111 protein-coding genes and 1 tRNA gene (2 of these 112 running past the window's edge) are annotated in these 112,614 nt (G+C 55.6%); 61 read left to right on the top strand and 51 right to left on the bottom strand.

The window, feature by feature from the left end:
* The 5 genes from ACN0Q0_RS04600 to ACN0Q0_RS04580 all read right to left on the bottom strand — a co-directional run.
* Positions 1–681, bottom strand: the 5' end (the start) of a protein-coding gene (locus ACN0Q0_RS04600) for a hypothetical protein (protein ID WP_417242191.1). 1,560 nt of this gene lie to the left of the window's left edge; 681 of the gene's 2,241 nt are visible here — the first part of the coding sequence; it begins with the start codon at positions 679–681; its stop codon lies off the left edge, out of view.
* A complete protein-coding gene (motA, locus tag ACN0Q0_RS04595) occupies positions 678–1,547 on the bottom strand; it encodes a flagellar motor stator protein MotA (RefSeq protein WP_417242190.1) in 870 nt (289 codons plus the stop codon). The genes ACN0Q0_RS04600 and motA overlap by 4 nt, the downstream gene beginning before the upstream one ends.
* 70 nt (positions 1,548–1,617) lie before the next feature.
* Positions 1,618–2,250, bottom strand: a complete 633-nt coding sequence (locus ACN0Q0_RS04590) for a MotE family protein (RefSeq protein WP_417242189.1) — start codon at positions 2,248–2,250, stop codon at positions 1,618–1,620.
* Positions 2,247–2,681: a hypothetical protein gene (locus tag ACN0Q0_RS04585; RefSeq protein WP_417242188.1), complete on the bottom strand. Its 435-nt coding sequence runs from the start codon at positions 2,679–2,681 to the stop codon at positions 2,247–2,249. The genes ACN0Q0_RS04590 and ACN0Q0_RS04585 overlap by 4 nt, the downstream gene beginning before the upstream one ends.
* A 10-nt stretch (positions 2,682–2,691) precedes the next feature.
* Positions 2,692–3,192, bottom strand: a complete 501-nt coding sequence (locus ACN0Q0_RS04580; RefSeq protein WP_417242187.1) for a flagellar basal body-associated FliL family protein — start codon at positions 3,190–3,192, stop codon at positions 2,692–2,694.
* A 123-nt stretch (positions 3,193–3,315) separates the two neighbouring features.
* On the opposite strand from ACN0Q0_RS04580, the gene fliF reads away from it, so the two are divergent.
* Genes fliF through fliP form a run of 4 tightly spaced genes read left to right on the top strand, consistent with a single transcriptional unit; the run spans position 3,316 to position 6,593 of the window.
* Positions 3,316–4,950: a flagellar basal-body MS-ring/collar protein FliF gene (gene fliF, locus ACN0Q0_RS04575; RefSeq protein WP_417242186.1), complete on the top strand. Its 1,635-nt coding sequence runs from the start codon at positions 3,316–3,318 to the stop codon at positions 4,948–4,950.
* Positions 4,947–5,573 (top strand): flagellar biosynthesis protein, encoded by a 627-nt coding sequence (locus tag ACN0Q0_RS04570; RefSeq protein ID WP_417242185.1) that lies wholly within the window; start codon positions 4,947–4,949, stop codon positions 5,571–5,573. The genes fliF and ACN0Q0_RS04570 overlap by 4 nt, the downstream gene beginning before the upstream one ends.
* Entirely contained in the window at positions 5,566–5,844 is a 279-nt protein-coding gene (locus ACN0Q0_RS04565) for a FliM/FliN family flagellar motor switch protein (protein WP_417242184.1), read from the top strand. Before ACN0Q0_RS04570 ends, ACN0Q0_RS04565 begins: the two co-directional genes overlap by 8 nt.
* A gap of 5 nt (positions 5,845–5,849) precedes the next feature.
* Positions 5,850–6,593 carry a flagellar type III secretion system pore protein FliP gene (fliP, locus tag ACN0Q0_RS04560; RefSeq protein WP_417242183.1) on the top strand — a complete coding sequence of 248 codons (744 nt, stop codon included), beginning with the start codon at positions 5,850–5,852 and terminating at the stop codon, positions 6,591–6,593.
* 336 nt (positions 6,594–6,929) lie between these two features.
* Here fliP and ACN0Q0_RS04555 read toward each other — a convergent pair whose 3' ends face one another.
* The 9 genes from ACN0Q0_RS04555 to ACN0Q0_RS04515 all read right to left on the bottom strand — a co-directional run bounded on the left by ACN0Q0_RS04555 (position 6,930) and on the right by ACN0Q0_RS04515 (position 16,515).
* Positions 6,930–8,036: a flagellar basal body P-ring protein FlgI gene (locus ACN0Q0_RS04555; RefSeq protein ID WP_417242182.1), complete on the bottom strand. Its 1,107-nt coding sequence runs from the start codon at positions 8,034–8,036 to the stop codon at positions 6,930–6,932.
* Positions 8,036–9,043, bottom strand: coding sequence for a flagellin (locus ACN0Q0_RS04550; protein ID WP_417242181.1), 1,008 nt, complete (start codon positions 9,041–9,043; stop codon positions 8,036–8,038). The genes ACN0Q0_RS04555 and ACN0Q0_RS04550 overlap by 1 nt, the downstream gene beginning before the upstream one ends.
* A gap of 2 nt (positions 9,044–9,045) precedes the next feature.
* Positions 9,046–10,503, bottom strand: coding sequence for a flagellar hook-associated protein FlgK (gene flgK, locus ACN0Q0_RS04545; RefSeq protein WP_417242180.1), 1,458 nt, complete (start codon positions 10,501–10,503; stop codon positions 9,046–9,048).
* 35 nt (positions 10,504–10,538) lie between these two features.
* Positions 10,539–11,831, bottom strand: a complete 1,293-nt coding sequence (locus ACN0Q0_RS04540) for a flagellar hook protein FlgE (RefSeq protein ID WP_417242179.1) — start codon at positions 11,829–11,831, stop codon at positions 10,539–10,541.
* Positions 11,832–11,918: 87 nt separating this feature from the next.
* Positions 11,919–12,740, bottom strand: coding sequence for an OmpA/MotB family protein (locus ACN0Q0_RS04535; protein WP_417242178.1), 822 nt, complete (start codon positions 12,738–12,740; stop codon positions 11,919–11,921).
* Positions 12,741–12,901: 161 nt separating this feature from the next.
* Positions 12,902–12,977 (bottom strand) — tRNA-Thr (locus tag ACN0Q0_RS04530).
* A gap of 73 nt (positions 12,978–13,050) precedes the next feature.
* Positions 13,051–14,544 carry a heme biosynthesis protein HemY gene (locus ACN0Q0_RS04525; protein WP_417242177.1) on the bottom strand — a complete coding sequence of 498 codons (1,494 nt, stop codon included), beginning with the start codon at positions 14,542–14,544 and terminating at the stop codon, positions 13,051–13,053.
* A gap of 13 nt (positions 14,545–14,557) precedes the next feature.
* Complete coding sequence (locus ACN0Q0_RS04520) at positions 14,558–15,745, bottom strand: COG4223 family protein (protein ID WP_417242176.1); 1,188 nt, start codon at positions 15,743–15,745, stop codon at positions 14,558–14,560.
* 83 nt (positions 15,746–15,828) lie between these two features.
* On the bottom strand, positions 15,829–16,515 hold the full coding sequence (locus ACN0Q0_RS04515; RefSeq protein ID WP_417242175.1) for a uroporphyrinogen-III synthase: 687 nt from the start codon (positions 16,513–16,515) through the stop codon (positions 15,829–15,831).
* An 87-nt stretch (positions 16,516–16,602) separates the two neighbouring features.
* On the opposite strand from ACN0Q0_RS04515, the gene ACN0Q0_RS04510 reads away from it, so the two are divergent.
* From ACN0Q0_RS04510 to ACN0Q0_RS04500, 3 genes are read left to right on the top strand one after another with little or no spacing between them, the layout of a single operon-like run.
* Positions 16,603–17,568 carry an NAD(P)H-dependent glycerol-3-phosphate dehydrogenase gene (locus ACN0Q0_RS04510; protein WP_417242174.1) on the top strand — a complete coding sequence of 322 codons (966 nt, stop codon included), beginning with the start codon at positions 16,603–16,605 and terminating at the stop codon, positions 17,566–17,568.
* Positions 17,569–17,571: 3 nt separating this feature from the next.
* Entirely contained in the window at positions 17,572–17,847 is a 276-nt protein-coding gene (locus ACN0Q0_RS04505) for a YciI family protein (protein ID WP_417242173.1), read from the top strand.
* Positions 17,844–18,263: an EVE domain-containing protein gene (locus tag ACN0Q0_RS04500; protein ID WP_417242172.1), complete on the top strand. Its 420-nt coding sequence runs from the start codon at positions 17,844–17,846 to the stop codon at positions 18,261–18,263. Before ACN0Q0_RS04505 ends, ACN0Q0_RS04500 begins: the two co-directional genes overlap by 4 nt.
* A gap of 377 nt (positions 18,264–18,640) precedes the next feature.
* Here the strand turns inward: ACN0Q0_RS04500 and ACN0Q0_RS04495 are convergent, their stop codons facing one another.
* Entirely contained in the window at positions 18,641–18,982 is a 342-nt protein-coding gene (locus tag ACN0Q0_RS04495) for a DUF2853 family protein (protein WP_417242171.1), read from the bottom strand.
* A gap of 165 nt (positions 18,983–19,147) precedes the next feature.
* The gene (gene ahcY, locus ACN0Q0_RS04490) at positions 19,148–20,539 is read right to left on the bottom strand and encodes an adenosylhomocysteinase (protein WP_417242170.1); all 1,392 of its coding nucleotides are present in this window, start codon (positions 20,537–20,539) and stop codon (positions 19,148–19,150) included.
* Between the two features lie 148 nt (positions 20,540–20,687).
* On the opposite strand from ahcY, the gene ACN0Q0_RS04485 reads away from it, so the two are divergent.
* Positions 20,688–21,278 (top strand): HD domain-containing protein, encoded by a 591-nt coding sequence (locus ACN0Q0_RS04485; protein ID WP_417242449.1) that lies wholly within the window; start codon positions 20,688–20,690, stop codon positions 21,276–21,278.
* A 115-nt stretch (positions 21,279–21,393) separates the two neighbouring features.
* Here ACN0Q0_RS04485 and ACN0Q0_RS04480 read toward each other — a convergent pair whose 3' ends face one another.
* Both ACN0Q0_RS04480 and ACN0Q0_RS04475 read right to left on the bottom strand, forming a co-directional pair.
* Complete coding sequence (locus tag ACN0Q0_RS04480) at positions 21,394–21,948, bottom strand: ActR/PrrA/RegA family redox response regulator transcription factor (RefSeq protein WP_417242169.1); 555 nt, start codon at positions 21,946–21,948, stop codon at positions 21,394–21,396.
* Positions 21,949–22,058: 110 nt separating this feature from the next.
* Entirely contained in the window at positions 22,059–22,697 is a 639-nt protein-coding gene (locus ACN0Q0_RS04475) for an SCO family protein (protein WP_417242168.1), read from the bottom strand.
* 92 nt (positions 22,698–22,789) lie between these two features.
* On the opposite strand from ACN0Q0_RS04475, the gene regB reads away from it, so the two are divergent.
* From regB to ACN0Q0_RS04425, 10 genes are all read left to right on the top strand, one after another.
* On the top strand, positions 22,790–24,175 hold the full coding sequence (gene regB, locus ACN0Q0_RS04470) for a sensor histidine kinase RegB (RefSeq protein ID WP_417242167.1): 1,386 nt from the start codon (positions 22,790–22,792) through the stop codon (positions 24,173–24,175).
* A 95-nt stretch (positions 24,176–24,270) separates the two neighbouring features.
* Positions 24,271–25,890, top strand: a complete 1,620-nt coding sequence (locus tag ACN0Q0_RS04465) for a PAS-domain containing protein (protein WP_417242166.1) — start codon at positions 24,271–24,273, stop codon at positions 25,888–25,890.
* A 40-nt stretch (positions 25,891–25,930) separates the two neighbouring features.
* Positions 25,931–26,953 (top strand): aminoglycoside phosphotransferase family protein, encoded by a 1,023-nt coding sequence (locus tag ACN0Q0_RS04460; protein WP_417242165.1) that lies wholly within the window; start codon positions 25,931–25,933, stop codon positions 26,951–26,953.
* Positions 26,929–27,615: a nucleotidyltransferase family protein gene (locus ACN0Q0_RS04455; RefSeq protein ID WP_417242164.1), complete on the top strand. Its 687-nt coding sequence runs from the start codon at positions 26,929–26,931 to the stop codon at positions 27,613–27,615. Before ACN0Q0_RS04460 ends, ACN0Q0_RS04455 begins: the two co-directional genes overlap by 25 nt.
* Entirely contained in the window at positions 27,608–30,598 is a 2,991-nt protein-coding gene (gene addB, locus ACN0Q0_RS04450) for a double-strand break repair protein AddB (protein ID WP_417242163.1), read from the top strand. The genes ACN0Q0_RS04455 and addB overlap by 8 nt, the downstream gene beginning before the upstream one ends.
* A complete protein-coding gene (gene addA, locus ACN0Q0_RS04445; RefSeq protein WP_417242162.1) occupies positions 30,595–33,990 on the top strand; it encodes a double-strand break repair helicase AddA in 3,396 nt (1,131 codons plus the stop codon). The genes addB and addA overlap by 4 nt, the downstream gene beginning before the upstream one ends.
* Before the next feature lie 56 nt (positions 33,991–34,046).
* Positions 34,047–34,367: a thioredoxin gene (gene trxA / locus ACN0Q0_RS04440; protein ID WP_417242161.1), complete on the top strand. Its 321-nt coding sequence runs from the start codon at positions 34,047–34,049 to the stop codon at positions 34,365–34,367.
* Between the two features lie 109 nt (positions 34,368–34,476).
* A complete protein-coding gene (gene hslV / locus ACN0Q0_RS04435; protein ID WP_417242160.1) occupies positions 34,477–35,034 on the top strand; it encodes an ATP-dependent protease subunit HslV in 558 nt (185 codons plus the stop codon).
* Positions 35,031–36,338 (top strand): ATP-dependent protease ATPase subunit HslU, encoded by a 1,308-nt coding sequence (gene hslU, locus ACN0Q0_RS04430; protein WP_417242159.1) that lies wholly within the window; start codon positions 35,031–35,033, stop codon positions 36,336–36,338. The genes hslV and hslU overlap by 4 nt, the downstream gene beginning before the upstream one ends.
* Positions 36,339–36,427: 89 nt before the next feature.
* Positions 36,428–37,651 (top strand): MFS transporter, encoded by a 1,224-nt coding sequence (locus ACN0Q0_RS04425; protein ID WP_417242158.1) that lies wholly within the window; start codon positions 36,428–36,430, stop codon positions 37,649–37,651.
* Here ACN0Q0_RS04425 and ACN0Q0_RS04420 read toward each other — a convergent pair.
* The 3 genes from ACN0Q0_RS04420 to ACN0Q0_RS04410 are packed head-to-tail and all read right to left on the bottom strand — an operon-like array spanning position 37,634 to position 39,938.
* Complete coding sequence (locus tag ACN0Q0_RS04420; RefSeq protein ID WP_417242157.1) at positions 37,634–38,236, bottom strand: Smr/MutS family protein; 603 nt, start codon at positions 38,234–38,236, stop codon at positions 37,634–37,636. The two genes, ACN0Q0_RS04425 and ACN0Q0_RS04420, sit on opposite strands and share 18 nt — an antisense overlap.
* Positions 38,233–39,276, bottom strand: coding sequence for a murein transglycosylase A (locus tag ACN0Q0_RS04415; RefSeq protein ID WP_417242156.1), 1,044 nt, complete (start codon positions 39,274–39,276; stop codon positions 38,233–38,235). The genes ACN0Q0_RS04420 and ACN0Q0_RS04415 overlap by 4 nt, the downstream gene beginning before the upstream one ends.
* Positions 39,273–39,938, bottom strand: a complete 666-nt coding sequence (locus ACN0Q0_RS04410) for a Tim44/TimA family putative adaptor protein (RefSeq protein WP_417242155.1) — start codon at positions 39,936–39,938, stop codon at positions 39,273–39,275. Before ACN0Q0_RS04410 ends, ACN0Q0_RS04415 begins: the two co-directional genes overlap by 4 nt.
* 108 nt (positions 39,939–40,046) lie before the next feature.
* Here ACN0Q0_RS04410 and ACN0Q0_RS04405 point away from each other — a divergent pair, with 108 nt between their 5' ends.
* Together ACN0Q0_RS04405 and secB are read left to right on the top strand one after the other, a co-directional pair.
* Positions 40,047–40,556 (top strand): FxsA family protein, encoded by a 510-nt coding sequence (locus tag ACN0Q0_RS04405; RefSeq protein ID WP_417242154.1) that lies wholly within the window; start codon positions 40,047–40,049, stop codon positions 40,554–40,556.
* A gap of 56 nt (positions 40,557–40,612) precedes the next feature.
* Complete coding sequence (secB, locus tag ACN0Q0_RS04400) at positions 40,613–41,116, top strand: protein-export chaperone SecB (protein WP_417242153.1); 504 nt, start codon at positions 40,613–40,615, stop codon at positions 41,114–41,116.
* A gap of 7 nt (positions 41,117–41,123) precedes the next feature.
* Here secB and dnaQ read toward each other — a convergent pair whose 3' ends face one another.
* Genes dnaQ through ACN0Q0_RS04380 form a run of 4 tightly spaced genes read right to left on the bottom strand, consistent with a single transcriptional unit; the run spans position 41,124 to position 43,891 of the window.
* A complete protein-coding gene (gene dnaQ / locus ACN0Q0_RS04395) occupies positions 41,124–41,864 on the bottom strand; it encodes a DNA polymerase III subunit epsilon (protein ID WP_417242152.1) in 741 nt (246 codons plus the stop codon).
* Positions 41,857–42,459: a dephospho-CoA kinase gene (coaE, locus tag ACN0Q0_RS04390; protein WP_417242151.1), complete on the bottom strand. Its 603-nt coding sequence runs from the start codon at positions 42,457–42,459 to the stop codon at positions 41,857–41,859. Before coaE ends, dnaQ begins: the two co-directional genes overlap by 8 nt.
* Positions 42,456–43,286, bottom strand: coding sequence for a shikimate dehydrogenase (locus ACN0Q0_RS04385; protein ID WP_417242150.1), 831 nt, complete (start codon positions 43,284–43,286; stop codon positions 42,456–42,458). The genes coaE and ACN0Q0_RS04385 overlap by 4 nt, the downstream gene beginning before the upstream one ends.
* Positions 43,283–43,891 (bottom strand): Maf family protein, encoded by a 609-nt coding sequence (locus ACN0Q0_RS04380; protein ID WP_417242149.1) that lies wholly within the window; start codon positions 43,889–43,891, stop codon positions 43,283–43,285. The genes ACN0Q0_RS04385 and ACN0Q0_RS04380 overlap by 4 nt, the downstream gene beginning before the upstream one ends.
* Before the next feature lie 394 nt (positions 43,892–44,285).
* Between ACN0Q0_RS04380 and hemJ the strand changes: the two genes are divergently transcribed.
* The 7 genes from hemJ (at position 44,286) to ACN0Q0_RS04345 (ending at position 51,689) form a co-directional block, all read left to right on the top strand.
* A complete protein-coding gene (hemJ, locus tag ACN0Q0_RS04375) occupies positions 44,286–44,738 on the top strand; it encodes a protoporphyrinogen oxidase HemJ (RefSeq protein ID WP_417242148.1) in 453 nt (150 codons plus the stop codon).
* A gap of 138 nt (positions 44,739–44,876) precedes the next feature.
* Complete coding sequence (gene rho / locus ACN0Q0_RS04370) at positions 44,877–46,148, top strand: transcription termination factor Rho (protein ID WP_417242147.1); 1,272 nt, start codon at positions 44,877–44,879, stop codon at positions 46,146–46,148.
* A 26-nt stretch (positions 46,149–46,174) separates the two neighbouring features.
* Positions 46,175–47,464 (top strand): tRNA uridine-5-carboxymethylaminomethyl(34) synthesis GTPase MnmE, encoded by a 1,290-nt coding sequence (mnmE, locus tag ACN0Q0_RS04365; RefSeq protein WP_417242146.1) that lies wholly within the window; start codon positions 46,175–46,177, stop codon positions 47,462–47,464.
* A gap of 24 nt (positions 47,465–47,488) precedes the next feature.
* On the top strand, positions 47,489–49,357 hold the full coding sequence (gene mnmG, locus ACN0Q0_RS04360; protein WP_417242145.1) for a tRNA uridine-5-carboxymethylaminomethyl(34) synthesis enzyme MnmG: 1,869 nt from the start codon (positions 47,489–47,491) through the stop codon (positions 49,355–49,357).
* Between the two features lies 1 nt (position 49,358).
* Entirely contained in the window at positions 49,359–49,976 is a 618-nt protein-coding gene (rsmG, locus tag ACN0Q0_RS04355) for a 16S rRNA (guanine(527)-N(7))-methyltransferase RsmG (protein WP_417242144.1), read from the top strand.
* The gene (locus ACN0Q0_RS04350) at positions 49,969–50,766 is read left to right on the top strand and encodes a ParA family protein (RefSeq protein WP_417242143.1); all 798 of its coding nucleotides are present in this window, start codon (positions 49,969–49,971) and stop codon (positions 50,764–50,766) included. Before rsmG ends, ACN0Q0_RS04350 begins: the two co-directional genes overlap by 8 nt.
* A gap of 2 nt (positions 50,767–50,768) precedes the next feature.
* Positions 50,769–51,689, top strand: coding sequence for a ParB/RepB/Spo0J family partition protein (locus ACN0Q0_RS04345; protein ID WP_417242142.1), 921 nt, complete (start codon positions 50,769–50,771; stop codon positions 51,687–51,689).
* Between the two features lie 3 nt (positions 51,690–51,692).
* Here the strand turns inward: ACN0Q0_RS04345 and hemW are convergent, their stop codons facing one another.
* Genes hemW through rph form a run of 3 tightly spaced genes read right to left on the bottom strand, consistent with a single transcriptional unit; the run spans position 51,693 to position 54,181 of the window.
* Positions 51,693–52,844 (bottom strand): radical SAM family heme chaperone HemW, encoded by a 1,152-nt coding sequence (hemW, locus tag ACN0Q0_RS04340; RefSeq protein WP_417242141.1) that lies wholly within the window; start codon positions 52,842–52,844, stop codon positions 51,693–51,695.
* 6 nt (positions 52,845–52,850) lie between these two features.
* Positions 52,851–53,468 (bottom strand): RdgB/HAM1 family non-canonical purine NTP pyrophosphatase, encoded by a 618-nt coding sequence (gene rdgB / locus ACN0Q0_RS04335; RefSeq protein ID WP_417242140.1) that lies wholly within the window; start codon positions 53,466–53,468, stop codon positions 52,851–52,853.
* Positions 53,468–54,181 carry a ribonuclease PH gene (gene rph / locus ACN0Q0_RS04330; RefSeq protein ID WP_417242139.1) on the bottom strand — a complete coding sequence of 238 codons (714 nt, stop codon included), beginning with the start codon at positions 54,179–54,181 and terminating at the stop codon, positions 53,468–53,470. The genes rdgB and rph overlap by 1 nt, the downstream gene beginning before the upstream one ends.
* Positions 54,182–54,298: 117 nt before the next feature.
* Between rph and hrcA the strand changes: the two genes are divergently transcribed.
* On the top strand, positions 54,299–55,363 hold the full coding sequence (hrcA, locus tag ACN0Q0_RS04325) for a heat-inducible transcriptional repressor HrcA (protein WP_417242138.1): 1,065 nt from the start codon (positions 54,299–54,301) through the stop codon (positions 55,361–55,363).
* Positions 55,364–55,374: 11 nt separating this feature from the next.
* Positions 55,375–55,938 carry a nucleotide exchange factor GrpE gene (locus ACN0Q0_RS04320; protein WP_417242137.1) on the top strand — a complete coding sequence of 188 codons (564 nt, stop codon included), beginning with the start codon at positions 55,375–55,377 and terminating at the stop codon, positions 55,936–55,938.
* On the opposite strand, the gene mutS is transcribed toward ACN0Q0_RS04320, so the two are convergent.
* A complete protein-coding gene (gene mutS / locus ACN0Q0_RS04315) occupies positions 55,935–58,562 on the bottom strand; it encodes a DNA mismatch repair protein MutS (RefSeq protein WP_417242448.1) in 2,628 nt (875 codons plus the stop codon). The two genes, ACN0Q0_RS04320 and mutS, sit on opposite strands and share 4 nt — an antisense overlap.
* Before the next feature lie 163 nt (positions 58,563–58,725).
* Here mutS and ACN0Q0_RS04310 point away from each other — a divergent pair, with 163 nt between their 5' ends.
* Positions 58,726–60,987 carry an NADP-dependent malic enzyme gene (locus tag ACN0Q0_RS04310; RefSeq protein ID WP_417242136.1) on the top strand — a complete coding sequence of 754 codons (2,262 nt, stop codon included), beginning with the start codon at positions 58,726–58,728 and terminating at the stop codon, positions 60,985–60,987.
* 17 nt (positions 60,988–61,004) lie between these two features.
* Complete coding sequence (locus ACN0Q0_RS04305; RefSeq protein ID WP_417242135.1) at positions 61,005–61,877, top strand: ribokinase; 873 nt, start codon at positions 61,005–61,007, stop codon at positions 61,875–61,877.
* Between the two features lie 101 nt (positions 61,878–61,978).
* On the opposite strand, the gene ACN0Q0_RS04300 is transcribed toward ACN0Q0_RS04305, so the two are convergent.
* Complete coding sequence (locus ACN0Q0_RS04300) at positions 61,979–63,217, bottom strand: argininosuccinate synthase (protein WP_417242134.1); 1,239 nt, start codon at positions 63,215–63,217, stop codon at positions 61,979–61,981.
* Between the two features lie 136 nt (positions 63,218–63,353).
* Between ACN0Q0_RS04300 and ACN0Q0_RS04295 the strand changes: the two genes are divergently transcribed.
* Together ACN0Q0_RS04295 and ilvA are read left to right on the top strand one after the other, a co-directional pair.
* Complete coding sequence (locus tag ACN0Q0_RS04295; RefSeq protein ID WP_417242133.1) at positions 63,354–64,103, top strand: hypothetical protein; 750 nt, start codon at positions 63,354–63,356, stop codon at positions 64,101–64,103.
* The gene (gene ilvA, locus ACN0Q0_RS04290; protein ID WP_417242132.1) at positions 64,100–65,353 is read left to right on the top strand and encodes a threonine ammonia-lyase IlvA; all 1,254 of its coding nucleotides are present in this window, start codon (positions 64,100–64,102) and stop codon (positions 65,351–65,353) included. Before ACN0Q0_RS04295 ends, ilvA begins: the two co-directional genes overlap by 4 nt.
* 4 nt (positions 65,354–65,357) lie before the next feature.
* Here ilvA and ACN0Q0_RS04285 read toward each other — a convergent pair whose 3' ends face one another.
* Positions 65,358–65,693, bottom strand: coding sequence for an Hpt domain-containing protein (locus ACN0Q0_RS04285; RefSeq protein WP_417242131.1), 336 nt, complete (start codon positions 65,691–65,693; stop codon positions 65,358–65,360).
* A gap of 139 nt (positions 65,694–65,832) precedes the next feature.
* On the opposite strand from ACN0Q0_RS04285, the gene ACN0Q0_RS04280 reads away from it, so the two are divergent.
* Positions 65,833–67,104, top strand: coding sequence for a PP2C family protein-serine/threonine phosphatase (locus ACN0Q0_RS04280; RefSeq protein ID WP_417242130.1), 1,272 nt, complete (start codon positions 65,833–65,835; stop codon positions 67,102–67,104).
* On the opposite strand, the gene ACN0Q0_RS04275 is transcribed toward ACN0Q0_RS04280, so the two are convergent.
* Positions 67,097–67,528, bottom strand: a complete 432-nt coding sequence (locus ACN0Q0_RS04275; protein WP_417242129.1) for an NUDIX domain-containing protein — start codon at positions 67,526–67,528, stop codon at positions 67,097–67,099. The two genes, ACN0Q0_RS04280 and ACN0Q0_RS04275, sit on opposite strands and share 8 nt — an antisense overlap.
* A gap of 81 nt (positions 67,529–67,609) precedes the next feature.
* On the opposite strand from ACN0Q0_RS04275, the gene ACN0Q0_RS04270 reads away from it, so the two are divergent.
* From ACN0Q0_RS04270 to ACN0Q0_RS04250, 5 genes are all read left to right on the top strand, one after another.
* Positions 67,610–68,608 carry an Hsp33 family molecular chaperone HslO gene (locus ACN0Q0_RS04270; protein ID WP_417242128.1) on the top strand — a complete coding sequence of 333 codons (999 nt, stop codon included), beginning with the start codon at positions 67,610–67,612 and terminating at the stop codon, positions 68,606–68,608.
* Entirely contained in the window at positions 68,592–69,194 is a 603-nt protein-coding gene (locus ACN0Q0_RS04265; RefSeq protein WP_417242127.1) for a CoA pyrophosphatase, read from the top strand. The genes ACN0Q0_RS04270 and ACN0Q0_RS04265 overlap by 17 nt, the downstream gene beginning before the upstream one ends.
* A complete protein-coding gene (locus ACN0Q0_RS04260) occupies positions 69,191–70,348 on the top strand; it encodes a CCA tRNA nucleotidyltransferase (RefSeq protein ID WP_417242126.1) in 1,158 nt (385 codons plus the stop codon). Before ACN0Q0_RS04265 ends, ACN0Q0_RS04260 begins: the two co-directional genes overlap by 4 nt.
* Before the next feature lies 1 nt (position 70,349).
* Positions 70,350–71,567, top strand: a complete 1,218-nt coding sequence (locus tag ACN0Q0_RS04255; RefSeq protein WP_417242125.1) for a class I SAM-dependent RNA methyltransferase — start codon at positions 70,350–70,352, stop codon at positions 71,565–71,567.
* 67 nt (positions 71,568–71,634) lie between these two features.
* Positions 71,635–72,135 (top strand): L,D-transpeptidase family protein, encoded by a 501-nt coding sequence (locus ACN0Q0_RS04250; protein WP_417242124.1) that lies wholly within the window; start codon positions 71,635–71,637, stop codon positions 72,133–72,135.
* Positions 72,136–72,138: 3 nt separating this feature from the next.
* On the opposite strand, the gene ACN0Q0_RS04245 is transcribed toward ACN0Q0_RS04250, so the two are convergent.
* Positions 72,139–72,678 (bottom strand): CAP domain-containing protein, encoded by a 540-nt coding sequence (locus ACN0Q0_RS04245; protein WP_417242123.1) that lies wholly within the window; start codon positions 72,676–72,678, stop codon positions 72,139–72,141.
* 163 nt (positions 72,679–72,841) lie between these two features.
* On the opposite strand from ACN0Q0_RS04245, the gene ACN0Q0_RS04240 reads away from it, so the two are divergent.
* Positions 72,842–73,435: a L,D-transpeptidase gene (locus tag ACN0Q0_RS04240; protein WP_417242122.1), complete on the top strand. Its 594-nt coding sequence runs from the start codon at positions 72,842–72,844 to the stop codon at positions 73,433–73,435.
* A gap of 76 nt (positions 73,436–73,511) precedes the next feature.
* Here the strand turns inward: ACN0Q0_RS04240 and hemH are convergent, their stop codons facing one another.
* Positions 73,512–74,597, bottom strand: a complete 1,086-nt coding sequence (hemH, locus tag ACN0Q0_RS04235) for a ferrochelatase (protein ID WP_417242121.1) — start codon at positions 74,595–74,597, stop codon at positions 73,512–73,514.
* 58 nt (positions 74,598–74,655) lie between these two features.
* Positions 74,656–75,489 carry a methyltransferase domain-containing protein gene (locus ACN0Q0_RS04230; RefSeq protein WP_417242120.1) on the bottom strand — a complete coding sequence of 278 codons (834 nt, stop codon included), beginning with the start codon at positions 75,487–75,489 and terminating at the stop codon, positions 74,656–74,658.
* A 47-nt stretch (positions 75,490–75,536) separates the two neighbouring features.
* On the opposite strand from ACN0Q0_RS04230, the gene ACN0Q0_RS04225 reads away from it, so the two are divergent.
* Genes ACN0Q0_RS04225 through ACN0Q0_RS04210 form a run of 4 tightly spaced genes read left to right on the top strand, consistent with a single transcriptional unit; the run spans position 75,537 to position 77,831 of the window.
* Positions 75,537–76,250, top strand: coding sequence for a ComF family protein (locus ACN0Q0_RS04225; RefSeq protein WP_417242119.1), 714 nt, complete (start codon positions 75,537–75,539; stop codon positions 76,248–76,250).
* Positions 76,251–76,287: 37 nt separating this feature from the next.
* Positions 76,288–76,545: a glutaredoxin 3 gene (gene grxC, locus ACN0Q0_RS04220; protein WP_417242118.1), complete on the top strand. Its 258-nt coding sequence runs from the start codon at positions 76,288–76,290 to the stop codon at positions 76,543–76,545.
* Positions 76,546–76,548: 3 nt separating this feature from the next.
* Positions 76,549–77,385 (top strand): carbon-nitrogen hydrolase family protein, encoded by an 837-nt coding sequence (locus ACN0Q0_RS04215; RefSeq protein ID WP_417242117.1) that lies wholly within the window; start codon positions 76,549–76,551, stop codon positions 77,383–77,385.
* Positions 77,382–77,831: a MarR family winged helix-turn-helix transcriptional regulator gene (locus ACN0Q0_RS04210; RefSeq protein WP_417242116.1), complete on the top strand. Its 450-nt coding sequence runs from the start codon at positions 77,382–77,384 to the stop codon at positions 77,829–77,831. The genes ACN0Q0_RS04215 and ACN0Q0_RS04210 overlap by 4 nt, the downstream gene beginning before the upstream one ends.
* A 3-nt stretch (positions 77,832–77,834) precedes the next feature.
* Here ACN0Q0_RS04210 and ubiG read toward each other — a convergent pair whose 3' ends face one another.
* The gene (gene ubiG / locus ACN0Q0_RS04205; RefSeq protein ID WP_417242115.1) at positions 77,835–78,581 is read right to left on the bottom strand and encodes a bifunctional 2-polyprenyl-6-hydroxyphenol methylase/3-demethylubiquinol 3-O-methyltransferase UbiG; all 747 of its coding nucleotides are present in this window, start codon (positions 78,579–78,581) and stop codon (positions 77,835–77,837) included.
* Positions 78,582–78,648: 67 nt separating this feature from the next.
* Here ubiG and pip point away from each other — a divergent pair, with 67 nt between their 5' ends.
* The 5 genes from pip to infB all read left to right on the top strand — a co-directional run bounded on the left by pip (position 78,649) and on the right by infB (position 85,207).
* Complete coding sequence (pip, locus tag ACN0Q0_RS04200; protein ID WP_417242114.1) at positions 78,649–79,626, top strand: prolyl aminopeptidase; 978 nt, start codon at positions 78,649–78,651, stop codon at positions 79,624–79,626.
* A gap of 178 nt (positions 79,627–79,804) precedes the next feature.
* Positions 79,805–80,395: a ribosome maturation factor RimP gene (rimP, locus tag ACN0Q0_RS04195; RefSeq protein ID WP_417242113.1), complete on the top strand. Its 591-nt coding sequence runs from the start codon at positions 79,805–79,807 to the stop codon at positions 80,393–80,395.
* A 14-nt stretch (positions 80,396–80,409) separates the two neighbouring features.
* Entirely contained in the window at positions 80,410–82,026 is a 1,617-nt protein-coding gene (nusA, locus tag ACN0Q0_RS04190) for a transcription termination factor NusA (RefSeq protein ID WP_417242112.1), read from the top strand.
* A gap of 26 nt (positions 82,027–82,052) precedes the next feature.
* The gene (locus ACN0Q0_RS04185) at positions 82,053–82,688 is read left to right on the top strand and encodes an RNA-binding protein (protein ID WP_417242111.1); all 636 of its coding nucleotides are present in this window, start codon (positions 82,053–82,055) and stop codon (positions 82,686–82,688) included.
* Positions 82,685–85,207 carry a translation initiation factor IF-2 gene (gene infB, locus ACN0Q0_RS04180; RefSeq protein ID WP_417242110.1) on the top strand — a complete coding sequence of 841 codons (2,523 nt, stop codon included), beginning with the start codon at positions 82,685–82,687 and terminating at the stop codon, positions 85,205–85,207. Before ACN0Q0_RS04185 ends, infB begins: the two co-directional genes overlap by 4 nt.
* Positions 85,208–85,277: 70 nt before the next feature.
* Here infB and ACN0Q0_RS04175 read toward each other — a convergent pair whose 3' ends face one another.
* The 4 genes from ACN0Q0_RS04175 to ACN0Q0_RS04160 all read right to left on the bottom strand — a co-directional run bounded on the left by ACN0Q0_RS04175 (position 85,278) and on the right by ACN0Q0_RS04160 (position 88,073).
* Positions 85,278–85,418 (bottom strand): hypothetical protein, encoded by a 141-nt coding sequence (locus tag ACN0Q0_RS04175; protein ID WP_417242109.1) that lies wholly within the window; start codon positions 85,416–85,418, stop codon positions 85,278–85,280.
* A gap of 140 nt (positions 85,419–85,558) precedes the next feature.
* Positions 85,559–85,957, bottom strand: a complete 399-nt coding sequence (gene mutT, locus ACN0Q0_RS04170; RefSeq protein ID WP_417242447.1) for an 8-oxo-dGTP diphosphatase MutT — start codon at positions 85,955–85,957, stop codon at positions 85,559–85,561.
* Positions 85,957–87,201 (bottom strand): bifunctional glutamate N-acetyltransferase/amino-acid acetyltransferase ArgJ, encoded by a 1,245-nt coding sequence (argJ, locus tag ACN0Q0_RS04165; RefSeq protein ID WP_417242108.1) that lies wholly within the window; start codon positions 87,199–87,201, stop codon positions 85,957–85,959. Before argJ ends, mutT begins: the two co-directional genes overlap by 1 nt.
* A gap of 29 nt (positions 87,202–87,230) precedes the next feature.
* A complete protein-coding gene (locus ACN0Q0_RS04160; protein ID WP_417242107.1) occupies positions 87,231–88,073 on the bottom strand; it encodes a foldase protein PrsA in 843 nt (280 codons plus the stop codon).
* Positions 88,074–88,252: 179 nt separating this feature from the next.
* On the opposite strand from ACN0Q0_RS04160, the gene secA reads away from it, so the two are divergent.
* The 3 genes from secA to ACN0Q0_RS04145 all read left to right on the top strand — a co-directional run bounded on the left by secA (position 88,253) and on the right by ACN0Q0_RS04145 (position 93,629).
* Entirely contained in the window at positions 88,253–90,943 is a 2,691-nt protein-coding gene (gene secA, locus ACN0Q0_RS04155; protein ID WP_417242106.1) for a preprotein translocase subunit SecA, read from the top strand.
* A 129-nt stretch (positions 90,944–91,072) separates the two neighbouring features.
* Complete coding sequence (locus ACN0Q0_RS04150) at positions 91,073–92,032, top strand: hypothetical protein (protein ID WP_417242105.1); 960 nt, start codon at positions 91,073–91,075, stop codon at positions 92,030–92,032.
* Positions 92,033–92,153: 121 nt separating this feature from the next.
* Positions 92,154–93,629, top strand: a complete 1,476-nt coding sequence (locus tag ACN0Q0_RS04145) for a phosphate ABC transporter substrate-binding/OmpA family protein (protein ID WP_417242104.1) — start codon at positions 92,154–92,156, stop codon at positions 93,627–93,629.
* Between the two features lie 14 nt (positions 93,630–93,643).
* Here ACN0Q0_RS04145 and radC read toward each other — a convergent pair whose 3' ends face one another.
* From radC to dnaK, 3 genes are all read right to left on the bottom strand, one after another.
* Positions 93,644–94,411 (bottom strand): RadC family protein, encoded by a 768-nt coding sequence (gene radC, locus ACN0Q0_RS04140; RefSeq protein ID WP_417242103.1) that lies wholly within the window; start codon positions 94,409–94,411, stop codon positions 93,644–93,646.
* 124 nt (positions 94,412–94,535) lie between these two features.
* A complete protein-coding gene (gene dnaJ, locus ACN0Q0_RS04135) occupies positions 94,536–95,696 on the bottom strand; it encodes a molecular chaperone DnaJ (protein WP_417242102.1) in 1,161 nt (386 codons plus the stop codon).
* Between the two features lie 72 nt (positions 95,697–95,768).
* Positions 95,769–97,688, bottom strand: a complete 1,920-nt coding sequence (gene dnaK, locus ACN0Q0_RS04130) for a molecular chaperone DnaK (RefSeq protein ID WP_417242101.1) — start codon at positions 97,686–97,688, stop codon at positions 95,769–95,771.
* 203 nt (positions 97,689–97,891) lie between these two features.
* Here dnaK and ACN0Q0_RS04125 point away from each other — a divergent pair, with 203 nt between their 5' ends.
* Positions 97,892–98,512, top strand: coding sequence for an alpha-ketoglutarate-dependent dioxygenase AlkB family protein (locus ACN0Q0_RS04125; protein ID WP_417242100.1), 621 nt, complete (start codon positions 97,892–97,894; stop codon positions 98,510–98,512).
* A 6-nt stretch (positions 98,513–98,518) separates the two neighbouring features.
* Here the strand turns inward: ACN0Q0_RS04125 and ACN0Q0_RS04120 are convergent, their stop codons facing one another.
* Positions 98,519–99,337 (bottom strand): ABC transporter permease, encoded by an 819-nt coding sequence (locus ACN0Q0_RS04120; RefSeq protein ID WP_417242099.1) that lies wholly within the window; start codon positions 99,335–99,337, stop codon positions 98,519–98,521.
* A 145-nt stretch (positions 99,338–99,482) separates the two neighbouring features.
* On the opposite strand from ACN0Q0_RS04120, the gene cysQ reads away from it, so the two are divergent.
* From cysQ to ACN0Q0_RS04080, 8 genes are all read left to right on the top strand, one after another.
* Positions 99,483–100,280 (top strand): 3'(2'),5'-bisphosphate nucleotidase CysQ, encoded by a 798-nt coding sequence (gene cysQ / locus ACN0Q0_RS04115; RefSeq protein ID WP_417242098.1) that lies wholly within the window; start codon positions 99,483–99,485, stop codon positions 100,278–100,280.
* Positions 100,280–101,080 (top strand): 3-deoxy-manno-octulosonate cytidylyltransferase, encoded by an 801-nt coding sequence (gene kdsB, locus ACN0Q0_RS04110; protein WP_417242097.1) that lies wholly within the window; start codon positions 100,280–100,282, stop codon positions 101,078–101,080. Before cysQ ends, kdsB begins: the two co-directional genes overlap by 1 nt.
* 158 nt (positions 101,081–101,238) lie before the next feature.
* Positions 101,239–102,135, top strand: coding sequence for a UTP--glucose-1-phosphate uridylyltransferase (locus ACN0Q0_RS04105; protein WP_417242096.1), 897 nt, complete (start codon positions 101,239–101,241; stop codon positions 102,133–102,135).
* A 9-nt stretch (positions 102,136–102,144) separates the two neighbouring features.
* Complete coding sequence (galE, locus tag ACN0Q0_RS04100) at positions 102,145–103,131, top strand: UDP-glucose 4-epimerase GalE (RefSeq protein ID WP_417242095.1); 987 nt, start codon at positions 102,145–102,147, stop codon at positions 103,129–103,131.
* A 45-nt stretch (positions 103,132–103,176) separates the two neighbouring features.
* Entirely contained in the window at positions 103,177–104,193 is a 1,017-nt protein-coding gene (locus ACN0Q0_RS04095) for a glycosyltransferase family 2 protein (protein WP_417242094.1), read from the top strand.
* 154 nt (positions 104,194–104,347) lie between these two features.
* Positions 104,348–105,334, top strand: coding sequence for a glycosyltransferase family 2 protein (locus tag ACN0Q0_RS04090; RefSeq protein ID WP_417242446.1), 987 nt, complete (start codon positions 104,348–104,350; stop codon positions 105,332–105,334).
* Positions 105,331–107,028, top strand: coding sequence for a beta-1,6-N-acetylglucosaminyltransferase (locus ACN0Q0_RS04085; protein ID WP_417242093.1), 1,698 nt, complete (start codon positions 105,331–105,333; stop codon positions 107,026–107,028). Before ACN0Q0_RS04090 ends, ACN0Q0_RS04085 begins: the two co-directional genes overlap by 4 nt.
* A 7-nt stretch (positions 107,029–107,035) precedes the next feature.
* On the top strand, positions 107,036–108,457 hold the full coding sequence (locus tag ACN0Q0_RS04080) for a sulfotransferase family 2 domain-containing protein (RefSeq protein ID WP_417242092.1): 1,422 nt from the start codon (positions 107,036–107,038) through the stop codon (positions 108,455–108,457).
* Positions 108,458–108,463: 6 nt separating this feature from the next.
* Here ACN0Q0_RS04080 and ACN0Q0_RS04075 read toward each other — a convergent pair whose 3' ends face one another.
* From ACN0Q0_RS04075 to ACN0Q0_RS04045, 7 genes are all read right to left on the bottom strand, one after another.
* Positions 108,464–108,931 carry a PTS sugar transporter subunit IIA gene (locus ACN0Q0_RS04075; RefSeq protein ID WP_417242091.1) on the bottom strand — a complete coding sequence of 156 codons (468 nt, stop codon included), beginning with the start codon at positions 108,929–108,931 and terminating at the stop codon, positions 108,464–108,466.
* A 47-nt stretch (positions 108,932–108,978) separates the two neighbouring features.
* Positions 108,979–109,554, bottom strand: a complete 576-nt coding sequence (gene hpf, locus ACN0Q0_RS04070) for a ribosome hibernation-promoting factor, HPF/YfiA family (protein ID WP_417242090.1) — start codon at positions 109,552–109,554, stop codon at positions 108,979–108,981.
* Positions 109,555–109,802: 248 nt separating this feature from the next.
* A complete protein-coding gene (gene lptB / locus ACN0Q0_RS04065; RefSeq protein WP_417242089.1) occupies positions 109,803–110,534 on the bottom strand; it encodes an LPS export ABC transporter ATP-binding protein in 732 nt (243 codons plus the stop codon).
* Entirely contained in the window at positions 110,531–111,031 is a 501-nt protein-coding gene (lptA, locus tag ACN0Q0_RS04060; RefSeq protein ID WP_417242088.1) for a lipopolysaccharide transport periplasmic protein LptA, read from the bottom strand. Before lptA ends, lptB begins: the two co-directional genes overlap by 4 nt.
* On the bottom strand, positions 111,028–111,648 hold the full coding sequence (gene lptC / locus ACN0Q0_RS04055) for an LPS export ABC transporter periplasmic protein LptC (protein WP_417242087.1): 621 nt from the start codon (positions 111,646–111,648) through the stop codon (positions 111,028–111,030). Before lptC ends, lptA begins: the two co-directional genes overlap by 4 nt.
* A 107-nt stretch (positions 111,649–111,755) precedes the next feature.
* Positions 111,756–112,367 (bottom strand): ribonuclease D, encoded by a 612-nt coding sequence (locus tag ACN0Q0_RS04050; RefSeq protein WP_417242086.1) that lies wholly within the window; start codon positions 112,365–112,367, stop codon positions 111,756–111,758.
* A gap of 105 nt (positions 112,368–112,472) precedes the next feature.
* A protein-coding gene (locus ACN0Q0_RS04045) for a Gfo/Idh/MocA family protein (protein ID WP_417242085.1) crosses the window boundary here: on the bottom strand, positions 112,473–112,614 show its 3' portion. The gene runs 914 nt beyond the window's last position; only the last 142 of its 1,056 coding nucleotides appear in the window; the start codon falls outside the window, past its right edge — the gene reads right to left on this strand; it ends in the stop codon at positions 112,473–112,475.

The raw sequence follows: 112,614 nt of genomic DNA, 5'->3' as shown, positions 1-112,614 counted from the left end.
TCGCTCCACCGATGTATCCAACATCCCTGAAACGCCCCGCCCCGTGTTGCCTGAATTTTCCGAACTGCTCGATTGGGACATCCCGTCCGGACCCATTGAAACCGGTGTTCTGCCGAACTGGCTCAGGCTTTGCATATCAAAGCCGCCGAGGCCTGTATCAAGGGTTTGCTGAACAGCCTCCACGGGTCTCTCCGTCCCTTGCGTTTCGGGCGATGGCGATGGCGATGGCGATGGCGATGGCGATGGCGATGGCGATGGCGATGGCTCAACAGGATCACCAAGAGATGTCAGCGCAACCTCAAAACTCGACGCGGGATCAGGCGGGCCATCTTTTATGTCGATTACCACTTGTCGGTCGCGCAATTCAAAAACGTCCGCATGATGATTGTCGGATGCAAAAACTTGAAGGCGGCCATTTTCCATTGGCACAACACGCACGATCCTGTCGGCCGACATACGCACAAAAACCTTCGACGTATCAAAGGTTAAATCATCAATTCCCGACCGAAACTCATAGGCCGTACCCGTTTTCCCGAACTCCCAGTTGGCTCCTTCTGGAATATCTATCACCAACCGAGAGAAGCCCGCATGATCGGCCGAACGCAAAGAAACCGTCTCGGCCAGAACCGAGACGGGGACCGCCAATACGGCGCATAAAACGGCGCAAAAGGTGCGGATCATGCAGCCTCCGTTTTCACGTCTTTCAATGCCTCTTCGAGGTCGGAAAAGCTTGGGCGATAGTGGCCTGGTGTATTCTGACGGCCCACTTCAATACAGATATTGGTCGCGTGATTGTGCAGGTTGGCCACCAACACTTCACGAATCAGCTTGTAAAAGTGACCATCCTCTTCGATCACGCCTTGCATTTTTGCCGCGAATGGCCCCGCAAAACCGTAAGCCAAGAAAACGCCCAGGAATGTACCAACAAGAGCACCCCCAATCATTTTACCCAAAATTTCAGGTGGTTGGTCGATAGAGGCCATGGTTTTAATAACGCCGAGCACAGCGGCAACAATCCCGAGGGCGGGCAAGCCATCACCGATGGCCGCCATTGCATGAGATGAGTGCAATGCATGGTGCAAATTTGCTTCGATCCGCTTTTCGAGGACCTCCTCAACCTGATGAGGATCATCGTAATTCATCGATGCCGAACGCAACGTATCGCAAATCAGTGCAACCGCTTCTTTGTCCGAAAGAATTTTGGGGTATTTGGTAAAAATATTTGAATCTGCCGGAGCTTCGACGTGCTCCTCCAAACCAACAGGGTTTTGGCGTGCCAAACGGATAAGTTCGAAAAGAAGACACAACAAATCTTTGTAATCGTCATGTTTCCATTTCGGTCCCTTAAACACCTTTCCCATGTCTTTCATGGTGTGTTTGACGCCCGCCATGTCATTGGAAATGAGGAACGCACCGGCCGCAGCGCCCCCGATCATCATAAACTCAAACGGCAGTGCCTTGAGAATAATACCAAGTTTCCCACCGGCCGCGATGTAACCACCGAAGACCATAACGAAAATGACGAGAACGCCGACCATACCAATCATGAATTCCGAGCCTGCCTTTGATTAGGGTTCATCGCCAATCTGACATGGAAGTCTTAAGATTCCGCTCTCGCTATTCGCTTGGAGCATTTGCATTTCGACCCGCAAGGATGACCGAAATTGTATAGGCAAACTCAGGCGGCAATCCGGCCATAATTTCACCCGCCGCATCCGCCCGCATACGGCCAAGAAAGCCCGCAGCAAAATCGGGGGCCATTGCTTCGAACAGCGCAGCAGCGTCTTTGGGTTTCATACTTTCATAAACGGATGTCAGGCGTGCGAGGTCATCCTCTGCGGCTGTATTCGACGTCGCCATAGTTGCCGCAAGACGCGTTTCCGCGATTTCGAGGGCTTTAAAACTCTCTTCTATTTCTGCGCGCGCAACATCAACGATTGCCAGTTTTTCCGCGATTTCGAGTTCTTTTTCTTCGACCGACTTTTCACGTGTGCGCAAGGCCGCAATCAGGGCGTTAAGATCCTCATCCGCCATGCACGCAATCGGATCAACCGGCGCTTCGACATGCGTGTCCTCTTTGGTAAGTTCCGCGACCTCTTTGGCAATAGCGGCGCCCGTACCCGAAAACACACGCACCACAGCCGACATAAAAAGCACCACAGACAGCAAGAAGAGAGCCCCGCGACCCGCTTTCAATGACCGCTTTTTCCTTTTGGGCGCGCCTTTTTTTGCAGTCTTTTCCTTACTCATTCTGCGGCCTCCATGCGCGTGCGGTGGCTAAAGAAAAGAGCTTCGGTCACGACTCCATCATCCTCGCTCACATCCGCTGGGGTCGCACCCATGTCAGGCACGGGTTCCGGAGGGGGCGCGGGCTTTGCTACGGGCGCGGTCGTCACGTCAGGGAGGTCATGCATCGATGCAATGAGCAATTCCAACCGCTTTGCTGTTTGCTCTGCATTCTGGTTGAGTTCTTGCAACCGGACAGCAGATCCCGCCGCGGATTTTTGCGATGCCGCCAACGTTTTGGTCATGTCATCGACCTGAACGGACAACACGGCAATAGCTCCCCCCATGCCCTTTTCCAAGTTGGTAAAGCTGCGCAAGCGGCGCGACAGAACCATGCAATAAAGTGACACCACGACAGTGCCGAAAATCATCAAGATGTCTGCGATCAGTTCCATTTTCACAACCCTAGTTGATTACAAATTCCATAATGAGCACATCACGTACCCGTTCTTCGCCCGCTGCGATCTTCATCCGCCGAAGCATCTGGGACCGAATGCGGATGAGGGCGGTCGGGTCCTCTAATTCGTACACATCCACGGCACGCAAATAACCATTCAGGATATCAACAAGTCGCGGCAAGATAAGCGTGACATCCGCCTCATATTTCGCGGGCACTTCAATTTGCGCCTGAAATCTCAAGTGCTTTAATGCACCGTTTTTGGTGTCCAGATTGATGATCAAAGGCTCGATTGGCACAAATGCGACATCCGGAAGCGGCTCTTCGACTGGCGCGTCCTCTTCGGCGGCAGCGTGATCCTCAGCAGGATCCTCTTGGGAAAAGAGCATCCCGCTATAGACCGCGAAAAATCCACCGCCACCTAATACAAGCATCAATACCAAACCGATGATCATCGGCAGTTTGGACTTCTTTTTTAGTTCGTCTTCAATTGGCTCATCATCAGCCATGGGCGTTTCCCCGAATCTTTTGTCTAGATCGATATAAACCGAATGAAGCTAACTGATTGTTAAGGCTGTTCGATCATTTCTTAAGGCACTCAACGCAGAAGCTTGGGAAAAAGGAGTGAAAACTTGCAGCAGATTTTTTCTGTCTGGACCGCACTGGATCCGCGCCGCCGCATCATCGTCATGGGGGCAACCATTGTGATGTTCGCCGCGGTGATCGGACTGTCCCGGATCGCGGCACAGCCAAGCTACACACTCCTATACTCGGGACTGGAAGCATCAGCCGCCGGCGAAGTTGTTGCCGCTTTGGAGCAGCGCAGTATCGAGCATGAAATTCGCGGCGGAGCCATCTATGTACCGAGCACCGAACGCGATCAGTTACGTATGGTCCTCGCCTCAGAAGGTCTGCCCGCAAATTCGACATCCGGTTATGAATTGCTTGATTCGCTCTCCGGCTTCGGCACCACAGCACAGATGTTCGACGCCGCATATTGGCGCGCAAAAGAGGGTGAATTGGCCCGCACCATTGTCGCCTCACAACAAATTAGTGCGGCCCGCGTCCATATCGCAAATCCATCCTCGTCCCCGTTCACACGCGGAACGGCTGCAACGGCCTCGGTGACCGTCACCGCAATGTCCGGTAGCATCTCCGCACAGCAAGCGCAGGGCTTTAAATACCTTGTCGCATCGGCCGTCTCCGGCCTGTCTCCCGAGGATGTTTCCGTCATCGACGGGCGGCGTGGCGTCGTCGTTTCGGGCGATGAATCATTGTCTGGAATGCCCGAAAGTTCCGACAAAGCCGAGACATTGCGCCAGAATGTGTTGCGCCTGTTGGAGGCCCGCGTTGGCAAAGGAAAAGCGGTTGTTGAGGTCTCTGTCGAACCTGTCACGGATCTCGAATCCATCGTTGAACGTCGATTTGACCCTGAAACACGCGTTGCCATTAGCACGCAAACCGAAGAACGCAGCAATTCGTCTACAGACACGCGAAACGGCGCCGTCACCGTTGCCTCGAACCTGCCCGATGGCGGTGGGGCCTCCGGTGGGGATGCATCATCCAACAACACCGAGACACGCGAAAGCATCAATTACGAAGTGTCCGAGACGACCCGTGAATTGCAACGTATGCCCGGCGCAGTCAAACGCCTAACGGTCGCCGTCCTGATTGACGGAATCACCACCGTTGACCCCACAACCGGAGAGGCTGTCTGGTCCGTGCGCAGCGATGACGAACTGACTGCCCTTGAGGCTCTGGTGGGTTCGGCGATCGGGTTGGACGAAGCCCGTGGCGACTCGCTCACCATTCGATCCATGGAGTTTGAGCCCGTCCTGATTGAGGGCACCGCAGCAAGCCCGTCACCCTTTTCCGTGGCCAATCTGGATATAATGAGACTGTTGCAGCTTGCCGTTCTCACCGTTGTAACCTTGGTGTTGGGGCTATTTGTGGTGCGCCCGATTCTCGCCAAACCTGTCAGCGCACCCGCGTTACCGAGCCCTGTTGCGGAGACATCACCCCTTGGGGAATCGTCTTTGCCCGCACTTGAAAGTGCAAGCTACGACCCCCCTGCACTGTCCAATGATATGGACAACGGCGGGTTTGAATTACCCAACCTCGGTGTCGTTTCCGATTTCGACCTTGGCGAAGAGTTTGGCATGCCAACCGATCCCGTCAAACGCCTCAAAAAGCTGATCGAAGATCGCGAAGAAGAAACTGTAGAAATCCTGCGCAGCTGGATTGAAGACGCTGAAGGGACCGCATGATGTCATCTCTTTTTCCATTCGAGGATTTCGGCGCCGCCCGAAAGCCAAAAGAAAAGTCCACCACTGCGGCACAAAAGCCGGACGACGGCACCGCCCAGCGCGCGATCGAAAAGGCCCGCACAAACGGCTATGAAACAGGGTACAAAGCCGGATGGGATGATGCCCTCGCAGCCGAGGCCTCCGTACGCACCAAAATTGGCGCGGAACTCGAACGCAACCTTCAGGATCTAGGGTTCACATTCCACGAGGCACGTTCGCATATCATCAAATCACTGGAGCCGCTGCTCTTCGAGATGACCGAAAAAGTGCTTCCGGAGTTGGTGACGCACACACTTGGGCAATCCATCATTGATGAAATTCTCCCATTTGCAGACAGCCTGTCCGACACGCCCGTCGAAATCCTGATTTGCCCGTCAAACAAAGAGGCCGTGACGGCACTTTTGTCCGAAGGATTGCCGATGGCCGTCACTTTGATCGATGAGCCGAGCCTCACCGAGGGACAAGTCTTTTTGCGCCTCGGAGCCAAAGAACGAAAAATCGATCTCGATGGAGCCATCGGGAAAATACGCGACGCAATCGATGCCGCATTCACTTTAAATAAGGACGCCATAGTCAATGGTTGATGATACAGGCAATCCCCGCCCCAACCCGTTTTCCGATGTTCCAATCGAGATAAAAGTCACGGTTGGAAAAGCACATCCTCTGGTGCGCGACCTTCTCAAACTTGAGAACGACAGCGTGCTCACACTGGATCGTCGCGTCGAAGATCCGGTAGAACTTTACGTAGGTGAAAAGCTCATCGCACGCGGCGAACTACAAGAAATTGAAGGCGATCCAAGCGGGCAGCTTGCCGTCCGCCTCACCGAAGTTGCCGACATCAAAAACGAGCTGTGAACAGCATGCAATATTTCAAACTCGGCACCATAGTTGGTTTCGCGATGGCGATGCTCATTGTGGCATTGCCAGCGCAGGCACAGGAGTTTTCGCTGTCTATAGATGGCGCTGAATCCCTGACGACCCGCTCCATTCAACTCATTGTTCTGATTACACTCTTGAGTTTGGTGCCCGGTTTGGCGGTCATGGTGACATGTTTTCCATTCATCGTGACCGTTCTTTCCATTTTACGTCAAGCGATCGGGTTACAACAATCTCCGCCCAATATGTTGATCGTCAGTCTTGCGTTGTTTCTCACATATTTCGTGATGGACCCTGTGTTTACGGAAAGTTGGAATAACGGGGTTGAGCCCCTCATGGAGGGGGTGATGACCGTCGAAGAGGCGCTACCCAAAATTATGGATCCGTTTCGAGCCTTCATGGCGAGCCGCGTGAGCGAAGACACATTTTCAAACTTGGCGGAGCTGCGTGAAGATCCTGAAAATCCGATCTCTCTTTCAAACGATGTCGACCTGTCACTGCTCGTCCCGTCGTTTCTTCTGTCTGAAATCGAACGCGCTTTTCAAATCGGCTTTCTGGTCTTTTTGCCCTTTCTCATTATCGACCTCGTCGTATCCGCCATCCTGATGTCGATGGGGATGATGATGGTTCCGCCTGCAATTGTGTCCCTGCCCTTCAAGCTCGCATTTTTCGTTGTCTCTGACGGATGGTCACTGCTCGCTAGTGCCTTGGTTCGCAGTTACATGTGACGCACTCTCTTTGGTCAATCAGATCACCGGCCATTGCGGGATGACACGCCATCCCTTCACGCAGGTTGATTCATTACGAAAATCAGTTTGGTAAATTCAAACGCCGCCAGTCCCCACGCGGGTTGGCGGCGTTTTATACCTTGCGGTTGTTATGCCAGTGTGAACGCCGCGCGGCCCTATCTGGTGGCACAAACACGGCGGCCTAAGAGGTACAGGACATGTCGTGACAAGTATCCGCGGGCGATCCGCCCCCTATAGGCGCAACAGAGGGAGAATTATTTCTGGCCTTTGGTTCGGAGTGTTGGAAACACGCATCACGCGCCGCCATACATGGTCTTAATGTACAACAAACTCGGCGTGCAGTGCGCCTGCGGCCTTAATACTTTTCAGAATGTCGATCATGTCGCGCGGCGACACACCCAAGGCATTGAGCCCCGCAATGACTTCAGACAATGAGGTTCCCTCGTCTATCTCGGCGAGACCAATGCCCGGCTCCTCCTGAACGGCGGCGACTGTCCGTGGGACGACGACAGATGCACCATCGGTAAAGGGGTTGGGTTGAACAACAATCGGCTCTTCTTCGATGCGCAGGGTCAAATTGCCCTGACTTACCGCCACGCGCGAAATTCTCACATCTTCGCCCATGACAATTGTCCCTGATCTCTGATCCACAACCACACGCGCTTTTCGCTCTGGTGTAATCATAAGGTTCTCGACAATTCCCAAGGCATGGGCAGGAGATGGTGTTCGTGTCGCAGCAATATCAAGCTGTACCGTGCCAGCATCCAACATACGTGCGACACCTTTGCGAAACTCGTTATTGATGGCTGTCTCAATGCGTTGCGCCGTTGTGAAGTCCGGTTCACGCAATGCCAAACGAATGGTTTTTAGGGATGCAAAATCAAATTCGATTTCCCGTTCGATGCGCGCTCCCGATGGAATAACGCCTGCGGTCGGCACGCCTTGTGTAACGGCGGCACCATCACCCTGTGCCGTTGCACCACCGGCAATCAACGTTCCTTGGGCCACCGCGTAAATCTCGCCATCCGGAGCCGTCAGTGGCGTCATAATCAACGTTCCACCAAGCAGGCTTTTGGCATCCCCGATCGCAGACACCGTGACATCAATTTTCGAACCCGTGCGCGAAAACGGTGGCAATGTCGCCGTGACAAAAACGGCGGCCACGTTTTTGGGACGGAATTGTTCGCCGGTCACATTGACGCCCAGACGCTCCAGAATATTCGACATGATTTCTTCGGTGAACGGGGAGTTTCGAATGCCGTCACCCGTTCCATCCAACCCGACAATCAATCCGTACCCGACGAGGTCATTGCCACGAACACCATCGAATTCAACCACGTCCTTGAGGCGAATAGAACTGGCGCTTGCACCAATTGCAGTGGCGAAAAAGGCGGCAAGTACGACTGCAAGAAATCTATGCATCAAATATAATCCGATAGTTTGAGGTTTGAGAGACGCGCAGTGATTGTGTACATCATTTCAAGTTGGGTTTCGGCTTGCGTCAGTTTCGCAGCTGAGTCGTATATATCCGCCGAAACGATTTCTGATTTTGCACGCTCGGTCGCATATTGCTCGGCCGTATTGCGCAAGGATGCAGCTTCAACCTTGGCTTCCTGCGCACCGACCTGTGCGGAGAGCAATTGCATTTCCCCGCTCGCACCATACAGGCGCTCACCTGCGGTTTGCATCAATTTCGCTTGTTCATCCAGATCACCAGGCAGGGCGCCCTCGGAGATCAACGCCCCTAACACCAAACCTTTAAGTGTGTCCCGGACACCTTGGCTTGAGGCAGTGACATCAAAGTTTGCGGTTTCATAATCGTTCAGCACAAACCCTGATTTTGGCGAGGCCGAGCCCGTGTACATCACCGTGTCATAGCTGCCTGTTCCGGGCTCGAACCACGCATCAATCGCGGTAATAATATCGTCTGCTGTCGTCGCACCGGAAATCGCGGTTTGAATTTCGGACATAAGTACGTCCGAGCTTTGCAGTGGTGTTGTTTGCGTCGCGGCACCACTGAATATCGCCCGCCCACCGGCACGCGTATTGAATGCGTTCACAACCGAGTCGAGCGTGGCCCGTGTTTCGGTACTGGTGATCTGCATTGTGGCAGAGCTGTTATACGTGGCGGAATTGATAAGCGGCGCAGCGGCAGTATCGACATGATCCGCAACAGCGCCAAGGACGTTTTGCATTGAAGAAGCAAAATAAACCGCATCGTCAATACCACGTTGGTAGCTTTCAAGCGTGCGTAACGTCCGCTCCATACTCGCCAGTGGTGTGAAATTGCCGTTAACAGATTTGCTCACATCCGCCTTTAACCCACTCGCGATTTCCATCGAATAGGTTTCAAGGTTGTTTTTGGTCTGGTTGACGAGCGATGAACGTCGGAACATCGTCGAAAGATCGCCTGTGGTCAGAGAGTTCATTGTCAAATCCTCATCAACTGATCAAGTAGGGCTTCCACCGTTTGGATCACCTTGGCATTTGCGGCATACGACCGCTCGATAACGAGTAACTTTTGCAACTCGTTGTCCGTGTCGACGCCGTTTTCCAGTTCGATCGACTTAAGTGACATTTGTTGCGCACTCGCAAAGCTTGAATCGCTTTGAGAGGCCAGGCTTGCGGTTTCAAAAAAGGAATAGAGGTCGGACGACAGGCTGCTACTCGAGCGCTCTATGGTGGAGAACCCACCCGATACTGTTGCTACGCCGTTTTGGAGTTTGGACAACATGGCCTGCAATAGCGAAGCATCACCGGCATCACCCTCTGCAACGGCACCCAATCCATCCCGAAGTCGCCATAAATCGCCACCCGCACGCGGATCGACCGCGGCATTCAATTCCAAACGGTTGGATAGTCCCTCTTCGTTGGTGGTATCAAACGTTGCGCCGTTATCGGTAAACAGGCCGACCATGCTTCCAGAAATCGTGGGGTCCATGGTCGCGTCCTGAAAGCGAGTAACAAGATCTCTCGCGAATGCATCCAGTTTTACCTGGGCTTCCGGCGCAAGGGTGTCACGTATCTCGAACAATCCGGACAACTCGCCGCCGGCGATCGCCCCCTTATTCGCATCGGTAGACACCGGCTGCCCATTGATTTTCAAACCGGACAAAACACCCGGATCAACGGTCATATCCGGCGTGATGGTGTTTACGGGTGTAAATTCGATCGTCGCCGCCTTTGATGCAACAAGGATGGCCCCGCCGGGTGTGTACAAAGACACCATACCATGCTCGCGCTCGACCTCTTTCACAGGGACAATTCGAGAGACCTCGTCGATCAACACCTGACGTTGATCCATCAACCCGCTCGCATCATAACCTGACGAGACGTTTTCCTGAATCTCGATGTTGATCTTCACGACCTTATCGAGCGCACTTTGAAGACGGGACACCGTTTTCGCAATGTCCTGATCCGCCATCTGGCGCGTTTGCGAAATCGTATCTGCCGCGCGATTTATGCGATCGACCAAAGCAGAGGCTGAATTGGTCACTTCCGAGAGATGCGCATCTGACTCGGGGTGGTTCGAGGCATCGATAAGGCTCGCCTCAAGATCGACAACAAGGCCGGTGATCGAGCCTTCCTCATCCGCCTGCCCTAACGCACGGGTGAGCGTGTCGTAATAATCCACCCGCGTGTTTTCCAAACTGACAAGACCGTCTGTTATCCGGCGCTCTCCTAAAATAACAGGATCCGTCACGCGTTGAATGCTCACAACAGAGACACCGGATGCGGTTCCACCGACCTGTCGCGTCCCCAATTCGATCTCACGGCGCCCATACCCTTCGGTCATGGCGTTGGCGACATTGGATGACACCACGCCCGCTGCACGCGTGGATGCGTTCAGTCCGGAGAGGGCATTTGACAGGGCGCTCGTGATACTCATTCAGGGTCTCGTTTCAATTCAAGGACTGCGATTTATCAGCGCTTGATGTTTGTTGTCTCTTGCAGCATCTCATCAACGGTCTGGATAACCTTTGCGTTCGATGAGTAGGCGCGTTGCGTTTGGATGAGGTCGGTCAATTCACCCGCCACATCAGTGGTTGAACCTTCGCGGGCGTATCCCGCAACAGACCCCGTTGGACCGTCCCCCGCATCCCAAAGAAAGAATGATCCGGAGTTTGGCGAGACCTGATAGGTCTGGTTATTCAGCGAGATGAGACCATTGGGGTTGGGTACATCTACAAGTGGAATTTGGTAAATACGGCGCGTGAACCCCGTGTCATAGGTCGCCGTCATATAACCGTTTTCATCCACTTCTACGGACGTCAGGTTACCAACGGGCGAACCGTCTTTGGTAATCTGCGTCGGCGCAAAGCTATCGGAAAGCTGCGTCAGGCCGTTGGTATCGCCAATTTTGCCGATCGTGGCCTCGATTGGACCGCCGGCAACAGTGAGGGCCAATGTCCCCTCGGAGCTGTTATAGGTCGCAGTTGCAGGGTTGTTGATGGTCGGCGTCACAGACGAAAGTGTACCGCCCGCACCGCGTGAGTTATCGAACACAACAGTGTATTCGCCAATCGTCGCACCACTTTGCGCCGAATCTGCGATATTCACGATCCACGTGTTGGCGGCAGCCTGTGGCGTAAAGGTGATATCAAGTGATTCAGACGTACCAAGGTTGCCGAAATATTCGACCGACAGCGGAAGTGCTTCGGTTGCGTCCTCGGCCGGCAAGTTCACCCCGAGGTTCATCTTTGTTGTCGGGTCGCCCGCCGTTTGGTTGGCGTTGATCACAACGGGTTCCATGCCGGACATGGTATCACGCGGGAAGGTTGGGATTGTCCCGTCCGCATCCGCAGGCCACCCGAGCAAAACAAGACCGGAATCCGTTTTCAAAACGCCATTGGCATCCGTGTGGAATGATCCGGTTGTTGTCATCATCATCGGCTGATCACCCGACTGTGTATCGAGTGACACCTCTGTGGTGACAGGAAGCATACCACGACCCGACACCGCGATATCGGTTGCGTTGGACGTGGAAATGAGAGCGCCCTGTTCTTCGACAAGGCGTGATGTAAAGGCTCGTACGCCACCGGCGGAATACACGCCAGCGCCGGCATTCCCCCCAATCACGAACGATTCGAACTCGGTGTTGGCACGTTTGTATCCATACGTGCCTGAGTTCGCGATATTGTCTGAAATCGTTGCAAGGCGGGTCGCATTGGCACTCAGGCCTGCAACACCTGCATTGAGCGAGGAGGATATGGTCATCGGGAAGCGCCTTTCTGATGCTTGGACCTATGTTCGCCCAAGCATGCACACTTCCCCTTAACAGCCCCCTAATATGTACAATCCTATCTAATTCCTGACGGGGAATTCCCGCAACAAAATGATCTCCACACGGTTGTTGCGGAACGAAATCGGATTGCGCGTGACAGGTTTGCGGTCCGCATAGCCCGTAACCCTTTGAATGCGCGTGGTGGGCGTTCCCTCTGCTTCCAACAAAAGCCGAATCTGGTCCGCGCGGCGGGTAGACAGATCCCAAACCGGATTATCCGCAACGACCAAGGGTTGCGCACTCACATAGCCCGTGACAGCAATATCGTTTTTCACAACATTGAAGACACGCGATAGCATCGACACAATAATTTTCGTGACCTCGGTTGGCGTATGTGATCTCGGCTCGAAAAGCGGTTCGGTTTTCAAGTCGTGGATTTCAACGATAAGCCCTTCGTCCGTCACCTTTGTTACGACGTGACGCAAGGCAGCATCGGCGGCCATGCTCTCGCCACTAAAGGCCGTCAAAAGCGACTGTACCTCATCAAAGGCCTTGGCGTCCGACGCTTGTTCCGCCTCATCATTTTGCTCCCCTGCCCCGCTTCCAGATGCGCCTGTCCCGTTTTGTGACAGCGTTTCCTGCGTGAACACGGAATCCCCTCCAAACGTTCCATCACCACCACCGGAAATCCGGTTCACTGGAATCGTTGGATTGAAAAAATCCGCAATACCTTTGCGTTGTTTTTCCGTCGTTGCATTGAGCAACCACATCAACAAAAAGAACGCCATCATCGCTGTCACAAAGTCAGCATAGGCCACCTTCCAAGCGCCGCCATGATGGCCGCCGCCTTGAATGATTTTTTTCTTTTTGATGATTATCGGCGCATTTCCCTTAGCGCTCATAACACCACCTCACATTTCACCCACCCCAAGTCATAGAGAGGAGATATGAAAGGCGGCTTAACCTTTAAAAATTTAGGCACATATAGCGCGGAGATGGTCGTGAAGCCGGGCTAAAATCCACGAAAACAACATCGTCAGTCAGCCAGTAAAAAAGAGAAATGTGGTGCCGGTGATAGGACTCGAACCTACTACCCCATCATTACGAATGATGTGCTCTACCGGATGAGCTACACCGGCACCTTTCACGCCCAAGGGCCGAAGCACCTAAGACGTGACGGTCTTTAGCAACTAATTTTGCAGCTGTGTAGCCCTATTTTTTGACTTCACGCGCTTCGGTATCTGAAGTGGTTTCGTCAATCACTTCTGCGTCGACCAATACCGTTGGGTCACTGCCTGACGTCACATCTATGACATCGACCTCAGGCTCTTTTGCACCGACAATCATCGGCAACATTTCCGTTCCGGCGGGCATGGCCACTTCGGATTGGGCGGGTTGACGCCAACTCAGCGTGTCGAAACCGTTACAGTTGTTGCACACAGGGCCCCATTCGGCATGAACCGTATTGCAGTTATCACAAACCCATTGCGGACCACGCGGTGCCGTCAGCGCGCGGGTCAGCCAACCGCGCACAACAACATCACTGCCGCCTTCACCACGCTCGACCGCCGCAAGAATGGTCAGGCTGCGTGAGGTCGGGTTCAGTTCAGCCAGATCTCCCAGCGCGCGGCGCGCGGCAGGGAAATCTTCGTTGGCGATTTGCAACTCGGCGAGCAACATTTTCGTTTCCGGATCGCCCGCATTCACCTTCGTCAGGGCACCAAACCGTTTGATGCGTTCTGCGGGGGTTTCATTTGGTTCGATCCGTGCAAAGGCTGCGGCGAGATCAGGATGTGGCTGAACCTGCCACGCCTTTTTGAGAATACGTGCGGCCTGCTTGCCATTTCCGGCCCCTACCAGATTATCTGCGGCCATCACCGCGGCGGGAATAAGGTCCGGTGACTTTTTGTTGGCTTCAATCGCGGCTTCACGGGCCTCGATCGATGCCCCGTCGTCCAGAATACCTTTGGCTTCCGAAAGGGCCAAAACGGCATCGCGCCGTTTATGCACATCGCGCGGGATCGCACCGTGTTTGAGTTTCGCAGATAGAGTGCGGCGGGCAGCGGACCATTCGCCCTTTTCCGCCTGAAGTTTTAGCAAAACATCCTGCGTTTCGACATGCTTTGGTTTGATCGCAAAGGCCTTTTCCGCGAGTTTAAGCGCCGTGTCCGTGTCACCCGCATCAAGGCGCTGTTTGAGAATGCCGCGCACACCGACAAAGCGGGTACGATCATCGGACAAGAGGCGCTTGTACGTTTCTTCGGCTTTGCGTTTGTCACCAGAGGCCTCTGCCGCCTGCGCCGTCAAAAGGTTGGTCAACTCGGGCTTGCGCAAATACTTCTCGGCCTTTGCCGCTTTCGACATCGCCACACGACCCTCGCCCGATGCGAGAGCAAGCATTCCGTCCGCCAGGGCCTCAAAGCCTTTGCGCTCGCGGTTGCGGTCAAAATACCGCGATAGCGCCGTCTCGTCCCCGAGCAGAAATTTCACAACAGCAAGGATCAAACCGACCACTTTGAGCGCAATCCAAAGCACCACCAAAAGGGCAACAAACCCAATGACCGCCTGAAGTGGCCCCAACGCAATCTCATAGCCCCCGAAGGCAAGCTGAAGCCCCCCCTCGCTTTCAAGAAGAAGAACGCCGCCATAGGCCAAAACGGCCACGATAACGAAGAAAATAATGATTTTTACAAGCGACAGCAGCATTTGTTCGTCTTCCCTATTGTCCAAGCATGGATTGAAGCGCATCGGTGACGGCCACACGGGCCGATGCCTTTGCGATCCAATCCGCCATCGCGGTGCGTCCCGCCTCCGGTAAATTTTCAAGTTCCGACAGGGCTGCGGCAAAATCCGCGTCCGTCACATCGGCACGCGCACGCGACAAGATGGCATCGGCGCTATCCCCCTCTTTGGGGGCAAGGGACCGCAGACCCAACTGGGTGCGCGTAAAGGTTTCAAACCACCCTTGCGTTCCCTCGTCATAGGATGCACGCGCCGCGGCCGTCAGGGCCTCACGGGCGGCGGGATCGAACGTCTCTTTGAGAGCCGAGATTGCGGAAACGCCCGTCTCGGCGGCGGTCCTGATCCCGTCGGGAATATCAATCTCGATCCCCACCAAAAGATCGGCATAGGGCGCCCCTGAATCAATGGCGGTTTTGAGTGACGCCAATGCCGTAGCGGCGGTGGCGGCCCGCTCCTCGGCTTGTGCTGCGTCCTTCGCATCTTTCAGGCGACTGACTTCGCTGTCCAGAAGCGTCCGCATTTCCGACAACTGGCGCTCGTAGGCGGCGGTTGCCTCGGGAGAGACAATCGCCTCTTGTACCGGACGCGCCTCGACGGTGTTCAGGCGCTCTTCCAACGACACTAGGTTTTCGGACAGCGGCGCAATGCGCGCATTCAGATCAATAGCGGCGACTTCCGTTTTGATTTGGCCCTCTAGCGATGTTCGCGTTCCGGCCAGATCATCGGACAGTTTCGATGTGTCGGATTTAAGGGCCGCAATTTCGGCCTGTAGGGCTTCGACCCGGGCCGTGATTTCGCTCGTGTTCGCACCGGGAAATGGCCAACCCTCGGGCTTGATAAACTGTGCGCCGGCATAGCCGAGGCCAAGACAGATCACACCACCAAGAAGCGCAGGAACAAACCCGCCTTTTTTGGCAGCGACAGCATCCGCCACAACGGGCGCGGGAGCCTCATCCACAGGAACAGCATCTGTATCGTCCGGTTCAGCAGCCACAGAGCCCTCAACCGCATCAACGTGCTCCTCATCCCGGGCAGCATCATCCGCGCTTTCCTCGATGATCCCATCCCCCTCAACGGGCGTTTCCTCGACTACGGTGGATTTCGGGGCCTGATCTTCGACTTCAACGGGTTTCGGATCGCTTGTGGACTTCTTTTTACGTGCCAACAGTTAAACCTTTCGAATCCTGATTAAAGTCTTGTAATCGCACCCCAAGACTAGTGAGTCTCGCCCCACGCCTCAAGGCTTGTTCATGCAAACTGCGACGCAATGGCCAATCGCATACTGTCACCATCAGGGCGCTTTGCGATGACGGTCTTTAGCGGCTGCGGGCCAGTCCAGGCCTCCAAAGCGGCAGTCGATATCGCAACAAGGGTTATGTTAGCGCCCAACCCGGCCAATCGCGCACCCGCCAAAGCGGCCGTGCGCGGGGAGTAGACAGGGACAATCAAACTTTGCGCCGCGACAATCTGTGCTTGGGCCTCTGGCGTCCAATCCACCTCTTTTTGCGCATAAACGGCAAATGACCGCGTTGGCAGACCCGCTTGCGTCAGGCGAGCCGCGATATCCCCCACGGTATGGACCCCGTGCAAGTGGGCGAGCGGAGCAATGTGTTCCCGCATCAGCAACGCAACCAGATCATCGGCGGATCCACGGGCCGACATCGTGTCAAGCCCCGCCGCATTGGCAGCCGCCGCCGTGGCATCCCCAACGCAATAGGCCGTCACATCGCGAAAGGACTGTGCGGCAAAAGGAACAGCATAGCGGGATGTCAGCACAACGCCCGTATAGATGTCAGGCTCAATGACGGGATCAAGGGGCACAATCTCCATCACCGGCGCGATGATATATGTCGCTTTCGGGGCGTTGGATCGAAGCACATCTGCCAATATGTGCGCATCGTCACGCGGACGGGTGATAAGGATGGTCGGCGTCAAATGCGTGTCCAAGGATTGTAAGGCTGCGGTGACGGTGATACCTGCGTTATGAGTTTGAAACAACCATTCGGGTCGGGGAGTTCTCGTATGAGCGAACTTGTAGTCATCGGCGCAGGCGCGTTCGGATCGGCCCTCGCCGTGGCGTTGTCTCGTGATGGTACGAAAGTCACCCTGTGGGGTCGGGACGCCAATGCAATGGCGAAAATGCGGTCCTCCCGGATCAATCCACGCCTTCCCGATGTACATCTTTCCGACGACATCACCGTCACGTCCGATTTATCGGCGATCGGTACGGCTGGGCCGATTTTGATCGCCACCCCCATGCAGACCCTGCACGATATGTTGGGCCAAATCGCGGACCCGCTTGTCGGGCGCCCTGTCATTGCCTGTTGCAAGGGAATTGACCTGAAGTCCCACAAAGGCCCGTCAACACTTGTGGCCGAGGCCAAGCCGGATGCCATTCCCGCGATCCTGACGGGACCAAGCTTTGCCGCCGATATCGCACGCGGACTGCCCACGGCGCTGACCATTGCGTGTGCGCATGCTGACGTGGGCCACGCGCTTCAACATCAACTCTCGAAACAGATGCTGCGCCTGTATTTGAGCGACGATGTCATCGGGGCGGAACTTGGGGGTGCGCTCAAAAACGTCATCGCAATCGCTACGGGCGCCTGTATCGGGAACGGACTTGGCGATAGCGCGCGGGCCGCTCTTATGACGCGCGGTCTGTCCGAAATGCTACGGTTTTCCGCGCATTTTGGTGCTCGGAATCAAACCATGATGGGGCTGTCCGGATTTGGTGACCTCGCCCTGACATGCACATCCGACCAATCACGCAATTTCCGGTTCGGAGCCGCTTTGGGTCGGGGCGACAGCTTTGATCCCTCCGTGACCGTCGAGGGCGTCGCCACCGCACAGGCCGTCACAGAAATTGCACAGGGGATCGGTCTAGATATGCCCATATCACAGGCCGTCTGCGCCATTTCCACGGGCGCAATTTCCGTTACCGAGGCGCTACAATCGCTTCTCTCCCGTCCCCTCAAAAAGGAATAAACCATGAAGTTCGCACTCATCTGCAAAGACAAAACCGGCGCACTCGACATCCGCAAAGCCAACCGTGATGCGCATCTCGCCTATATTGGTGACACGGGTGTCGTGGAACAGGCGGGGCCGTTCCTTGATGCGGGTGGCGAGATGTGCGGGTCGCTTGTGATTTTGAACGTCGACGATCCGGCCGCCGCCGAAGCTTGGGCTGAAAATGACCCCTATGCCAAGGCAGGTTTGTTTGAAAGCGTCGACATTCAGGCGTGGAAAAAGGTTATCGGTGCATGACTTACTGGCTGTTCAAATCCGAATCCGAAGTGTGGTCATGGGATCAACAAGTCGCCAAAGGGGACGAAGGTGAGCAATGGGACGGCGTGCGCAATTACCAGGCCCGCAACAACATGCGCCAGATGAAGCTCGGAGATCTTGGGTTCTTTTACCACTCGCGTGCCGAGAAAGAGGTTGTCGGTATCGTCACGGTTTGTGCCGAGGCACACCCCGATAGTTCCACCGACGACCCGCGTTGGGAGTGCGTCGACATCAAGGCCGTTCGCCCGTTCACCACGCCCGTGACGCTCGCCATGTGCAAAAGCGATCCGCGGCTTGTCGATATGGTATTGGTGAACAATTCGCGCCTGTCCGTACAACCCGTAAGCGAAGAGGAATGGAAGATCGTCTGTGAGTTGGGCAATACTGCACCCTGATCCGCGACAAAACGGATGGCCACAGAAGGCGCATTTTCGGGTTGTGGTGTTTTCGGACGGATATTCGGCGCGCTTTGAAAACGCACTTCCGGATGGCTATCTCCATAAAAAAGGAGGGCTCCGACCCCCCGGAACCCTCCACCACCCCACGTGCTCCCTAAGCACCACACGTGTTCGAATATAAGGTCCGGTCCATCCTGGTCCGTACATAGATATTACGCAGAAGGTGCGATTCTGATCAATTCGCAAGTATCTGGGTTTTCATTCAAACCCGCCCTACTATGGAAACTTCGTCTTAAGATCTGGAATGCGCCGGACATGAAAACGCCGCCACGACAGGATCATGGCGGCGTTTACAATATATCTGCGTCAAAGACTTAGCCGTAAACAGCTTCTTTGCCAAAATGCTTTGTCAGCATGTAGTATACAACAGCGCGGTATTTGTTGCGTTCGGATTTACCGTAGGTTTCAATCACAGAATCAATTGCTCCGGACAAATCAGCGCTTTCGGACAGGCCCAGTTTTTTGATCAGGAAGTTGTTTTTGATCGTTTCAAGTTCACTGGCCTGAGATCCGGCAACCGTCGACGCATCAGCATTGTAGATCGCGGGACCACAGCCGATGGTCACTTTTGTCAAAAGGTCCATGTCGGGGGTCATGCCGCATTTGTTTTTCAGGTCGTCCGCATATTTCGCGATTAGATCGTCACGTTTTCCCATAGTCTTCTCCCACCAAAATTTGGATTAGCATCCGTTTGTTCGAACCGGATTTATGGCTCGCGGAAAGGTTAGACCCTACACAGCCTGAAACAAAGGAAATTTTACCATTAAACGCGAAACGGCCACCCCGAAGGGTGGCCGTTCAATGTCGCGGTTATCAGGGTATTAGTAGCGGTAATGCTCGGGTTTGAACGGTCCCTCGACGGTGACGCCAATATAATCCGCTTGCTCTTTCGACAGCTGCGACAGCTTCACGCCAATCCGGGCAAGGTGAAGGCGGGCCACTTTTTCATCGAGATGTTTGGGCAGGATGTAGACGTCATTGGCGTAAGCATCACCATTGGTCCACAATTCCATTTGCGCCAAAACCTGATTGGTAAAGGACGCGGACATCACGAACGACGGGTGACCCGTTGCGTTCCCGAGGTTCAAAAGACGTCCCTCGGACAGCAAAATCAAACGCGCACCGGATGGCATTTCGATCATGTCCACCTGATCTTTGATGTTGGTCCATTTGTGATTGCGCAGCGAGGCGACCTGAATTTCGTTGTCGAAGTGGCCGATGTTGCCAACAATCGCCATGTCCTTCATCTCGCGCATGTGCTCGATGCGGATCACGTCCTTGTTGCCTGTGGTGGTGATGAAAATGTCTGCGGTGCTTGCCACATCTTCCAGTGTCACAACCTCGAAGCCGTCCATCGCCGCCTGAAGCGCACAGATGGGATCGACCTCGGTGACTTTGACCCGCGCACCTGCACCACGCAAGGATGCCGCAGAGCCTTTGCCCACATCGCCATAGCCACACACAACCGCCACTTTACCGGCCATCATGGTGTCGGTGGCGCGGCGGATGCCGTCCACAAGGCTTTCTTTGCAGCCGTATTTGTTATCGAATTTCGACTTGGTCACGGAATCGTTCACGTTGATCGCGGGGAAAGGCAATTGGCCCTTTTTCACCAGATCATAGAGGCGGTGAACGCCTGTTGTGGTTTCCTCGGACACACCGACGATCTGGTCGCGCATCTTTGTGAACCACCCCGGAGACTGCGCCAGACGCTTTTTGATTTGAGCGAAAACAGCGACTTCCTCCTCGGAGGTCGGCACGGCGAGCAGGTCGGTTTCACCCGCCTCGACGCGTGCGCCCAACAAAATGTAGAGCGTCGCGTCGCCGCCATCATCAAGGATCAGGTTCGGGCCATCCTCAAACTGGAACGAGCGGTCAAGGTAATCCCAATGCTCCTCAAGTGATTGACCTTTAATAGCAAAAACGGGAATTCCGGCTTCGGCAATTGCAGCAGCAGCGTGGTCCTGAGTCGAGAAAATATTGCACGAGGCCCAACGCACATCGGCGCCAAGCGCCACCAGTGTTTCGATCAGAACCGCGGTCTGGATGGTCATGTGCAGGCTGCCCACAATGCGCGATCCGGTGAGCGGTTTGCTTTCACCGAACTCTTCGCGCAGCGCCATCAGACCCGGCATTTCGGTTTCTGCAATGTCGAGCTCTTTGCGCCCGAAAGCGGCAAGGGAGATGTCTTTGACGATGTAATCGTTGGCCATTGATGTGGCTCCTGCGTGTATTTGGTTTGACGTGCTCATAGCATTCCAATTACGCCCTTACAACGCAGGTGGATTTATTTGGGGTTAAGCAACGTCAGATTGTTGGTATGCAAGGGGTCGAATGATCACTGATTTGAGGCTGACCCACATGGCACAGGCACGCGCATGGCAACGGATGCTTTCGGGGCGTAGACTTGATCTACTGGACCCGACCCCGATGGACATCGAGATCGAGGATATCGCACACGGGCTTGCGTTTGTGGCGCGGTGGAACGGTCAGACGCATGGGGATTTTGCCTATTCCGTGGCCGAACATTCCATTCTGGTCGAGGCCCTTTTTCGTCGTCTCTACCCGAATGAACCCGTGAAATGGCAGCTTGCGGCCCTTTTGCATGACGCCCCCGAATATGTGATCGGCGACATGATTTCCCCCGTCAAAGCGGCGATTGGGGATGGCTATGGCGTGTTGGATGACCGTCTCACGGCGGCCATTCATATCCGGTTTGGCCTGCCTGCAAAAATACCGCAGGCGATCAAGAAAAAGATCAAGAAAGCCGACCGCATTTCGGCATGGTTGGAGGCGGTTCAGATCGCGGGGTTTTCCATCGCGGAAAGCGACAAGATATTCGGCAAACCCGACCCTGAAATCATCGCGGGGTCGAGCATCATTTTGCGCCCGCCGGTCGAGACACGAAACGCCTTTACCGCCCGCCATATGGACCTGATGGCGCAGCTGTAAACACTAATGTCTACACGGCTTTGCGGCACGGGGTTTAAACACGGCCACAACAATAAGGCACAGTGTTTAACATTTTCAAAGGCGAAACAGCCCCGAAACGGCACCCCGTGTTGGCCTAACGCGGCGAGCGCTTCGCCAAAATGCGCTGCAATGTGCGGCGGTGCATGTTGAGGCGGCGCGCGGTCTCGGACACGTTGCGATCACACAGCTCGTAAACACGTTGGATATGTTCCCAACGCACACGGTCTGCCGACATCGGATTTTCGGGGGGCGGCGGCAATGCATCGCCCGATGCCAACAATGCGTTGGTGACGTCGTTGGCATCGGCGGGTTTGGACAAATAGTCGGTCGCACCGATTTTCACGGCCGCAACGGCGGTTGCAATTGCCCCGTAGCCCGTCAGCACCACAATCCGGCTATCGGGACGTTTGGCCCGAAGCACCTCCACCACATCAAGGCCGCTTCCGTCCTCGAGGCGCAAATCAATCACGGCGTAGGCCGGAGGGCGCGCGGTCGAGATGGCTTTGCCCGCCGCGACAGAGCCCGCCATTTCGACATCGAAGCCGCGCTTTTCCATGGCGCGAGCAAGGCGGCGCAAAAACGGCTCGTCATCATCCACCAACAAAAGGGATTTGTCGTCACCGATATCGAGTTTGGCCTCTACGCTCATTGGTCGTCCTCCATTGCGGGCGCGGTACAGGTCACCCACACGCATTCAATCGTCAGCATAACATATGTGTCAGGGGGCCGGGATCAAATGACATATATCAAATATACCTATCAGGCACCCTCGTTCCATGCGTCGATAAAGCACGCTGTGCGATCAGCCACTTCGGCGGCTTCGTCCTCACGTTTGAAAAATTCGACAAATCCGATCTCGGGGAACACGAGATAGGCAAAGGTCGAGTGATCCACGAGGTAGTATTCAGGATCACCATCCTGTTTTTTGAAATAGGTTTTATAGGCAAGCGACGCCGCTTTGACCTGTTCGAGGGATCCGGTGAGACCGATCATGTTTTCGTGGAACAGGTCGGAAAACTCGTTGACGACCTCAACCGTATCGCGCTCCGGGTCGATGGAGATAAAGGCCGCCTGCGCATCATAGCCGCGTTCGTCCAGAAGACGCAGCGCATCGGCGTTGCGCATATTGTCGAGCGGACACACATCGGGGCAGAAGGTATAGCCAAAGTAGAGCAGCGTTGGTTTGGTGAACACATCCGCGTCCGTTACAGTCACGCCATCATCGCGGACCAATTCGAACGGACCGCCAATCGTACTGGCCCCGCCGGACACAGCCGAGGCACGGCACTGTGCAAACATATCATCCGGCCCGGACGTCATTTTCCCAAAGAGAACAGGCGCCCCGATCAGCACGGCAAGGATCGCGGCGGACGTAATGGCAATGGTGCGGGTCTTCATGTGTCTCTCCTAGAATCTACACGGCTTTGGTCGTAAAGTCGGTCAATGACAGCACGGGCTGTCATGACGCAAGTAGGACGAAAGATCCCCGAATGGCAACTGATTACACCGACGTCATGATGACGCATAGCCGATCAAACTGGGTCCGTTTGCGCACGTTGCTCACGTTACGTTGGGTCGCGGTTTTCGGTCAAATCGCGACGATTGTCGTTGCGGCGACTGTATTTGGCTTTCAATTCAAATTCGGCGGCTTTGCAATTGCAATCGGCGCGTCGATCATCGTCAACATCATTACATCCTTTGTCTTCCCCGAAACCACACGATTAAGTGAACGCGGTGCGGCGCTTATGTTGCTGTTCGACATCACGCAATTGTCGGCGTTGTTGTATCTGGCGGGTGGTCTGACGAACCCGTTCGCCCTGCTCATTCTTGCTCCGGTGTCGATTTCCGCCACTGCGCTACGGCCCGCGTCGGCCATTTTGACGGGGGTCACCGCGATTGCCTTTGTCACTTTGGTCGGGCTGTTTCACGATCCGTTGGTTTTGGCCAACGGCACGGAGTTGCGATTGCCGGATGTGTTTGTGTTCGGGCATTGGGCCGCGATTTTGATTGGTGTGCTGTTTTTGGGTCTGTTTTCGTGGCGCGTGACCTCGGAGACCCATTCGATGTCGCAGGCGCTTCTGGCCACGCAAATGGCGCTGTCACGCGAGCAAAAGCTCACCGATCTCGGTGGTGTTATTGCGGCGGCGGCGCATGAATTGGGCACCCCGTTGGCGACGATCAAACTGGTCAGTACCGAACTGATCGACGACCTGTCCGACAACGCGGATTTGCGGGACGATGCACAGTTGATCCGCGAACAGGCCGACCGGTGTCGTGATATTCTGCGCTCTATGGGGCAGGCGGGTAAAGACGATTTGCACATGCGCACCGCGCCCCTTCAGGCCGTGATCGAAGAGGCCGCAGCCCCCCATATGGAGCGTGGAAAATCGGTTATTATCGATGTGGCGGAGTTGGATGACGGGCAGCAACCGTACTGTTTTCGCCGTCCCGAAATCATTCACGGATTGCGCAACCTGATCCAGAACGCCGTGGATTTTGCGGCCACGACCGTCTGGCTGGATGTGACGTGGACCGATCAGGTTGTGACCATGCGGATCATTGATGACGGGCAGGGATTTCCCGCCTCGGTTATCGGGCGCATTGGCGAGCCGTTTGTCGGGCGGCGCAGGCAGGAGCGAACGCAATCCGTTCGGCCCGAATATGACGGGATGGGTCTTGGCCTGTTCATCGCCAAGACGCTTCTGGAGCGCACAGGGGCGGAAATTTCGTTTGCCAACGGGTCGGATCGCAACGATCAACACCTGCATTCGGGGCGGAAATCAGGGGCGATTGTCGAGCTGACATGGCCACGCGAGCGCATTTGTCTGGCACAGGGCGATGAAATGGCCGCACTGGGCCAAAACGCGCGCTTTTGAGGTGTGACGCGGGTGGAATTAACGCAGTATTAACTATTTTTAACCGACAATAACCGGACGCGGACGAACGCCCGTCCGCAGTTATGGACGGTTATATGTATATTCAGCTCGCTCTACTCTCGGCAGCAAGTCTTTGCATGGCTTTCGTGGTGATCTACATCACCGCGATCGTTGCGACACGCGGCGAACAAAAGGGGCGGTTTCGTTTGGTTCCCGAAGAGGGAGAAACCGCATTCCTGTTTGACGAGGAATTGCTCGTCGATGCCACGCCGGAAGCCCGCGCTATCCTTGAATCCACACCGAAAACCGGATCCGACTGGTCGCGCCTGCTGTCGGCGTTCACGTCCCAGTTTCCCGATCTGAAGGCGAATATTGCCGCTCTGGCAGATGAGGAAAAACTGACGATCGATTCACGGAACGGACAGGCAAAGCTATATTGCGAATGGCAACGCGGGCTTGCCCGTATCAGTCTCAAAAGCCGCGTCAGCGACGATCATTTATCCGAATTTGACCGCCATATTGTCCACGCCATGGAACAGGAGTTGGAAACGCTACGTGCCACGTCCGAAAATGGTCCCTTGTTGATCTGGCGCGAGCACCTTGACCAAACCGTGACCTGGGCCAATAGCGCCTATCTTGAATTATCCGACAGTTTCGAACCCGAGGACGAAGAGGCCAGTTGGCCGCCGCGCCGCCTGTTCAACATCGATCACACAACGGTCACGCAAAACGCGATTGACGGGGCCAACGCCGTGTCGCCGCGCCCGTTTGACGCCTCCCCTCCGGCGCGGATGTCATTGAAAACACCAAACGACGAAACACGGTGGTTCGATCTGTACACATCCCGTCAGGAAGACGGCACATTGGTCACCGCCGTTCCCGTCGACAGCGCTGTGCAGACCGAGGGAAAACTCCGCGATCTGACCCAAACGCTCACCAACACCTTCTCCCACCTCACAACGGGGTTGGCGGTGTTTTCGCGCAACCGCAGGCTAACATTTTACAACCCCGCCCTCACCGACCTCACGGGCCTGCCGTCGGATTATTTCGAACGTGCGCCGTCGTTGATGGAATTCCTCGACAAGCTCCGCGACAACCAGATGATGCCGGAACCCAAGGACTACAAATCGTGGCGCCAGAACGTATCCGCCCTTGAAAGTCAGGCGGCGGATGGCACCTTCGAAGAGATCTGGACCCTTGCGTCACAAACAACCTACCGCGTAAAGGGACGCCCGTTGCCCGATGGCGCTATCGCCTATTTCTTTGAGGATATCTCCTCCGAAGTCTCTCTCTCGCGGCGCTTTCGCTCCGAGATCGAGACGGGCCAATCCGTTCTCGACAGTCTGGATGAGGCTTTGGCTGTTTTTGCCAATGACGGTCGCCTGATCATGTCCAACAGCGCCTATCACAGTCTTTGGGGGATCGAGGACGATGATACATTAGAGGACACAGGCATCATTGAATCCGCACGGCTTTGGTATTCGAAATGTGCGCCGACATCGGTCTGGAACGACATCAGGGATATCGTCGCAGGGGCCACAACCGTCACGGAATGGTCGGGGATGGCGCGGCTTTGGGACGGGCGCCGGCTACAGTGTTCCGTGACACCGCTCCCGAGCGGGCAAACGGTTGCGCGGTTCGCACCGGAAGCCGCCATTGCGGGGCCATCGCGTTCCTCGCGCGAGAACGTTGATCCGGAGTACGTCAAGATGTGAAGCGGCTTGTATCCGGCGGCGGTCCGGATAGAGTCCACACATGAATGAACGCGCCGAATTACTGACCGCCTTTGTGTCCACAACCGAATGGAAAGACGCCATCCGCACCCCCTTGGCGGGGGATGCGTCACGGCGGCGCTATACCCGTCTGACCGACACAGCCAAATCGCGAAGTGCCATCCTGATGGATGCGCCACCCGCCCTTGGCGAAGATGTGCGTCCGTTTCTCAAAGTCGGTGCCTATCTGGGCGCCCTCGGATTGTCCGCGCCGGACACCTACGCGGCGGATGAGCAACAGGGATTTTTGATCCTTGAGGACCTCGGAGATGCCGTTTTCGATCAGGTCTGTGCCGCAGATCCCGCGTTGGAATGGCCCCTCTACAAAGCCGCCGCGGAGGTTTTAGCACAGATCGCACAGGCCGCACCCGTGGCGGATGTTGTGGATTGCGCCGATCAGATGACCGATCTCTCCCTGACCTGTTATCCGTGGTATGCCGGCGGGATCACGGGCGCGCCCACCGATGCGGCGGCGGATGCCTGTCGCGCCGCACTCGAGCCTCTGATCGCGTCTTTGGGGGGCGGTCATCAGACCATCTTGCGGGATTTTCATGCCCAGAACCTGATTTGGCTGCCCCGGCGCACGGGGTTAAAACGCGTTGGTTTGCTCGACTATCAAGACGCCATGTTGGGTCATTCGCCCTATGATCTCGTGTCTCTTGTCAACGATGCGCGGCGCGATGTGACGCGTGGCGTGCGTGAAAAGACGATGGCGCATTTTGCCGATATGGCGGGTCTGGACCGGACCGACCTTGACCGTGGGGCCGCGATTTGTTCGGCCCAGCGCAATCTGCGGATCTTGATGATCTTCGCCCGTATGTCGCTACATTTTGGCAAACCGCATTACGTCGATTTGATCCCGCGCGTGTGGTCGCATCTGATGAATGATCTCGACCACCCCGATCTGGGGCAATTACGCCGCGTGGTGCATGACACCCTACCGGAACCGACACCTGACATTTTACAAGTATTGAGAGATAAATGCGGAACTGTCCCGATGCTGTGATGTTGTTCTGTGCGGGTCGCGGGACACGTATGGGCGCACTCACCACACACCGTCCGAAACCGATGGTGGAGGTTGCGGGTCGGCCGCTTGTCGATCACGCCTTGGCGCAGCTCGCAGACATCCCGACCCGCGTGGCCAACACCCACTACCTGCCCGAAGCGCTCGAGGCCCATCTTGCCCGACGCGGGGTTCAAACCCTGTTCGAGCCGCAGCTTCTGGAAACGGGTGGCGGGTTGAAACATGCGGCGGCGCAGTTTTCGCACGAGGCCGTCTTTACGATGAACACCGATGCGGTGTGGCTTGGCGGCACTGCGGTAAAGACGCTTGTGGAGGCATGGGACCCCGACCGGATGGACGCGCTATTGCTCACTGTGCCACTTTCCCGAACGCATGGGCATATGGGGTCGGGTGATTTTGAACGGTCGCCGGACGGGCAACTCGCCCGCGGCGGGGATCTGGTCTATACGGGGTTTCAGATCATCAAACTTGCCCCCGTCATGGCCGTGCCAGAGGCGGTTTTTTCAATGAATGTCGTTTGGAATGCCCTGCACGCACAGGCCCGTTTGTTCGGAGCTGTATTTGATGGCGCGTGGTGTGATGTCGGGCATCCCGAGGGCATCGAGATTGCCGAAACCGCCCTAAAGGACCACGGATATGTTTGAGTATAGCGATAAACCACGCCTGTTCGGGCTTCCGTGTGGTGTTGATTTTCCCCGCGCCGTCAAGGACGGGTTGTTGGAGCGGTTCGGGACGGATCGGCCCGAATTGCTCGCGCGCACAGAGATTTTCGTCAACACCTCACGCATGAAGCGCGATCTGGTTGCGGCGTTTGATGACGGGCAGACACGGTTGTTACCCCGCGTGCGTTTGGTCACGGAATTGGGCAATGATCTCCGGTTTCGGGATGTGCCGATGCCCGCGTCCGGTTTGCGGTTGCGCCTCGAACTTGTGCAACTGGTGACGCATTTCCTCGATAACCGTCCCGGATTTGCGGAACGCTCGGCGGTGTACGGGTTGGCCGACACGCTTGCGCTCCTGCTTGGTGAAATGCACGACGAGGATGTGAGCTATGAAACGCTTGCCAATCTGACGCTTGAAAACACTTCGGATCACTGGCGCGAGGCGCTTGAGTTTCTCAAGATCGTAAAAGACATCTATGATCGCGATACCGATATGCCGCCCATGATCGAAGAGCGGATGCGCACCGTTGTTGCGCGTCTGGAGGAGGCATGGACAGCCTGCCCGCCCGATCACCCCGTGTTGGTTGTCGGATCCACGGGATCACGCGGAACGACGGCGCGGTTTATGGAGGTGGTGGCGCGTCTGCCGCAAGGCGCGGTTATCCAACCCGGCGTGGATTTTGACATGCCCCAACATGTCTGGGATCGCCTGGCTGATCCGGGCATGAGCGGCCCGATGCACGACCACCCCCAAGAGCGCATTGTGCGGCTTGCCACCACACTCGGTCTGTCCCGCCGCGATGTGACGCCGTTTGCACGGACCACCCCGCCAAGTGCCGCGCGAAATGCGATGTTGTCACTGGCGCTGCGCCCCGCACCCGTCACGGATGAATGGATGACGGACGGTCCGAAACTTGGCGGTGTTGCTGAAGCCTGTGCCGGCCTCACATTGATCGAGGCCCCTGATCCGCGGCGCGAGGCCACGGCGGTGGCACTTGTGTTGCGCAAAGCGGCAGAGGACCAGAAACGGGCCGCCCTGATCACACCGGATCGCGACCTTGCCCGTCAGGTTGCCGCCATGTTGGACCGTTGGGACATTGACCCCGACGACAGTGCGGGCGAGCCGCTCAACCAAACTCCGCCCGGACGCCTGTTTCGCCTGATCTCGAACCTGTTCGGCCGCAAGGTCACGGCGGAAGATATGATGGTCCTGCTCAAGCACCCGCTTGTGGCAAAGGGCAGTTTCGAGGGCGAAAGCAAGCGCGGTATCCACCTGTTGTGGACGCGACAGCTTGAGGTCCACTTGCGCAAGAATGCCCTCGCCTTTCCTGACAAAGAGCGGCTTTTGGCTTGGGCGCGAAAGGCCGGCGCAGCGTCTAAAGACACCGAAATCCGCACCGCATGGGTGGTATGGATTTCCGATCTGTTGGCTCAAACCGAACCCGTTGGCACCCGCACACTGTCCGCCCACCTCGATCATACACTGGCGCTCGCACGCGGTTTGGCCAGCGGGCCGGTCGGGTCCGACGACAGCGCCCTGTGGGACAACCTGTCGGGGCGCGAAATGCGCCGCGTCATGGACGAACTGGTTCGCGAGGCGCATTGGGGCGGCGACATGACCCCCTTTGAGTTTGACGACATGTTTCGGGCGGTGATCGGCCGCGCCATGTCGCGTGATCCGACCCCAAAGCACCCCAATGTTATGATTTGGGGGACATTGGAGGCACGATCGCTTCAGGCGGATCTGGTGATTGTCGGCGGGTTGAACGATGGTGTTTGGCCCTCGCAACCCAAACCCGACCCGTGGTTTTCGCGTGACATGCGCAAAGAGGCCGGACTTTTGTCACCCGAACAAATGGTCGGCCTGTCCGCCCATGATTTCCAACAGGCCTTTGGCGCAAAGGAGGTTGTGATTTCTCGCGCCCTTCGCAACGCCGAAACGGAAACGGTTCCCTGTCGTTGGGTGATCCGCCTGACCAACCTGATGAACGGCATGAGCGATGTCGGGGCGCAATCTCTTGCGCAGATGCGGGAACGGGGGGCGCAATGGATCAAATGGGCGAACCTGTTGGATCAACCCGACCCGTCGCACGACGTCATGGAATTATCCAGACGCCCCTCCCCGCGTCCACCGGTTGATGTGCGCCCGCGCGCCCTGTCCGTGACCCGCGTCGAGACCCTGATCCGCGACCCCTACGCGATCTATGCGAGTAAAATTCTAAACCTCTACAAACTCGCCCCGCTCAATCACGCGCCCGATCCCCGTGATCGTGGCAATGCGTTTCACGACATTATGGAACGTTTCGTCTTGGGGTATACTCCGGCAGAGACCGCCGAGGCGGCCACTTTGCGGCTTTTGTCGCTCACCGACACGGTCCTGAACGAGACCGTTGTCTGGCCGACCGAACGGCGCATCTGGCGCTCCCGGATGCACAAGGTGGCGCAGCGGCTGGCCACGCGCGAGGTCGAACGCCTTGCCGCGGGCGGCAATGTCGGAATTGAGAAAAAAGGTCAGATCAGCCTTGGTGACATTGATTTTACGCTGACCTGTTTTGCGGATCGCATTGATCGTGTCGACGGCGGTGGATACCACATTTTCGACTACAAGGCCTCCGCCCCTCCACGCGTTAACGAGGCAAAGGCCTTTCGCATCCAACTCTTGCTCGAAGCCCTGATTTTACAGGAAGGCACGTTTGAAGACATCGCGCAGGGGCATGTGCGCATGGTGAGTTACCTTGGCCTCGACAAGGATCTGAACGTCACGGATATCGACATTGACAGCGATATCATTGCGGATGTGCGCCGGAAACTGGCCACTTTGGTTTCCAACTATGACATGCATGAAACGGGATATACCGCGCGCCGTGCGCCAAAGTTCAACAGTTTTCCAAGCGACTATGATCTGTTGTCGCGGTTCAAGGAATGGACCGAAGCAGACGTTGCGATCGGTAAGGATGTGTCATGAATACGCCGAATGAAGCCACCGCACGGCAGTTGGCCGCCGCCCGCCCCGACCGGTCCACATGGCTCGCCGCGAATGCGGGATCGGGCAAGACCAAGGTGTTGACCGACCGCGTGACCCGCCTGTTGTTGGACGGCACGCCACCACAGCATATTTTGTGCCTCACCTATACCAAGGCGGCCGCCTCGGAGATGCAAAACCGTCTGTTCAAACGTCTTGGTGAATGGGCGATGCTGGATGAAGCCAGTCTGCGCGACGAGCTCGCAAAGCTGAGCCCCGACACCGTTCTGGATGATGTGGTTCTGCGCCACGCGCGGACACTGTTTGCCCGTGCGATCGAGACACCGGGCGGGCTAAAGATCCAGACCATCCATTCGTTTTGCGGCGGGCTTTTGCGCCGTTTTCCATTGGAGGCGGGGGTGTCGCCACAGTACCGCGAACTGGATGAGCGCACCTCTAAAGACCTGTTGCGCGATGTGCTTGAGACGATGTCGGACGGGCCTGATTGCGCGATTGTCGACGAGGTTGCATTTCATCTCGGCGAAGATATTTACACGCTCGGCAAAGACATTTTGTCCAACAGGGAACGGTTTGCCGACCCCCGGTCAGAGGCACAGATCTGGCCGTGGTTCGATTTGCCCGCGGGCTATGATGAGGCGACACTTTTAAATGAGGTGTTTTTGGGCGGGGAGCGGGAAATGTTGGCCCGCATTGCGCCTGTTCTGGCGTCTTCGTCAAAATCTACCGACGTGGGATTTGCCGGTGATTGCCTCGCGTGGTCATCGCTCCCGATCGACACCCGTCTGATGCAACAAATCGCACAAAAAGTGCTGTTTGGCGACAACACAAAGAACCCGTTTTGTTCTAAATGGGGCCATTCGCATGGCGGTTTGCCCACAAAGGGTATGCGGGAAAAATACGCCGACGCGCTTGAACCGCTGCGCCTCTTGATGGCGCGTGTTGAACGCTATGCTCCGGTTTTGAACAGGCTCCAGGATGCGCAAAGAACCGCGATTTTGCACCGGTTCGCGGGCGTGCTCATCCCGAAATATCTGGCGAAAAAGTCATACGCAGGTTTGCTTGATTTCGACGACATGATCCGCAAGGCCCGCGATTTGTTGTCAAACTCGGCCACGGCGCAATGGGTGTTGTTTCGCCTGGATGGCGGTATTGACCACATCCTTGTCGATGAGGCCCAAGATACGTCACCCGACCAATGGGTCGTGGTGCGCCGGTTGGCCGAAGAGTTTTCAACGGGTCAGGGTGCGCGGCCGGACGTGACGCGAACCATTTTTGTCGTCGGCGATAAAAAGCAATCGATCTACTCGTTTCAGGGCGCTGATCCATCCGGATTTGATGACATGCGCGATTTTTTCGATGCGCGGTTGAGTGCTGTGGGCGATCCCCTGCAAAAGCTTTCGCTTGAACACTCCTTCCGGTCGTCATCCGCGATTTTGACGGCAACGGACAGAGTTTTTGCGGCATCGGACGGATACGGTGTGGGTGGTCCGCCGGCGCATATTGCGTTTTTTGACGACATGCCCGGTCGGGTCGATGTCTGGCCCGTTATCGAGCCCGAACCCGAGGACAAGACCGATCACGAATGGGAAAATCCGTTGGATTTGACCTCTCCGACCCACTATACGCACAAGCTTGCGGATATGATCGCCAACCAGATCGGCGAGATGTTGGAGAACGGCTCTCTTCCGGCAAAGGGCGGAGCCTTTCGCGCGATTGAGCCAAAGGATATTTTGATCCTTGTTCGGCGGCGTTCGGGTCTATTTTTACCGCTTTTGAGTAAGCTCAAAGAGAAACGGCTTCCTGTTGCGGGGGCCGATCTTCTGACAGTTGGCAATGAATTGGCGGTCCGCGATCTTTGTGCGTTGCTGTCCTTTCTGGCGCTTGAGGACGACGATCTGGCCTTGGCCGAAGCCCTCAAATCCCCATTGTTCAACTGGACCGAGCAACAGCTTTATTCACTCGCGCATAACCGCAAGGCGGCAAACCTTTGGCAGGAACTGCGTGCGCGCCGCGATGATTTTGCGCAAACGGTCGCGATCATTGATGATCTGCGTGTGAAACTGGATGTGCTGCGGCCCTATGATTTGTTGGAACGCGTGCTCGTCAAACATGGTGGACGGCGCAAGTTCCTTGCGCGGCTTGGGCCGGAAGCAGAGGATGGGATTGACGCCCTTCTTGATCAGGCCCGCGCCTATGAGACCGCGCAAACACCGAGTCTGACAGGGTTTTTGGCGTGGTTCGAGGCGGAAGATATCAAAATAAAACGGGTTCTGGATGAGAACTCCAATCTCATTCGTGTGATGACATCGCATGGCGCAAAGGGATTGGAGGCGCCGATTGTCATTTTGCCCGACACGCTTCCAAATTCAAAAGAAAACCAGGTGCGCGGGTCAATAATCGATCTGGGCGATGATAGACCCATCCATCTGGCCAGCGCGGCAACGGCGAGTGACATTGCGAATAACACACGTGCTGTGATTTTGGACAAAGCTGAACAGGAGCGCCGCCGCCTGCTGTATGTGGCGATGACCCGCGCGGAAAAATGGCTCATCGTTGCAGGTGCGGGAACAGCGCCGTCCAAAGGCAACAGTTGGTATGAACTGGTGACGGCGGGCATGGCCGATCTCGACACAGAACCGCTTGTCAGACCGTTGGCGGGTGGCATTCGGTATCAAGTCGGCACATGGGGGTCACATGCCGAACGCTCCACGGATCCAAACGACGAGCCGGCAACATTGCCGCATTGGGCGACAAAGGAAACGCCGCCCCCCACCAAAGACGCGGCCTACCTGTCCCCCTCCAACCTCGGCGGGGCAAAGGCATTGGGGGGTGAGGATGCCATTCTGGACGGGGAACAAGCCAAACGGCGCGGGCGGCAAATTCACCTCTTGCTCGACGTCTTGCCCGCATTGCCCCCAACAGATTGGGAGGATGCCGCACGGTTTGTGATCCCCGACGGGGAGGATGTTATCCTCGACCACGAAGTCGTAGACCTTTTGGACGAAATCACACCGGTCATTACAAAATCCTATGATTGGGCTGTGTTCGGGTCACATTCACTGTCGGAAGTGCCATTTTCAGGCGCATGTGCAGCCTTGGATGGCAAGGGGGTTCACGGTATTATTGACAGGCTGATTATCACTCCCGACCGGGTTCAGATTGTTGATTTCAAAACCAACGCGATCATCCCGGGCGATGTCGCGCAAATCCCCGAGGGGTTGCTGCGACAACTTGGGGCCTATGCGGATGCAGTCGAACAGATGTATCCGGACCACACCATCCAAACAGCACTTTTGTGGACAAAAACGGCCCAGTTAATGGAGGTCCCTCGCGAGATTGTGAGGGAGGCCCTTCATCGCGCCACTACATCTTGACGTCTTACCGCCGCAGACATAGGTTTTCGGCAACACCCCATTTCAGGAGAAATTCCATGGCTACTTTCGCTGCCTCTGATGACACGTTCGAAACCGAAGTCCTACAATCCGACCTGCCTGTGCTTGTCGATTTCTGGGCGGAATGGTGCGGTCCGTGCAAACAGATCGGTCCGTCCCTCGAAGAATTGTCTGCCGAATTCGAAGGCAAAGTCAAAATCGTCAAGGTAAACGTGGACGAAAACCCCGGCGTTCCCGGTCAGTTCGGCGTACGCGCCATCCCGTCCCTGTTCATGTTCAAAGGCGGCGAGGTTGTGTCCAACAAAACTGGTGCGGCTCCAAAATCCGCTCTCAAAAGCTGGATCGAAGAGGTCGTCTAAGACGCGCCTTAGCGTTTGAATCAGGGCGTCCTTCGGGGCGCCCTTTTTCGTTGGGTGGTTGCATGATCCGACCCGCGCCCTCATATAAATCCCAACGAAAGGACGGATCATGGCAAGCAACGAATTTCCGGGTTGGCACGGCACAACCATCATTGGCGTGCGGCGTGGCGACGAGGTTGTCATCGCAGGCGACGGTCAGGTCAGCCTCGGCCAAACGGTTATCAAAGGCACGGCCCGAAAGGTGCGCCGCATCAGCCCCGGTGGCTATGATGTGGTGTGCGGGTTTGCCGGATCGACCGCCGATGCCTTTACACTTCTGGAGCGGCTTGAGGCGAAACTCGAGGCCACTCCCGGACAGTTGGCGCGGGCCAGTGTGGAGTTGGCAAAAGACTGGCGAACCGACAAATACCTTCAAAAACTCGAAGCGATGTTGATTGTGACGGACGGTGATGTCCTCTTGGTGATCACGGGTGCGGGCGATGTATTGGAGCCGGAACACGACGTGGCAGCCATCGGATCGGGTGGCAATTTTGCCCTCGCGGCGGCACGCGGTCTGATGGAAACCGACCGGGATGCCGAAGAGATTGCACGCACGGCCATGGCGATTGCCTCCGACATTTGCGTCTATACCAATGGAAACCTGACAGTGGAAAAGATCTCCAAATGACTGATTTGACCCCCCGCGAAATTGTCTCCGAACTGGATCGGTTCATTATCAGCCAGAATGACGCAAAACGTGCGGTGGCTGTTGCGTTGCGCAACCGGTGGCGGCGCAACCGGTTGTCGGATGATCTGCGCGACGAGGTCTATCCAAAGAACATTTTGATGATCGGACCAACGGGTGTCGGCAAGACGGAGATTTCACGCCGCTTGGCCAAGCTTGCGAAAGCGCCGTTCGTAAAGGTCGAGGCGACGAAATTCACCGAAGTGGGCTATGTCGGGCGGGATGTTGAACAAATCGTGCGTGACCTCGTGGATGTGGCGATTTCACAGACCCGCGACCATATGCGCGAAGATGTAAAAGCAAAGGCCTATGAAGCAGCGGAAGAGCGCGTGATCGAGATCCTTGCGGGACAGGATGCACGCGACCAGACGCGGCAAATGTTCCGCAAAAAGCTGCGCGACGGGTTGCTTGACGATACCATTATCGAGTTGGACGTTCAGGACAACGCGACACCGCAAGGCATGTTCGAAATCCCCGGTCAGCCGCAGATGGGTGGCGGGATGATGAATATCGGCGATCTGTTTGGCAAAGCTTTTGGCGGGCGCACCGTAAAGAAAAAGCTGAGTGTCGCCGAAAGTTACACGGTGTTGATCGACGAGGAAGCGGACAAGCTTCTGGACGACGAGACCGTCACGCGGGCGGCGTTGGAGGCGGTCGAGCAAAACGGGATCGTGTTTATTGACGAGATCGACAAGGTTTGCGTGCGCTCGGACACGCGTGGCGGCGATGTCAGCCGAGAAGGGGTGCAACGTGATTTGCTACCGCTGATCGAGGGGACGACCGTCTCGACCAAACATGGTCCGGTGAAAACCGACCACATTTTGTTCATTGCCTCAGGGGCGTTTCATATCGCGAAGCCGTCCGATTTGTTGCCGGAATTACAGGGCCGCTTGCCGATCCGCGTTGAATTGCGTGCTTTGGAAGAGGCCGATTTTGTCCGAATCCTGACGGAAACCGACAATGCACTGACCCTCCAATACAAAGCCCTGTTGGAGACCGAAGAGGTCAACATCACCTTTACCGACGACGGGATCACAGCGATTGCGAAACTTGCGGCGGATGTGAACACGAGCGTTGAGAATATCGGCGCACGGCGTTTGTATACGATCATGGAGCGCGTGTTTGAGGAGTTGTCGTTTGTGGCGCCGGATCAATCGGGATCGACCGTGATCGTGGACGCAGAATACGTGAACAAGAACGTGGGCGAAATGGCCAAGGCCGCTGATGTGAGCCGCTACATGCTTTGACATCGCGCCACACGGGTTGATTGAGAGAGAGCGAATGCGCACAGGCGGTTTGCTCTTTCTTTTTGTCTTGGAAAGCGCGTTATAGGTCCATGACATATTTGCGCTTCATAGTCGAAAATGCCCGGTGGTTGGCGGTGGGGTTTCTATTAACCCTGACCTCCTCCTATGGTCAGACCTATTTCATCTCCATTTTTGCTGCCGATATCCGCGCCGAATTCGGGTTGAGCCACGGATCGTGGGGCGCAATTTATTCAATCGGGACAACGGCCTCTGCGATTGTGATGGTTTGGGCGGGGGTTCTCACCGACCATTTCCGCGTCCGTGTTCTGGCCCCTGTCATCCTTACGGGGTTGGCGGTGGCCTGTCTGACAATGTCGGCGGTCCCAAGTGTCACCCTGCTCGTTGTTGTGATTTTCCTTTTGCGGTTCACGGGGCAGGGCATGACAAGCCAGATCGCCATGGTGGCAATGGCACGCTGGTTCCAAGCCACCCGTGGCCGTGCCCTGTCGATTGCCTCGCTTGGTTTTGCGGTCGGTCAGGCAATTTTACCACTGATTTTCGTGGCGCTGATGACCGTAATCGGGTGGCGTCATTCATGGCTTGTCGCCGCGGGTCTGTCCGTGGTGTTGATTCCGTTGATTTTGTGGTGTCTGGCACAAGAGCGCACGCCGCAATCCATCGCGGATTCAACCAGTGCCGTTGGCATGGACGGGCGGATGTGGAAACGCGGTGATCTGCTTAGGCACTGGTTGTTTTGGCTGTGCGTCCCGCTGTTGCTTGGCCCGCCGGCATGGGGCACGGCGCTCTTTTTCCAACAGGTGCATTTGGCCGGGATAAAGGGGTGGTCGCTTGTTGAATATGTCTCGCTGTACCCATGGCTGACACTCACCTCCGTGTCTGCAACATTCCTTGTCGGCATGGCTGTGGACCGGTTCGGGGCAGGGCGGGTTTTGCCGCTCATGCCGCTGCCGTTTCTGGTCGGGTTTGTCGTGATTTCCTATGCGACCGTGCCATTTGTGGCGGGGATCGGCCTGATGATTGTCGGGCTTGGCATGGGGATGCAGGGGACAGTTGCGGGCGCGTTTTGGGCCGAGCATTACGGCACGCGCTACATCGGGTCGATCAAATCCGCCGCCACCGCCGTGATGGTGTTCGGGTCGGCCATCGGGCCGGGGGTGTCGGGTTATCTGATTGATTTCGGTGTGCCGTTCACGACACAGATGTTGGGCTATGCGGTCTATTTCGGTCTGAGCAGCATCTTGGCGGCAATGGGCGTTTTGCGGGCGCGAAAACGGTTACCGGCTACGGCGTAGGTAGACGTAATAGGCACCGCCACCACCGTGTTTGAGGTGGGCTTCGGTCACCTGCATCACCACCGAACGCAGCGGCGGTTGGTGCAACCAATGCGGCACTTGGTTCTTTAGCACACCCTTTCGGATCGGGATCGGCCCGCCCTCGTCGCGGTTCTTACCCTTGCCTGTAATCACCAGAACAAGACGACGGCCGGCGGCCGCAGACGACATGATAAACCCCTGAAGCGCGGGATGTGCATGCGCCAATGTCATGCCGTGTAGGTCAATACGGGCCTCGGGGTTAAGTTTTCCCCGCTGCATTTTTCCGTATTTTTTGCGATCCATATGCACGGGTGCATGGGCAAGGCGTTCGGATATGGACGGCGCAAGATCGTGGCCCATCGGTGTGCGGGTTGTGCGTGATCCGACCTCGAAATGGGACAGGGCGTCATCCATGTGATGAACCACAGGGGGGGTGACGGGGCGGCGTTTTGCCATGTCGCGCGGGATGACGGGTTCGGCACGCATCGGGATTGCGGTCTTTTTCACCTGCTCCCAAACCGTTCGATCATCCTCGCTCAATTTGCCCTTGCCGCGCCGTTTCATCCCGTTGCCTTTTCCAATAGGCCATAGGCGATCTGGATCGGGAGCAGCACCACCATACGCCCGCCGTCTTTGATGCGGCCTGCCTCGGTCCCCGCCGCATCACCGGTGCCGTAGAAAATATCGGCCCGCTGTGCGCCTTTGATGGCGGAGCCGGTATCCTGCGCGATCATCAGGCGGTGCATGGGGTTTTCGCCCGCCTTCTCAATCCAGACGGGCGCGCCAAGCGGGGTGAATTGCGGATCAACAGCAATCGAACGCAGCGTGGTAATCGAGCGGTTCATCGCGCCGATGGGGCCAAGTTCGGGGTGTAGGTCCTGACGCTCGCGAAAGAACACAAAAGACGGGTTGTGGTTGAGCAAGTCCTGTCCATCGACTGGATTGCGCCGCACCCAGTTTTTGATCACATCTGCGGAGACCTGATGCTCGTTGTACGTTCCGCGCCGCACCAGTTCACGGCCGATGGAGCGGTACGTATGGCCGTTTTTCCCCGCATACCCCACACGGGTCATTGTCCCGTCGTCAAGGCGCACGCGGCCCGACCCCTGAACCTGTAGGAAAAACAGTTCCACCGCGTCATCGACCCAGACGATTTCCAACCCGCGTCCGTTCAGCGCCCCATCCGCGATCTCGCGGCGGGAATAATAGGGGACACCGGCCACAAGATCATCGGGCTTGGCATAGATCGGAAAGCGGTAGCGGGCGCTGCGGTGGCGCGACCCGCGAAGTTCGGGTTCAAAATAGCCCGTAAACAGCGGGGCTGCGTCATCGTTGATCACAACGGGTTTGAAAAACAGCTCAAAGAAGCTTTTGGCGTCCGGATGGCTTTGGGCAACCTTGCATAATTGCGGCCATTCGAATTCACCGATGCGGTCACAGGTTTGCGCAAAAACCGAGAGGGCCGCATCGTGATCGTCGTCGGCCCACCCGTCCAGATCGGAAAATTCCAACACTGTGACCATCGATGCATCCTCGCCCAGAGCCGGACCGGCCAAGGTCAGCAGGGCTGACAGCAAAGCGCATGCCACCCTCCGTCGCATCATGCGCCGGTTGCGACCAATTGCCAGTTGGGGTCGTTGCTGCCCATTTCACGTGCAAAGGTCCAAATGTCCTTTTGACGCTTGATCTCTGTCGGGTTGCCCTCGATCAGCTTGCCATCGGCATCATGCACAGAGGAAATCAACTCGGCGACAAAGCGGATTTTCACTTCGCCTTCGCGTGTGGCATTGTCGAACTCGGCGTCGATCAATTGCAACTCCCGCAGGCCGACGAATTGCGCCTGAACCTGTAGTCCCTGTTCGCGGCGGGTCTGGATCACGCCGTCAAAGGCCTCATAGACCTCATCGGCAAGAAAATCGCGCACACTCTCGAGATCGTCGTGTTCGAACGCCATCAAAATCATTTCATAGGCGCCACCTGCGCCCCCCAGAAACTCTGTGACATTGAACGAAGGCTCTGCGCGTTTCATGGCCGCCAGTTCCGTGACAGCGCGAGATCCGTCAGCAACGTTGTCCGCGATGTCACGGTCCACGCCGCCCTCGATGACCTCAAATGTTTTCGATCCGCGGTCGGAGGCAACTGTGTCATCCAGTTCCACACGTGGTTTTTCAAAGCCTTCGCGCGTGCCAAGCACGTTGCGCAGGCGCAAAATCAGGAAAATCGCAATTCCGGCAAGCACCAGAAGGGACAGGATGGATTGGCTCATTTGATCCTCACAGCTCACGCGGCATAGAAAATGCCGCCGTCCCTTACTATGTAGGGTGGGAACCAGACCAAGTCCACCAGTGGACGGTCAAGAAAGAGAGGCAAACTCATGTTGCTTTTAGCGTTATTTGTCGCTGTGCCGATTATCGAGATCGCATTGTTCATTCAGGTCGGCGGGTTGATCGGTCTCTGGCCGACCCTGTTGATCGTTATTGTAACGGCTGTCATCGGGACAACTTTGGTCCGACAGCAAGGCGCCGCAGCGCTGTCACAGTTGCGCGGATCGTTTTCGGAGCTGCGCGATCCGACCGAGCCACTTGCACATGGGGCGATGATTTTGTTCTCCGGCGCACTCTTGTTGACGCCCGGCTTTTTTACCGATGCTTTGGGATTTGCGCTTTTGATCCCTGCGGTGCGGGGGGCTGCGTTTAAGGAATTGCGCAAACGGGTCAAGATCCAGAGCTTTCAGATGGGCGCAGGTGCGCAGGGCGCGGGATTTGACCGCGATCCATTTGCGGACGGGACACCACACGACACGCGGGTGATTGACGGCGAGTTCAAGGAAGTCGACATCAAAGAGAGTGACACCCCTGGTCATTCTGGTTGGACGCGCCATTGAGGCACCTGAACCAAGCTGATACAGTGACGCGAAACTAAAACTCTGAGGACCAATTGATGGCAGATGACGTCGAAACCGCAGCAGCCGAGCCTGCAGCACAAGCCGAACCCGTAAAGATGCAAATCCTTGGGCAGTTCACGCGTGACATGTCGTTCGAGAACATTCTCGCGCAAAAAGGCCTGAAGGCCGAGGGCCGCCCGAATATTTCCGTTCAGGTCGCTCTGGACGCGAAAAAGCGCGAGGTCGAGCACCAGTTCGAAGTGGCCACCAAGGTAAAGGTGGAAAGCAAAACCGAGGATGGCGCGACCACGTTGTTCATTCTCGAACTTGATTACGCGGGCGTATTCCACATCGAGAACGTGCCGGAAGAGCAAATGCACCCGTTCCTGATGATCGAATGCCCACGCATGTTGTTCCCGTTCCTGCGTCGCATCGTCCATGACGTCACGCGCGACGGTGGCTTCCCGCCGCTGAACCTCGACAACATCGATTTTGTACAACTGTACCGTCAGGACATGGCGCGCCGCGCCGAGGCACAGGCCCAAGCAAAACCGAACTAAGCTCTTTTTAGCTGAATTTTTTCCACAATGCGCCGTCGCCCAACTTGTCTACAAAGGCAGAATGGGCGGCGGCTTCGTCATTTGTGAGGCGTGACGGCAAGGGCGCGGGGCGCCGCGTGGGACGCCACGCTTCGTTTGTCTCACGTCCGGCAGATGGCGCATCATCCCGTCCGGCAGGTGCCAGAACAAGGTCGGGTTGACGCCCGCCGATAAGCTCCAGATAGACCTCGGCCAGAATTTCAGAATCGAGCAAGGCCCCGTGCAATGTCCGCGCCGAGCTGTCGATGTTAAAACGGCGACACAGTGCATCAAGGGTTGCGGGAGATCCGGGGAATTTTTTGCGTGCAATCGCAAGCGTGTCGATGGCTTGTTCCCATGGCAATTCCCGAAAGCCGTGTGTTTTCAACTCGGCGTTGAGAAATTTCATATCAAACGCGGCGTTGTGGATCACCAGTTTCGAGTCCCCGATAAAATCAAGGAACTCCCGCGCCACCGCTTTGAACAGGGGTTTATCCCTTAGCGTCACCTCGCCCTCTTTGGCGGGGCGGGGCGGGACGAGAATGTCGGGGCCAATTCCATGCACACCGAATGCGCCGTCGGGCATATCGCGTTCAGGGAACATATACTGGTGATAGGTGCGCCCCGTGGGCATGTGGTTCATCAGCTCGATCGCACCGATTTCAACCAACCTGTCGCCGCGATGCGGGTCGAATCCGGTGGTTTCAGTGTCTAAAACGATTTCACGCATGCGTTCGCCTGTTCTTTATGTGATCAAGAATATCATGCGCCTGACGCCGTGCGGATTCAAGGTTACGGGTGTCGATAACAAAATCGGCGCGGTCGCGTTTTTCTGCGTCGGGGAGTTGCTTTGCCATGATCGCGTCGAAATGGGCTTCGGTCATGCCATCGCGGGCGAGCGCGCGGGCGCGTTGTGTTTTGGCATCTGTCGAGACCACAACCGTGCAATCAACCTGTGCCTGTGCACCCGTTTCGAACAACAGCGGAATATCCACAACAACAATCGCCGCATCCGTATCCGCGATGAAGCCCGCGCGGTCGGCCGCAACGAGCGGGTGAACAATAGCTTCTATACGCTTAAGCGCCGCAGGATCCGCAGAAATAATGGTCTTTAGAGCCGCTTTAGAGACTGTATCATTTAAAACCGCGTCTGGAAATTCTGCATGAATCGGGGCAACAGCCGCACCACCGCGCGCATAAAGCCGCGCCACAGCCGCGTCCGCATCCCAAACGGGGATACCGGCATCGGCAAAGAACTGCGCTGTGGTGCTTTTGCCCATCGCGATTGAGCCGGTCAAACCGATGACATAGGGGCGGGTGGTCATTGGCCCAAAATGACGCGGCGGGTCTCGTCATCCACATCGGGGCGATGATCAAACCACCGCTCGAACCCGGGAACGGCCTGATACAACAACATGCCCAACCCGTCGACGGTTTGGCATCCGATCTCTTCGGCCTTTGCCAAAAACGCGGTTTTGAGCGGGGTATAAACAAGGTCGGTCACAACAGCGGTTTTTCCAAGCGCATCAAGCGGCACCTTGAACTCCGGTTTGCCAACCATACCCAAGGAAGTCGTGTTCACCACGGTGGTCGCGCCATCGAGCATATTGCCGGCCTGAACCCAGTCGACAATCCGGATTTTGCTTCCGAATTCCTCCCTAAGCGCCTCGGTCCGGTTGCGGGTCCGGTTGGAGAGGCGAATTTCCTGCACACCCACATCGATAAGGGACGCCACAACAGCACGCGCCGCACCACCCGCACCGAACACGGCGGCAGGCCCGAGGGTCGGATCCCAATTGGCATTGGCACGCAGGTTTTCGACAAAGCCGTAGCCATCGGTATTGTCCGCGTGCAGCTTGCCATCAGTACGAAAAATCAGCGTGTTGGCCGCGCCGATCAATGCCGCGCGATCCGTGACCACATCCGCAAGCGCCAAAGCGGCCTCTTTGTGCGGGATTGTGACGTTTGCACCGACAAATCCCATTTTTGGCAGCGTTTTCAAAACCTCTTTGAGGTCGACCTGAGCCACATCAACGGGAATATAATGACCGCGTATCCCGTAGCGTTTGAGCCAGTAGGTGTGAAGCTGTGGTGATTTGGAATGCGCAATCGGCGATCCAAGTACGGCGGCCAGAGGAATTTTTTCACTCATGATGCAATCATCTTTCTATCGACAAGGTGGGACAACAACGCAAGAAGCGGCAGGCCCAGAACATTAAAGTACTCACCTTCGATGGATGAAAACAACCGCACTCCTTCTTCTTCGAGTTTATAACACCCGACAGCATCGCGCACACTGTGCCAATTTCGATCGATATAGTCGTCAAGGTAGGCCGCCGTGAGGGGTCGCATCTCCATACGGACCTCACCGACATGACGCCATTTCGGCTCTCCATCCTCATAAATAACGGTTGCGGATAACAACCTGTGCCGCTCGCCCTGCATCTGGCCTAGCAAATTTCGCGCCTCGTCCGCCGTGGCACATTTGGAAACAAGCCGCCCTTTGAATGACAACACTTGATCGCAACCGATCACCATCGCCTCCGGATACCTGAGAGAAATTTTGCGCGCTTTGCCTTCGGCCAGTGCATCCGCGATATCACGGGGATGGGCGCCCTCCCCAACGAGCGCATCCTTAATCGTTTCTTCATCAATACGCGCCACTTCTATATCAATGGCAACTCCTGCGTTTTGCAAAAGTTGCCGCCGGATGGTCGAACCTGACGCAAGAATAATGCGTTTGGGCGTGTTGATCATATTGTGGATATATCCTGTGTTAAGCTGTCGTTAAGTCGGAGGACAGATAGCGGATCACCATCCTTGTGGAAAAGCCCTCTGTTTATCCTGAAACTGCGCTCTGTTTATCCTTGGGGAGATTTGATCCATCGCCGCGGGGGACAAACGGGATCCTAAAAAGTTATAGCCAACTTATCCACACCCGATCTGTACGATTAACCACTCTATAATCCATATTATTAAGAGATTAACGTGTTTTCCACATTCGACCGGAAATCCCGGGCGTTACATCACTTCACTGGGATCGATCTGTGGAAAAGCCACTAATCCACATTATCCACAGGCCCTACTTAAACATCATCTTTCTTTTTCTATTCTTTATTTTATTAAGAGAGAGACACAGAAAGGTCGGAATATGGGTGATTTTCTCGCAGTAATTTATCCTTGGGCAAAATCGCTTCATGTGGTTTCCGTAATCTCGTGGATGGCCGGTTTGTTTTATTTGCCGAGATTGTTTGTGCGCCATACCGAAAGCGTTCCGCTTGGAACCGAGACGGATCGTTTGTTTCAGGATATGGAGATGAAACTATTCCGGATCATCATGCGCCCTGCGATGATGTCATCGTGGTTATTTGGTCTTTGCCTTGTGTTCACGCCGGGTATTGTCGATTGGAGCGCCGGTTGGTCATGGCTCAAGGCGTTTAGCGTGATCGGAATGACCGGATTTCATTTCTGGTGTGATAAACGCCGACTTGATTTTGTGGCAGGTGAGAACAAACTCACGGGGCGTCAGTACCGGATGATGAACGAAATTCCGACGCTTTTGATGTTGGTCATCGTATTTATGGTCATCGCCAAGCCGTTTTGAGCGTCCGGGCTAAGAATTATTGACTCCGGTTGGTCTAAATCCTATGTAGTCAGAAATCCCGACCGTCCGGTCATTCACGGGATATCCCTTTACATGCCTGACCCCGTTCGCACCCTGAGGCGAACCATAGGAATTTCCATGACAACTGAAACTCTGAACCTCGCCGATCTCAAAGCTAAAAGCCCCAAAGACCTGTTGTCGATGGCCGAAGAGCTCGAGATCGAAAACGCATCGACGATGCGTAAGGGCGATATGATGTTCTCGATTCTCAAAGAACGCGCTGAGGACGGTTGGGAAATCTCCGGCGATGGTGTTCTGGAAGTTTTGCAGGACGGTTTCGGGTTCTTGCGCTCGCCCGAGGCAAACTACTTGCCCGGACCGGATGATATCTACGTTTCACCCGAGGTGGCCCGTCAATGGGGCATGCGTACAGGTGATACCGTTGAGGGTGTTATTCAGGCGCCAGGTGAGAACGAGCGTTATTTCGCGCTGACCAAGGTGACGAAGATCAACTTCGAAGAGCCGGAAAAAGCCAAGCATAAGATCAACTTTGACAACCTGACGCCGCTTTACCCCAATGAGCGGCTGACGATGGAGATCGAGGATCCAACGATCAAGGATCGCTCCGCACGGATTATCGACCTTGTCGCTCCGATCGGTAAGGGTCAGCGTTCGTTGATCGTCGCACCACCACGCACCGGTAAAACCGTTTTGTTGCAAAATATTGCGACTTCGATCGGCCAAAACCACCCTGAATGTTATCTCATCGTGTTGTTGATCGATGAACGTCCGGAGGAAGTGACGGACATGCAGCGCTCTGTGAAGGGCGAGGTGATTTCCTCGACCTTTGACGAACCTGCCACCCGTCACGTTGCCGTTTGTGAAATGGTGATCGAAAAGGCAAAGCGCCTTGTGGAACACAAGCGCGATGTTGTGATCCTGCTCGATTCCATCACGCGCCTTGGCCGTGCATACAATACTGTTGTACCGTCCTCTGGTAAGGTGTTGACCGGTGGTGTTGACGCCAATGCCCTACAGCGCCCTAAACGCTTCTTTGGTGCTGCGCGTAACATCGAGGAGGGTGGGTCACTGACCATTATCGCCACCGCTTTGATTGATACCGGTTCGCGCATGGATGAAGTCATCTTTGAGGAATTCAAAGGGACGGGCAACTCGGAGATCGTTCTGGATCGTAAAGTTGCGGACAAACGCGTGTTCCCCGCGATGGATATTCTCAAATCCGGAACGCGCAAAGAAGAGTTGCTTGTTGATTCCAAGGACTTGCAGAAAATGTACGTGCTGCGCCGCATCCTGAACCCGATGGGAACAACCGATGCGATCGAGTTCATGATTTCCAAGTTGAAACAAACGAAGTCAAATGGCGAATTCTTTGACTCTATGAACGCTTAATTTTTTAATATCAATGAGTTAACCTCATGGATACTATCTTCGCAGAAGCAACGGCCCGCGGCAAAGCGGGTGTAGCGGTGGTCCGGATTTCCGGGCCGCTCGCGTTTTCGGCTGTCGAAATGTTGGCGGGCGATGTGCCGTTGCCGCGCCGTACGGCGTTGCGGGTGCTTAAAGATGCAAAGGGTGCGGTGCTCGATGAGGCGCTTGTGTTATGTTTCGAACAGGGTGCGTCCTTTACAGGTGAGCAAAGCGCGGAATTACAGCTTCACGGTTCCATCGCGATTGTGCGTTCGGTACTTGCGGAGTTGGGCCGTATCGAGGGTTTGCGGGCGGCCGAGGCGGGTGAGTTTACACGCCGGGCGCTTGAGAATGAGCGGCTTGACCTGACTCAGGTCGAGGGCCTCGCGGACTTGATCGACGCTGAAACCGAAGCGCAGAGAAAACAGGCGATGCGGGTGTTTTCCGGTGCAATCGGTGCCAAAGTTGACGTCTGGCGTAGCGCACTCATACGTGCGGCGGCGTTGATTGAGGCAACCATTGATTTTGCGGATGAGGAGGTTCCTGTTGATGTGTCGCCTGAGGTGTTGGAACTCCTTGCGCAGGTCATTGGTGATTTGAACCGCGAAATTGAAGGATCCCACATTTCCGAACGTATCCGTGACGGGTTCGAGGTGGCAATTGTTGGTCCGCCGAATATCGGAAAATCAACGTTGTTGAACGCCCTTGCAGGACGTGATGCCGCGATTACGTCCGAGATAGCAGGTACAACGCGTGACGTGATTGAGGTCCGGATGGAGCTCGATGGGTTGCCTGTGACCATTCTCGATACGGCGGGACTTCGCGAGACGAGCGATGTTGTCGAGAGCATGGGCATTGAGCGGGCGCGATCGCGTGCGGAGCTTGCTGATTTGCGGGTGGTGTTGTTGCCGGATGAAACCTCCGAACCAGAGATACTTCCAAAGGCAGGGGATCTGGTTTTGATCGGAAAGGATGATTGCGGCACATTTGGTCCGGCCTCTATATCCGGTGAAACAGGTCATGGCGTGTCGGCGCTTGTGGCGCATGTGTCGTCGGTTTTGTCCAAACGCAGCGCGGGGTCCGCAGTTGCGACGCATGAACGTCACCGAATGGCGATGTCCCGTGCAGTTGGCTCTTTGGAAACGGCGCGAAATGAGATACTGCTCGACAGTGACAGGGCTGAAATCGCGGCGGAGTTTCTTCGGACAGCGATTTACGACCTTGATTGCCTTGTGGGGCGTATTGATGTCGAGGCCGTCCTCGGAGAAATTTTCTCGAGTTTCTGCATCGGCAAATAATCAGAATTTTGTGGAGTGTTTCACGTGAAACATTTGGATTTCGATGTGATTGTAGTGGGCGCAGGGCATGCGGGCTGTGATGCTGCCGCGGCCTCGGCGCGCGTAGGTGCCAATACGGCGCTTGTAACGCTAAAGCGTGAAAATATTGGCGTCATGTCGTGCAATCCTGCAATCGGCGGACTTGGCAAAGGCCACCTTGTGCGCGAAATCGACGCTCTGGATGGTGTTATGGGGCGTGTGGCTGATTGCGCGGGCATCCAATACAGGCTTTTGAATCGCCGCAAAGGTCCCGCCGTTCAGGGGCCGCGGGCGCAGGCTGATCGTCTTTTGTACCAAGCTGCAATGTTGGCCGAACTTGAGCAAACGCCAAATCTGTCTATCGTCGAAGCCGAAGTTGTCGATTTCCTGATGGATGGTGATGCTGTCTGTGGTGTTCGTTTGGCGGATGGATCCGAAATAGGATCCGCCGCGGTGATTTTGACAACGGGCACGTTTTTGAATGGCGTCATTCATATCGGGAACGAACAACGCCGTGGCGGCCGCATGGGAGACAAGCCGTCGATAGATTTGGCCGATCGCCTCTATGGATTCGGGTTACCCATGGGGCGATTGAAAACGGGGACACCGCCGCGTCTCAACGGTAAAACGATCGATTGGAGCATTCTGGAATCCCAGCCCGGGGATGAAGAACCTGTTGTGTTTTCGTTTTTGAACAGCAAACCAAAGGTTCGTCAGGTTGCGTGTGGCATCACGCATACCAATGAAAAAACCCATGACATTATCCGCCAGAATTTGGATCGCTCGGCGATGTATGGCGGTCATATCGAAGGGGTCGGACCACGCTATTGCCCCTCGATTGAGGATAAGGTTGTCAGGTTTTCCGATAAATCGTCACATCAGATTTTCCTTGAGCCAGAGGGACTTACCGTTGACACGGTGTATCCAAATGGAATTTCGACATCCTTACCCGTCGATGTTCAGGAGGCCTATGTGCGTTCGATCGTCGGCTTGGAAAATGTGGAAATTACACAGCCGGGCTATGCGATCGAATATGACTATGTCGATCCGCGGGCTTTGCGGTTAACGCTTGAAACGAAAGATGTGCCCAATCTGTATTTGGCGGGTCAAATTAATGGTACAACCGGATATGAGGAGGCGGCAGCGCAAGGATTGCTCGCAGGCCTGAATGCGGCACGCCATGCCAAAAATCTGGAGCAGAAAGTTTTTTCGAGAACGGACAGCTATATTGGGGTTATGGTTGATGATCTTGTGACGCGCGGCGTAACGGAACCCTACCGGATGTTTACCTCGCGTGCTGAATTCAGGCTGTCCCTCCGCGCTGATAACGCAGATCAGCGGCTTACCCAAAGCGGTGTTGAGATGGGGGTCGTCGGAAGTGTCCGTGCTCAGCGGAATTCAGAGAAAATGACAGCTCTCAGCGCGGCCAAGGCGCAATTGGCCTCTATAACGTACACGCCAAATGAGCTCAGGGCGGGTGGAATAGAGTCAAGTTTTGACGGATCCCGCCGGACTGGTTATGAGGTCCTGTCGTTCCCACATATAAGCTTTGCCCAGCTTTCAAAAATGACACCGGCGCTCTCTTCCATTGCACCGGATATACAGGTGCAGGCGCAAAGAGACGCACTTTATGCAACCTATATCGAGCGTCAAAAACGGGATGTTGTCTCGCTAAAGCGCGATGAAGCCGAGCAGATTCCGGATTTATTCGACTACGAGGGCCTTAATGGGCTATCAAATGAACTTCGATCAAAGCTACAAGCGTCACGACCCCAGACGATTGCACAGGCTATGCGGGTAGAGGGGATGACGCCGGCAGCAGCGACATTGATTTTGGCGCGTATCCGGCAGCTGCAGAAATTGAAGGCATCTTAGAATGAAAGATTTTGCGCATATCGGCTTGAATGTTTCACGTGAAACATTGGACCGACTGGATGTGTTCGAGAAACTTCTTAAAAAATGGAATCCGGCAATAAACCTGGTGTCGAAAAGTACACTTGAACATGCATGGGACCGACATTTTCTGGATTCAGCACAAGTATTCAACATTGTTGGCGCGCAGCGTGGCCATTGGGTGGATTTGGGATCCGGTGGTGGGTTTCCCGGAGTAGTGTGCGCCATTATCGCCGCAGAACGTTCGCCGGATATGACTTTCACATTGGTTGAATCGGATCAGAGAAAATCCACATTCTTGCGAACCGTCCTTCGGGATGTCGGTGTTGACGCACAGGTTTTGGCGCAAAGGGTAGAGGGCGTCGCACCTTTGTCTGCTAACGTGTTGACCGCGCGTGCCTTATCGTCATTGTCCAACCTATTGGAATTTGCTGACCGTCATTTAGATGAAAATGGGATTGCTTATTTTCCGAAAGGTGAGAAATTTCAACAAGAACTTGATGAAGCCCGTACCGCGTGGCGTTTTTCGCATAAATCACACGCAAGCGTGACGGATCAAAATGCAGTCATTTTAGAAGTCGGAGAAATTGAGCGTGTCTGATCCAACTCGACCCAAGGGGCCTCAAATCATCTCTATTGCCAACCAAAAGGGTGGTGTTGGAAAAACGACCACAACAATAAATCTCGCGGCGGCCTTGGTCGAGTTGGGATATCGCGTTCTGGTTATTGACCTCGATCCACAGGGGAATGCGTCGACCGGTTTCGGGGTCGAACCATCCGAAAGGACGCTCACAACCTACGATTTGTTGCTTGGCGAGGTTGATATTCACGACGCGATACAGACAACCGACATTCAGGGACTCTGGATCGTGCCTGCAACCGTAGATCTGAGTTCTGCGGATATTGAGATGATTTCAAATGAAAAGCGTAGCTTTTTGTTGCGCGATGCACTGCGTCAACGCGCATTGGATACCTATGCGATTGATTTCATTTTGATTGATTGTCCGCCATCTCTGAGTTTGCTGACAGTGAATGCAATGGTTGCATCCGACTCGGTTCTCGTGCCGCTTCAAAGTGAGTTTTTTGCATTGGAGGGGCTGACGCAGCTGATTATGACCGTTCGCGAAGTGCGCCAGACCGCAAACCCGTATCTTCGGATCGCGGGTGTGGTTTTAACCATGTATGACAAGCGCAATAACCTATCCAAACAGGTCGAGACAGACGCGAGGGAAAATCTTGGGGATTTGGTTTTCAAAACAGTTATCCCGCGTAACGTCAGAATTAGCGAAGCACCTTCCTATGCTTTGCCGGTTTTGAGTTACGATCCGACATCAAAAGGTAGCGAAGCGTATCGAGCTTTGGCAAAAGAACTCGTGAGCAAAAAGGGCTGAACATGACACAAAACAACGGTAATTCTAAAAGGCGTGGTTTGGGTCGGGGACTTTCCTCGCTTATGGCCGATGTCAATCAGACCGCTGATACATCCACATCCAATACGTCGGGGGCCGCGGCGCAAAGTGCTGATTTGATCGTCCCGATTGAGCGCGTGTCGCCAAATCCGGATCAGCCCAGACGGCGGTTTGATGAAGAGAAACTCAAGGAGCTTTCGGACTCCATTGCCGAAAAAGGGGTTATTCAACCCCTTATCGTGCGAGCAAACCCGCGTCGTTCGGGAGATTTCGAAATTGTCGCAGGGGAACGCCGCTGGCGGGCCTCGCAAATGGCAAAACTGCATGAAGTCCCTGTTATTGTTCGTGAATATAACGACACCGAGGTGTTGGAAATTGCGATCATTGAGAATATTCAACGCGCGGACCTCAATTCAATCGAGGAAGCTGTTGGCTATAATCAGCTTATGGAAAAGTTCGGTCACACACAGGAACAACTCGCGAGTGCTTTGGGAAAAAGCCGGAGCCATATTGCCAATATGATGCGACTTTTGCAGCTTCCCGAGGATGTTCAGGGTCTCCTTGAGCGCGGTGATCTCACGGCGGGTCATGCGCGGGCCTTGATTACCTCTGAAAATCCATCCGAACTGGCGCGTGATGTTGTAAAACGCGGGTTGTCAGTTCGCGATACGGAAAAGCTTGCGAAGAAAAGCAAGTTGCCACCCGTCACCAGAGACAAAACAAGCCGGAAAGCGACCGATAAGGATGCCGATACCCGTGCGCTTGAGGCTGATTTGAGCGCCACGGTCGGAATGAAGGTTGAGATCCAACACCAGAACGGATCAGAAAAGGGACAGCTATCGATCTCTTATGCGTCTCTCGATGATCTGGATATGCTTTGTCAGATCCTTTCACGCGGCAGATAGCGATTAGGGCAATAGGTCTTTTACAATCGCATTTATAAGCGGCCGCCCATCGCGTGTAACGATGAGGCGGCCGTTGTCCGTTTCGATCAGGCCATCGTCGGCCAGATATTTGATTTTGTTGTAAAAAACATCATCCAAAAGACAGGTGATACGACTCAAGGTAACGCCATCCCCGATCCTTAGGCCCATCATAAGGTATTCGAGAGCTTGATCCTGTTTGGACAAAGCTGTGCGTGTGTTTTCGCCATGACCTGTCTCATTCACTTGTGCGAGCCATTTGTTCGGCGCGAGCGGGGTATCAATTGCAAATTTTTGCCCGTCGACCGTGAGGCGTGCATGTGCGCCGGGACCAATACCCGCGTAATCGCCATAGCGCCAATAAATTTGATTGTGGCGACTTTCCATACCGGTTCGGGCGTGATTAGACACTTCGTAGGCGGGTAGACCTGCGGCGGATGTCATGTCTTGCGTTAAAAAATACATGTCGGCGCCAAGGTCATCGTTTGGCAAACCGCGCAGTTTTCCGGCGTTGTAGCGATCACCAAAGGCGGTGCCTTGTTCAATCGTGAGCTGGTAAAGGGACAGGTGCCCGTTTGCCAATGCGAGGCCTTCGGCCAACTCGCACTCCCAATCGGCCAGAGTTTGATCCTGACGGGCATAGATCAAGTCAAACGAGGTGCGATCAAACACAGATTGCGCAACATCTATGGCCCGCTTGGCGTCGGTAACGGAATGAAGACGGCCGAGACGGCGCAAATCATCCTCGCGCAGTGACTGGACGCCGAGGGACACGCGATTGACGCCAGTGGCTCTAAAGTCGCGAAACTTGGCAATTTCAACGGACGAAGGGTTTGCTTCGAGTGTGATTTCGACATCGTTTGACAGGGACCACCGAAGACGCACACGATCGAGGATTTTCCCGACAAGTGAGGGCTCCATCAATGACGGGGTGCCGCCCCCGAAATAGATCGACTGAACCAATCGTCCGGATGTTTCTGCGGATACACGGTCGATTTCGGAGAGAAATGCCGCCCCCCAGGCCTCTTGGTCCACCGCGCCCGATACGTGGGAATTGAAATCGCAATAGGGGCATTTTGATTGGCAGAACGGCCAGTGAAAATAGAGCCCAAACCCGCCATTTTGCCAATCTTCCATGTCTTTTTACACGCGCCCCGCAAAGGGCCCTTTTACAAATTTGGCAAAGGCATCGGCCCTATGGCTCATCGCGTGTTTCTTTGCGGGGTCCATTTCGCCAAATGTCTGTGTTTCGCCCGCAGGGACAAAGATCGGATCAAACCCGAACCCGAAATCGCCGCGCATCGGCCATTCGAGGTGACCCTCAACCTTGCCCTCGAACACCTCGTCGTGACCATCGGGCCACGCAAGGCACAGTGTGCAGCAAAACCGCGCGGTGCGTGGCATAGTTGCGTTCTTGGCTTCGAGCAGATCCCAGACCTTTTTCATCGCCATCGGGAAGTCGCGGCCATTTGGCGTTTCGGCCCAATCGGCTGTGTACACGCCGGGCGCGCCGTCAAGCCCGTCAACCATGATGCCGCTATCGTCAGACAAAGCGGGTAGACCGGATTTTCGGGCGGCATAATGCGCCTTGATCCGTGCGTTCCCGGCAAATGTGCTTTCGGTTTCCTCGGGCTCATCGAAGCCCAGATCACCCGCCGATACGACTTCGACACCAAAGGGAGCAAGCAGCGCACCGATTTCGCGCAGCTTGCCTTTGTTGTGAGAGGCCAGAACGAGTTTGTCGCCATCAAAGACGCGCATCAGGACACGGCCGCATTTTGGGCGGCGACCAGTTCGGCCACACCTTTGTCAGCCAAATCAAGCAACTCAACCAATTGAGCGCGTGAGTAGGTGGACCCTTCGGCGCTCATCTGTGTTTCGACCATCTGACCGTTGGCGAGCATGATGAAGTTGCCGTCCACACCGGCCTCGGAATCCTCGGGGTAATCAAGGTCGAGAACGGGTTGGCCCGCGTAGATGCCACAGGACACGGCGGCGACATTGGAAATCAGCGGGTCGGTTGTGATGTCACCCGCCTTGATCAGCTTGTTGACGGCAAGACGTAGGGCGACCCAACCGCCCGTGATCGAGGCACAGCGGGTTCCGCCATCGGCCTGAATGACATCGCAATCGACGGTGATTTGACGTTCGCCAAGGGCAACACGGTCAACGCCCGCACGCAATGAGCGGCCGATCAGGCGTTGGATTTCGATGGTGCGTCCGCCTTGCTTTCCGGCTGTTGACTCGCGGCGCATACGCGACGAGGTGGAGCGGGGCAGCATACCGTATTCTGCTGTCACCCATCCCTGTCCGGAATTGCGCATAAAGGGCGGGACGCGCGGTTCGATTGTTGCGGTACACAGGACATGCGTGTCGCCACAGCGGATCATACACGAACCTTCGGCGTGTTTTGTGACGCCGGTTTCGATGGTAATTGAACGCATCTCGTCTAGTTTTCGTCCAGAAGGTCGCATGATCTTTCCTTTTTGTTTGTTGTCCCCACATAAGATAGGCGGCGCAAATGGTGCAACCCTCATTGACGCTAAGCGCTCAACCCTTTTAATGGCAGTGCCTTTGGGAAACCGTGTCAGATGGTAGAACGCGCAAACATTATTGCTGAAATGAACGACCGGTCCCGCGAAGTATTTCGACGGGTGGTTGAGGGCTATCTGGACAGTGGTGGCCCTGTGGGGTCACGCACCTTGACCCGTGCCATGAGCGAAAAAGTATCCGCCGCCACAGTGCGCAATGTGATGCAGGATTTGGAATACCTCGGCCTGTTGGACAGTCCGCATGTGTCGGCGGGGCGGATTCCGACACACCTCGGGCTGCGCATGTTTGTCGACGGCCTTTTGGAGGTCGGTACGGTTTCGGATGATGTGCGCGAGAAAATGCACGAGACGTTGCGCGATGATGGCAAGGATGTGGGCGGAATGTTGGACCGTGTTGGTTCGGCGCTTTCCGGACTGACGCAAGGGGCGAGTCTCGTTTTAATCCCCAAACACGAAGCGCCGCTAAAACATGTGGAATTTGTGAGCCTTGCGCCTGAACGTGCCTTGGTTGTCCTGGTGTTTGCGGATGGTCAGGTGGAGAACCGCGTATTCACACCGCCCGCGGGGCAAACGCCATCGTCGTTGCGTGAGGCGGCCAATTTTATCAATTCGCTGATCGAGGGGAAAACCCTGTCCGAACTCAAGGCGACAGTTGAACGCGAGATTAAAACCAGACGTCAGGAACTGGATGGTCTGGCGGCGGATCTCATCGACAACGGGGATGCGTTCTGGGAAGGGGACGGGGCGCATTATGAACGTTTGATCGTGCGCGGGCGTTCGCATTTGTTGGCTCAAAGTTCGGAAGCGGCGGAGCTTGACCGTATCCGGACCCTTTTCGATGACCTCGAAAAGAAGCGCGATATCGCCGAATTTCTTGAATTGACCGAGGATGGCGAAGGGGTGCGCATTTTTATCGGCTCGGAAAACAAACTTTTTTCGCTTTCGGGTTCCTCTTTGGTGGTTTCTCCTTATATGAACGCTGATCGAAAGATAATCGGTGCCGTTGGAGTCATCGGTCCGACTCGCCTCAACTATGGGCGGATCGTACCAATCGTTGATTACACGGCCCAACTTGTTGGACGAATGCTGTCCAATAAGGCGTGAAAGGTTAAGAGATGACGGACCCGAAAGACCTAAATTTTGACGATGATAACCTCGATTCCGAGGATCAGATCGACATTGATGAACTGGATGACGCGTTGGACGAAGAAGTGGATGAGCTTGAAACTGCGCGCGCCGAGCGTGACGAGTTTCGCGACCGTTTCATGCGTGCCATGGCCGAAACGGAAAACGTGCGTAAACGTGCGGAGCGTGATCGCCGCGAGGCCGAAAATTACGGTGGATCGAAACTGGCTCGCGACATGCTGCCTGTTTTCGACAACCTGAAACGTGCGGTTGATGTGATCACCGATGAGCAACGCGAAGCACAGGCCGCTTTGATCGAAGGTATCGAGCTGACCATGCGCGAGCTTTTGTCCGTTTTTGGTCGTCACGGCATCGAGGTGATTTCACCCGAGCCAGGTGAAAAGTTCGATCCGAACATGCACGAGGCAATGTTCGAGGCGGCCGTTCCCGCGACCAAAGCGGGCGACATCATTCAGGTGATGAATGTCGGGTTCATGATCCACGATCGGCTGTTGCGCCCCGCGCAGGTCGGGGTGTCATCCACACCCGCCTAAACACCGGATAGTGTTTTGAGCTCATAGAGCAATTGAAGTGCCTCTCGGGGCGTCAACTCGTCGGGAGAAATTCCGGCGAGTTTTTTGTCGAGTTCGGATGGGCCTTTTGGTGTTGGTGCTTTTTGTGGTGCGGGGGAGGCGGCGAACAACGGTAGGTCATCGATGATTGCCTTTGGATTTTTGGCGTTTTCGGCCTCGCCGCTTTCAAGTGCCTCAAGCACGATTTTTGCGCGTTCCACCACGGAGGCCGGCAGACCCGCCAGACGTGCGACCTGAACACCATAGGACCGGTCGGCTTTGCCTTTGAGCACTTCGTGAAGGAAAATGACGTCGCCATCCCATTCCTTGACGGTGACGGTGGCATTTTCGGCACCGTCGAGCTTTTCGGAAAGCGCGGTCATCTCGTGGTAGTGCGTTGCAAACAGGGCGCGGCATTTGTTCACATCATGCAGATGTTCAAGCGTTGCCCATGCGATGGACAGGCCGTCATACGTCGCCGTTCCGCGCCCGATTTCGTCAAGAATAACAAGCGCACGATCATCCGCCTGGTTAAGGATCGCCGCTGTTTCAACCATCTCGACCATAAAGGTCGACCGCCCACGGGCCAGATCATCCGACGCGCCCACGCGTGAAAACAGTTGTGACACGATCCCGATGTGCGCCAAGGATGCCGGTACGTAGGACCCCATCTGTGCGATGAGCGCGATGAGCGCGTTCTGGCGCAGGAACGTCGATTTACCCGACATGTTCGGACCGGTGAGAAGCCAGATCGCCGCGCCGTCACGCCCGTCAGACAGGTCGCAATTGTTGGCAACAAATGTCTCGCCGCCCTGTTTGCGCAGGGCGCGTTCCACCACGGGATGTCGCCCGCCCTGAATGTCCAGTTTTCGACCCGAATCCACCACAGGACGCACCCAGTTTTCGGAGGTGGAAAGGTCGGCAAGTGATGTCGCGAGGTCAATTTCAGAGAGCGCGCGGGCGGTGTCGGTGATCTGCGGCGCATGTTCGAGAATGCGTGCGCACAGGTCCGAGAATAGATGTTTCTCGATTTCGAGCGCCCGACCGCCGGCATTGTGGATTTTTGTCTCGAGCTCGGACAGTTCCAACGTCGTGAAACGCACCTGATTGGCGGTGGTTTGGCGATGAATAAAGGTCTCGTTGAGCGGCGGAGACAGCATTTTGTCGGCGTGGGTGGTTGTGGTTTCGATGAAATAGCCGAGCACGTTGTTGTGCTTGATCTTAAGCGCCTGAACGCCCGCGATAGTTGCATAGTCGGATTGGAGGGAGGCAATGACGCCGCGCCCCTCGTCGCGTAGTTTTCGGCACTCTTCGAGTTCCGCGTGATACCCTGTCGCGATAAACCCGCCATCACGCGCCAGAAGGGGTGGCTCGGCAACAAGTGCGGCATCAAGCAGGTCAATGAGGTCGGTGTGTCCGGTTAAAAACGTCATATTCTGCCGGATTAGGGTCGGAATGGCATCTCGCGGTAGGGTGTCCGCGATGGTCTCCGCCCCGATAAGGCCATTGCGGATCGCGGCGAGATCACGTGGGCCGCCACGTTCCAGACCAATCCGTGACAAGGCGCGTTCAATGTCTGGCACGTTGCGCAAGGCATCGCGCAGGGTGTTGGTAAGTGCGCGGTTGTCTACCGCAAAATTTACGGCATCGAGGCGGTGGTTGATCACGTCAACATCGCAAGAGGGACTGGAAAGCCGTCTTTCCAAAAGGCGACCACCGGCCGCGGTCACGGTACGGTCCATGACACTCACAAGGGATCCATCACGCCCCCCTGACAGGGATCGTGTAATTTCGAGGTTGCGACGTGTGGCCCCGTCAATCTGCATATTCCCGCGTGCGATTTCCTTTGCCGGAGGGCGGATGAGTGGCAATTTCCCCTTTTGGGTGATTTCCAGATAGTCGATGACCGCACCCATTGCGGAGACTTCGCTGAGGGAAAACCCGCCAAAGGCATCGAGAGAGGCGACCTTGAACAGGTCGGTCAGGCGTTTTTGTGCGGATGTGCTGTCAAATGACGCACGGGACAGGGGCGTGACGCAATCGGCAAAATCAGGCACTAACTCGGCCCAATTCGCGCCAAAACTCTCGGACAGGAGAATTTCGGACGGGTTCAGGCGGGCCAGTTCGGGCGCAAGCCGCGAAAGCGGGCAGGGCATCACATGAAATTCACCGGTCGAGATATCGACCCATGCCAGTGCGCCCTCATCACGGATTTCGGCAAAGGCCACGAGAAAGTTGTGGCGGCGGGCGTCCAAAAGGCTCTCTTCGGTCAATGTGCCGGGGGTGACGAGGCGTACGACGTCGCGTTTCACAACGGATTTCGCGCCGCGCTTTTTCGCCTCGGCGGGGCTTTCGAGTTGCTCGCAAACGCCGACACGAAACCCTTTCCGGATCAGGGTGAGCAAATAGCCTTCGGCGGCATGAACGGGGACGCCACACATCGGGATGTCGTCGCCTTCGTGTTTGCCGCGTTTGGTCAGGGCGATGTCGAGGGCGGCGGATGCGGCAACAGCATCATCAAAGAACAGTTCGTAAAAATCGCCCATCCGGTAAAACAGCAAAGCATCGCGGTGTCTGGATTTGATTTCCAGATATTGCGCCATCATCGGTGTTACTTTGTGCTCTGCGTCGGCCACGACAATCCCCTAAATGAGTGGCCCACAACTTACCTGTCGGCGCAGCGGCGTAAAGGGGATGTGGTGTTCTTTGTTGAGATGGCCCGCCTGTCCCGATATGAAAGTGCGACTGGGAAAGAGGAGGCCCACCTGAATGCCCAAGATTACACAAACCCGCGAGGAAGCCCTCGCATTTCACATGGACCCGCGTCCGGGGAAATTTGACGTTGCGCCGAGTGTGCCGATGTCGACCCAACGCGATCTGTCTCTGGCGTATTCGCCCGGTGTTGCGGTCCCCTGTGAGGCCATCGCGGAAAACCCCGAAACGGCCTATGATTACACCAACAAGGGGAACCTTGTGGCGGTGATTTCCAACGGCACGGCGGTGCTTGGTCTTGGTAATCTCGGGGCATTGGCGTCCAAGCCGGTGATGGAAGGCAAGGCGGTTTTGTTCAAACGGTTCGCCGATGTGAACTCGATCGATATCGAGCTTGATACCGAAGACCCCGAACAGATCATTCAGGCGGTCAAACTGATGGGGCCGACCTTTGGCGGGATCAACCTTGAGGATATCAAGGCACCCGAATGTTTCATCATCGAACAGAAGCTCAAGGAAGAAATGGACATCCCTGTCTTCCATGATGATCAGCACGGTACGGCGGTGATTTGCGCGGCCGGTCTGATCAATGCTTTGCATATTTCCGGAAAGCGTATCGAGGATTGTAAAATTGTTCTCAACGGTGCGGGTGCGGCGGGTATTGCCTGTCTGGAGCTTGTCAAATCGATGGGCGCCAAGCATGACAATTGCATCATGTGTGACACCAAGGGCGTGATCTACCAAGGTCGCACCGAAGGTATGAACCAGTGGAAATCTGCCCATGCGGCCAAAACCGATGCGCGCACCTTGAGCGAGGCCATGGAGGGCGCCGATGTGTTCCTTGGCGTTTCGGCAAAAGGGGCCGTGACGCCGGACATGGTGGCGGCGATGGCTCCAAATGCGGTGATCTTCGCAATGGCCAACCCCGATCCCGAAATCACCCCCGAGGACGCCCATGCGGTGCGCGAGGATGTGATTGTGGCGACAGGGCGCTCTGATTATCCCAATCAGGTGAACAACGTGCTCGGTTTTCCGTACCTGTTCCGCGGGGCGCTCGACATTCATGCGCGCGCGATCAACGACGAGATGAAAATTGCCTGTGCCGAGGCCCTTGCCGCACTTGCCCGCGAGGATGTGCCGGATGAGGTTGCCTTGGCTTACGGACGCTCGCTGAGTTTCGGGCGTGACTATATTATCCCGACGCCCTTTGATCCGCGATTGATCTACACCATTCCCCCCGCCGTTGCGAAAGCGGGCATGGATACGGGTGTTGCGCGTCGGCCTATTGTGGACATGGAGGGATACGCCCACGGGCTAAAGGCCCGCATGGATCCAACGGCGCAGATCCTTCAGGGGCTTTATGCCCGTGCGCGTCAGGCACAAGCGACAATGCTCTTTGCCGAGGGGGATGACCCACGCATTCTACGCGCTGCGGTTGCGTATCAGCGCGGCGGCTACGGCAAGGCGCTTGTGGTCGGGCGGGACGAAGATGTGAGTGCCAAGCTCAAAGAGGCGGGTTTGGCAGATGCGGCGGGGGAGCTGGAAATCGTCAATGCCGCCAACACGCCGCATCTCGAAGAGTATAAAACCTTTCTCTATCAGCGGCTTCAACGGTCTGGTCACGATCAAAAGGACATTCATCGCCTCGCGGCCCGCGATCGCCACACCTTTTCGGCATTGATGTTGGCGCATGGCCATGCGGACGGTCTTGTTACCGGGGCGACACGCAAATCGGCGCATGTTCTGGACCGGATCAACACGGTGTTTGATGCCACGGCCGAGGACGGCGCGATCGGGGTGAGTGCGCTTATTCACAACGGACGGATCGTGTTTGTTGCGGATACCTTGGTGCATGAATGGCCGGATGAAAACGACCTTGCCGATATTGCCGAGGCAGCGGCCAAAGTTGCCCGCTCGATGGGCATCGAACCGCGCGTCGCCTTTGCATCGTTTTCGACCTTCGGCTATCCGGTGTCCGAGCGTGCAACAAAGATGCACCTCGCGCCAAAGGTGCTTGATGCGCGCAACGTGGATTTTGAATACGATGGCGAAATGACGGTTGATGTGGCGTTGAACGCAGATGCACAGGGGGCCTATCCGTTCTGTCGTCTGACCGGTCCGGCGAATATCCTTGTGGTTCCGGCGCGGCACTCTGCGTCCATTTCTGTGAAGCTGATGCAGGAAATGGCAGGGGCAACAGTCATCGGTCCAATTCTGACAGGGGTGGATAAACCTATTCAGGTTTGTTCAACTGTTTCGACGGTAAACGACATCATGAACATGGCGATCCTGGCGGCTTGCAAAGTCGGTCAGTCATAAACTGAAGGGGAACGCGTATGGCGATCTACAATCTCGGGTCGGTGAATATCGATCATTTCTATACGCTTCCCCACTTTCCGAAGCCGGGCGAGACACTGCATGCCTCGGATCACGCGCTCGGGCTCGGCGGGAAAGGCACCAATCAATCTGTCGCCGCGGCAAAAGCAGGGGCGCAGGTGTTTCACATCGGTGCAATTGGCAAAGACGATGACTGGGTGCGTGAGCGCATGAATTCTTACGGCGTCGACACAACCTATGTGCATGATGTCGCGGGGGTTACCGGTCACGCGATTATCAATGTGGATGCTGCGGGCGAGAACACCATCGTGTTGCAACCTGGTGTGAACGTGAAACAAGATGCCGAAGCTGTGCTTGACGCGATTGATAACGCGCAAGAGGGCGATACGCTTTTGCTGCAAAACGAAACCAACCTGCAAGATCACGCCGCTCGGTTCGCCTTGGTCAAGAAGATGCGGGTGATCTATTCGGCGGCGCCCTTTGATGTGACGGCGGTGACCAATGTCATTTCGGATGTGTCGATTCTGGTTATGAATTCGGTTGAGGCGGCGCAATTGACATCGGCGTTGGGTGTGACGCTCGACAAGTTGCCTGTGCCACAGTTGATTGTGACCCTTGGCAGTAAGGGTGCGATGTGGCGATCCAACGAGACCGGCGAAGTGATCGAGGTGTCCGTACCCAAAGTGACGCCTGTCGACACCACGGCGGCGGGAGACACATTCATCGGCTATGTCGCGGCGGGTCTGGACGAGGGCCTGACGATAAAGGACGCGATGGAGTGGGCCTCTCAGGCGGCGGCGTTGAAAGTCACCAGAAAAGGGACGGCGGATGCGATCCCGACAGCGGATGAGGTCGCGGCGTTTTCAGCCTGATTTTTTCGGACCGGACAAGAAAAGGGGCGCCACTGGCGCCCCGATTGCATTTTGTGATGCCCGACAAAGGTCCGACACATGTCCGACACTTTGCCGACCCCTTATTTCAGGCGGCGGTTGCGCGCGGCGAGAAGCTTCAGACGCAATGCGTTGAGCTGGATAAAGCCCGCTGCGTCCTTTTGGTCATAAGCACCTGCGTCATCTTCAAAGGTCACGTGAGCTTCGGAGTAGAGCGAGTGCTCTGACCAACGCCCCACGGTGACGGCGGACCCTTTGTAAAGCTTCAGGCGCACGGTGCCTGTGACGTGCTCCTGGCTTTTGTCGATGGCGGCCTGAAGCATTTCACGCTCGGGGCTATACCAGAACCCGTTGTAGATCAGTTCGGCGTAGCGTGGCATCAGGCTGTCTTTGAGGTGACCCGCGCCGCTGTCGAGAGTGATCTGTTCGATGCCGCGGTGCGCCTCGAGCAGGATCGTGCCGCCGGGTGTCTCGTAGATGCCGCGCGATTTCATTCCGACGAACCGGTTTTCGACGAAATCAAGACGCCCGATCCCGTGCTTGCGACCATATTCGTTCAGCTCGGTGAGAACGGTGGCGGGTGACATCGGCGTGCCATTGATCGCAACCGCATCGCCCTTTTCAAAGGTCACTTCGATGAACTCGGGCTCGTTGGGTGCATCTTCTGGTGAAACAGAGCGTTGATACACGTACTCGGGTGCTTCCTGTGCGGGATCTTCCAGAACCTTGCCCTCGGATGAGGTGTGCAGCAGGTTGGCATCGACGGAGAACGGAGCCTCGCCACGTTTGTCCTTGGCCACGGGGATCTGGTTTTTCTCTGCGAATTCAAGAAGTTTGGTACGCGAGGTCAAATCCCACTCACGCCATGGCGCGATTACCTTGATATCGGGGTTGAGCGCATAGGCGGCCAGTTCGAAACGGACCTGATCGTTGCCTTTGCCGGTTGCACCGTGCGCCACGGCATCCGCGCCGGTTTCCTCGGCGATCTCGACAAGACGTTTGGAAATCAGCGGGCGGGCAATGGACGTGCCGAGGAGGTATTGACCCTCGTACAGCGCATTGGCGCGGAACATCGGGAAGACGAAATCACGTACGAACTCTTCGCGCACATCTTCGATGAAAATGTTTTCCGGTTTGATGCCAAGCATCTCTGCTTTTTTGCGAGCGGGATCAAGCTCTTCGCCCTGACCGAGGTCGGCGGTGAAGGTGACAACCTCGCAACCGTATTCGGTCTGGAGCCATTTAAGAATGATGGACGTATCGAGACCACCGGAGTAGGCCAGAACAACTTTTTTAGGCGCAGACGTTTTGGGCGCAGACATGGGGGCATTCCTTTTTCGGATATCGCTTGGGCGATTATCGGGTTTTGGCCCGAAGAGCAAGGTTTCACACCTGAATGCTTTCTGTTTGGTGTGAAAAGACTTAAGTCTAATCTCAAATGGATGAATGAGGGACCTGATGACCGGTTTTCAAATACTCAAGACAGCGATTGACGATGTGTTCAAAAATCTCAACGACGCATTGGCGACGTCCGGCCTTTTGTGGATCGGTGTCACCGCCGCGCAGGTGGTGTTTTTGGGGAACTTTGGCGGCGTTTCAATGGGTGACCTCGAAACCCCGGCCGCGCTCCCTGTCGGATTGATCAAATGGATGTTCCTTTTGAACATGGCGACACTGGTTATTTCCCTGTGGGTGGCGGTCGCATGGCACCGTTTTATCATTCTGGGCGAACGTCCCGCGACATTGATCCCGCCGTTGAACGGTGCGCGGGTTATGGCGTATTTCTTGATGAGCCTGTTGATTGGTGTGATTGTGGTTGTGATCTTGCTTGTCGCGTCTGTGGTGCTGTCTCCACTCGCGATGATGGGCGGGTCGAGCCTTATCATGATGGGCTATTTCGCGCTCCTCGTTCCGATCACCTATGTCGTTTATCGGGTGTCTCCCGTGCTACCGGCAGCGGCGTTGGGCGAGGGGATCGGCATTGGCGCAGCATGGCGAAAAACCGCACCGATTAAGACCGCCGTTTTTCAGGTTGGTCTACTGGCAACGCTTGCGGGGTTTGTGCTTCAACAGGTCGGTATGCTGTTCGCGTCGAGCGCCCTTTTGACCACGCTGTATAGCCTTGCCAGCGGTTGGGTGATGTTGATGGTGGGGGTGAGTGTCTTCTCGACCATCTACAAACTGTCGAATGATGAGGCGCGTCGATGAGTAACGAGACGTTTAAATCCCGCGCAGAGAGTGCCGAGACCTTTGTGCGGCAGCTGTTTGAACCAACGCCCTGTGCGCGAAACGATCATTTGTCGGCGCAATTCGATGCCGACATCTGGCTCAAACGCGAAGATCTGACCCCCGTGCGATCCTACAAAATCCGCGGGGCGTGGCATGCGATGCATCGGGCCCGTGAGAAAACGCCGGATGTGTCACTGTTTGTGTGCGCCTCTGCGGGAAACCATGCGCAGGGCATGGCCTATGCATGCCGTGAGTTCGGGGTGCGTGGCGTGGTTTTTATGCCCGTGACAACACCGCAGCAAAAGATCGACAAGACCCGCACCTTTGGCGGCAATATGATCGAAATCCGCTTGGTTGGGGACTATTTTGACGACACACTCGCGTCCGCCAAAGCCTATTGTGCTGCGCAAGGCGGGCATTTTCTCGCGCCGTTTGATGATCCTCATGTGATTGAGGGTCAGGCGAGCGTTGCGGTCGAGGCCGTGCGTCAGATGCCACAAGCCCCTGATATTGTTCTTTTGCCGGTCGGTGGCGGCGGATTGTCGGCGGGTGTTTTGCAATACCTGCCCGAATTCTGGCCTCACACCGAGGTCTATCTGGTTGAGCCAAAGGGCGGGGCATCGCTTAAGGCGGCGTTGATCGAAGGTGCGCCCACAACGCTGTCTTTGGTTGATAGTTTTGTAGATGGGGCCGCAGTTGCGCGGATCGGGGCGCTCCCGTTTGAAACGCTGCGCCATATTAAACAGGACCATGTGTTGGCCGCGTCAGAGGACCGCATTTGCACGACGATTGTCGAGATGCTCAACGTCGAGGGTATCGTTTTGGAACCTGCCGGCGCACTGACGGTCGACGCTTTGCGTGATTTGGCGGATGTGATCAAAGGCAAACGGGTTTTGTGCGTGACGTCTGGTGGTAATTTTGATTTTGAACGGCTGCCCGAAGTGCGTGAACGCGCCCAACGGTTTTTGGGGCTCAAGAAATACTTCATTATGCGCTTGCCACAACGCCCCGGTGCGCTGCGCGAGTTTCTCGACATGCTTGGCCCACAAGATGACATTTCCCGGTTTGAATACCTCAAAAAATCGGCGCGTAACTTTGGCTCCGTGTTGATCGGGATTGAAACCAAAGATTCCAAGAACTTCAAAATCCTGTTCGCAAAAATGGAAGATGCCGGATTGGTGCATCGTGACATTACCAATGACGAGGCATTGGCTGAATTTGTGCTTTAAGCGTTTATGCCGTGGTGCCGGAGCCGCCGAGGTATTCGGTTAGTTGCGCACGTGAGGCGTGATAAACCGCAGAGATTTTTGTAACATCAATGGCGTCGACTTTGCCCGTTTTGGCGGACGCCTCGCCGGAAATGCACAGTTCGGAAAATGCGGTGAGGCCCAGATTGAGGGACGCACCTTTTAGAAAGTGCAGCGTGTCGCCCATTGTGACGGCGTCCGTGATCTGTGGAAGTTTCGAAACGGCCTCATCCATTTCGGACAGGAACAGGGTTGCGACCTCCATGAAATCTTCGGAGCCAATTTCATCTTCGAGTGTTTTTAAGCTGGATATGTTGATCATGGTGTCTCCGGTTGGAATTATGTGACCGCAAAATGGCTTTGATCCAGTGAGCGAACTGATCGGAAGTAAACAATTTTAGATTTAAGGGAGCCTTAAGGTCGATCGGGGAAAATCGGCTAAATTCGATAAGGAGCACCGCGTGGCGCTTGTCCAATCTAAAAACACTCTTTTGCAGGCCGTTCCCGAGCGGGGTGTCGTCAATCGCGTACTCGTGGTTGATGACTCTATGGCGCAACGAAAAATCCTTGCCTCTCATTTGAAGCGATGGGGCTACGAGGTGGTTGAGGCCGGATCGGGTGAGGCCGCCATAGAGATTTGCCGCAACGAAGAGATTGATCTGGTCATTTCCGACTGGGTTATGCCGGAGGTGACTGGCCTTGATTTTCTACGTATTTTTAGGGAGTTGGAGCGCGAGCATTACGGTTACTTTATCCTCGTAACCTCCAAATCCGATAAGGCCGAGATTGCGCAGGGGCTGGATGTCGGTGCCGATGATTTTCTGTCTAAACCTGTGTCGAGTGACGAGCTTTTGGCGCGAATTCGGGCGGGTGAGCGCATTTTGAAAATGGAACGCGAGCTGACCGAGAAAAACCGGCTTGTGTCGAAGACATTCCAAGAGATATCGGACCTCTATGACTCGCTTGATAAGGATCTGATCGAGGCACGGCGTCTTCAGCAATCTTTGATTCGCGAGCGTCATCGCGACTTTGGCAATGCGCAGGTCTCGTTGATGCTAAAGCCGAGCGGCCACGTGGGTGGTGATCTCGTTGGTTTTTACCCGATTACCGAGACTTGCTTTGGTCTGTTTTCGCTCGATGTTTCGGGACACGGGGTTGCGTCGGCGTTGATGACCGCGCGTCTTGCGGCCTATTTTAGTGGCTCGACGCCCGAGCAAAATATCGCGATTGAACGTGCTGATGATGGCTCGCCCAAGGCCATTCGTCCGGCAAAGGTCGCCGCAACCCTCAATAAACTGATGTTAGAAGAGATGGAGACGGATCTCTATTTTACGATGACGCTCGGGCATTTTGATTTTTCAACGGGCGAGTTGGTGATTACCCAAGCGGGCCATCCGCATCCGCTTCTTCAAAGCGAAGATGGCTCGGTTACCTTTTTCGGTGATGGGGGATTGCCCGTTGGGCTCATTCCGAACGCGACCTTTGAAGATGTCACTATCACTTTGAAGCCAAAGCAGCGGGTCATTCTCTATTCTGACGGCGTTACGGAATGCATGGATGATAGCGGCGAAATGTTGGATGAACATGGGCTAAAGGGGATTGTGGAGAACCTCAGAGATCAAAGCGGAAATGCCTTTTTTGATACGTTTTTGTGGGATGTGAGTGCGTTCGGAAACGATCGTGATTTTGATGATGATGTTTCGGCTTTGATGTTGGAATTCGACCCTAAATAAGGGATGCGACAAAGGCACGATCCCCCGCGTTTCCTAATCCGGTTGCCGCACTCTCGGGTGTGATCCAATGAGCGGTGTGGTTAGGTTCAATCGGGTCACAAAGCTTTCGCACGGGGCGGGCGGTATAAATCAGACAAATCTTTTCTGCCCACATGTCGTATTCGGGAAGATATGCATATCGCCGAAATCGCCCGACAAAGCGCGGTTGGGCGATCCGCCATCCCGTTTCCTCCCATACCTCGCGATGTAGGGCGGCAATGGCTGTTTCCCCGGAATCAATACCGCCACCCGGCAGTTGAAATTCGTTTTGGCTTCCGCCTTGATAGGTGACGAGAAGCTTCCCATCTAACGGAAGCAGTGCATAAGCTCCGGGGCGTCTCGTATATCGCACGCCGGATTTTTGTGGATCACCATATTTTCTCATATCTACCTTGAGCCCCTCGACGAACTTGTGGGTTTAGCGTGAAAAAGGTATGCCAACCCCTTCAACTCAGGGAAAGCCTAAATGCTCGGTTCAAAAATTGCATGGGATGACACGATCCTCCCTTTTCAACTTGATGCGTCTGACGTGCGTGGTCGCGTTGCGCGCCTTGATGGTGTGCTCGAAAAAATTCTGGAGCAACATGATTACCCCGATAAAATCGAGGCACTTGTGGCTGAAATGGCCCTTTTGACGGCGATGATCGGCCAGACAATCAAGCTGCGGTGGAAATTGTCGTTGCAAATTCGGGGCAATGGCGCGGCCCGTATTGTTGCCACCGATTTTATTGCCCCCCAAGCCGAAGGTGAACCCGCAACGATGCGTGCTTATGCTTCCTTTGATGCGGAAAAATTGGCAGATGCCGAGACCTTTGAAGAGTTGGTTGGCAAGGGATACTTTGCCATCCTGATTGACCAAGGCAAAGGCTCTACGCCCTATCAGGGGATCACACCGCTTGCGGGGGATTCTATCTCTGCCTGTGCGGAGACCTATTTTGCGCAGTCCGAGCAATTGCCAACGCGGTTCTCTGTTTCCTTTGGGAAATCCCGAATGGCCGGAGGAAGCGAGGCGTGGCGTGCGGGCGGCGTGATGTTGCAAAAAATGCCAAAAGCATCGCCACTGATGAAGCCAAAAGACGGCGAAGACCCTGTTTTGGTGTCTGCGGTCGACCTGCTTGATGGGGATGACGAGGAAAACTGGAACCGCGCAAATATTTTGCTCGATTCCGTCGATGATCTTGAACTTATCGGGCCAAGCGTTCCTCCAACTGATTTGTTGGTACGGCTGTTCCATGAGGATCAGCCGCGTGTGTTCGATGCACAATCGGTTCGGTTTGGATGTGGGTGCTCCGAGGACCGCGTGCGCCAAAGCCTGTCGATCTATTCCGCGAAAGACCTTGCTCATATGACAACGGAAAATGGCGATGTGACCGCAGATTGCCAGTTCTGTGGCGCGCATTACGTTTTGGATCCGGCGACATTGGGGTTCGAGGCAAAGGACACGTCGGATGGCAGTGGCGATTGATATCAAACGCCTTGTGCGTGGGCTTGAGGCCGAGGGGCGGGAAACCTCCGACTTTGATCTCAATCCTAACGCAGACAGATTTGCCGCGTCGCAACTGCGTACGGCGGGTGTTTTGGTCGCCTTTATCGAGCGTCCCTCAGGTTTAAACCTGATCCTGACCAAACGGGCCTCGCATCTTAAACACCACCCGGGGCAAATTGCTTTTCCCGGGGGTCGAATGGATGAGGGGGACACGGATGTGATCGCGACAGCGCTGCGCGAGGCACATGAAGAGATTGGCCTGACTGCTGATAACGTCGAGGTTCTAGGCCAATTGCCGCCACATGAAACGGTGAGCAGATATTCCATGGTCCCGATTTTGGGCCGGATTAGAGCCGATTTTGACGCTGTTTGCGAGGTGGGTGAAGTGGCGGAGCTTTTCGAGGTTCCTGTTGATGCTGTTCTTGATCCGTCCAGGTTTCGTATCGAACAACGCATGTGGCGCGGAACGATGCGATCCTATTATACGGTTCCCTGCGGCCCCTATTACATTTGGGGTGCGACCGCGCGCGTTCTCAAAGGGTTAGCGGAAAGGGTTTCACAGTGACGCTTTTAAACGCGCCTTGGTTAACCGCCCCAAACACACAGTTGGTTCTATCGACGCTCACGGGCGCGGGCTATGAGGCCTATGTGGTGGGCGGAAGCGTGCGCAATACATTGCTCGGGGTGCCTGTGTCCGACCTCGATATTGCGACGTCGGCGCGGCCGGATCAGGTTGTCGGTGTCTTTGAAGCGTCAGGGGTCAAGGTCGTTCCGACAGGGATTGAGCACGGGACGGTCACGGTTGTTTTGGGGGGTGCGCCGTTCGAAGTTACGACGTTTCGCAAAGACATCGAGACCGATGGACGTCGCGCCGTCGTGCAGTTTTCCGAGACAATGGCGGATGATGCTTTTCGGCGCGATTTCACGATAAATGCGCTGTACTGTGATGCTACGGGCGTGATTTACGATCCTGTTGGCGGCTTGTCTGATCTGGAGCGCCGTCGTGTGCGGTTCATTGAAACTCCGGAAACCCGCATTCGTGAAGACTATCTGCGTATCCTGCGATTTTTCCGGTTTCATGCGTGGTATGGCGATGATGCGGACGGATTGGATGCGGACGGGTTAGCGGCCTGTGCGGCGAATTTGGACGGGTTGGACCAGTTGTCGCGGGAACGGGTCGGGGCCGAGTTTCTCAAACTGTTGGCCGCGCCACATCCGGAAACGGCTTTGGGTGCGATGGAGCAATCGGGTGTTCTGGCGCGATTGTTACCGGGAGCCGGATGCAAAACCGTCTTTGCGCTCTCGGTGCTTGGGGCCGATCCTGATCCGGTTGTGCGTCTTGCGGCGATGGGCGGCGTGGATGTGTCCGAACGGTTGCGTTTGTCGAAAAAACAGGCGGCCAAATTGGAGTTGCTGCGTGCCGCGATGGGGTCAAGCGAAGCGATTGACAGTCTCGCTTACCGTTATGGCGGCGCAATTGCTGTCGCCGCGACCTATCTCAGGTCTGCCATGTTCGAGACCTGTTTGCCAGATGGATGGCGCCGCGAAGTCGAGCGTGGAATGGCGGCGGTTTTCCCTGTAAAGGCAAGAGATCTGCCGCCCTCATTTGAGGGTCCGGCCCTTGGGCGCGCGCTTAAACAGATGGAGCAAAGGTGGATCAATTCACACTTTGACCTCACAAAACCGAACCTTCTTTCTGACTATTTAGGGGATACCTGACGTGGTGCATGTAACAATCGAACGCCTTGGCCACCAAGGTGACGGCATCGCCGATGGACCCGTTTTCGCGCCCCAAACATTGCCGGGTGAGGTGATCGAGGGGGATGTCGTCGATGGGCGCATTGCCAAGCCGCGCATTTTGACGCCATCCGGTAATCGGGTCAAAGCACCGTGCCGCCATTACAACGTCTGTGGCGGCTGCTCGCTTCAACATGCGTCCGATGATTTTGTGTCGCAGTGGAAGTGTGATGTGGTCGCGACCGCGCTAAAGCATCAAAATATTGCTGTGGATATCGCGGCGATTCATACCTCGCCTGCCGGATCGCGCCGCCGCGCCGTGTTTCACGGCAAGCGGACAAAAAACGGGGCCACCTTGGGTCTGTTTGGACGGGCGAGTGATATTTTGCATGATATTCCTGACTGTAAACTGATGTCGGCGCGTATCATGGACGGGTTTGAAATGCTTCGGGCGCTTGTTGTGCTTGGTGCGACAAGACGTGGCCAAATGACCCTCACCGTTACCGAAGTGGCGGGGGGATTGGATGTCTCTGTTGAAAACGGAAAAGATCTTGATCTTGGATTTCGGTCAGAATTGGCAGAATTTGTGCCGAATTCGGGTCTAATTCGACTTGTTTGGCATGGCGAAGTTATTGCGCAAAACGGACTGCCCTATCAGCTTTTTGGTGCAGCCAAAGTGGTTCCGCCGGCGGGAGCCTTTTTGCAGGCCACAACGCATGGTGAGGGTGTTTTGGTTGATGCGATGCGCCGCGCTGTCGGACCTGCGAAGTCGATCGTCGATCTTTTCGCGGGGTGCGGGACATTTAGCCTTCCGCTCGCCGAACATGCGCGGGTTCATGCGGTCGAGGATGTGGATGCAATGATGGCGGCACTGGATGCGGGGTGGCGTGAGGCGCGTGGTCTCAAAGTTGTCACAACAGAAACACGCGATTTGTTCCGACGCCCTCTTTTGAAAGACGAGTTGGCCAAATTCGAAGCGGTTGTCATGGACCCGCCACGTGCGGGGGCTGCGGCGCAAACGGATGAATTGGCCAAAAGTGATACCCGTGTGATCGGGTTTGTGTCCTGTAATCCGGTGACATTCGCACGTGATGCGCGGGTTTTGATGGATGCGGGGTTTGTGTTGGACTGGCTTGAAGTGGTCGATCAGTTCCGTTGGTCGGCGCATGTCGAGATCGCCGCACGGTTTGCGCGAATGTGATCAACATTGTGTTTGTGGATGAATGGGATTGGTGTATCAGCGGCCAAAACCAATCAAGGGCATGAGCATGCACCGTCGTCATTTTATTTGTTGTCTTGCTGCGGTTGCGGGTGTCCCGGGCATCGGATTTGCGCGTGAGCTTAAGCCCTATACCGGTCCTGAGATCACACGCGTGGTTTTGCACAAAAGCCGCCGCCGTCTTTACCTTTTGAGCGGCGACACGGTCGTAAAAGATTACAAGGTTGGCCTTGGGTCGGCACCCGCGGGGCCGAAGCGGTTCGAGGGTGACGGCAAAACGCCCGAAGGCAGCTATATTATCGACAAGCGGAACCCGAATTCGGCCTTTCATCTGTCGATCGGCATTTCGTACCCGAATCTTCAGGATGTTGAATATGCGCGCGCCAATGGGAAACGGGCGGGCGGGGATATTTTCATCCACGGCCGCGCCCGCCAGAATAGAGGTAAGGGACGTGACTGGACGGCAGGCTGTATTGCCGTGAAAGACCGTCACATCGAAGAGATTTACATGATGGTTCCGCTCGGAACCCAGATCGATATCTACCCGTAACGGTTAGTTGGCGGCGAGCGCCGTGCCACCGGAGCGTCCGCCAAGGATGAGCGTCCACCAAAGTTTGCCGTTGCTCTCCTGATACCAGGCAAATCCCATATCCGTGGCGCGACGATCAAGGATGATATCGCGGGTGTCGGATTGTTCCATCCACGCAGACAGCGTTTCAAGTTCCGTTTCATAGGTTTCGGAAATGTTTTCACCGAGCATGACACCCGAATAACCCGACCGTGCGACGCGGCTGATGGGGGAGGATCCGTCAGATCCAAAATGCCATGGACGGTTCTGAACCTGCATGTCGCGCGAATGGGTCGCGGCGGCGGCGTTCAGGTTGGCGTTCAATTCAACCGCATCACGGCCGGCCGCGGAGCGCAGTGCATTGATCGAGTCGAGCATACGATATTCGATCTTGGCCTCATCGCGATTGGCGATTCGATAGACGCGTGGCAACGGCTTCCCGTCCGGTCCAAGTTGTTCTGGCGGTGCGGCACAGGCAGTGAGGCCGAGTGCAAAAATCGTCAAAATGGCAAAAAACCGCGTCATATGAGACACTCCAAATTCTGTTCTCAGGTCAACTAGCGCGTTTTGCGAGGTGGATCAAATGGCGTTCGCGTGATTCCGCTTCTCGCGATTGTTTGAATTGCGACTGCGGCAATCGCGCCATATATAGAGAGGCAATGATTTCAAACAAACATGGACGACCAATATGTCGAAAACGCCTAACAACATCATTGGACGCCGCGCTTTTTTGGCTGCGGGGGCGGCAACCTTGGCGGCTCCGGCGTTTGCCCAGACGGATGATTCGACCGAAGTTGAACGCGATTTATCCGAGTCGGTCCGCCGCAATATCTCCAGTTTCCGGTCGCTCGACTGGCATCCGTATTTCGATTCTTTGAGAAACGGTGCAATTCTTGTCGATACAACGTCGCGTGCGCTTCATTATTGGAATGAGGCAGAGACGATTTATAAACTCTACCCGACCTCCGTGCCACTCACCGAAGATTTGACCCGTCGCGGGCGCACGGAAATTATCCGTAAGGTTGAGGGGCCAAGTTGGGCGCCCACACCGTCGATGCGCATTCGCAACCCCGAGTGGCCCGAGTTTGTCGGCCCGGGTCCGAACAATCCGCTCGGCACGCACGCGCTTTACCTGAGTTGGCAATATTACCGTATTCACGGCACGCACGACACGCGTAAAATCGGACGTCAGTCGTCGAACGGATGCATTGGTCTGTACAATGAACACATTGCGGAGCTGTATGAGTTGGCCAAAACAGGCACTCAGGTTTTGTTGATCTGAGCGACCTCACAGATTGAATTGAAAAAGGCGGCCCGATTGGAGCCGCCTTTTGTTTTGGGTTTTATGGTCGCCTAGATCAGATCCAGCCTGCGAGGTTTTTCTCGATCACATGGACGAGCGCGTCGATGTGTGCGGGATCATCATTGAGGCAAGGAATGTAGAGAAATTCCTCGCCGCCCGCCTCCTCAAAGCTCTCTTTGATCTCTTCGTTGATCTCTTCGAGGGTTTCAATGCAGTCGGCGGAGAAAGCCGGTGCGCATACGGCGATGCTTTTGTTGCCGGCTTCTGCTTGCCGCGCCACCTCCTCGACCGTGTAGGGTTGTAGCCAGTCCTCTGGTCCGAATTTGGATTGGAACGTCGTCATAATCTGTGTGTCATCCCACCCCAGACGTTCCTTGAGCAGGCGTGTCGTTTTGTGACACTGGCAATGGTATGGATCACCGCCCTCTTTGAGGTAGCGTTCGGGAAGCCCGTGATACGAACAAATCAGAATGTCAGGCTTGCGTTCCGCATCGGCATAGGCGCTTTCGACCGAGGCCGCGAGGGCGTCAACGTATTTGGGTTCGTCAAAGTACGGTGGGACAGTGCGGGATGCAGGTTGCCAGTTTTCTTCCATCAAGGCGCGGAAAAACTGGTCATTGGCCGTGGCAACCGTCGCCCCCGCGTATTGCGGGTAAAGCGGAAAGAACAGGATTTTTGTACAGCCCTGTGCGACCATATGGGCCACTTTCGATTTGGTCGACGGGTTGCCGTAGCGCATGCAGAAATCGACCATGACATGATCGCCGTGCTTGGCCTTGATCTGTTTTGTGATCGCTTTTGTCTGATCCTTTGTGATCGTCATGAGGGGGCTTTCATTTGCCTCCTCGTTCCAGATCGAACGATAGGCCGCGCCGGATTTTGACGGGCGAAAGGTCAAGACGATGCCTTGCAGGATGGGTTGCCATTTCCATTTCGGGTAGTCGATGACACGTTCGTCAGACAGAAATTCGTTGAGGTAGCGGCGCATCGACCAATAATCCGTTGCATCGGGTGTGCCGAGGTTGGCCAACAGGATGCCGATCTTTTCCTTTGGAATCTTCGGGTGGTCTGTCTGCGCATGCGCGGGGCATGTGGCGTCTGGCGCGTTCGTATTGATCCGCGTCGGCTTCATCTTTCCCATGGTGTCCCTTCCATATCTTTGTTCTGTAGGCTTAGTGCGTTCGGGCGTGCGGTCAATATCAACGGCGTCCACTTTCGGGTAGTTTTAGCTCATTTGTGCCAAGTGCGTCGGCAAGTCGCGATCTTGCACTGCCGGGTCTGAGCGGTTTGGGCTGACTTTCGTCCGGCGCCCATCCCGTGAGGCACACCAGATCAAACGTTGCGATGAGGCGGCCATCCTCGGAGAAATTGTCGCGGTAGACTTTCTCGGTCAACTCGAACAGGGTCTTGGGAGTAAATGTGCGCTTGCTTTGCGTGAGGGCCGCGGTCTCGCCCATTGCACGCAGATCATGCATGAGCCGCTTCAGGGTCGCATAACTGGCTTTTCGAACCACCTTGTCCGCAACGGGGAGAGCAAACGAGGCGCGTTGCAACAGCGCACCCAAGTCACGGATTTCCCCCATCGGCAAAATGCGGGGAGAAAGGCCGTTGGACAGTGAGATTTCAGCTTCGGCAAGGCTACTGCGCAACTCTTTAAGGGTCTCGTCGCCAAGAAACATAGCGAGCATTAGCCCGTCAGGGCGTAGCGCGCGGTTGCATTGGATGAGTTGGCCAACGGGATCATTGGCCCAATGCAGCGCCATTGCGTGAATAACGAGATCAAACTGACCTTCGGGCAGGGCAAGTGTATCGGTGTCCTCGATTACGGTCGCATCGGGGAGCCATGCTTTCCACAGATCGGGAAACCCTGTGACCACCGCAACATCGTGAAACGATTTATTAACCATATCAAGGCGATCTTCGACCTCAAGACGGACTTCGTCGTGGAGGAAAAAGTCCCCCTTTGCGCGCTCTGCGCGGCGGCGATGTTGGTCTAACGTCTCGCGATTGATGAGAGGGGGGTGAGCGGCCATTTCATGTCCTTTGTAGATTTTGCGCACTCTAGGAAACGGAAGCGGAAATGAAAACACTCGCGACACTTCTCTACCCACCCCAGTGCCTGAACTGTGATGTCTATATCGACGCGGATTACGGGTTGTGTCCGACATGTTGGGCGCAGACGGATTTTGTCATTGATCATCCGTGTGATGCCTGTGGCCGGCCCCTGATGGGGGAGGCGCGGGAAGGCGATTTGTGTGATGATTGCCTTGTGGTGTCGCGGGTATGGTCCAAAGGTCGGGCCGTGATGCAATACGCGGGTGTGGGGCGATCGCTTGTGCTGAGTTTCAAACACGGGGACCGTACCGACCTTGCGCCTGTTTTGGGTGCGTGGCTGGCCAAATCGGCCGCCCCGCTTATTGCCAACGATACCCTCATTGCACCCGTTCCGCTGCACTGGGTGCGGCTCTTGCGGCGGCGGTATAACCAGTCACTTCTGTTGTCACATGAGGTGGCGAAGCGCACGGGGGCGCAGCATGTTTGCAATTTGCTGACGCGTGCCAAACGGACCAGAAGCCTTGATGGACTGAACGCGCTCGCGCGACGTGATGTCGTTAATAATGCCCTGAAAATAACGCCCAAACATGCACATGTTTTAAAGGGGCGGCCTGTTTTGTTGGTTGATGATGTGATGACGACAGGAGCAACCTTGAACGCCTGTGCACAGGTCTGTCGCGATGCCGGTGCATCACGTGTTGATGTGGTGGTGCTTGCACGCGTTGCCAGGGAGCGCTGAATCCTTATAGTCCGCCAAAACGTACAAGGAATCCGCAATGCAGCCTGTTACCCTTTACACCACACCAACCTGCCCGTTTTGCATCGCAGCAAAGCGACTTTTGGACAAAAAAGGTGTCACCTACACGAATATCGACGTGATGCGTGATCCGTCGCGCCGGTCCGAAATGATGGAAAAGGCGCATGGTCGCCACACCGTTCCCCAAATCTTTATTGGTTCGACCCATGTGGGCGGTAGCGACGAGCTTCATGCTCTGGAGCGTGCGGGGAAACTTGATGCGCTATTGGCGGGTTAACCTGTGACCCGTGCCGCCCTCATCACGCTAAATTCAAGTGACGATCCTGTCGCCAACTTGGCCGACACCCTGTCGTTTTTGAATGAGGCGGCGGATGGCGGTGCGGAAATCATTTTGACGCCCGAAGTGACCAATTGTGTTTCGACCGACCGTGCGCATCAAATGGCGGTCTTGAGAGGACAAGCTGATGATCCAACGCTTGCCGCAATTTGTGATTTTGCCAAATTGCGCAAGGTTTGGGTCTTGGTCGGGTCCTTGGCGCTGAAAACCAATGATCCGGACGGGCGTTTTGCCAATCGGTCGTTTTTGGTGTCGCCAACAGGGGAAATCGCGGCGTGGTACGACAAAGCGCATATGTTCGACGTGACCGTCAGCGCCACCGAAAGCTATCGCGAGTCGGCGGGTTACCGGCCGGGTGATCGCGCCGTTGTGGCGCACACGCCGCTGGGTGCGATCGGGATGAGTGTTTGCTATGATCTGCGCTTTGCCTCTCTCTATCGCACGTTGGCCAAAGCGGGTGCAGAAATTTTAACAGTCCCATCGGCATTTTCGCCGGTGACAGGGGCCGCCCATTGGGACGTTTTGTTGCGTGCGCGGGCAATTGAAACAGGATCGTTTGTGTTTGCTCCTGCGCAAACAGGCGCACACCGTGAAAAAAATGCAACAAAACGGCAAACTTACGGTCACTCCCTTGCCGTTTCCCCGTGGGGTGAGATACTATTCGACGGCGGTACAGAGGTCGGCGTTGGATTTGTGGATTTCGATCTACCGGCCGTTCAGGATGCAAGGTTGCGCATCCCGTCATTGACGCATGATCGGACGTTAGAGGCGCCCCAATGAGTGAAAATGTTACAAATGACTCTCTGGCTGTGGCGCTGTTTTCCGAAATTTTTATGGCGGATCAACTGGCGCGCAACCGCCTGACCAAAGCTTTGCCGCGCGGGATGGAAATCAGCCACTTCTCGGTGCTCAATCACCTTGCGCGGGCAGGGGATGAACGGTCTCCGGCCCAATTGGCGCGGGCGTTTCACCTCACGCGCGGGGCGATGACCAACACGCTCAACAAACTGGAGTGGGCGGGCCATATCCATGTGCGTCCCGATTGGGACGATGCGCGCCGGAAATTCGTCTCGATTTCGCCCTCGGGCCGTGCCGCGCGTGACGCAGCACTTGCGGCGATTGCCCCGATCCTGAGCGATGTGGTGGACGCCATCGGTCACGACAAAGTCAAAAGCGCCTTGCCCGTTTTGCGCGAGATGCGTGTGCGTCTTGAGGACGAAAACTAAGGGCTATTCCGGCTTGATCGATGCGGTGACGTAGTTCACCGACAGGTCGCGATCGGACAATGACCATTTCCAGAGTGCAGGATTGAACACAAACCCCTTGCGATCAACAGGACGCAGGCCCGCCGTTTCGATCAGCGCGAAAAGTTCGTCGGGCGTGATGAACTTTTTCCACTCATGGGTGCCCTTGGGCAGCCAGCGCATCACAACTTCGGCGCCCACGATGGCCACCATATAGGATTTCGGATTGCGGTTGATGGTGGAGCAAATCATCAAACCGCCCGCTTTGAGCAGGGTTTGACACGCATTCAGGTAGGCTTGTGGATCGGCGACGTGTTCGACCACTTCCATATTCAGCACGATGTCGAACCGCTCGCCTGCGGCAGCCAGATCCTCGGCGGTGGTGAAGCGGTAGTCGATGTCGAGGCCCGCTTGTTCGGCGTGGACCTGTGCAACGGGAATATTGCGTTCGGCGGCATCGGCACCCACGACCGTGGCGCCAAGACGTGCCATAGGTTCGGACAGCAACCCGCCGCCGCACCCGATATCGAGCAGGCGGAGCCCCTCAAACGGTTTGTCCTGCGACAGGTCGCGCCCGAATTCTGCGGCGATTTGCGAGGTGATATAATCGAGTCGCGTGGGGTTGAGCATGTGGAGCGGCTTGAATTTGCCGTTTGGATCCCACCATTCGGCGGCCATTGCTTCGAATTTAGCGACCTCTTGGGGGTCGATTGTGGACTGATGCATTTGCATGATCCTCTCCTTCATGGTCAACTTGCGTCACAACGCGTCGCAATTCTTTGCTCTATACAGGACTTCCATGGACAAGGTCTCAGGCCAAAAGAGCGCATTCAGTTATCTCTATCCGCAAATCGTCCCCAATGACCATACGATGTTGGCGGTCGGGGATGGGCATGAGATCTATGTCGAAGAGTGTGGAAATCCAGACGGCATTCCCGTGGTGGTGCTGCATGGAGGCCCCGGGGGTGGGTGTAGCCCGTATATGCGGCGGTTTTTCAATCCTGCACTCTACCGCATTATCCTGTTCGATCAGCGTGGTTGCGGGCGGTCGCGGCCCTTTGCTTCGGTTGAGGCGAATACAACGTGGCATCTGATCGACGACATTGAAACCATCCGGCGCCATTACGGCATTGATCGTTGGATGGTGTTTGGCGGAAGTTGGGGTGCGACGCTTGCGTTGGCTTATGCGCAAACCCATCCCGACCGTGCGATCCATTTGATCCTGCGTGGTGTGTTTTTGGCCACGCAAGAAGAGCTTGATTGGTTTTATGGCGGTGGCGCGGGGCGGTTTTGGCCGGAACTTTGGGACGAGTTTGTCGCTTTGGTGCCCGAGGCCGAGCGCGGCGATCTGATTGCGGCGTATCACAAGCGACTGTTTTCCGGCGTTCGCGCGGATGAGATCAGGTTCGCGCGGGCATGGTCGGTTTGGGAAAATGCCTTGGCCTCTATCGGGTCGAACGGTGCGACAGGTGAGCCGCCAATAGAGTTTGCGCGGGCCTTTGCGCGGCTTGAGAACCACTATTTCACCAATCACGCCTTTTTTGCCGAGGATGGCCAGTTGTTGAGGGATGCGGGAAAGCTTGCCGATGTTGCAGGGACGATCGTGCAGGGGCGATTTGATATGATCTGTCCGCCGATGTCGGCCTATCGTCTGCAAAAGGTCTGGCCGCGTGCGCATTTACAGATGATCGGCCAGGCGGGTCATGCACTTTCCGAACCGGGGATCACGCGGGCTTTGGTTCAGGTCATGGATGGTCTGGCGCGGCCTGTGTCATAGAATATGCGATAGGGCTTGCCGACTCACGGTTTGACAGGTATACGGCGTCCAACAGCGGCGCGTCGGTGTCTCACCGAAGCTCCACCGGACTTCTTCGACGGGCCGCGCGCCCGTTTTTTTGTGCTTACATACCAGTGGGTACACAACTGACCGAAACAATAGCGAAAGGTTCAAGAGCATGCATTCCGACCTGATTGCGAAAGCTGCGATTGATCGCCGTCTGGCCGAGATCATCATTCCCGTGATCGAGGGAATGGGGTTCGAGCTTGTCCGTGTGCGCCTGATGTCGTCGACAAAATCGAAAACCCTGCAAATCATGGCGCAACGCCCTGATGGCGGTATCGAAGTTGATGAATGCGCCCAGATTTCAACAGCCGTGTCTGCGGTTCTCGATGTTGAAGACCCGATTGAGGACGAGTATACACTTGAGGTATCCTCCCCCGGGATCGACCGTCCCCTGACACGTTTGAAAGATTTCGCGGCCTTTGAGGGCTACGAAGTCAAGATCGAAACAACCGAGATGATCGAGGGGCGCCGCCGTTTCAAAGGTGTGCTCGCGGGCGTTGAGGGCGATGATGTGCTCCTGACCATGGACGAGAACGGCGAAGAGATCACGATCGGGCTGAAATTTGACTGGCTGTCGGACGCCAAACTTGTGCTGACCGACGAGCTGATCCGTGAAATGTTGCGCCAACGCAAGGATGCCGGTGCAATTGACGAGACCAATTTTGACGAAATCCAAACCGAAGACGGTTCCACAGAGGATTAAGAGAGGACTGAGTTATGGCAATCACCTCTGCAAACCAGCTTGAGCTGTTGCAAACCGCCGAGGCCGTGGCCCGCGAAAAGATGATCGATGCGTCGGTCGTTGTTGAAGCGATGGAGGAGAGCCTCGCACGCGCTGCAAAGTCGCGTTACGGCTCCGAGATGGACATTCATGTGTCTATTGACCGCAAGACCGGCAAGGCCACGTTCACCCGTGTTCGCACGGTTGTCGCGGATGACGAGCTTGAGAATTACCAAGCTGAGTTGACTGTCGATCAGGCCAAAGAATACATGACAGATCCGTCTGTCGGTGACGTTTTTTCCGAAGAGATCCCGCCCGTGGAGCTTGGCCGTATCGCCGCGCAATCCGCGAAACAGGTGATCTTGCAGAAAGTGCGCGAAGCCGAGCGTGATCGCCAGTACGAAGAATTCAAAGACCGCACAGGCACCATCATCAATGGTGTTGTGAAGCGCGAAGAGTACGGCAACGTCATCGTTGATGTGGGGCGTGGCGAAGGCATCCTGCGCCGCAACGAGAAAATCGGTCGCGAGGCCTATCGCCCCAATGATCGTATTCGTTGCTTTATCAAGGATGTGCGCCGTGAGTCGCGCGGTCCGCAGGTGTTCTTGTCGCGCACTGCGCCGGAATTCATGTCCGAGCTGTTCAAGATGGAAGTGCCGGAAATCTATGATGGCATCATCGAGATCAAAGCGGTGGCCCGTGATCCCGGATCGCGTGCTAAGATTGCTGTGATTTCCTATGATGGATCTATTGATCCTGTTGGTGCTTGTGTCGGTATGCGCGGTTCGCGCGTTCAGGCCGTTGTGAACGAGCTTCAGGGTGAAAAAATCGACATCATTCCCTGGAATGACGATCAGCCAACGTTCCTTGTGAACGCCTTGCAGCCCGCCGAAGTGACCAAAGTGGTTCTCGATGAGGATGCCGGAAAAATCGAAGTTGTGGTGCCGGACGAGCAACTGTCGCTTGCCATTGGTCGCCGCGGTCAAAACGTGCGCCTTGCGTCGCAGTTGACGAACCTCGATATCGACATTCTGACCGAAGCCGAAGAGTCGTCACGTCGTCAGGCCGAGTTTGCCGAGCGCACACAGTTGTTTATGGACAACCTCGATCTGGATGAGTTCTTTGCCCAACTTCTCGTGTCCGAAGGATTCACCAACCTCGAAGAGGTGGCTTACGTCGAAGTGGACGAGTTGCTTGTGATTGACGGTGTTGATGCCGATACCGCAAGCGAGTTGCAGGCCCGCGCCCGTGACGTACTTGAGGCGGCGAACCGCAAAGCGCTTGAGAATGCCCGCGAATTGGGTGTCGAAGACAGCTTGGTTGATTTTGAGGGCCTGACCCCCCAGATGATCGAGGCCTTGGCCAACGATGGCGTGAAGTCTCTCGAAGATTTTGCAACCTGTGCCGACTGGGAGCTTGCGGGTGGTTGGACGACCGTCAACGGCGAGCGGGTTAAGGACGAGGGTGTTCTTGAGAAGTTCGATGTGTCTCTTGAAGAGGCCCAGGCATTCGTTATGACCGCACGCATTCAATTGGGTTGGGTTGATCCCGCCGATTTGGACGTGGCGGCGGATGATGAAGCGGACGAAACAGAAGAGGGTTCGGAGGTCTGAGTTCAGGCCATCGAGAGAGGTAAAGTATGACCAGAGGCGGCCAACCTAAAGATAAAATGGAAGATGACGAGCGGCGCTGTATTGTGTCGCGCGAGGCGCAGCCGCGTCATGGTCTCATCCGTTTTGTGGTTGGCCCCGATGGCACCCTGGTCCCCGATCTGGCAGAAAAACTCCCGGGTCGCGGATTTTGGGCCACCTCGGAGCGTGCTGTTTTGCAAGAGGCCGTGGACAAGCGTCTTTTTGCGAAAGTGGCGCGACAGGATGTGATGATACCCGACGGGTATGTCGACCTGATCGAACGAGGCCTCGCGGATCGTGTCGTGCATTTGATTTCCCTCGCCCGAAAGGCGGGGCAGGCAGTGTGTGGGTTCGAAAAGGTAAAGAATTGGCTGATCGACGAGCATGCAACGATCCTGTTGCAGGCGTCCGACGGTTCAGAACGCGGAAAAGGCAAGCTCAAGACACCTGAAGGAGGTCGTTGGTTCGGTCTCTTGTCCAGTGCCGAATTGGGTTTGGCTTTCGGCCGCGAAAGTGTGATACATGGCGCGCTCGCAGGCGGCGGACTCAGCAAACGAATTGTTGTAGACGCTGAACGCCTGAAGGGTGTGCGCGAGACAGACGGTGGAGAGCGCTCCGCCGGGAAGGGTAAGACGACGAAATGAGCGATTCTGACGGTAAAAAACCCCTTGGCATTCGTGGCGGCCCCGGTTCGGTGAAGCAAAGCTTCTCCCACGGGCGGACAAAGAGTGTTGTTGTGGAGACGAAGCGCAAGCGTGTCGTGGTGCCCAAGCCGGGCGTTCCGAAACCCGCGAGTGCCGCGCCGGGCGGCAAGCCCATGAAAAGCGATCCCGCACGGCGGCCCGCTGGCATTTCCGATGCCGAAATGGAGCGCCGGATGAAGGCCCTCTCCTTGGCGAAAGCCAAGGAAGTCGAGGATGCTGAACGCCGCGCCGCGGAGGAAAGGGCCCGCGAAGAAGAGCGTGAGCGCCGCCGCAAGGAGGCCGACGATAAGGCCCGCGAGGAAGCTGAACGCGAAGAAGCGCTCAAGGCCAAAGAAGAAGATGAAGCACGCGCAAAGCGTGAGGCAGAAGCCGAGCGCACCCGTGCTGCTGCAGCGAAAGCTGAGAAAAAGCCGGAGACGCCCGACGATCCTGCGGCTGCCCAGGCGGCCATTCAAAAGCAAGGCGAGCGTCCGGGTCGCGGAACAACCGCGACTCCACGCGCACGTGAGCGTGAAGAGCCAACCCGCACCGCACGTGGCAAAGGCGACGCCGATAGCCGCCGGTCCGGTAAACTGACCGTTAATCAGGCGTTGACGGGTGGCGAAGGTGGCCGTCAGCGTTCCATGGCGGCGATGAAGCGCAAACAGGACCGCATGCGCCAAAAAGCGATGGGCTCCAACGAGCCACGCGAAAAGGTTGTGCGCGATGTTCAGGTGCCGGAGACGATTATCGTGTCCGAGCTTGCAAACCGCATGGCGGAGCGCGTGTCCGATGTTGTGAAATCGCTCATGAATATGGGGATGATGGTCACACAGAACCAACCCATCGACGTCGATACAGCCGAGCTTATCGTCGAAGAATTCGGCCACAAAATTGTGCGCGTGTCGGACAGCGATGTGGAAGATGTGATTACGAAAATCGAGGATGACGAAAAAGATCTCGTCGCACGTCCTCCGGTTATCACGATCATGGGTCACGTTGATCACGGCAAGACGTCTCTGCTCGATTCCATTCGTAACGCAAGTGTGACCTCTGGCGAAGCTGGTGGGATCACACAGCACATCGGTGCCTATCAGGTCGTCACAGACACGGGTGCGGTTTTGTCGTTCCTCGACACGCCGGGTCACGCCGCCTTTACCTCCATGCGCTCTCGCGGCGCACAGGTGACGGATATTGTTGTGCTTGTTGTGGCTGCGGATGACTCTGTTATGCCGCAAACGATTGAGGCGATTAACCACGCGAAAGCGGCGGGTGTCCCTATGATTGTTGCGATCAACAAATGCGACAAGCCCGATTCCGATCCGAACAAGGTGCGCACAGAGCTGCTTCAGTACGAAGTTGTTGTCGAGGCCATGTCCGGTGAAGTTCAGGATGTTGAGGTCTCCGCAAAGACGGGTAAAGGCCTTGATCAACTGCTCGAAGCAATCGCGCTTCAGGCGGAGATTCTTGAGCTTAAAGCCAACCCTGACCGCGTTGCCGAAGGTGCCGTGATCGAGGCGCAGCTTGACGTGGGTCGCGGTCCTGTCGCAACGGTTCTGATCCAGAACGGTACGCTGAAACGCGGTGACATTTTTGTTGTCGGCGAACAGTGGGGCAAGGTCCGCGCACTCGTGAACGACAAAGGCGAGCGCGTCGATGAGGCCGGCCCATCGGTTCCGGTCGAGGTTCTGGGCCTGAATGGTACACCGGAGGCAGGTGACGTACTCAACGTTGTTGCCACCGAGGCGCAAGCCCGCGAGATTTCCGAATATCGCGAACATGCGGCTAAAAACAAACGTGCCGCTGTTGGCGCTGCGACCACACTTGACCAACTTCTTGCGAAAGCAAAGGCGGATCAGACTGTTGCGGAGCTTCCGATCCTGGTCAAAGCTGACGTTCAAGGTTCGGCCGAGGCAATTGTTCAGGCTATGGAAAAAATCGGCAACGACGAAGTCCGTGTCCGCGTGCTGCACTACGGTGTGGGCGCGATCACCGAGAGTGACATCAGTCTGGCCGAGGCCTCCGGCGCCCCTGTCATCGGATTTAACGTTCGTGCCAACGCACAAGCGCGCAGCACAGCCAACCAAAAGGGCGTCGAGATCCGGTACTATTCCGTCATCTACGACCTTGTGGATGATGTGAAAGCGGCGGCATCCGGTCTGTTGTCTGCCGAGGTTCGCGAGAACTTCATCGGCTACGCAAAGATCAAAGAAGTCTTCAAGGTGTCCAACATCGGTAAAGTTGCGGGTTGTCTCGTCACCGAAGGTGTCGCGCGTCGCGAGGCCGGTGTGCGTTTGCTCCGTGATGATGTTGTGATCCACGAAGGCACACTCAAGACGCTCAAGCGCTTCAAAGACGAAGTCAAAGAGGTCCAGTCCGGTCAGGAATGTGGTATGGCCTTCGAAGCTTACGACGATATCCGTCCGAACGATGTCATCGAGATCTTTGAGCGCGAAGAGATCGAGCGTAACCTCGACTAATTGCAATAACAGACACAAAAAGGGGCGGAGTGATCATCACTCCGCCCCTTTTTCATTGGATATTCGTTATTCAGGCGAGTTTGTAAGAAGCGACGGGCGTTCCTTCGAACGTTTTTTCCCCAACGCGCACGACGATTTTTCCGTCGGTACTGTCGCGCACAAACAGTCCCTGCACCGAAATGTAGTTTCCGAGTGTGATTGATTTAATCATGTGCCATCCCTTTGTGATCGGGATCAATTTACGCAGTGTGCTTAAAAATACATGAACGCATTCAGGTTACAGGCGGTTCATAAGGATAGGTTTCGTGCAAAAAGAGGAGGTCCTATCAGAGGCGTCTGTGATCCAAGGGTTTAGAGCCAGTCGCGTAAGATCGAGATGAGAGGCACATCGGCCTCTGGCATCGGGTAGGAGCGCATATCGTTGGCGTGAACCCATTTCAGGGTCTGCCCCTCTTTTGGCACCGGCGTTCCATTCCACTTGCGGCACGCAAAAAGCGGCATCAACAGGTGAAAATCGTCGTAGGAATGTGAGGCAAAGGTGAGCGGGGCGAGACAGGAATTCCATGTCTCGATCCCCAACTCTTCGTGCAATTCGCGGATCAATGCGGCCTCTGGTGTTTCGCCTGCCTCGACTTTGCCGCCGGGAAATTCCCATAGCCCCGCCATGGATTTTCCTTCGGGGCGTTGTGCCAAAAGCACGCGCCCGTCAGGGTCGATAAGGGCGACAGCAGAGACCAGAACGGTTTTCATCACGACCGGTAATCCGCATTGATGGTGATATAGCCGTGGGTCAGATCACACGTCCACATAACGGCTTCGCCAGACCCGAGGCCAAGGTCGGTGGAGATGACAATATCCTCGGCTTTCATGTAGGTCGCACCTTTGTCTTCGCTGTAGTCGGGTGACACCCAACCGTTTTCAGCGACCGTGATGTCACCGAATTTGATGGTGAGGAGGTCGCGATCCGCCTCGGCGCCCGATTTCCCCACGGCCATGACGATGCGACCCCAGTTGGGATCTTCGCCGGCAACCGCGGTTTTGACGAGCGGGGAATTGGCGATGGCCGAGGCCACTTTTTTGGCGTCACTGGTGGAGGCCGCACCGGTCACGCGAACCTCGACGAATTTTGTCGCTCCCTCGCCGTCTTTGACAACCTGATGCGCGAGGTCGAGCATGATGGATTTGAGCCCCTCGTAGAAGGCCTCGCATGGTTTTGTGCCGCCCTGAAGGGATGCGGCGGGGGATTTTCCCGTTGCGGCAATCAACAAGGTGTCGGAGGTTGAGGTGTCGCTGTCTACCGTGATGCAGTTGAATGTTTCGTTCGTCGCGCGGGTCACCATGTCTTGCAACAGGGGGTGTGATACCTTGGCGTCGGTAAAAATGTAGACGAGCATCGTCGCCATATCGGGTGCGATCATGCCGGAGCCTTTGGCGATACCCGCGATTTTAATCGTGCCGCCGTCGGCCGCAATTTCGACCGTTGAACCCTTGGGGTAGGTGTCGGTGGTCATAATTGCGCGAGCCGCGTCCGAGATGCCGTTTTCATCAAGGGCTGCCTTGAGATCGTCGAGCTTCGCGGTGATCCGCTCCCATTTCAACGGTTCGCCAATCACACCCGTGGAGGAGGTGAACACGCGGGTTTGGTCAATGCCGAGGGCGTCAGAGGTTGCCTTTGTGATCGAGGCAACTGCATCAAACCCGTTTTTTCCGGTGAAGGCGTTGGAATTGCCCGCGTTTACCAGAATGGCCGCTTTGCCTTGGCTGTTTGCGCCCAGTTTGTCCTGACAATCGAGGACCGCGGCAGAGCGGGTGGAGGAACGTGTAAACGTGCCTGCTACGGTCGCGCCATCGCACAATTCCGCGAGCATAACGTCAACACGACCGGAATACCGCACGCCCGCCTCAAGCGAGGCAAAACGCACGCCGTCGATCACGGGAAGGGTGGGAAATCCACCCTTTGGAGCAAGAGGAGAGACCGTTTCAATTTTGGCCATGGCAGTGATCCTTGGGGGTTATTGGCGGATCAATCCGCCAGAAGTGTGTCGTCTTTAACGGCGTCTTTTGTCGGAAGGTCTACACGCTCGATCGTCGCCTCGGAGATGAGACGTTCAACGCCATCGCGCAATGCAACATCCGCCAACTGGGCTTCGATTTCTTCGCGCATGTCCTCAAGGGATGGAACATCCTGAAGGCGCGTTTCCACCAATTTGATGACGTGCCATCCGAATTGCGTCTGAACGGGGGCCGAAATCGACCCCTCTTCCATTGCGGCAACGGCCTCCTCAAAGGGCGCAACCATCATCCCTTTGCCAAACCAACCGAGATCGCCACCATTGGGGCCGGATGGGCCGGTTGATTTCTGGCGTGCAAGATCAGCAAAATCAACACCTTCGCCCAGTTCCGCAATCAATGCGAGGGCTTCTTCTTCGGTTTCGACGAGAATGTGGGCCGCGCGGTATTCACGGGACGGTTCGGCGTTGGTGTAGGTTTCTTTATAAAAGGCCTCGATCGCCTCATCCGTCATCGCACTCTCGGCGATGCCTTCAAGTGCGGCCCCGGCGAAAATGGCACGGGTTTCGTTTTCCATCTGGATTTGAAGCGCCTTGTCGGGATCACCCACGCTCTGGCGCAGGACCTCTTGTTGGATCATCTGTTCCAGAATGCCGTTGAACAATTCGTCGCTTTCGAGGGTCTGATATTGCTCCGGCAGGGTGCCGCGTGCCGCAATGACGTTGCCCATGGTGATTTGGGATCCGTTGACGGTTGCCACAACAGTTTCCGCCGAAATGTCTTCGGCGCTGAGGGCGGTTGTAAAAAATGCGGTCTGTGTGACGGCAAGAATGGCAAGAAAATGGCGATACTTCATCTGATTTGTCCTTCCGGGCCCGATCATCACGGGGCGCAACGTTGACACTACTCTAATGGCCCCTTACATCGCTTAAGGTCTATAAGAGGAGCCGTTGCGACCGTTTCTATGGGGTGATGAGCAGCGGGGCAATACCTCCTCTCACACGATCCTGTCAGGACGCATCGAGCGGAGAAAATATGCTAGGCATTGGTACACTCGCGAAAAAGGTATTCGGTACGCCGAATGACCGCAAAATCAAAGCGACCCGCCCTATCGTCGCAAAAATCAACGCTCTGGAAGCAGAGTTTGAGAAACTTGACGATGCGGGCCTGATCGCAAAAACCGAAGAATTCAAAAAGCGTGTTGCAGACGGCGAAAGTCTGAATGCGATTTTGCCGGAGGCATTCGCCAACTGTCGCGAAGCAGCCCGGCGTGCGCTTGGCCTGCGGGCTTTTGATACCCAGTTGATGGGGGGTATTTTCCTTCACGAGGGAAATATTGCCGAGATGAAGACAGGTGAGGGCAAGACGCTTGTGGCGACCTTCCCGTCCTATCTCAATGCGCTAACGGGCAAGGGCGTCCACGTTGTGACCGTGAACGACTACCTCGCGACCCGCGATGCGGAATGGATGGCCAAAGTGTTCGAAGCTTTGGGCATGACCTGTGCGGCGATTTACGGGCAACAGCCCGAGGATGAAAAGCGCGCGGCCTATGCCTGTGACGTTACCTATGCCACGAACAACGAACTCGGCTTTGATTATCTGCGCGACAATAGTGCGTCGGATTTGAACCGCGTTGTTCAGCGCGGTCACAACTTTGCGATTGTCGACGAGGTGGATTCCATCCTGATCGATGAGGCGCGTACACCGCTTATCATCTCGGGTCCGTCGGATGATCGTTCCGATCTGTATCTTTCGATCGACAAGCTGATCCCCGAATTGACGGACGAGCATTTCGAGTTGGACGAGAAAACCCGTCAGGTGTCATTCACCGAAGAGGGCAACGAGTTCCTTGAGCAACGTTTGGCGGCCGCGGGTCTTTTGCCCGAGGGTCAGTCCCTTTACGACCCCGAGAGCACGACCATCGTTCACCACGTGAACCAAGGCCTGCGTGCGCATAAGTTGTTCCAGAACGGCGTGCATTACATTGTGCGCGACAATAAAGTTGATTTGATCGACGAATTTACCGGCCGCATGATGGCGGGTCGTCGTCTGTCAGAGGGGCTGCATCAGGCGATCGAGGCCAAAGAGGGGTGCCCCATTCAACCTGAAAACGTCACACTCGCGTCCGTGACCTTCCAGAACTATTTCCGCCTGTACAACACCCTGTCCGGCATGACCGGTACGGCGTTGACCGAGGCCGACGAATTCATGGAAATTTACAAACTGGGTGTGGTCGAAGTGCCGACCAACCGTCCGATCGTGCGCAAAGATGACCATGACCGCGTCTATCGCACCGAGGTTGAAAAACTGGCCGCTGTGGTTGAATCTGTTCGTGATGCGAATGCAAAAGGGCAGCCTGTTCTTGTCGGCACCACCTCGATTGAGAAATCCGAAGAGCTGTCCAGGCTTCTGACCAAAGAGGGTGTGCCGCACAACGTCTTGAACGCGCGTCATCACGAGAAAGAAGCCGAAATCGTAGGCGATGCGGGCAAATTGGGCGCGGTGACCATCGCAACCAACATGGCGGGTCGCGGCACGGACATCAAACTCGGCGGCAACGTCGAGATGAAGGTGATGGAGGCCATTGCGGCCAATCCGGACGCCAACCCCGACGAGATTCGTGCAACCATTCAGGCCGAACATGCCGAGGCGGAAAAAGCCGTTCTCGAGGCGGGTGGTCTGTATGTTCTGGCCACAGAGCGCCATGAAAGCCGCCGCATTGATAACCAGTTGCGTGGCCGCTCCGGCCGTCAGGGGGACCCTGGCCGGTCCTTGTTCTTCTTGTCATTGGAAGATGACCTGATGCGGATTTTCGGGTCCGAGCGCCTCGATAAAATGCTGTCGTCGCTTGGTATGAAAGAGGGCGAAGCGATCATCCACCCGTGGGTCAACAAGTCGCTCGAAAAGGCGCAGGCAAAGGTCGAAGGCCGCAACTTTGACATCCGCAAGCAGCTTTTGAAGTTTGACGATGTGATGAACGATCAACGTAAAGTGGTGTTCTCGCAGCGTCGCGACATCATGGTGTCTGACAACGTGAACGAGATCGTCGCGGATATGCGCCATGAGGTGATCGACGATTTGGTCGAAGCCGCTATTCCGCCAAAATCCTATCCCGATCAGTGGGATATGGAAAAGCTCTACGTCTCCATCATCGAAACGTTGAACATGGATGTTCCCGTCAAAGCGTGGGCTGACGAAGAGGGTGTGGACGACGAAACCATTGCTGAACGCTTGTCGGATGTGACGGATAAAATGATGGCGGAAAAGGAAGAGGCCTTTGGCGCCGAACAATTCCGCCAGATTGAAAAGCAGTTTTTGCTCAACACCATTGACGCGAAATGGCGTGAGCACCTTTTGACGCTTGAACATCTGCGGTCTGTGATCGGATTTAGGGGATATGCCCAACGTGACCCGCTGAACGAGTATAAGAACGAAAGTTTCCAACTGTTTGAAACAATGCTCGATAGCTTGCGCGGTGAAGTAACCACCAAGCTTGCGCGCGTGCGGCCGATGACGGAGGAGGAGCGCAACACGATGGTTGCGCAGCTTCAGGCCCAACAGGCGGCTGCGGCAGGACAGGTTGCGGCAGCCGCGCCACAGGTCAATGCCGATGCCCGTCCCGGGTTTGATGAAACGAATCCCGAAACGTGGGGCAACCCCGGACGCAATGATGCGTGTCCATGCGGGTCCGGTCAAAAGTTCAAACACTGCCACGGCGCCGTTTGAGAGAACCGACCCCGCTGATCGATTGAAAAAGGGCCGCCACGTTGCGGCCCTTTTTTGTCTCCAAGTGTTCGCGAAAAAGCCACGTTCCGGAATTAACTAAAATTTAACGAAGTTCATTCGGAGGGTGAGATGATTCAAAAAGACAAAATCGCAACCGTCATTATTACCTTGTCGATTGCTGTGGCGATCGGCCACTTTATGCAAAAGGAGGCGGCCGCCGCCGCGCGGATCGACCCTGAGCAGACAGGCGCGGCCTCCGTGTCCCGAATGCCCCTTGCGCCCGCGGTGATGGCCGACACGTCCGGTTTGGCGCTCGAAAATCAAACGGCTCCGCTTATCTATGCTGCTGCGGTTACGTCTTTGGCTGATTTTCCGACCCTCACAGATGCCCCGAGCGCAGGTTTTGTTTCAGAGTGCGGTGTCGCATTTGAGGCGACGCCAACGGACAATGCGATGGTGCGATTGAGCTTTGCGGCGGCTTGCAACCCAAATGTACCCGTGACCGTGCATCACGACGGGCTTCAATTCACGCAGCAAACAGATCACAGCGGTATGTTCGAAATTGTCGTTCCCGCATTATCGAAATCCGCAAGCTATCAGGCGGAATTGCCAAATGGCACAACCCAGATCGCCGAAACGGATGTCTTTACCGCTGACGGGTTTGTCCGTGTTGCGCTTGTTTGGGATGGTTCGCCCGACCTTTATCTGCATGCGTTCGAAAATGGTGCGACGTTCGATGAGCCCGGACATATTTGGGCAAATACCCCCTTTGTGCCTGATGACCTTTCAACCGGAGAGCGTGGTTTTCTCGTGAGTTACGGAACGGGTGACGCTTTGGCGACCCGGACACAGGTCTATTCGCATGCAATTGACTGGACCGGAAATGGCGAGGAGGTGGAGATTATGATCGAGGCGGAGGTGAGTGACGCGACATGCGGCAAACCCCTCACGGGCGCTCTTGTCCAAAGTGATGGCCTAACCGTTTCCGAACCTGTGGGATTTTCGGTTCAGATGCCGGATTGTGATGCTGTGGGTGGGTTTATCCAGTTGAAAAATATGGTCAAAGGCCTGACACTCTCACAAAGCTGACCGACCGGTTGGAGCATTTGTGGGGCGAGGCTCTATGTTCGGTAATTTCCATTCTGTACTCGGTGCGATTTTTCTGTCCGCCTTTGCGGGCGTCATGTCTGCAAGCGCACAGGATATCTCATTGACCGCACGCGATGGGGCGGTTGAAATCAATGGGACATTCCTCGGATTTGACGGTGAATTTTATCGGGTCGATACCGAATTTGGCGTGCTCACCGTTGATGCCTCGGGCGTTAATTGTGAAGGGCCCGGATGTCCTGATCTGTCGTCTTTTTTCGCACATGTGCGGTTTTCCGGTGATCATTGGGCGGTGGATGGGCTCTTGTCCGCCTTGGTCCAGTCTTTCGCGGCACGCAGCAGCTATGCGACAAAAACCGAGCCATTGGAGAACGGACAACGGGTGACGATGTTGGCCGCAGAGACAGATACAGTCATGGCCGAGTTTGATCTCCTGTATACATCCGATGGCGAAGGATTTGCAGATCTGGCTTCCGAGAATACCGATATCGTTGTCGCCCTGCGCGAGGCCACGAATGCCGAGGTCGGTGTTGCAAAAGAGGCGGGCGTCGGCAATCTGCGCGATCCTGTTCGGGCGCGCGTGTTGGCGCTCGATGCGCTTACGCCATTGGTGTCGCGATCCAATCCCGTAGATGCGATTTCTCTGACGGATCTGACATCTATCCTGACAGGTGCGTATCAAAACTGGTCGGATGTTCGTGGTGGCGACGCGCCGATTTCGGTGCATATCCGTGGCAGTGATTTCGAGGCCGATCACGGCGGGTTTGATCTTTTGCCGCAACGGGATGCGTTTGCGGAAACTGTTGTCGTCCATGAGGATGTGACGGATGTCATCGCGGCGATCGAGGCGGATCCCTATGCCATTGGTTTGGGGTTTGTGTCGGCGGGCGGTGCGGTGAAGTCGCTTGGGCTAACGGGATCATGCGGATTTTTTGCGACCGTTGCGCCGGTGGACATAAAGACCGAAGATTATCCGCTGACGTTCCCTGTGTTCCTGTACACGCCTGCGCGGCGCCTACCGGCGTTGGCGCGCGAGTTTATCGAGTTTGCGACATCCCCCGCCGCACAGGTTATTGTGGCGCGTACGCAGTTTGTGGACCAATCCGTTGAGGAGCTGTCGTTCCGTGATCAGGGGCATCGGTTTGCGAATGCGATTTTAAGTGCCGGTGAGGGCGTATCGCTTGAGGATTTACAAGCCGTCACAACGCGGTTCCAAGGGGCAAACCGCCTTACTCTTGGTTTTCGGTTCGAGGGAGGATCAACGCGTTTGGATGCGCAATCGCGTTCAAATACGCGGCTGTTGGCCCGCCTTTTGCAGGCAGGGGTCTATGATGGGAAGAGCCTCATTTTTGCGGGATTTTCGGATGGCCGCGGGGATGCGCGTTCGAACGCGGACCTGTCAAAACGCCGTGCAGAGTCCGTGCGCCGTGCCGTTCTGAGTGCGGCGGGCGAGGAATTTGATGCGAGCCGTGTGACGTTTTCCACGCTCGGTGCAGGCGAAGCAATGCCGCTGGCCTGTGATGACCAGACTTGGGGGCAGGGTTTGAATCGCCGTGTCGAGGTTTGGGTGCGCGATTAGGCCCGCTTGTGCCGCTATAGGTATCCGGCCGACCGGAAGCTGAGTTCGGTGGACTTTCCGACAATCAGATGATCGTGCAGTTTGATGTCCATCGTTTCGGCGGCATCGCGAATTTGATTGGTCATCGTAATGTCCGCATCGGACGGGGTGGGATCCCCCGAGGGGTGATTGTGGACCAAAATAAGTGCGGAGGCGTTGACTTCGAGCGCCCGTTTAATCACCTCGCGTGGATAGACGGGTACGTGATCGACGGTGCCACGGGCCAGAGCTTCGTCGGCAATGAGGCGGTTCTTGCGGTCGAGATACAGCACATGGAATTGCTCGATATCGCCATGTGCCAAAACGGTATGGCAATAATCCACCAAGGCATCCCAACTCGAAATAATCGGCTGTTCAAGAATGCGCGCCCGCGCCAGACGGTGCGCACTTGCCTCGATGATTTTCAGCTCTTGGGCGATCTCCGCGTCCATGCCGTCCACTTTCAACAGGCGTATCATGGGCGCGGAAATGACGCTGTTGTAGTCGTTAAATGTCTGGAGCAACCGTTCGACCAAGGGGGCGACATCGGCGCGCGGCAAGGCGCGGCTGATAACCAGTTCAAGCAGCTCTGAGTCCTGCATTGCAACCGCACCCGCCATGGCAAAGCGATCCCGCAAGTCACGCCTGTGATTGCGCAAAAAGCTTGGGAGGCGCGTTGGCATCTGAACCGGACGTGCATCGTCGAGATCAAAAAGCCATTGCGGCATTTCGCGGAATTCAGGGGATGATGGTATCTTGGTCATGGCATGACTTTGGCCACGATTCGCTAAATTTTGAGTTAACAGCGATTCAAAATGGTAACGGCTTGGAAATGCTTGCCGTAAGGATCAAAAAAAACGAGGCACCGCAGCGCCCCGTTTTAAACTGTTAGTGGGTCATTCCGTCCCAGAAACTTTTCACCTTTTTGAAGAAAGATGAACTTTCCGGACTGTTGTCCTCACCGAGTTTGTCGAACTCTTTCAAAAGTTCCTTTTGCTTGCCGGACAGGTTCACGGGGGTCTCGACCCCGAGCTCGATAAACATGTCGCCCTGGCCCGCACCGCGTAGCATCGGCATCCCTTTGGCGCGTAGACGCATCTGGCGGCCAGACTGGCTGCCCGCAGGGATTTTGACGCGGCTGCGACCACCGTCAATGGTCGGCACCTCGATATCACCGCCCAAGGCCGCTGTCGTCATCGACACGGGAACGGCACAGTGTAGGTGCATCCCGTCGCGTTCAAAGATTTGGTGCGGTTGCACTTCGATGAAAATGTAGAGATCCCCCGTGGGACCGCCACGTAGACCCGCTTCGCCCTCACCAGAGAGGCGAATACGTGTGCCGGTTTCAACACCCGCGGGGATATTAACGGACAAGGAGCGCTCTTTTTCAACGCGCCCTGCGCCGTGGCAATCCTTGCAGGGGTCTTTGATTGTTTGACCGATGCCGCCACAGGCGGGACAGGTGCGCTCAACGGTAAAGAAGCCTTGTTGCGCGCGGACCTTACCCATACCTGAACACGACGGACAGGTTTGGGGTTCGGCGCCGTTCGCAGCACCGGTGCCGGTGCAGGTTTTACAGCTGACGGAGGTCGGTACGTTGATGGTCTTTTGAGCGCCCTTATAGGCATCCTCAAGCGTTACACGCATGTTATAACGAAGGTCGGACCCGCGTTGTGCGCGAGAGCGTCCGCCGCCGCGTTGCTGTCCGCCCATGAAGTCGCCGAAAAGGTCGTCGAACACATCCGAGAACGCAGACGAAAAGTCGCCCTGTCCGTGTCCGCCGAATCCACCACCGGGACGCCCGCCGCCGCCCATGCCACCCTGTTCGAAGGCTGCATGACCGAACCGGTCATATGCCGCTTTCTTTTCGGGGTCTTTTAGGACGTCGTAGGCTTCGTTGGCCTCTTTGAACTTTGCTTCTGCCTCGGGGTTGTCGGCATTGCGGTCGGGGTGAAATTCCATCGCTTTTTTGCGATAGGCTTTTTTCAACTCACCCGCATCCGCGCCTTTGTCGACGCCGAGGACTTCATAATAGTCGCGTTTTGCCATGGACTAAATCCTCCTGGAACGCGATGGCCGGCCCGCAAAGATACGGGCCGGCCGATCGGACCCAATCAACGTTTATGAACGCTTGTTGTCGTCCAAATCTTCGAAGTCAGCATCAACGATGTCGTCATCGACGCCCGATGGGCCGCCGTCATTCATGTCAACATCAGCTTCGCCACTGGCTTCCTGATCGGATTTGTAGATGGCTTCACCAAGCTTCATGGCGGCTTCGGTCACGTTCTGGAGACCAGAGCGGATTTTGCCCGCATCTTCGGTTTCCAACTGATCTTTCAGCGCCGCAATGGCAAGCTCGATAGCCTCGATGGTGGTTGGATCAACCTTGTCACCGTGTTCTTCCATCGACTTTTCGGTCGAGTGGATAAGGCTCTCGGCTTGGTTCTTGGCTTCTACAAGTTCCTTGCGCTCTTTGTCGGCTTCGGCGTTTGCTTCCGCGTCTTTCACCATCTGTTCGATGTCGGCGTCGGACAGGCCACCAGAGGCCTGGATCGTGATCCGCTGCTCTTTACCTGTACCTTTGTCTTTGGCGCCCACTTCGACGATGCCGTCGGCGTTGATGTCAAACGTCACTTCGATTTGTGGCATTCCGCGGGGTGCCGGTGGGATACCTTCGAGGTTGAACTGGCCGAGCATTTTGTTGTCTGCAGCCATTTCGCGCTCCCCCTGGAAAACGCGCAGGGTCACAGCCGACTGGTTGTCTTCGGCGGTCGAGAAGACCTGAGACTTTTTCGTCGGGATCGTGGTGTTGCGGTCGATCAGACGTGTGAAAACGCCACCGAGTGTTTCGATGCCGAGGGACAACGGGGTCACGTCGAGCAAGAGAACGTCTTTGACGTCACCCTGAAGAACGCCGGCCTGAATTGCGGCACCCATGGCCACAACCTCGTCAGGGTTCACACCCTTGTGTGGTTCCTTGCCAAAGAATTTTGTCACTTCTTCAATGACTTTTGGCATACGGGTCATCCCACCAACGAGAACAACCTCGTCGATGTCGGATGTGGACAAACCTGCATCTTTCAAGGCGGCCTGACATGGCTTGATCGAGTTTTTGATCAGGTCGTTCACGAGGCTTTCGAGCTTCGCACGGGTCAGCTTAACCACAAGGTGAAGCGGCGTGCCCGTAGAGGGGTCCATCGAGATGAACGGTTGGTTGATCTCGGTTTGGGTCGAGGACGACAGTTCGATTTTTGCTTTTTCGGCAGCCTCTTTGAGACGCTGCAGTGCCATCTTGTCCTTGGTCAGGTCAACGCCGTGCTCTTTTTTGAATTCGCTGGCAAAGTAGTTCACGATGCGCATGTCGAAATCTTCACCACCGAGGAACGTATCGCCGTTGGTGGCCTGAACTTCGAACACACCGTCGCCGAGCTCGAGAATGGTCACGTCGAATGTACCGCCGCCAAGGTCATAGACCGCGATGGTTTTGGTTTCTTGCTTATCAAGGCCATAGGCCAAAGCGGCCGCAGTTGGCTCGTTGATGATACGCAGAACTTCGAGACCGGCGATTTTGCCGGCGTCTTTGGTGGCCTGACGCTGTGCATCGTTAAAGTAGGCAGGAACCGTGATAACGGCCTGTGTCACTTCTTCGCCGAGGTAGGACTCAGCGGTCTCTTTCATCTTGCCGAGAATGAACGCGGAGATTTGGGAGGGTGAATATTTGTCGCCTTTGACTTCAACCCACGCATCACCATTGCCGCCGTCGACGATGGCATATGGGACGAGGTTTTTGTCTTTTTCCACTTCGGCGTCGCCCGTGCGGCGGCCGATGAGGCGTTTCACTGCGAATACAGTGTTTTCGGGGTTCGTAACGGCCTGACGTTTGGCGGCTTGGCCGACCAGACGTTCATTGTCCGTGAAACCTACGATGGACGGCGTCGTGCGCGCACCCTCCGAGTTCTCGATGACACGCGGCTGCGAACCATCCATGATGGCAACGCAGGAGTTGGTGGTCCCGAGGTCGATACCGATGACTTTAGCCATACTTTTAAGTCCTCTTCTTGGCGATGTTATGACGTTGGGCCCGTTCAGGCGCCCGCCGTCAATCCCAGTGATCAATGTTTAAGACCGGTAATGAACCGATCAGTGCTTCGGAGCGTATATAGGGATGCGATTTGACCCCTGCAAGTTGCGTGAGGCTACTAAAACCGCGAAAAATGGAGTCATTGTAGGAGGATCGCAGCTAAATGGACGGAATTCAGGTCAATACGCCGCTCGATTTGCGGGGAATGCGGGTGTTCAAGGGGTTGGTCGCCCCGACATTGCAGTCTGAAATTGTCGAGGATTTGCGCGATGTAATCCGTGCGGCACCTTTGTTTTCGCCCGTCACGCCCTCGGGAAAACCGATGTCTGTGCGCATGACGTCGGCGGGCCGGTTCGGGTGGGTCTCTGATCGCGGGGGGTATCGTTATGGGGCGGTGCATCCGTCTGGCACCCCCTGGCCGCTAATTCCTCCGCGCATTCTGGCGATTTGGGATGCGGTGTCACAGGCGGCGCGACAGCCCGAATGTTGCCTGATCAACTTTTACGACGAGCATGCCAGAATGGGGATCCATCAGGACCGCGACGAGCGTGATTTTTCACAACCCGTTGTGTCTGTCTCGCTTGGGGATGATGCGTTGTTCCGGGTGGGAAACACTGTGCGTGGGGGAAAGACCGAAAGCCTGTGGTTGCAATCGGGGGATGTGGTGGTGATGGGCGGCGATGCGCGATTGCTTTACCACGGCATTGACCGCGTCAAGCACGGGTCAAGCCGGCTGCTCGCCAACGCAGGGCGGATCAATTTGACGATGCGGGTTGTTACGTAAGGCGGGTTAACGCGCTGACCAACTGGCGGAGGCACGTTTGCGGGTGAAAAACTCCGCCAACAGACCGATGGTCAGGAACACCAGAGAGAACACGATCGGGTAGATGGGCGAACTGTAGTGCGGGTTGTAATTCACAAATGTATATCCGCGGGCCTGATCAATCGTGTGGAACAGCGGGTTCCATGTGAAAAAGGACAACATGAATCCCGGCATGGTGTTGGCGAGAAACATCTTTCCCGAGGTAAACATGTTGGCGCGCGTATAAAGGGTTTGAATGATCTTGACCAATTCAGGCGCCCACGGTTTGGCGGCAAGCAGAACCGTCCCGATCGCAGCGCCGGAGAACCATGCAAGGATGAACATCCCGAACGCTCCGGGAAGGTATTGAAACTCCACGCCGCCCCACCCGAGTTGGTAAACGGTCAGGATCACAACTACCGACAAAAATTGAATATAAAGGGCGCTGAGGGCTGCCGATGTAATGGAGATGGCCGTGTTCATTGGCGCGTGTTGCATCATCGGCGATGTGCCGGATTCCGCCCCCGATACCTGTGCGAGCGTTTTGTTGTGTGTCAGGAACAGAAAAATTCCGGACATAATAAACAAGATAAAGTCACCACGTACGGCGCTGCGCCGCATCCCGAGGATGTTCATCATAAACGAGAAAATGGCGACAAGGATAATGGCCTGAGAGATGTTGGTAATCAGGCCCATCACGGGGCTGCCGTGAGATTTGCGCACGTGTCGCACGGTGTTGTGGAAAATGAGCCTGAGGACATTCAGGGCCGCCGAGATGCCGTTTTGTTTTGAGGAATACTGAAACACGACGAAACCCTTGCACGTTATGTGGCGAATGGCTGACTTGCCGATTGACCTTTGGTGAAGCATAAGGTGCAAAAGTTGTACAATCAATAAAGCGGCATCACGTGATCCCGCGACGAAGAGGCATATGCCTTGCTAGGAGAGACCATTGGATTTTGAAAAACTCATCCCGCTTATGCGCAGTCTTGCCCTTGAGGCCGGTGACAAAATTATGGAGATTTACAACTCTGATGATTTTGAGGTGAAGTCGAAATCTGATGACAGCCCTGTGACTATTGCCGATGAAGCCGCGGATGCGATCATTTCTGCAGGTTTGCGCGCGGCCTTTCCCGATGTGCCGCTGATCACCGAAGAGCAAGCGCATTCCCACGCTCTCAAGGCCGATACATTCCTGATTGTGGACCCACTCGACGGCACCAAAGAGTTCATCAAGCGGCGCGGCGATTTCACGGTGAATATTGCCTATGTCGAAAAAGGTGTCCCGCAGCGGGGTGTGGTTTATGCCCCCGCAAAAGGCCGTTTGTTTATCACGGACGCCAGTGGCCAGTCCCATGAGGAAGTCGGCCCGTTCACTCGTGACGTGGCGGGTGTCCAGAACAGGATCGCGGTGAAAACGCCCGATAATGCGGCGCTTCTTGTGGTGGCATCCAAATCGCACCGTGATCAGGCGACTGAGGATTACATCAACAAATACACCGTGGCCGATAGCAAGTCTGCGGGCTCGTCTCTTAAATTCTGTCTTGTCGCGACGGGCGAGGCGGACATTTATCCGCGCGTTGGTCGCACGATGGAATGGGACACTGCGGCGGGCCATGCTGTGTTGCTTGGTGCGGGCGGCGATGTCGTGCGGTTCGACACGCACGCGCCTCTCACCTACGGCAAGGAAGATTACGCCAACCCGTTCTTTATTGCCTATGCGCCGGGTGTGGATTTGAAGCTCGCCTGATGAAAACACTCATCGTCATTCCCGCCCGTTATGCGTCGATACGCTACCCCGGCAAGCTTCTTGTCGACCTTGCGGGTTCGGGCGGGGTGGCGAAAACGGTTATCCAACGCAGTTGGGAAGCGGCAAAATCGGTGCGGGGTATCGATCGCGTGGTTGTGGCCACAGACGATGCGCGTATTCGCGATACGGCCGAGGGGTTCGGCGCGGAAGTCGTGATGACATCGTCGACCTGCGTCAACGGCACAGAGCGCTGTGCCGAGGCCCACGCCGCACTCGGTGACGGGTATGACGTGGTTATCAACCTTCAAGGTGACGCGCCCCTTACGCCCCATTGGTTCGTTGAGGCTCTTGTTGATGACCTCATATCTGATGATGGCGCCGCGATGGCAACGCCTGTGTTGCAATGTGATGGGCGGTCATTGAACGGTTTCATGGACGATCGAAAGGCGGGGCGTGTCGGTGGCACGACCGCTGTGTTCGATGCGGCAAAATACGCCCTGTATTTTTCAAAGGAAGTTGTTCCCTATACGACCGCAAGTTTTGCGGACAACGACCCGACACCGGTCTATCACCATGTTGGTGTTTACGCCTATCGTGCGTCAGCCTTGCGGAACTATCTGACCTGGCCGGAGGGGCCGTTAGAGCGGTTGGAGGGGTTGGAGCAGTTGCGGTTCCTTGAAAACGGGCATCGTATCAAATGTGTGAAGGTTCAATCGCGTGGACACCAGTTTTGGGAATTGAATAACCCGTCTGATGTTGGGCGTGTTGAGACAATGTTGCGGGAAAACCAGATGGAGTAAGGTCTGGGGCGCTAATATTTTAGTATTTTATGGGCATTGAGACACAAAAATTTTTTTTTGAATGCAATTGTGGAGCTCGTGCTGACGTTATGGCAATTCCCGTGTAGGTGTGGGAACGATTTTTATATTACGCCAGTTATTTTGGCGAAGGAGCAGTGATGAATCGTAAGGTAACAAAGGCCATTTTCCCTGTGGCCGGACTTGGAACCCGTTTTCTTCCCGCAACCAAAGCGGTCCCGAAAGAAATCATGACACTCGTTGACCGGCCGCTGATTCAATATGCGATTGATGAGGCTCGTGCGGCGGGGATCAAAGAGTTCATTTTTGTCACCTCTCGCGGCAAAGGGGCCTTGGAGGATTATTTTGACCATGCGCCTTTCCTTGAACAGGAGCTGCGTAAAAAGGGCAAAGACGACCTGCTCGCCGCGCTTAAATCCACGAATATGGACAGTGGTGAAATTGCGTATATCCGTCAACACAAGGCGCTTGGTCTTGGCCATGCGGTTTGGTGTGCGCGTCGTCTTCTGGGTCCAAAAGAGCCATTTGCGGTGATCCTGCCGGACGATGTCATCGCCGCAGAAAAGCCATGCCTGCAACAGATGGTGGAGGCCCATGAGGAGCTCGGTGGCTCTATGGTCGCCGCGATGGAAGTCCCCAAGGATAAAACATCGTCCTACGGCGTTCTGGATTTTGATGGGGAGCAGGGGGCCGCTGTATCCGTTAAGGGCATGGTTGAAAAACCACCCGCAGGCGAAGAGCCGTCCAACCTTGCCGTCATCGGGCGTTATATTTTGTCGCCGGATGTGATGAAGAACCTGAACAAGAAAAAAGCCGGCGCAGGCGGTGAAATCCAGTTGACCGATGCCATCGCCGACGAGATTGCCGAGGGGCGCAATGTCTACGGATACCGGTTCTCCGGTCAGCGTTTTGATTGCGGCTCTAAGGCGGGGTTCCTTCAGGCGACGATTTCGTTCGGTTTGTCGCGTCCCGATTTGCGCGAGGAGCTTCAGGGGTTTCTGGATGACCTTTCAATCATGCGCAGCGCGGCTCAGTAAAGTACAGATATGACCAATAATGTAATCGTCACTGGCGGCGCGGGCTATATCGGGTCACATGCCTGCAAAGCGCTCCGCGATGCGGGGTTCACCCCCGTCACGGTCGATAACTTGTCGACCGGGTGGGAGGATGCCGTCAAATTCGGCCCATTCGAGCGCTGCGACCTTTTGGATCGCGCGGCAATCGATGCCGTTTTTGCCAAATATGCGCCGATTGCCGTGATGCATTTCGCGGCGTTTTCCCAAGTCGGTGAAAGCATGCATGACCCTGCCAAATACTGGCGCAACAATGTCATGGGCTCGTTGACGCTTATCGAGGCAGCAACGGCAGCAAAGTGCGAAAACTTTGTGTTTTCATCGACGTGTGCGACCTATGGCGATCAGGATAATGTGGTTCTCGACGAGAACAGTGTCCAACGTCCGATCAATTCCTATGGCGCCTCCAAAAAGGCGGTTGAGGATATCCTCGGCAACTTTGAACAGGCCTTTGGCCTCAATCACGTTATCTTTCGCTATTTCAATGTGGCGGGCGGTGATCCGGATGGCGAGGTTGGCGAATTCCATCAACCCGAGACCCATTTGATTCCACTGATGCTTGACGCGATTGCCGGAAAGCGGGATGCGTTGACCATTTTCGGGACGGATTATGATACCCCTGACGGAACCTGCATTCGTGACTATGTCCATGTCTGCGATTTGGTCGATGCGCATGTTCTGGGTCTGAAATGGTTGCTCGATGGCAAGGGCAGTCGGGTGTTCAATCTTGGCACGGGTGACGGATTTTCGGTGCGTGAGGTGATTGACCATTCGCGCGCTGTCACCAACCGCGAAGTGCCGTACGTCGAGGGCGGGCGTCGCGCGGGCGATTGTACGAAACTTGTCTCGGGCTCCGCGCGTGCGGTAACGGAATTGGGTTGGACGCCAACACGATCCAACCTTGGAGAAATGATTGCGGATGCCTGGACGTGGCACCAAACCGGCCATTATGAAAAGTGATGCGTTCGCATAGGCCATGCAAACGCAGCGTTGAGGGTGCGTAAGATGAGGCAGCTATTCCAAGCCTACATGATGCGTCAGTTGCGGCGCCATTTGATGTGGCGGTCGTTTCGATCCCGACGTGCGTTGACCCCCATTGCGAACCGGACTTCGGACCTTGCGGATGATGCTATTCTCGGCGTCATGGTGGTGCGCAATGAGGCGTTGCGTCTGCCTTATGTGCTCGACTATTACCGTGATCTTGGCGTGACCCAGTTTCTCATTGTCGACAATGATAGTGATGACGGCACAACCGCCCTGTTGGCGCAGCGGCGGGATGTGTCGCTTTGGGTAACAAAGGCGGGTTATAAGGCGTCGCGTTTCGGGCTGGATTGGGCCACGTGGCTTTTGATGCACTATGGTAAAGGCAAGTGGTGTCTGACGGTTGATGCGGATGAATTGCTCGTTTTCCCAAGGATAAAGACCCGAAACCTGCGGGATTTGTGTCTGTTTTTGGATCAAAACCACATCCCTGCGATGGGGGCATTCATGTTGGACCTCTACCCGCAGGGGCCGATCAATTCGGTGAGCTATGTGGCAGGACAAGACCCCTGTGAGGTTCTAACGCATTTCGACCCTGCGCCCTATCACGCCACGCGCCAACAGCCGCGCGGTAACCTTTGGCTACAGGGCGGCGTGCGGGAACGGGTGTTCTTTGCAGACAACCCCGTTCGGGGGCCGACGTTGAACAAACTACCGTTGGTCAAATGGAATTGGCGCTATGCCTATATTAACTCAACGCATTCGTTGCTGCCGCCCGCGATGAATGCGTTGTATGATGGTCCGTCAGATCCGCGGTTGTCCGGCGTGTTGTTGCACACCAAGTTTTTGCCCTGTGCGATTGAAAAATCCCAAGAAGAGAAGAGACGAAAGCAGCACTTTAGAGACCCGAATGCATTTGGGGGCTACTATGATTCCATCGTCGCGGGACCTGATTTGTTCGGGGATGTTTCGGTCAAATACGAGGGGCCGGACCAGTTGGAGGCGCTTGGGTTGATGTCGCGTGGGGCGTGGGACTCGTAAGTATTGGGCGAGTAGGCGAAAACAATCGAAGAGATATGCCCTAATTGTTTACCAATCATGGGTAAAAGCGTAGGCTGTATCGAAAGCACAAGCAGGTCCAAACCTGTATCTATTGGGAACAGTTGGTCGATTGAGCAGGTTTAGCAAATATCGTATGCGGTGGAGGCGCAAAAAGGTCTTGTTCAAGGCCATGCGTGCGCGTCACGATTTAACGTCTGTGGTCAACCGTACGGCTCAAATCCGGCCCGATGATGCTCTTGTTGTTGTAACCTTGCGCAATGAAAATGTGCGCCTTCCCTATTTCTTACAGTACTACCGCGATCTCGGGATTTCGCATTTTCTTATCATCGACAATGATAGTGACGACGGATCTCGGGAATATCTCGAGGCCCAAGAGGATGTTTCTCTTTGGCACACCAAAGCAAGCTATAAGCGGGCGGATTTCGGGGTTCGTTGGATGAACTGGATCTCCCGGACCTATTGTCACGGACACTGGACGCTGACGGTGGATGTGGACGAGTTCTTTGTTTATCCGTTTTGCGATACGCGCCCGATCCCCGCATTGACGGACTGGTTGGACAATTCGGGACTCAAAAGCTTTTCAGCGATGCTGATCGATATGTATCCTAAAGGAAGCATTGACGCGGTGCCGTATCGCGCCGGTCAAAATCCGATGGAAATTGCCGAGTGGTTCGACAGTGGAAATTATATGCTTTCGACCAATCCGGAGTATTTTAACCTTTGGATTCAAGGCGGGCCAAGGGCGCGGCGGTTTTTCCAGGATAACCCCTATAATGCGCCATCGATGAATAAAATTCCGTTGGTAAAATGGGATAAAAAATTCGCGTATATTCAGTCCACGCACATGCTTTTGCCGCGCGGGCTCAACCTTGTTTATGATACGACGGGTGGCGAAAAGGCCTCCGGCGCGCTTCTCCATGCGAAGTTCATCAGCACCCTTCACGCCAAAACCGAAGAAGAGATGCAGCGGCAAGAACACTATGCAAGCAGCCGTGAATATGAGGCCTATCACCGCAACCTCAAAGAGAATTCGGACCTGTGGTGCAATTGGTCCGAGAAATACATCAATTGGCGGCAACTCGAAATTCTGGGCCTAATGTCTAAGGGAAATTGGGCATGACGGTCGGGTTTGTTATGTTGGTCCATACGGCACTTGGCCGTGCCGAACAGGTGGCGCGTCATTGGGCGCGGCAGGATTGCCCCGTGGTGATCCACGTAGACAAGCGTGTGCCGTCATCCGACTATCTGCCGTTTGTGGAAAGTCTGTCGGACCTCGATAATGTTTTGTTTTGCAAACGGCATGCATGTGAATGGGGAACGTGGTCATTGGTTGCCGCGTCCCAAGATGCCTCGGAACTGATGCTTGAGCGGTTCAAGGATGTGCAGCACGTCTATTTGGCGTCAGGGGCATGTTTGCCGTTGCGGCCGGTAGACGATCTAAAGGCCTACCTCGCCGCGCGTCCCACCACAAACTTTATCGAAAGCGTGACAACGCAGGATGTTCCATGGACGGTGGGCGGATTGGATGCCGAACGGTTCACGTTGCGGTTCCCGTTTTCGTGGAAAAAACATCGCCGCCTGTTTGATGGCTATGTGCGATTGCAGCGGCGGTTCAGGTTCCGGCGCAAGGTGCCGGAAAACGTTGTTCCCCACCTTGGATCACAGTGGTGGTGCCTGTCGCGGCAAACGCTTGAAAAGATTTTGCACGATCCCGAGCGGGCCACATATGACACCTATTTCAAAAGGGTCTGGATTCCCGACGAGAGTTATTATCAGTCGCTTGTGCGCCTCTATTCAACGGATGTGGAAAGCCGTTCTTTGACCCTGTCAAAGTTCGACTATCAGGGAAAACCGCATATATTTTACGATGATCATCTGCAACTCTTGCGGCGATCCGATTGTTTTGTGGCGCGGAAAATTTGGCCGAAAGCTGACCGCGTATATGATACGTTTCTCAATCCCAACCACAACCCGATGCAGGGCGCGGAGCCCAATCCCGGAAAGATTGACCGCATTTTTTCAAAGGCGGTCGACCGCCGCGTGAATGGGCGTGAGGGGCTTTATATGCAAAGCCGGATGCCGCACGCGGGTCAGGAGCATGGGAAAACCTGTGCGCCTTATTCGGTGTTCGAGGGCTTTGCGGACCTGTTCGAGGATTTCGACGATTGGCTGTCACGGTCGGTTGGTGCGCGGGTTCACGGGCATCTATATGCGCCGGAGGGGGCGCAATTTGCGGGCGGCCAACATGTTTTTGCGGGGGCGCTTTCGGACAATCCAAACCTGCGTGACTACGATGCTTGCGGATTTTTGACGTCCCTCATCTGGAACACCCGTGGCGAACGCCAGTGTTTCAGTTTTGGTCCGCGTGACAATCAGACGATCAGTTGGCTGATTGCGTCGGATCCAAATGCGCAAATCTCGGTGATTTCGGGCGCATGGGCGGTGACGCTGTTCCGCTCCAATATGGATTTCGCCAGTGTGCGTGCCGAGGCGGCGCGGCTGCAGCGTATTGAGGCGGAGCACTTGGAGATTTTGCGTTCAAGGCATGTTAAGGCGCGGATACGCATCTGGACGATGGCGGATTTTATCGAAAGCCGCACAGAGCTGCTTCAAACGATTATCGACGAAATAGGCCCGCGCAATTTGCGCCGCCTTACCGAGACGCCGCGTCTGCGTGATTTGACGGGGTTCACACAGTTCTTGCAAGATCTCAAGAACAAGGGGATGAGCCCCTATCTCGTCGGTGATTTCCCGACAACATCGGAATCCAACTTGCCGCAGCGTGAAAGCAAGCGCCCGTATCTTATAAAGTGAGCCCGACATGGCCGACCGGTTTGACTATTTTGTAATTCTTGCGGAAATGCGCACGGGTTCGAATTTTCTCGAAGCAACTGTGAACTCCTACCCCGGATTGAAATGTTGGGGGGAGGCCTATAACCCCGCGTTTGTCGGCAAGGCGAATACAGACCAGATGTGCGGTATCTCAAAGGCGCAAAGGGAGCGGCATCCAGAGGCTTTGCTACAGGCCATGATATCGCAGACCGAGGGGCTGGCAGGATTCCGGTTCTTTCACAACCATGATCCACGGATGCTTGACCGGTTTATGGATGATCCGAAGTGCGCAAAGATTATTCTGACCCGCAATCCGCTTGAAAGCTATGTGTCCAAAAAGATCGCGGACCAGACGGGCCAGTGGCGTTTGGGCGATTTGAAGGACGCAAAAACGGCAAAAATCTCCTTTGAGAAATCCGAGTTCGAGACAATGTTGGACGCCATCAAAGCGTTCCAGATCGAACTGCAGCGACGGCTGCAAACCACGGGGCAAACAGCGTTTTACATCAATTACGAAGACATCAAGGATATCGAGGTGGTGAATGGCCTCGCGCGGTTCCTCGGGGTGGATGTCGAACGCCACACGACCTCGCAAAAGACCAAGGTCCAAAACCCCTCCCAACTTAAAGACAAGGTCCACAACTACGATCAGATGGTTGCGGCGCTGTCGGGTATCGATCATTTCAATCTTGCAAACACGCCCAATTTCGAGCCGCGTCGCGGGCCAACGGTTCCCGGTTATGTCGCAGCGGCTCAGGCGCCGCTGTTGTACCTTCCCGTGCGTTCGGGACCCGAACGCGTTGTGCGTGACTGGCTTGCCGCATTGGACGGTGTGGACAGCTCTGAATTGACAGTGGGCTTTACCCAAAAGACGTTGCGCCAATGGAAACGCCGCGCCAAGGAGCACCGCAGCTTCACTGTGGTTTCGCACCCCGTCACGCGGCTTCACCGTGCGTTTTGCACCCATATCGTGTCAACGGGTGAACAGAGCTACGGCGAGATTCGAGAGATGTTGCAAAGCACCTATGGGGTGTCTTTGCCAAAGGGGGGCGGCACGTATTCGAAAGACCAACACAGGGCCGCGTTTCTCAAATTCATTGATTTTGTGAAGGGCAATCTGAACGCGCAAACCTCCGTGCGCGTCGACCCGTCATGGGCCTCGCAGTCGGAGATTATCAAGGGGTTTTCGGAATTCTCCCTGCCCGACATGATTGTCCGCGAAGAGACATTGTCGCGCGATCTGGCCTGTTTGGCGGAGGCGGCAGGCGTGGTGGCACCGGTCCCGTGTGGCGCTGTGGAGGCGGACCTCCCCTTTGCGCTCTCGGATATTTACGATGACGAGATCGAGCAGGCCGTAAAACAGACCTACCAACGCGACTACATGATTTTCGGGTTTCGCGCCCTCAGGTGAGCGCGGTTAGGCCGCCTTGGATGTGGTTGGGCCTGCGGACAGGATGGCGTGCAGGGTTGCGGCTTCGGTATTGGCGCGCAATTTGGCGCAAATGTCGCGGTCGCGCATCGTGCGGGACACCAAAGCCAGGGCTTTGAGGTGATCCACGCCCGAGTTCGCCGGAGCAAACAGCGCAAAAATCAGGTCAACCGGCTGACGGTCGACGGCATCAAAATCCATCGGGGTTTCAAGCCGGACAAAGACGCCAACGACGCTGCTCAGCCCGTGAATGCGTGCATGCGGCAGGGCCACACCGTGTCCTACGCCCGTCGGGCCAAGGCTTTCGCGCTCCTGAAGCGCATCAACCGCATCCCCGACAGGAATGCCATAGGTCGCAAAGGCAAGGTCGCCAAGGTCCTGAAACAGGCGCTTTTTGCTACTCATCTTGCCGACGACTTTGATCGCCTTGGAGTTTAATAATTCAGTGATTTCCATCGAAGTTCTTACCCGCCCTTCCCGGCCGGTTGGGCGGGTAAGGGTCCTTATTTCACGTTGCTTGGGTCAATCCAGCCGATGTTCCCATCGGTACGGCGATAAACCACGTTAAGTCCGGTCTTTCCTTCATTTTTGAACACCAAGGCATTTGCGCCCGAAATTTCCATCTGCATAACCGCTTCGCCAACCGAGAGCGTTGGAATCTTTGCTTCCATCTCGGCGATGATCATCGGCTGCAGGGATTCGGGTTCCTGCTCGTCTTCGTGTTCAGACGCGGCGAGGATATAACTGGAAGCTCCAAGGAGTTCAACCGGCACCGAGCGTTGCGCGTGGTGGTCTTTCAGGCGGCGCTTGTAACGGCGCAATTGCTTTTCCATTTTCGCGGCACAGTTGTCGAATGCCGCGTAGATTTCATGTGCGCTTGCGTGTGCTTGTGTGGTCAGGCCTGTGGACAGGTGAACAATGGTTTCACAGTTGAATTCGGCGCCGCTTTTGGAAAAAATCACATTCGCATCGGTGGGCCGTTCTGCATATTTGCCCATGACCTCCCCAAGTTCATTTTTGACGTGAATCTGAAGTGCCTCGCCGATGTCGATCTGTTTGCCGCTGATTTGGTATCTCATGTGATACTTCCTTTTGCTATTGGGAGCCCGCAGTGACGCGCCTCTATGCGCCAATACGTTTTCCGGCTCGGTTATTATTTGCGTAGCGGATATGATGCATGTACCGACCGTCTGGCCCTAGCAATATGCGGGGCCGACATTGCGCCATCGGATGTGCCATCATCTGGGCGCGGATCGGGGTACGATCTTGTTGCATCACAGTTATTTGGCGGCAGATACCCCCCGTTTGTCAACTGTCCTAGATCAAACTAGACACGAAAATTTTCGCCAAGGTAAACATCCCTGACGAGTTGGTTGGCGACAATCTCGTCTGTTGTGCCCGACATCAGGACCTGACCGTCATGCAAGATGTACGCGCGATCGATGATTCCCAAGGTTTCTTGCACGTTATGATCTGTAATAAGAACGCCAATGCGACGGCTTTTCAGCTCCAGAACGAGCGACCTGATTTCGCCCACGGCAATAGGGTCAACCCCTGCAAACGGTTCGTCCAACAAGACATAGGACGGGTTGGACGCGAGGCAGCGGGCAATCTCAACGCGGCGGCGTTCCCCGCCAGACAAGGACAGGGCCGGCGCGCGACGCAGGTGGGAGATCGAAAATTCGGACAACAGATCCTCAAGGCGCTCACGGCGCACCAACGGATCGCTCTCTGACACCTCCAGAATAGCGAGAATATTATCCTCGACGCACAGCCCGCGAAAAATGGATGCTTCCTGTGGCAGGTAGCCGATTCCCATGCGGGCGCGACGATACATCGGCAGGGCCGTAATATCGGTCCCATCCACGATAATCTGACCCGCCTCGGGCACAACAAGTCCGGCAATGGAGTAAAAACAGGTGGTTTTGCCGGAGCCGTTCGGGCCAAGCAAGGCCACCACTTCGCCCCGCTTCAGTTCAAGCGAAACATCGCGAATGACGGTTCGTTTGCGGTACCCTTTGCGCAGGTTCCGAATGCTGAGCGTCTTGGTGTCGCTCATTCCGATGTCCCGGGCTGTAGAATCGTTTTGACGCGGCCGTCGATGGTGCCGACGCCCGTTTTCAGATCGATTGTCATCGTATCGCCAGAGATTGCATTCGGCCCCTGCGTCAAAAGCACGCTGCCCGTGAGAACGACTGCACCGGACCCCAGATCATAGCGGGCTGTACGTGCTTCAACCGCTTCGCCGCCATTGGTCAGGGTGACGCCTTGGGTTGCTTCAAGTTGCGAAATATTTCCGCCGCCCCCGGCCCCATAGATGACGTCGACCTTTCCGGCGGTCAGGCGCATGCTGCCTTGCCCGATCAGAACATTGCCCACGAACACGGCTTTGCCGGTGGACTGATCCACAGACAGCTGATCGGCCGTGATTTCAACGGGCAGTTTTGAGTCGTGTTTCAGGCCACCAAAGGCAACCGAGGTGCCTTGTGCCATTACGGCATGTCCGGCAAGCGCGAAAGCGCAGGTAAGCGCGTATGCGATGATGCGTTTGGTCACGGGCGTCCCTCTATCTCTTTGGGTTGATATATCAGCTTAACGCTGTCCTTGAAAACAAGAAGGTAATTTCCAGTGTCTTTGTCCTGCGACAGTATCATGCGTCCGGCATCAAAAGTGCCAAGCGGGCCAATGGCATGAACCGCGCCAGAGCTCTCGACTTGTGTCGTGTCCAACATTGCGGCAATCCGCTCTGTTGTCACCACATACCCCGTCGATGTTGTGATCTCGACCCCGCCCGACAACTCCGCGATTTTGCTTTGCCCGTCAATCACCGCGTTGTCTGCCAGTAAATCAAGGGTTCCGTTGTCGGGCATACGTAGCCCCCCTTCGATTGTGGTGGAATTGACGGTGTTGGAGCCGGACAGATCGGGGCGAACGGCAGCCGCAGACAGATAAAGTTCCGAACCGTCTTTCGTTACGGTTGCAAAGGCGGGGCCATCAATGCGCTGTTCGCGTGCAAGCGTTTCGATGTCGATCCGGGCATAGGGTAGTGACGGTTCATAATCGCCACCGCGTGCGAACAAAAAGAGCGTTGCAAGAAGCGCCAGACTCATGAGCGGCAGGACAATTTTTGCCATCGCCACAATGCGGGAGTGTTTGTTGTTATATCGGGCCATATCCGTGCTTTACACGACACGCGCCCGAAGGCGGCGTTGATTATTCAAATTCCTGTTTGAACGCGTCTTTTCGGCGGCATCCCGCACAAACAGGTGGGTTTTTGGGGTCAGTGCGAAAAAATGTCGGTGTCGGACCAACCGGCAAGGTCGAGTTTGGCGCGGGTCGGGAGAAATTCAAAACAGCTTTGCGCAAGGTCGGTGCGCCCCTCGCGGGCAAGCATCGCGTCGAGTTTGTCCTTGAGCTTGTGGAGGTAAAGGACATCCGAGGCGGCATAATCGAGTTGCGCGTTCTTGAGGTCTGGTGCGCCCCAATCGCTCATTTGTTGATACTTTGAAATATCCACCTTCAACAGCTGTTCGAGCAGGTTTTTCAATCCATGGCGATCCGTATAGGTGCGCACCAGTTTCGACGCGATTTTGGTGCAGTACACGGGTGCGGCCAAGGCCCCGAACGCATGATACATCGCCGCAATATCAAAGCGGCCGTAATGAAAGAGTTTGAGTACGGTCGGGTCATTGAGAAGAGAGCACAGATTGGGGGCTTCGGTCTGACCTTTTTCGATCTGGACCAGATGGGCATGGCCGTCACCGTCTGACAGCTGAACGAGGCACAAACGGTCTCGATGGGGATTCAGGCCCATTGTTTCGCAATCAATTGCCACGATCGGCCCAAGTGTCAGATCGTCGGGAAGGTCTTTTTTGTACAGGAAATTTGTCACATCAGGCCTCATGCAAAACTTTGGTGTATCCGTGACATACGCATTCAGGGCAGACCCGACAAGTTTCATGGCGAAAGTGGGCGATGCGCGCGGCATCCCGTGGCGTTAGACCGCCACGAAAATACCGTTCCCCCTGTGTGAGGTTTCCGCAGCATCCAGAACCTTTTGAAGTGCGGCGCCGCGATCAAAATCGGGCAAAACGGCCGCTCCCTCACGGATCGCATCGATAAAGCGCACAAAGTTGGTT

Origin of the sequence: Celeribacter sp., from assembly GCF_048259695.1 — a bacterium.
Taxonomy (GTDB): Bacteria; Pseudomonadota; Alphaproteobacteria; order Rhodobacterales; family Rhodobacteraceae; genus Celeribacter.
The sequence above is the reverse complement of the archived record's forward strand: the minus strand, read 5'-3'. Positions and strand labels throughout refer to the sequence as shown.

What these genes read in the sequence shown, in the direction of transcription:
- hrcA (WP_417242138.1), top strand. Translation starts at nt 54,299, where the DNA reads ATGGTAGAACGCGCAAACATTATTGCTGAAATGAACGACCGGTCCCGC.
- ACN0Q0_RS04185 (WP_417242111.1), top strand. Translation starts at nt 82,053, where the DNA reads ATGACCAGAGGCGGCCAACCTAAAGATAAAATGGAAGATGACGAGCGG.
- ACN0Q0_RS04230 (WP_417242120.1), bottom strand. Translation starts at nt 75,489, where the DNA reads ATGGCCGCTCACCCCCCTCTCATCAATCGCGAGACGTTAGACCAACAT.
- ACN0Q0_RS04310 (WP_417242136.1), top strand. Translation starts at nt 58,726, where the DNA reads ATGCCCAAGATTACACAAACCCGCGAGGAAGCCCTCGCATTTCACATG.
- ACN0Q0_RS04075 (WP_417242091.1), bottom strand. Translation starts at nt 108,931, where the DNA reads ATGGAAATCACTGAATTATTAAACTCCAAGGCGATCAAAGTCGTCGGC.
- argJ (WP_417242108.1), bottom strand. Translation starts at nt 87,201, where the DNA reads ATGGCCAAAATTGAAACGGTCTCTCCTCTTGCTCCAAAGGGTGGATTT.
- ACN0Q0_RS04250 (WP_417242124.1), top strand. Translation starts at nt 71,635, where the DNA reads ATGCACCGTCGTCATTTTATTTGTTGTCTTGCTGCGGTTGCGGGTGTC.
- ACN0Q0_RS04535 (WP_417242178.1), bottom strand. Translation starts at nt 12,740, where the DNA reads ATGAGCGCTAAGGGAAATGCGCCGATAATCATCAAAAAGAAAAAAATC.
- ACN0Q0_RS04500 (WP_417242172.1), top strand. Translation starts at nt 17,844, where the DNA reads ATGACTTACTGGCTGTTCAAATCCGAATCCGAAGTGTGGTCATGGGAT.
- rho (WP_417242147.1), top strand. Translation starts at nt 44,877, where the DNA reads ATGACAACTGAAACTCTGAACCTCGCCGATCTCAAAGCTAAAAGCCCC.
- ACN0Q0_RS04570 (WP_417242185.1), top strand. Translation starts at nt 4,947, where the DNA reads ATGATGTCATCTCTTTTTCCATTCGAGGATTTCGGCGCCGCCCGAAAG.
- rdgB (WP_417242140.1), bottom strand. Translation starts at nt 53,468, where the DNA reads ATGCGCGTCTTTGATGGCGACAAACTCGTTCTGGCCTCTCACAACAAA.
- ACN0Q0_RS04085 (WP_417242093.1), top strand. Translation starts at nt 105,331, where the DNA reads ATGACGGTCGGGTTTGTTATGTTGGTCCATACGGCACTTGGCCGTGCC.
- ACN0Q0_RS04590 (WP_417242189.1), bottom strand. Translation starts at nt 2,250, where the DNA reads ATGAGTAAGGAAAAGACTGCAAAAAAAGGCGCGCCCAAAAGGAAAAAG.
- rimP (WP_417242113.1), top strand. Translation starts at nt 79,805, where the DNA reads ATGCATTCCGACCTGATTGCGAAAGCTGCGATTGATCGCCGTCTGGCC.
- ACN0Q0_RS04485 (WP_417242449.1), top strand. Translation starts at nt 20,688, where the DNA reads ATGGCACAGGCACGCGCATGGCAACGGATGCTTTCGGGGCGTAGACTT.
- ACN0Q0_RS04320 (WP_417242137.1), top strand. Translation starts at nt 55,375, where the DNA reads ATGACGGACCCGAAAGACCTAAATTTTGACGATGATAACCTCGATTCC.
- ACN0Q0_RS04150 (WP_417242105.1), top strand. Translation starts at nt 91,073, where the DNA reads ATGATTCAAAAAGACAAAATCGCAACCGTCATTATTACCTTGTCGATT.
- ACN0Q0_RS04305 (WP_417242135.1), top strand. Translation starts at nt 61,005, where the DNA reads ATGGCGATCTACAATCTCGGGTCGGTGAATATCGATCATTTCTATACG.
- ACN0Q0_RS04380 (WP_417242149.1), bottom strand. Translation starts at nt 43,891, where the DNA reads ATGATCAACACGCCCAAACGCATTATTCTTGCGTCAGGTTCGACCATC.
- ACN0Q0_RS04245 (WP_417242123.1), bottom strand. Translation starts at nt 72,678, where the DNA reads ATGACGCGGTTTTTTGCCATTTTGACGATTTTTGCACTCGGCCTCACT.
- ACN0Q0_RS04090 (WP_417242446.1), top strand. Translation starts at nt 104,348, where the DNA reads ATGCGGTGGAGGCGCAAAAAGGTCTTGTTCAAGGCCATGCGTGCGCGT.
- ACN0Q0_RS04425 (WP_417242158.1), top strand. Translation starts at nt 36,428, where the DNA reads ATGACATATTTGCGCTTCATAGTCGAAAATGCCCGGTGGTTGGCGGTG.
- lptC (WP_417242087.1), bottom strand. Translation starts at nt 111,648, where the DNA reads ATGGCCCGATATAACAACAAACACTCCCGCATTGTGGCGATGGCAAAA.
- ACN0Q0_RS04095 (WP_417242094.1), top strand. Translation starts at nt 103,177, where the DNA reads ATGAGGCAGCTATTCCAAGCCTACATGATGCGTCAGTTGCGGCGCCAT.
- hslV (WP_417242160.1), top strand. Translation starts at nt 34,477, where the DNA reads ATGGCAAGCAACGAATTTCCGGGTTGGCACGGCACAACCATCATTGGC.
- radC (WP_417242103.1), bottom strand. Translation starts at nt 94,411, where the DNA reads ATGACCAAGATACCATCATCCCCTGAATTCCGCGAAATGCCGCAATGG.
- dnaQ (WP_417242152.1), bottom strand. Translation starts at nt 41,864, where the DNA reads ATGCGTGAAATCGTTTTAGACACTGAAACCACCGGATTCGACCCGCAT.
- ilvA (WP_417242132.1), top strand. Translation starts at nt 64,100, where the DNA reads ATGAGTAACGAGACGTTTAAATCCCGCGCAGAGAGTGCCGAGACCTTT.
- secA (WP_417242106.1), top strand. Translation starts at nt 88,253, where the DNA reads ATGCTAGGCATTGGTACACTCGCGAAAAAGGTATTCGGTACGCCGAAT.
- motA (WP_417242190.1), bottom strand. Translation starts at nt 1,547, where the DNA reads ATGATTGGTATGGTCGGCGTTCTCGTCATTTTCGTTATGGTCTTCGGT.
- ahcY (WP_417242170.1), bottom strand. Translation starts at nt 20,539, where the DNA reads ATGGCCAACGATTACATCGTCAAAGACATCTCCCTTGCCGCTTTCGGG.
- ACN0Q0_RS04475 (WP_417242168.1), bottom strand. Translation starts at nt 22,697, where the DNA reads ATGAAGACCCGCACCATTGCCATTACGTCCGCCGCGATCCTTGCCGTG.
- ACN0Q0_RS04420 (WP_417242157.1), bottom strand. Translation starts at nt 38,236, where the DNA reads ATGAAACGGCGCGGCAAGGGCAAATTGAGCGAGGATGATCGAACGGTT.
- ACN0Q0_RS04265 (WP_417242127.1), top strand. Translation starts at nt 68,592, where the DNA reads ATGGCAGTGGCGATTGATATCAAACGCCTTGTGCGTGGGCTTGAGGCC.
- ACN0Q0_RS04285 (WP_417242131.1), bottom strand. Translation starts at nt 65,693, where the DNA reads ATGATCAACATATCCAGCTTAAAAACACTCGAAGATGAAATTGGCTCC.
- ACN0Q0_RS04505 (WP_417242173.1), top strand. Translation starts at nt 17,572, where the DNA reads ATGAAGTTCGCACTCATCTGCAAAGACAAAACCGGCGCACTCGACATC.
- ACN0Q0_RS04540 (WP_417242179.1), bottom strand. Translation starts at nt 11,831, where the DNA reads ATGACCATATCCTCCTCGCTCAATGCAGGTGTTGCAGGCCTGAGTGCC.
- ACN0Q0_RS04385 (WP_417242150.1), bottom strand. Translation starts at nt 43,286, where the DNA reads ATGAGTGAAAAAATTCCTCTGGCCGCCGTACTTGGATCGCCGATTGCG.
- ACN0Q0_RS04105 (WP_417242096.1), top strand. Translation starts at nt 101,239, where the DNA reads ATGAATCGTAAGGTAACAAAGGCCATTTTCCCTGTGGCCGGACTTGGA.
- hemH (WP_417242121.1), bottom strand. Translation starts at nt 74,597, where the DNA reads ATGGGAAAGATGAAGCCGACGCGGATCAATACGAACGCGCCAGACGCC.
- ubiG (WP_417242115.1), bottom strand. Translation starts at nt 78,581, where the DNA reads ATGCAAATGCATCAGTCCACAATCGACCCCCAAGAGGTCGCTAAATTC.
- dnaK (WP_417242101.1), bottom strand. Translation starts at nt 97,688, where the DNA reads ATGGCTAAAGTCATCGGTATCGACCTCGGGACCACCAACTCCTGCGTT.
- ACN0Q0_RS04270 (WP_417242128.1), top strand. Translation starts at nt 67,610, where the DNA reads ATGCTCGGTTCAAAAATTGCATGGGATGACACGATCCTCCCTTTTCAA.
- ACN0Q0_RS04510 (WP_417242174.1), top strand. Translation starts at nt 16,603, where the DNA reads ATGAGCGAACTTGTAGTCATCGGCGCAGGCGCGTTCGGATCGGCCCTC.
- ACN0Q0_RS04585 (WP_417242188.1), bottom strand. Translation starts at nt 2,681, where the DNA reads ATGGAACTGATCGCAGACATCTTGATGATTTTCGGCACTGTCGTGGTG.
- ACN0Q0_RS04080 (WP_417242092.1), top strand. Translation starts at nt 107,036, where the DNA reads ATGGCCGACCGGTTTGACTATTTTGTAATTCTTGCGGAAATGCGCACG.
- secB (WP_417242153.1), top strand. Translation starts at nt 40,613, where the DNA reads ATGGCAGATGACGTCGAAACCGCAGCAGCCGAGCCTGCAGCACAAGCC.
- mutS (WP_417242448.1), bottom strand. Translation starts at nt 58,562, where the DNA reads ATGATGGCGCAATATCTGGAAATCAAATCCAGACACCGCGATGCTTTG.
- ACN0Q0_RS04160 (WP_417242107.1), bottom strand. Translation starts at nt 88,073, where the DNA reads ATGAAGTATCGCCATTTTCTTGCCATTCTTGCCGTCACACAGACCGCA.
- ACN0Q0_RS04455 (WP_417242164.1), top strand. Translation starts at nt 26,929, where the DNA reads ATGCGGAACTGTCCCGATGCTGTGATGTTGTTCTGTGCGGGTCGCGGG.
- ACN0Q0_RS04125 (WP_417242100.1), top strand. Translation starts at nt 97,892, where the DNA reads ATGGACGGAATTCAGGTCAATACGCCGCTCGATTTGCGGGGAATGCGG.
- infB (WP_417242110.1), top strand. Translation starts at nt 82,685, where the DNA reads ATGAGCGATTCTGACGGTAAAAAACCCCTTGGCATTCGTGGCGGCCCC.
- kdsB (WP_417242097.1), top strand. Translation starts at nt 100,280, where the DNA reads ATGAAAACACTCATCGTCATTCCCGCCCGTTATGCGTCGATACGCTAC.
- dnaJ (WP_417242102.1), bottom strand. Translation starts at nt 95,696, where the DNA reads ATGGCAAAACGCGACTATTATGAAGTCCTCGGCGTCGACAAAGGCGCG.
- mutT (WP_417242447.1), bottom strand. Translation starts at nt 85,957, where the DNA reads ATGAAAACCGTTCTGGTCTCTGCTGTCGCCCTTATCGACCCTGACGGG.
- ACN0Q0_RS04565 (WP_417242184.1), top strand. Translation starts at nt 5,566, where the DNA reads ATGGTTGATGATACAGGCAATCCCCGCCCCAACCCGTTTTCCGATGTT.
- hpf (WP_417242090.1), bottom strand. Translation starts at nt 109,554, where the DNA reads ATGAGATACCAAATCAGCGGCAAACAGATCGACATCGGCGAGGCACTT.
- ACN0Q0_RS04460 (WP_417242165.1), top strand. Translation starts at nt 25,931, where the DNA reads ATGAATGAACGCGCCGAATTACTGACCGCCTTTGTGTCCACAACCGAA.
- ACN0Q0_RS04295 (WP_417242133.1), top strand. Translation starts at nt 63,354, where the DNA reads ATGACCGGTTTTCAAATACTCAAGACAGCGATTGACGATGTGTTCAAA.
- coaE (WP_417242151.1), bottom strand. Translation starts at nt 42,459, where the DNA reads ATGACCACCCGCCCCTATGTCATCGGTTTGACCGGCTCAATCGCGATG.
- flgK (WP_417242180.1), bottom strand. Translation starts at nt 10,503, where the DNA reads ATGAGTATCACGAGCGCCCTGTCAAATGCCCTCTCCGGACTGAACGCA.
- rph (WP_417242139.1), bottom strand. Translation starts at nt 54,181, where the DNA reads ATGCGACCTTCTGGACGAAAACTAGACGAGATGCGTTCAATTACCATC.
- ACN0Q0_RS04480 (WP_417242169.1), bottom strand. Translation starts at nt 21,948, where the DNA reads ATGAGCGTAGAGGCCAAACTCGATATCGGTGACGACAAATCCCTTTTG.
- trxA (WP_417242161.1), top strand. Translation starts at nt 34,047, where the DNA reads ATGGCTACTTTCGCTGCCTCTGATGACACGTTCGAAACCGAAGTCCTA.
- nusA (WP_417242112.1), top strand. Translation starts at nt 80,410, where the DNA reads ATGGCAATCACCTCTGCAAACCAGCTTGAGCTGTTGCAAACCGCCGAG.
- addB (WP_417242163.1), top strand. Translation starts at nt 27,608, where the DNA reads ATGTTTGAGTATAGCGATAAACCACGCCTGTTCGGGCTTCCGTGTGGT.
- mnmE (WP_417242146.1), top strand. Translation starts at nt 46,175, where the DNA reads ATGGATACTATCTTCGCAGAAGCAACGGCCCGCGGCAAAGCGGGTGTA.
- ACN0Q0_RS04555 (WP_417242182.1), bottom strand. Translation starts at nt 8,036, where the DNA reads ATGCATAGATTTCTTGCAGTCGTACTTGCCGCCTTTTTCGCCACTGCA.
- ACN0Q0_RS04175 (WP_417242109.1), bottom strand. Translation starts at nt 85,418, where the DNA reads ATGATTAAATCAATCACACTCGGAAACTACATTTCGGTGCAGGGACTG.
- ACN0Q0_RS04415 (WP_417242156.1), bottom strand. Translation starts at nt 39,276, where the DNA reads ATGATGCGACGGAGGGTGGCATGCGCTTTGCTGTCAGCCCTGCTGACC.
- hemJ (WP_417242148.1), top strand. Translation starts at nt 44,286, where the DNA reads ATGGGTGATTTTCTCGCAGTAATTTATCCTTGGGCAAAATCGCTTCAT.
- ACN0Q0_RS04410 (WP_417242155.1), bottom strand. Translation starts at nt 39,938, where the DNA reads ATGAGCCAATCCATCCTGTCCCTTCTGGTGCTTGCCGGAATTGCGATT.
- grxC (WP_417242118.1), top strand. Translation starts at nt 76,288, where the DNA reads ATGCAGCCTGTTACCCTTTACACCACACCAACCTGCCCGTTTTGCATC.
- ACN0Q0_RS04550 (WP_417242181.1), bottom strand. Translation starts at nt 9,043, where the DNA reads ATGAACTCTCTGACCACAGGCGATCTTTCGACGATGTTCCGACGTTCA.
- fliP (WP_417242183.1), top strand. Translation starts at nt 5,850, where the DNA reads ATGCAATATTTCAAACTCGGCACCATAGTTGGTTTCGCGATGGCGATG.
- ACN0Q0_RS04345 (WP_417242142.1), top strand. Translation starts at nt 50,769, where the DNA reads ATGACACAAAACAACGGTAATTCTAAAAGGCGTGGTTTGGGTCGGGGA.
- hemW (WP_417242141.1), bottom strand. Translation starts at nt 52,844, where the DNA reads ATGGAAGATTGGCAAAATGGCGGGTTTGGGCTCTATTTTCACTGGCCG.
- rsmG (WP_417242144.1), top strand. Translation starts at nt 49,359, where the DNA reads ATGAAAGATTTTGCGCATATCGGCTTGAATGTTTCACGTGAAACATTG.
- pip (WP_417242114.1), top strand. Translation starts at nt 78,649, where the DNA reads ATGGACAAGGTCTCAGGCCAAAAGAGCGCATTCAGTTATCTCTATCCG.
- ACN0Q0_RS04300 (WP_417242134.1), bottom strand. Translation starts at nt 63,217, where the DNA reads ATGTCTGCGCCCAAAACGTCTGCGCCTAAAAAAGTTGTTCTGGCCTAC.
- ACN0Q0_RS04275 (WP_417242129.1), bottom strand. Translation starts at nt 67,528, where the DNA reads ATGAGAAAATATGGTGATCCACAAAAATCCGGCGTGCGATATACGAGA.
- ACN0Q0_RS04495 (WP_417242171.1), bottom strand. Translation starts at nt 18,982, where the DNA reads ATGGGAAAACGTGACGATCTAATCGCGAAATATGCGGACGACCTGAAA.
- ACN0Q0_RS04525 (WP_417242177.1), bottom strand. Translation starts at nt 14,544, where the DNA reads ATGCTGCTGTCGCTTGTAAAAATCATTATTTTCTTCGTTATCGTGGCC.
- lptB (WP_417242089.1), bottom strand. Translation starts at nt 110,534, where the DNA reads ATGAGCGACACCAAGACGCTCAGCATTCGGAACCTGCGCAAAGGGTAC.
- regB (WP_417242167.1), top strand. Translation starts at nt 22,790, where the DNA reads ATGGCAACTGATTACACCGACGTCATGATGACGCATAGCCGATCAAAC.
- ACN0Q0_RS04210 (WP_417242116.1), top strand. Translation starts at nt 77,382, where the DNA reads ATGAGTGAAAATGTTACAAATGACTCTCTGGCTGTGGCGCTGTTTTCC.
- ACN0Q0_RS04465 (WP_417242166.1), top strand. Translation starts at nt 24,271, where the DNA reads ATGTATATTCAGCTCGCTCTACTCTCGGCAGCAAGTCTTTGCATGGCT.
- galE (WP_417242095.1), top strand. Translation starts at nt 102,145, where the DNA reads ATGACCAATAATGTAATCGTCACTGGCGGCGCGGGCTATATCGGGTCA.
- ACN0Q0_RS04240 (WP_417242122.1), top strand. Translation starts at nt 72,842, where the DNA reads ATGTCGAAAACGCCTAACAACATCATTGGACGCCGCGCTTTTTTGGCT.
- ACN0Q0_RS04225 (WP_417242119.1), top strand. Translation starts at nt 75,537, where the DNA reads ATGAAAACACTCGCGACACTTCTCTACCCACCCCAGTGCCTGAACTGT.
- addA (WP_417242162.1), top strand. Translation starts at nt 30,595, where the DNA reads ATGAATACGCCGAATGAAGCCACCGCACGGCAGTTGGCCGCCGCCCGC.
- hslU (WP_417242159.1), top strand. Translation starts at nt 35,031, where the DNA reads ATGACTGATTTGACCCCCCGCGAAATTGTCTCCGAACTGGATCGGTTC.
- ACN0Q0_RS04405 (WP_417242154.1), top strand. Translation starts at nt 40,047, where the DNA reads ATGTTGCTTTTAGCGTTATTTGTCGCTGTGCCGATTATCGAGATCGCA.
- ACN0Q0_RS04580 (WP_417242187.1), bottom strand. Translation starts at nt 3,192, where the DNA reads ATGGCTGATGATGAGCCAATTGAAGACGAACTAAAAAAGAAGTCCAAA.